Below are 115,071 nucleotides of genomic sequence, written 5' to 3' on the forward strand. Positions count from 1 at the left end.
ACCTGGCGGATTTCATCATGGTTCGGGTCGTAAAGACCCAGAAAGAAACCGAATATATGCCTGCAATACCTGTTCACCTTTTTCAAGAAAACACTGGCGTTATCGGGAGCGTCCATATATGCGCGATACGAGCCCCCAGGGACGGGATTACGGCGTGTCGGCGTTCTGCGTTATCCCCACCTGTTGAGCCGTGACAAACAGCGACTTAGCAATCAGGCGCTTTTCGCTACGTTGTCCACCAGCGACATCTCTTCACTGCTCAGCAGCTTTTCGATATCCACCAGGATCAGCATACGTTCACCGAGCGACCCCAAACCGGTAAGATATTCCGTCGCCAGCGTAACCGCAAACTCGGGGGCTGGGCGGATCTGATCCGTCGTTAACGACAGCACATCAGACACGCCATCCACCACGATCCCCACCACCCGCTGGCCAAAGTTCAGCACGATCACCACGGTGTTTTCATCATAAGAGACGTCCTGCTGGGCAAACTTCACGCGCAGATCGATAATCGGCACGATCACCCCACGCAGATTGGTCACGCCCTTGATAAATGCCGGGGTGTTGGCGATGCGCGTTACCTGATCGTAACCGCGGATCTCCTGAACCTTGAGGATATCAATGCCATACTCTTCGTTACCCAAGGTAAAAATCAGGAACTCCTGACCTACCGTTTCGCCAGCCAGTTTGCTGACGGCTGCAAGTCCTGCCATTTCGATCACCTTTAAATCAGTCGGTTAATAATTATGCGGCAGCGTCCGTCAGACGCTTTTCCCGGTTCAGCGTTTGCAGCGCCGAAACATCTACAATCAGCGCCACGCTGCCATCCCCCAGAATGGTGGCAGCCGAAATACCCGGCACCTTGCGATAATTGCTTTCCAGATTTTTCACCACCACCTGATGCTGACCGATCAGCTGATCGACCAGCAGCGCATAGCGGCGGCCTGCACTTTGCAAAATCACCACGATGCCCTGGGTGGCTTCGGTTTTGGCTCCGTCAACCTCAAACACCCGATACAGCTCGACCAGAGGCAGGTACTCACCGCGTACCTGAAGCACACGCTCCCCACCGGCCAGCGGATGCAAATCCTCAGCCTGCGGTTGCAATGACTCCATCACGGCATTCAATGGCAGAATGAACACTTCCTCATTCACCTTGACCGACATGCCGTCAAGAATGGCCAGCGTCAGCGGCAGTAAAATGCGGATTGAGGTGCCCTTCCCGGCCTGGAAATGGATTTCGACATGCCCACCCATCTCCTGAATATTTCGCTTCACCACGTCCATGCCCACGCCGCGCCCAGAAACGTCGGTCACCTGCTCAGCAGTGGAGAAACCCGGGGCAAAGATCAGCATGCCGACCTCTTCATCGCTCATGTTGTCACTCACCGCCAGCCCCTGTGAGGCAGCCTTGGCGAGAATTTTCTGGCGATTGAGACCGGCACCGTCATCGGTGACCTCAATGCAGATATTGCCGCCCTGATGTTCGGCGGACAGGATCAGATTACCGACTTCGGCCTTACCGGCGGCCAGGCGCGCAGCAGGTTCTTCAATACCGTGATCCAGGCTGTTACGCACCAGGTGCGTCAACGGATCGATAATGCGTTCAATCAGGCTCTTGTCCAGTTCGGTAGAGCTGCCCCGTAGCGTCAACTCCACTTGCTTGTCCAGCTTGCTGGCCAGATCGCGCACCAGACGCGGGAAACGGCTGAAAACGTACTCCATCGGCATCATGCGGATCGACATCACCGACTCTTGCAGGTCGCGAGCGTTTCGCTCCAGTTGGCTCATGCTGTTGAGCAGATCGCCGTGGTTGACCGGATCAAGGGAGCCAGAACGTTGGGCCAGCATCGACTGAGTGATCACCAACTCCCCCACCAGGTTGATCAGTTGATCGACCTTTTCTACCGCCACGCGAATGCTGGTGGACTCGCTAGCCTTGGCTTTGGGCTTCGGCGCTTCAGCCACCGTAGCGGGCGCGGTAGGTGTGACAACGGCAACGGGTTCCGGTGTGCTGATCTTCTCCACGGCCTTCGGCGGCGTGGAAAAGGCAATCTGCTCGGGTTCAAGCACAAAGCACAGCACCGCGCTGATATCCTCCTCACTGGCAGAGGTCAGTAAAGTCACCTCCAGGCTGGTCTCGGTCTGCTGCGGGTTTTCCACCTCGCCCAAATTGCCCAACTCTTCCAGCATCAGCGGAATTTCATTCGGCTTCAGACCGCTCAGGCTGATGCGCATCCCGCCTTCAATCGCAGCAGGAGCAGCAGCATGAACCACCGGTGAGGTTACCGTTACCGCCGCCGCAGGAGCATCCTGCTGTTGCGCTTCCAAAGCCAACTGCCGCAACGCCTGACAAATATACTCAAAGCTCTCGCTATCAGGTTGTTGCGACGTTTTATAGGCGTCCAGTTGCTCCTGCATAATGTCTTTGGTTTCCAGAAACAGGTTGATAATTTCGGTGCTCAGGCTCATTTCCTGACGCCGGGCACCGTCCAGCAAATTCTCCAGCAGGTGGGTAGTTTCCTGCAGCACGCTAAAGCCGAAAGTGGCCGCCCCGCCCTTGATCGAGTGGGCAGCGCGGAAAATCGCATTCAGTGGTTCAATATCCGGGGCCAGCGGATCCAGCTCCAACAGATGTTGCTCCATATCGGCCAGCAGCTCGTCTGCCTCATCAAAAAAGGTCTGATAAAAAGCGCTAATGTCCATGCTCACGGGGTCACCTCTGCTGTGAGTCGCTGTTAGTCGGTGAAGTGGCGGAAGGTGCCGCCGGAATAGCCGCTGTCGGCCCGGTTTCTGCGGCTTTCACCGCTACCGGAGGTTGCTCTGGCGTGCCCTGCGTTGCCGGCAGTTCGGCGGTTGGAGCAGGCGGCGACGACGGTAATTCCGGTGTCGCTATAACCGGTGCCGTCGCCTGCGGAGCCAGCTGCTTCAGGCCCTCCGGCTGATCGATTTCCGTAGCGCTGCTCTCCGCATTCTCGTGTTCTATCCCCTGCTGGGTTGCTTTGTTCAGCACCAGAATGGTGATCCGCCGGTTAACCGCATCATCACCGCCGTGCTGTTTCAGGTTCATGGTCGAGGCCATCCCAACCACCCGCAATACTTTGCCTTCGGCCAAACCACCGGCAATCAGCTCACGCCGCGAGGCATTGGCTCGATCGGCGGACAGCTCCCAGTTGCTGTAATAGCGCTCACCGGTAGCATAAGGCAGATCGTCGGTATGGCCCGACAGGCTGATTTTGTTCGATAATCCATTGAGGATCGGCGCTATCCCGCGCAGGATATCGCGCATATAGCTTTCCACCTGCGCGCTACCGGTCTTGAACATCGGCCGGTTCTGGCTATCGATAATTTGAATGCGCAATCCTTCGTCCATCATGTTGATCAGCAAATGCGGCCGCAGCGCTTTCAGACGCGGGTCCGACTCAATCAGCTCATCGAGTTTCTCGCGCAGCTTGTTCAGGCGCAGCTCTTCCGCACGCTTTTCCGGTGAATCCATCTGCTTTTTGACCAACCCTTGCTGCTGGGTTGGATCGTCCCCACCGCCCGGGATTGGACTGCTTTCCGAGCTGCTCTTGTCGCCGCTGGTCAGCGCCACCTTCAGTGGGGTACGGAAATATTCGGCTATCTGCGTCAACTCCTGCGGGCTGGCAATCGCCAGCAGCCACATCACCAGAAAAAACGCCATCATCGCCGTCATAAAATCGGCATAGGCAATTTTCCAGGAGCCGCCGTGATGACCGGCATGATGGGCTTTGCGTTTTCTGACCAGAATAACCGGGTGATTCTGTTTCATGCGTCCTGCTCTTCCGTCGCCTGCTGTGCCGGGGCTTTCACCTTACGCACATGCTCTTCCAACTCAATGAAGGAAGGGCGCTCCGTGGTGTACAACGTTTTACGGCCAAACTCGACCGCGATCTGTGGGGCATAACCATTCAAACTCGACAGCAAGGTAACCTTGATGCACTGCATCATTTTGGTGGTTTCGGCACTCTTCTGGCGCAGCAAAGTCGCCAGTGGGGAGATGAACCCATAGGCCAACAGAATGCCGAGGAAAGTGCCCACCATCGCATTGGCGATCAGTGCCCCCAATTCCGCCGCAGGCCGGTCAGCCGAAGCAAGTGCGTGCACTACCCCCATCACGGCGGCCACGATGCCGAAAGCCGGTAACGAATCGCCGACCATCGCCAGGCTCCCTGCGGGTACCTCGCTTTCCTGTTCGAAGGTTTCGATCTCTTCATCCATCAACGCTTCGATCTCAAAGGCGTTCATATTGCCGCTCACCATGAGTCGCAAATAGTCGGTAATAAATTCCACCAAGTGGTTATCGGCAAGAATGCGCGGATAATTAGAGAAAATTTCGCTTTCCTGCGGATTATCGATATCAAACTCAAGCGACAACATGCCCTGCTGGCGGGATTTGGCCATCAGCCGATACAGCAGCGCCATCAGATCCATATACAGTTCTTTGTTGTATTTTGAGCGGCGCATCAGCTTGGGAAGAGCGCGTAGCGTGGATTTGATCGCTTTACCGTTGTTGCCGACGATAAAGGCCCCCACACCGGCCCCCCCGATGATCAAAAATTCGGCAGGCTGATAGAGTGCGCCGAGGTGGCCCCCGACGATCATATAGCCGCCGAACACGGTTCCCAGAACCACGAGATAACCCAAGATAACTAGCACACGTATTCCTTAAATTCACAATATGGATGGAAGGTGAGTCAGCGCGGGTGAAAATCGGCAACAGCACGGGTCACCCCGAGAGCCCGGAGTACCGAGCCCTTGAGTTTCACCAGTCTGTGTTGCTGTATAAACCTGCAAGCAGGCTCAGACTGCGCGTTTAACCTGCTCTTCCAGCAGTTGTGGAATAATATCGGCCAGTTGCGGCGAAAGTTTACGTCTTTTTACTGCGCGGGATGGAGGTTGGCATAAACTGCAGACAAAACTGTTAAGCGGCTGGTGCGCATGGGTGATAAAAGCGCCACCACAGCAGCTGCAGGCGGATAGCTGCAACATACCGCTGTCGACAAAACGCACCAGCGTCCAGGCTCGTGTTAGCGCCAGCAGCGGGGGCTCGCCTGGCTGCTGCGGACACTGTTCCAAATACAGTCGATAGGCTTTGACCACGGCTTCAACCCCGTGGCACTGACCGCATTTGAGCAGGAACTGATAAGCATTGAAAAACATCGACGAGTGGATGTTTTGCTCCCAGGTCATGAACCAGTCGGTCGAGAATGGCAACATCCCTTTGGGCGGCGGACTGCCGCGTAATTCTTTGTACAGTTTGATCAATCGCCCACGACTAAGCTGCGTTTCGCTCTCCAACATCTGCAAGCGCGCGCCCAGCGTGATCAGTTCCATGGCGAGTTGAATGTCCTTGGCTTCCTGAACAATACTTTTCTCACTCATCATCAGGCTCTTTTCTTCGTCACACTACCGCCTTTACCCGATAGTTCTTTGAGTAAATGGCTCGATAGCAAAATGCCGGTGTGGATCTGTTGCAGATCGTCCACGCGAGATTCTTTCGTCAGGTGCTCGATAGTATTGTGGTCGTTGAAACGGAAGTGGCAAACCAGCTGATTAGTTTCTGCCAGTTTTACCATTTGCGGCAACGTGAGTTGCGACAGCGCATCCGCCATTGAGTTATCAATACCCAGACGGAACATTGCTGACGCTTTTTCATCGTTAATCAGACGCTGTGCCAGAAGCAAATATGACAAATTAATGTCATAAATATGTTTAAGTAGTTCAGACGTACCCATATTCCCATCCCGACAGACTATGTTTAAAAACATACGCTGGGTGATAAATTATCGCCCATGACCTGGGTTCATTCCCAAAGTTGGCAAACAAATCCCTGTACGCCAGCCGCGACAACTGCGCGACTATACACATTTCGGGTTGTTACTCAGTATTTTGATACACATGCAATTGCATGTATGGATATACAGCATCCTGCTTCAAAAGTGTGTTTTTCGTAAGACGATTTTTACAAATATAATAAGATTAATCTTAATAACAGCGCAACTCTACCCCCGATCACTTAGCCCACACAACGTAAGTGACCTGCAATTTTAAAAACAATGTGACGTAGATCACAAAAATAAAAAATATCCACCTTGAAAAGGCCAAATTCTGACCAATTATTAACCTCCGAGCTGTGCAATAAATACGCTAAAGTAAGAAAAGGTCTTAAAAACTAGGTTTTATAGCCTAAAAATACGCGTTTTTAGATCAATTCGAACAAAAGCTTAACTAAAGCCAAATCACAGAGAAAAAATCTGCCACCCTGCCACCAGAGCAGCTTAAAATACTGATTGTCATTTAAAACCAGCTCCTTATGAATAAAATTACCCGCTAAAACATCCCCGACTGAAAAGTAAGATTTAACTTGGGTCGCTGTTTCAATTTTCGACAGAGCGACTCATGCGGTTAAAGGTGCAGTATTTTGGGCTGAACAAGTTAACAGAAGTAACAATGTGTTTCGTGGTAAGGGAGTCGACAGGGGGGCAAGTCAGAAAAGATAATGCCAACTAACGTTGCTCAGCAAGGAAAGTCGCAAATTGATTTTTACTTAGCATTTTAATTATTATTTAAGATATCCGACCTATTATATGGAAAATTCCTAATCCCCATGACAAAGATCAAAAAGTGCATTAGGTCATCTATGCTTTATTGTCTAGCTATTTCTTCAGCGCTGGCGAGATTATGCTTGAGCCTTACACCTCTTTAGCAAAAATTTTGAATGCGCACAATGAAAATACATCGGGCATCCACTTTATGCCGTTGCCGCCAAAACCACTGCCATTATCATTTTCTTTGCTATAGGCATAGAAACGTAGCGCTATGCTGGCAAACGTCTCCTGAGCCAATAAGGTAAGATTCCCCCTAATTGACAGTTTATCTGTCAAGATATATTGCCCAGATGCTCGGCACATATTATCATTCGGGGGTGCCTCCTCCCCTACCAGGGGTATTTTGGCTAAGCGTGTTCCATTTACTCACTTTTCTTTTATTTTGCCTGGCGACATCTCTTCATCTTGTGGCGATTTCTGCGAATATGTGAGATTTTTCTTTCCGCTTTAATACTATTAATAGGCTATGTTTTAACTATGACAAGTACGATCGATTACCTGATGACGTTTCGCAAATGTTCCAGCCTGGACAGCCTGGAAAAAGTCTACGACAAGCTGAATTACTCACTGACGGACGACAATGAAATGAGCAACATGTACCGTGCTGCGGATCATCGCCGTGCGGAACTGGTCTCTGGCAAACTGTTTGACTTGGGTAGGGTGCCAAAGTCACTCTGGGCACAGGTGCTTTAATCCCGCAGACAGTGATGCGCGCATCTTTTTATCTTTTATGGCGGAATCTCTTCCTTGCCCTGGGGTTTAGCGTTGCGCGTGATACAAACCACATTTATTGCGCAGGCATTGCTCTACCCTTTAAGCACACATTCAGGCAAACGGGAGTAGAACATGGGATATCACAACGTTCTGGTTACGGTGGCAGTTGCAGCGGACAGCCACCGGCTGGTAGAGAAAGCCGTCTCCATCGTGCGCCCCTGTGATGGGAAAATCACGCTAGTCAGCATCATTGCCAATACCGAGATTTTCCCCGCCCCCATGCTGGGTGACCTGCGAGCGTTGATGGAGGAAGAGACGCTGCTGTTTATGGAAGAACTGTGCCTACGGGCAAACTATCCCAATATCGCTACGCGGATCATTCACGGCGAGTTGGGCGACTGCCTGGCCTACGCCAACCAGAAGCAACCCTTTGATCTGGTCATCTGTGGCAACCATAGCGATAGCATGATGAATAAAGTGGCCTGCTCCGCCGCGCGCTTTATCAATACCAGCAGCATTGACGTGCTGATCGTTCCGCTATAATGCACAGTCATCACCTCCAGTTGGCTATTCAAGGTGGACCGCTTTTTTCTTCTAACAAATTAAGTGAGTCGTAAGCAATACCTGCTCGCCAATGAAGCATCGTTTACTCTACAATTCCCCCTTAATATCATCATCAGCGTCAATATATGATATCGGAATTATCGCAACCCCATCAATATAACCAATATCAAATATCACTGTTACCTATAGTTGACAACCAGATTTCGGTCGTTATTTTTCATCACGATATAAGAAAGTGTTCAACGAACATTCCGTCACCGCAACTATTACGCAATACTTTTCAACACGGTTCCCGCTACGCTTTTTACGTTATCGCATAAGTGCGCACATAACGCTATTTTCCACTGCGACAGATTAACTAGACTAGCCAGTACCTGAACGCCTTTCGTTCAACACCGTCGCCAAGGAGTCATCGATGTCTCAGCAAGCGCATAACCGCCGTTTTGTTTTAGCTTCACGCCCTCACGGGGAACCGCAGGCAGACAATTTCCGCCTCGAAACCAACCCCCTCCCTCAGCCCGCAGCAGGGCAGTTGTTGCTGCGCACGGTTTATCTTTCATTAGATCCCTATATGCGTGGCCGTATGAGCGATGCGCCCTCTTATGCCCCCCCGGTACAGATAGGCGAAGTGATGGTCGGCGGCACAGTATCCCGCGTGCAGGCCTCACAACATCCAGACTTTAACGTTGGAGATTGGGTGCTCGGTTACGATGGGTGGCAAAGCCATGCGTTGTCAGACGGCAGCGGCCTGCGTAATCTGGGCGCCAAACTGGATCACCCTTCCCGGCTCCTTGGCGTATTAGGGATGCCCGGGTTTACCGCCTATATGGGGCTGCTGGATATCGGCCAGCCACAGGCGGGCGAAACCTTGGTGGTCGCGGCAGCCAGCGGAGCCGTAGGTTCCGTGGTAGGTCAGATTGCCAAGCTGAAAGGATGCCGCGTGGTGGGTGTGGCGGGTGGCGCAGAGAAATGCCGCTATGTGGTGGATGAACTGGGATTTGATGCCTGTATCGATCACCGCTCGGCCGACTTTGCGGCCCAACTGGCGGAAGCCTGCCCCCAGGGCATCGATATTTACTATGAAAACGTCGGCGGCGCAGTGTTTGATGCGGTTATTCCTTTGCTCAATACCAAGGCACGTATCCCCGTCTGTGGCATTATCGCCCATTACAGCGCGACCGAGTTACCACCTGGCCCAGATCGCTTGCCGTTGTTACAAGGCCTGATCCTGCGTAAACGCATCAAGATGCAGGGTTTTATCATCTTCGATGATTACGCAGAAAGCTTCGGCGAGTTTCTACAACAGATGGGGGAATGGGTCAGCCAGGGCAAGATCAAATTCCGCGAGGACGTAGTCGACGGGTTAGAGAATGCCCCTCAGGCCTTTTTCGGACTGCTGAAAGGGAAAAACTTCGGCAAGCTGATTATCCGCGTCGCCGAGGAGTGATCCTCTGTTCAGGGCGCTATGCGCCCTGAACCCTTTACGCAACGTTCAGATCTTGGTTACCGACTGGCAAATCTCCAGATCAAAGTAACCATCAGCCACGCAATCATTGAGATAATGTTCATAGCAAACGCCCTCAGACGGCCGATAGCCGCTGGCGGGTAACAGTTGCTGGTAAAAATTACGCCAAGGGGTGGCGAAATCCCCATCGGTGATCCGCACCCGGTACACGGCGTACTCTCCTGCGGGCAGGGTTTGTATCACCATGTTTTCGCTGCCGGCAGGCAGCACAAAATCATCGGCAACGGTAAACACCACGTCGGCACGCAGGTTTTCCGCTGCGACCTGGTTCGGATCGTCCCAATAGAGTACCAGCCATTTCCCCACGGGAATGCCTTGCCGTTGTTGCCAGGCCATCAGTTGCTGAAAACCCAGTGGGACTGATTGCGCATAAGGCCCCACAACCCGCACGCCAACGGCCTTTTCTACCGGTTTTTGCTCAATTCTTACCGCCATTGTCATCACTCCTCTCGCCTATGTCCGGAACAGTAGAGTCAAGCGCCAATTTCGGTTCGTACATCCAGCAATTCAGGGAAAAATGTCAGTTCTAACGCCTTCTTCAAGAAACTAACGCCGCTGGAGCCGCCGGTACCCGATTTAAAACCAATGATCCGCTCGACCGTTTTCATATGGCGAAAACGCCATAGATGGAAGCTTTCCTCGATATCCACCAGCTTCTCGGCCATTTCGTAGGCCGCCCAGTAGGTTTGCGGATTATCGTAAATCAGTTTGAACACCGGTAACAGCTCTGGATTGCGCTGGTAAGGCTGGGTCCAGTCTCGTTCAATGCATGCCTGAGGTACCGCAAGACCGTGGCGGGAAAGGTAGCGGAGGAATTCGTCATACAGGCTCGGGGCTTCGAGGATCGCTTTCAGCGCCGCATGTTTTGGCGCATCGTCGCTGAAGACGGCCAGCATGGCGGCATTTTTGTTACCCAACAAAAACTCGATCGAACGATATTGATGGGATTGGAAACCCGAAGAGTTACCCAGCACACCACGGAACTCCACATATTCCGACGGAGTCAGCGTTTCCAGCACCGCCCATTGCTCAAACAGCAGGCGCTGGATCTGCTTCACCCTGGACAGGATCTTGAAGCAGTGGCTGAGCTTATCCTGCTGTACCAGAGTCCTGGCGGCCTGCAGTTCATGCAGCATCAGTTTCATCCACAGTTCCGAAGTCTGGTGCTGTACAACAAACAGCATTTCATCATGATGCTGTGGGTTGGAAAGTGGCTGCTGACAATCCAGTAGTTGATCCAGGCACAGGTAATCACCGTAGCTCATGCGCTTGGAAAAATCGGTGACGATGGCGCTTTCTAGTTCCCGCTGATTCATGTTCTCTCTCCGTGTCGCTCACGCTTTTGGCAAACGTGACGCGCATTGCTGGTTAGCAAGTGAAGAGAAGACAATAGTTCATACTGGCAACATTAACGTAACAATTAACGAGAGCTGCCTCGCAGATCTGGTACTGACATCAGGTTTAAACGGGCGCTGCATGCAGCACCCATACAAACAGAACATTCAGAGCACATCCAGCAGCCATTTTTGCGCAGGAGTCAGTCGGCTAGCCGTTTCTTCCTTCAACCAGCGGCGCTGGTCTTGCTGAGCGATATCTGCGCGGTCGATATAGAGTGCGTGCAATACCCTCCGCCGGGTACCGATTCTGTTCTGAGTCCCTCCATGCCAGGTGTGCGCGTTGTAGATCATTACGCTACCGGCAGGGGCTGCAAAAACAATTTCATCGGGATGTGCCAAGTCGGGATCGGCCAACACATCTTCCGGCAGTTCCGGCCGCAGGTGCGTTCCGGCGATAATCCGCGGCGCGCCGTTCTCCGCACTCAAGTCATCAATCGCCCATATCGCATTGACCAAGTGTACTTTGGGAAAATCGGGGCGCGGCTTTTTCCAGTCGGCATGCAGAGGCTGATGGCCGCCACAGTGCAAGGCTTCACGGGCATTGAGGCTCGATACCTTGAACTCACCGTTGAAAATATAGCGGCAGGCAGACAGGATCAGCGGGTGCGACCACACCTTTTCCCACACCACACCTTTATTCACCATGTTGGCAATGCGCGTTGCCGTCGCTTCCTGATGGTGCTCAATAGCCAGGTTATCCCCTTCTTTCTCCACCAGCTCATCAATAAGATTGCGCATCGCCACCAGCCAGTCAGGATCGGCCACGTTGTGCACCACGGTATACCCCAACGTATCAAGCTCCTGCTTCATCTGTGCCGTTAACTCGATGCCGGCTCCTAAAGCCTCCAGGTATATCTCGGATTGACGCTGCATCATGATTTCTCCATTTACTTTTTGATAACATAACGGCAAATTTACTGGAAGCCTGGGCCAAAAACAGGGGGCTTTTACTACGAAATACTGGACGCAGATGTACGCCAGCCAAAAATGTGACCTGGGTCATAAATGTGCAAAAGCCCCTTGAACGCCGGGAAATAACACCTTAATTGCGCTGCCCGCTTGGGTTTACCATCATTCCTAAATGCATCGTTAACCGCCGAAGCGCACTGGAGATCGCGATGTCTGAAACGCTAGTTACCCTGCTTGAACAGCTGATTGCCCATCAGAATGCGATCCAGGTAAGGTTCCCTGAGCCCACTTTTCCCGCCCCGCCACTTGCCTTCTGCGTACCTTTTCCGCGGCTTGAAATAGTGATCGAAGGGGAAGTCGAAGATCAGTGTCTCCCTTTGGCAAATAACACGCTCTCCAGCTATCAGGTGCTTTATGTCCCTGCGGGCAAATGGAGTTTTCCGCAATGGACTCAGCCAGCCACCACGCTGAGCATCTTGTTCAGTAAGCAAAAGCTGGGTTTCAGCCTGCAAAGATGGGACGGGCAAACGCTGTGTGAAACGCAAAAACAGCACGTTGCACGGCGTGGGCCCAGAGTCGGCTCATACCTGCTGCTGGCGATGAATGAGGTTTTGCTGCAACCTGATGCATTGACCTCGCAGCTGATCTTTACCGCGTTGGTCAGCCACTGCCTGGAACAGCTCACAGGCCAAGGGCAAACCGTCAGTAAAAGCCAGGAACTGCTGCTGGCCATACAGGATTACCTTGATGACCACGCTGGGTTGCCGTTAACACGGGAAAGCGTTGCCAAACGATTTCATATTACCCCTAACTATCTGTCCCACCTGTTCCAAAAATCTGGCCCCGTCGGTTTCAATGAGTACATCACCGGGGTGCGCCTCGAGCGGGCGAAAAATCTATTGCGTGGCTATGATCTGAAGATCAAAGAGATCGCTCATAACTGTGGGTTCGACGACAGTAACTATTTTTGCCGGATATTCAAAAAGCATACCGATCGTTCCCCGTCGGAATACCGCAGGCATTGCCGCAGCCTGTAGCAATATTGCTGATTGGTGTAGGGGCCGCATGATGCAGCCCCTAAGAAACGGGTGATTGAGGTTTATCACCGGGCGTAACGCCCGGCGAAAACACAGATTAGAACCACTTGCCAAAGCGGCGGATGTAGTAACGCTTCATCAATTGCGCCACCACACAGTAGCTGACCAGCGTGGCCACCAGCCAAGGGAAATACTCCCACGGCAGCGGTTGCAACCCGACCCATGCCCCGAGCGGCGAGAACGGAATATAGATACCGAGTGCCATAATAATCCCGGTGGTCAACAACACCGGCAGCGCCGCTGTGCTCTGAATGAATGGGATCTTCTGGGTACGCAGCATATGCACTACCAGCGTCTGAGACAGCAATCCTTCAATAAACCAGCCGGACTGGAACAGAGCTTGATGCTCTACGCTATTGGCGGCAAACACGAACCACATCAACGCATAGGTAGTGATGTCGAAAATCGAAGACGTCGGCCCAATCCACAGCATAAAGCGACCAATATTCTTGGCATCCCATTTGCGGGGTTTACGCAGGAACTCTTTGTCCATCTTGTCCCACGGCAGGGAAAGCTGGGAAATATCGTACATCAGGTTCTGTAACAGCAGGTGGATCGCCAGCATCGGCAGGAACGGAATAAACGCACTGGCCACCAGCACCGAGAACACGTTGCCGAAGTTGGAGCTGGCGGTCATGTTCAGATACTTGATGATATTGCCGAAGGTTTCACGCCCTTTGATCACCCCTTCTTCCAGAACCATCAGGTTCTTTTCCAACAGGATGATATCGGCGGATTCCTTGGCGATGTCAGTACCGGTATCGACAGAAATGCCCACGTCGGCATCGCGTAACGCCGGAGCGTCGTTAATGCCATCCCCCAGGAAACCCACGGTGTGGCCATTAGCCTGCAACATTTTCAGCACGCGTGATTTTTGCAGCGGCGTCAGCTTGGTAAATACCGTACGCTGCTCAACTTCACGCATCAGATGGGCATCGTCCATCTGTTCAATCTCCAGGCCCGAGAGCGGCGTTCCCGGTTCCAGGCCAACGTCACGGCAGATTTTACAGGTGATTATCGGGTTGTCGCCGGTCAGCACTTTCACCGCCACGCCATTTTCCTGCAGGGCAGCAATCGCTTCACGAGCGCTCTCTTTTGGCGGATCGAGGAAGGTCAGCAGGCCTTCGATCACCAGATCGCGTTCATCCACAATACTCAGTGGCAGAGTGCAACCTTCCAGACCCAGATCTCGCGTTGCCAGCACCAGCACGCGGAAACCATCTTCATTATACTGGCACGCCAAAGCCTGCAAATCGGCACGGCGAGCCTCGTCAAGCGCCAACACCTCCTGCCCGACACGGACGTGAGTGGCGATCTCCAGCATCTCTTCAACTGCACCTTTGCAAATCAGCAGTTGGCGCTGTTGTTCATCCTGTACCACGATCGACAAGCGACGACGTATAAAATCAAACGGCAGCTCGTCAACCTTGCTGTAGCGCCCCAACGCCTCAACGCCTGGCTGGCCCTGGCCAAAACGGATCACCGCCTGATCCATCAGGTTCTTCATGCCGCTCTGATGGAAGCTGTTCAACCAGGCTAAATGCAGCACGTGGTTATCCTTGCTGCCGTTCACGTCCAGATGGTGTTCCAGAATGATGCGATCCTGCGTCAGGGTGCCGGTTTTATCGGTACAGAGCACGTCCATCGCGCCAAAGTTCTGGATCGCATTCAGCCGCTTGACCACCACCTTGCGGCGCGCCATGGCAATTGCGCCTTTCGCCAGGTTCGAGCTGACAATCATCGGCAGCATTTCCGGCGTCAGCCCCACGGCGACCGCCAAGGCAAACAGGGCCGCCTCCGTCCAGTCTCCCTTGGTGAAACCGTTAATCAGCAAAACGATCGGCACCATCACCAACATAAAGCGGATCAGCAGCCAGCTAACGCTGTTTACCCCACGGTCAAAGGCAGTTTGCGAACGGGTACCGACGATCGACTTAGCCAGAGAGCCAAAGTAGGTGCGGCCACCGGTCGCGACCACCACCGCCGTCGCCGTTCCGCTGGCCACGTTGGTGCCCATCAGGCAGATATTGGCCAACTCCAGCAGTTCGCTTTCGCTGGAGGCATCAATCTCGCTGGACTTTTGGCTCACGCCGGCCAAGGCATCGTATTTTTCGATTGGGATAGCTTCGCCGGTCAAGATGGCCTGGCTGATAAACAGATCGCGTGAGCTGAGCAAACGAAGGTCCGCAGGTATCATGTCCCCGGCGGAGAGCTTGATAATATCGCCCGGAACCAACTCACGAATGGGAATTTCCACCGCTAACGCCTGGGTGCTGAAATTACTGCGGCGCAGCACCGTTGCCGTGGTACGCACCATCGATTTGAGTGATTCGGCCGCTTTATTGGTGCGGTATTCCTGCCAGAAACGCAGCAACCCGCTCAACGTAACCATAATCAGGATAATGATGACGCCGGTAAGATCGGTTTCCTCGCCGTTTTGCATGGGTAACCAGTAATCGGTAAAGAAACTGATCCCTGCCAGCACCATCAACACAAAGATAAACGGGTTGTTAAACGCGCTGACTAACTGCACCAGCGCATGCGGTGCCTTCTCATGGGCAACCTGATTACTACCGAAATACTGCAAACGCTCCTGGGCATCTTCCTGAGTTAATCCGATGCGGTTACAGTTCAAATTAGCCAACGTTTGATCGAGGCTGTTCTTTGCCTCGAGAGCAATGGCATACGGCTCGCGCTGTTTATCACGGCGGCGGCTATTTTCTTTAATATGGGTCATGACGCTATTCTCTTTTTTTACTTTGCACACAGGGTTACCCCGCCCGTAATAACGGGTGAACATGCACAAAGTGGAATTTACTTTATTGGCGTAGCTAAAGTAACGCTAATAACTTTAACTATGCAGTAGTAATAAAATCTCTGGGGGGTGCTTGCATAACACATCCTTATCACCTGTCAGGTGAAGGTTATTTATCGTTAAACGGGTAATTCTGACGCCACGCGCCAATGCACGGCACTCACGCTGCGTTCTAAACTAATACGGCAGACAATGCCCTCAATCTCTTTTTGCGCGGCCGGATTAGCCACAATTTCCGCACAGACTTCCAACTGACCAGGAATGGCAATATCGGCGCTACGCAGCGATTGCAGACGTAATGCCACGCCGTTCAATGCCTGTAGGATCAGGGTACGAACCAGGATTTCATCCTGCTCCCCGCAGGTGACCTGGACACGATAACGCAGCTCCAGATCCACCGCCTGCTGCTGGGGTTGCAGGTTAATGCGCTGCGCCGCTTCACGCAGCAGGATATTGGCACACAGGATCACCAGGGTAGCGCAGACGGCTTCCCAATGCTGCCCCAGGCCACATAGCACGCCGATGGCCGCAGAGCACCACAAGGTAGCCGCCGTGTTCAGGCCGCGGATATTCAGCCCTTCCCGCATAATCACACCGGCACCGAGAAAACCGATACCGGAAACGATCTGCGCAGCAATACGCCCCGCGCTGGAAGGCTCGGTGTCAAAAGAGCTCAGGATAAACACTGCGGCCCCGGTCGCAACCAAAGAATTGGTACGCAAGCCCGCCATACGCTGACGCCATTGACGCTCGGCACCAATAACGGCGCCCAGACCCATTGCCAGGAATAAATTCAGGATAAAAGGAGTCATAGCCATGATCTTCCCCTTAATTAATCATTGAGGTTGAATCATGTGCTGTTAAGCACACGCGAAATCGCGCCGATAATTAATCAGCGAGTCAGCGTTTGAGTGCCTGGAGGGAAAAGGCCGTGGTAATGGTTAAATACCATAATAATATCCGAATCAATACGCCCAATGCGCAAGCGCCTCGGGGACAACAATCATGTTCGGGTTGGCACAGCTCGGAATAACTAGAGAGGGGTGCTGCCCGCCGTGTTCGGCAAGCAACAAATCACGGGAGATTGGTCAACTTGCCTTTATTATTTCGCTACTACTGCAACTGTCCAATTGGTTTTCTCCACGGTGATTTTGGCTGGAGTATAATGACATGAAGTTGTGAAGTAAAGGTTATATTATTAAACGAAGCCTAAACCGAGTATTACCCTTATTTAATGACTGTTATAGGCACAATAATATAAGAGGGCTAATCGGGCTCAGCAATGGGCCCCTACGCTACGAGCTGTTGCTGTAGCCAGTTCAGTAACGCTGCTACCTCAGGCGATAAGCCGGCGGCTTGTGGCCACACCAGATAGACATCGCTATCATTCAAATGCAGCGCGGCCGCCAAAGGCACCAAGCGCCCTGCTGTAATCGCATCCTGCGCCAACACGGCCTTCACCAGCGCAATACCAAACCCCTGCTCGGCTGCGCGCAGCAGTAACCCTGCATCATTGAACAGCGCTAACTGTTGCCCACCGCCAATTCTCCCTACGGCGCTAAACCAGCTATGCCAGGGAGTGACGTCATGCTCAAGCAGCGGGATCTGTGGATCTCCAGCATCAAACGCCTCCTGCCATTGCCTGGCCAGCTCCGGGGTCGCTACCGGCAGCACTACTCCTGAGGCGATACGCTGAGCCTGAACGCCTAGCCATTGGCCATCACCAATGCGGATCGCGGCATCGAATCCTTTGCGGTCGAGATCCTGAATCGCCAGCGAGGCGTCAATATCCAACCGGATCCCAGGGCAAGCACGATGAAACTCTGCCAATCTGGGCAACAACCAGTAATGCGCAAAGGAAGGCAGCACGCTGATGCGCAACATCTGGCTGACCGCTACCCGTCTGGCTCGTTCAACGCCCTGTTGCAAAGCGAGTAAGGCAGGCTCAGTTGCCGCCAGCAGTTCGCGCCCCGCGGCATTCAGCCGTACCCCACGCCCGGAGCGGTCAAAGAGTGGGTAGCCAATAGCCTGTTCGAGCTGCTGAATTTGTTGGCTAACGGCACCATGAGTCAGGCTGACGCGTTGCGCCGTGGCACGCAAATTCTCCAAACGGGCAGCGATCACAAAGGTTGGCAAAAGATGCAGGGGAAGACGCTCATTCATTACTGGTTAGCCTTACTATCCAAAAGGGTCATTTTTTATCGATATTAGCACTGATCAGGATCGCCTATAGTGCAAACCTACTGGCCCCTAACCCAAGGCATGACCATGCACCCACGTTTGCAGCAGGATCTCGACGATTTACCCCACATACTTAACCATACCAACCAATTGGCGCAGGGCTTCCTTGCCAGCTTGAGCCAGCGCGCGGTATGTCCGCCCTTGGCCGACCAACAGTTGCAAACCGGCGACGATCGGTTGGCCGAAGAGGGTTGCGGGGCATTAGCGGCGTTAGAAGAGTTTTGGCAACGCTATGAGGCTGGCCTTTCCGGCAGTGCCGGGCCGCGTTACTTTGGTTTTGTCACCGGCGGCAGCACCCCTGCGGCGCTGGCTGCCGACTGGTTGGTTAGCACAGCCGACCAGAATAGCCAACTAAGCCATGATACCGTGGCGGCCGCGATCGAACTGGCAACGATTGAGCAATTGAAAACCCTGCTGCAACTGCCCGCCGACTTCAGCGGTAGCTTTGTCAGCGGTGCCACCATGGCCAACTTCACCGGGATCGCCATCGGCCGCCAGTGGTTAGGGCAACAGCGCGGGATCGATGTTGCACAGCTTGGCTTGGCCGCCTTGGGGCCAATTCAGGTCCTTTCCGCCAATGCCCATGCCAGCAGCGTGAAAGCGCTCAGCATGCTCGGTATTGGGCGTGATGCTTTAAAGTCTATTGCCAGCCAGGCTGATTGCGAAGCTATTGATATCGAAGCGCTGGAGCGTCATCTGGCCGCCACGCCAGATATCCCGACGATAGTGCTCGCCAGCGCAGGCACGGTAAATACCGGCGTTTTCGACGATCTGCCCCGCCTGCTGGCACTACGTGCACGCTATCCCTTCTGGTTGCATGTTGATGCCGCCTTTGGTGGGATCGCGGCCTGTTCTCCCCGCTTGGCCCATCTGCTGGACGGTTGGCACCAAGCGGACTCAATCACCGTAGATGCCCATAAATGGCTGAATGTCCCTTATGACAGCGCCATTCAATTTACCCGTCATCTGGCATTGCAGATGCAGGTGTTCCAGAATCACTCGGCCTATCTGGAGGCCCCCACGTTGCGCCCAGACAACTATTTGCACCTGACGCCCGAGAACTCGCGGCGTTTTCGCGCCCTGCCCTTGTGGATGGCATTGAAAGCCTACGGCAGCAGCGGTATGCGGGAGATCGTCGAGCGTAACGTAACGTTAGCGCGATATTTAGGTGACGGATTGGCGGCCAGTGAAGGCTTCCGCCTGCTGGCCCCTGTGGATCTGAACATCGTGTGCTTTGCGCTGAAGGGCGTTACAGGCGATACCACCGCCGCACGCAACCGCTTCATCGATCGCTTGGATCGGCACGGCGTGGTGCGCTGCACGCCCACCAGCTATGCGGGCCAACCGGGTATTCGGGCAGCCCTGGTGAATTGGATGACTGAAGAACAGGATATTACTTTGGCGCTGGCATCAATGCAGGCTTGTCGGGCTGAGGTCTGAAAGTGGCGAGGCTTTGCTTCTGTTGGCCGTCGGTTGTGATATTCAACGGCGATAGCCAGGCGGTAAACGCCTCGCGCAATACCGGCCATTCACCATCAATGATGGATAGCCAGTCCGTGTCGCGATTGCGCCCCTTTCTGGTCATTGCCTGGCGAAAAGTCCCCTCAAAGGTGAAGCCCATACGCAGTGCAGCCTCGCGAGAGGGGGCATTCAGACGATCGCATTTCCATTCGCAACGGCGAAAGCCCAAGTCGTCAAAAGCGTGCTTGAGCATCAGAAAGATGGCTTCACTCCCCATCGCACGCCGCTTCATCAAGGGTGACCAGTTGATCATCCCCAACTCGACCACCCCGTTGGGTTGATCGATGTTCAAGAAAGCACAGGTGCCGACCGCTTTACCGGTAGTCGCATCAATCACCGCCAGGGTGTTTCTACCCTGGGTTGCCAGCTGTCGCTGCAAGTACTGTTGGAAAACAGGCAGCTCCGTGGGGCGTTCACTAGACAGATAGGTCCAGTCACGCCCGTCTTCCGCCAGTTGGTAGGCATGAAACAACTCATCAGCACGGCGCGCGATATCCATCGGCTGCAAGCAGCAGAAACGCCCTTGGAGACTCTGTTTTCCCGGTTCACCCGCAGGTTGCCAGCCCTCAAGCGCTGTACCAATGGGTTGCCCAAACTGATTGTGATCCACCTGTCCTCCTGATCGTGAGTTGAAATCGCATCTAGCAGCATTTCGATGTCTCTGCGCAGTAAGAAGATACGTCAGGAAAATCGATATGTCGCGGATAAGTTATTCACCCCGGAATCATTAACAAATGAATAATTTACATTAGTTATTTAATTAACGACCACATGGTTAGCAGAACTACTTATTTTGACTTGATTCCATTCATAGACGCCTTCCTCAAACACATAAAAGTAACTAAGAATCGTTACCATTGGAGCCAATACATTGATACAATCAATTGAATAAGCAAACTTAATGGCGTTTGGTGATGAAACAGAAGCAACAAAATCAGTCAAAAGACCGCCAACTCTGGCGTCACAGCGAGCCATAAGCCACCCTTAAGAATCATCTTATTGACGGAAAATAGTACCACGATGAAAATAGCTAACCTTAGCAACAAATTTAAGGCTGACTACCCGGCGTCCAGTGATATTTCCAGCCGAAAAGTCACCACAGCATAATAAGTCGACTTAAGCTAAACTGATGCTTTTGATAGATTTAAAAATATAATTCGAAAAGACGTTGAGTCATGCCGGTTTTATTGATAGAAAGTTGCATTCATAAGATGTGATTTTTTTATAACTTTTAGCCTTTTATCTTCAGGCTTTTCTTTTTATAACCGCGTGGAAACGGACTTAAGCAGGGGGCTTTATGCCAATAATCATTATGGATTCATGCAGTTACACTAGACTAGGATTAACCGACTACCTGACGTCGCACGGGTTGAAAAAGCGCCAGATTAGCGCCGTCAATCATATCGACGGCCTGCATGAGAAATGCACCAAACTTAAGCCTAATATGGTATTCCTGAATGAAGACTGCTTCATCCATGAGGCGGATGCGACGGAAAGAATAAAACGCGTGATCTCTCTTAATCCCGATACTTTATTCTTTATTTTCATGGCCATCACCAACGTACATTTCGACGATTATTTATACGTCCGCAAGAACGTGATCATCTCGTCAAAATCAATTAAACCGCAAACCATGAGCCAGTTGCTCACCCACTACCTCGAAAGAAAGCTGATTCGCCCGGAAAAAAGCTCGCTGGATCAGACACCTGTCACTCTAAGCCAAACCGAGTCAAACATGCTACGCATGTGGATGTCCGGCCAAGGCACCATCCAGATCTCCGATCAAATGCAGATCAAGGTGAAAACCGTCTCTTCCCATAAGGGAAACATCAAAAGAAAGATCAAAACCCACAACAAGCAGATTATCTACCATGTTGTCCGCCTGACCGACACGCTTACCAGCGGCATTTTCGTCAACAGCCGTTAATAGCCATTACGGCCAAATAAAGTGACAGCGGAACGCTGTGGTTAGAGTACGACAGAAAAACGCCCGTTTTCAGCGGCAATGCTGCCGCTACGGGTATTTAGGCAGGCTTTCAACACCGCATGACCATGCGGCCAGGTTTCAGCCCACCTGCCAGACCGGCGGCAAGCTGTTAATTGCAGGAAAAAATTTAATCCTGTTCAGCACTGCGCAGTTCTACAAAGGTGCCATCGCGGCTATCGATCTCATTGAAGAACCACACGCCCGCCGGGTAATCTTCCAGTGACACCAGATACATCGTGCCTTCATTAAACACTTCCACTTCCAGCACTACCCCTTCCCGACGAGGGCCGCCGTCGGTCTTTACCGTCACCAGATCGTTAACTTTCATGCTCTACCTCGTTATTTATCTCGGATATCAGTCTATTACAGTTGACGAAAAGAACCCACCATTGCGTATGCGGCGATGACTACTAAAGCTTAGCAGAATGTCAGGCTGGTCTTTCAGAGCTCTGACATACGACCGTGAACGGTTTTTCCGCCTATTGGCTCAAATCGCAGACACAAAAAAACCCGCCTTGGCGGGTTTTTGTTAATCAGCGAGAGGCCGATTAGATAGCGGTAACGTTAGCCGCTGACGGACCTTTAGCACCGTTCTCGATAGAGAACTGTACGTTCTGGCCTTCAGCCAGGGTCTTGAAGCCTTGATCCTGGATTGCAGAGAAGTGTACGAACACGTCTTTGCTGCCGTCTGCAGGAGTGATGAAACCAAAACCTTTAGACTCGTTGAACCACTTCACTTGACCTTTGATCATGTTAGACATGTTGAATTCCTTCAATAAAAAATTTAAGCCACCATGGGCATGAAATAGCCGGTCATCAGTTACTTATGGAGGCACTAGAAAGGAAATTCGTCAGTGAAGAGCTATCAAGGATAACGCTTTAAATTTGAACTACTTTACTCAAAATGTCGTGCATAAATAGGTCTGTACCACAGGCCGAGAATCATTAACTCATGTTGGGCGTTTAATAGCAACTCTTTTTAGCTCGTGAGGCTGGAAAGGGAGAGCGAACGCACAGAATTTGCTCCCCGCTGGCGAAATTATCGGCGTTATCTTGTGGATTTCACTGACAATGGTGGTAACGCGGCGCCACAAAATTTACAAAACTTCGCCTCAGTTTCATGCCCACCACAGTCGCATTGCACACAATGGCGCTCTTCCCGATAGCGCCGCATCTCCTGCGACATGTAGGCGGTCAGGATGCCCGTAGGCACCGCAATAATCGAATACCCAACCAGGATCAGCACCGAAGCCAGCATCCGCCCTAAGGCCGTATGAGGCACAATATCGCCGTATCCCACGGTGGTTAACGTGACTACCGCCCAGTACATCGACGCGGCAAGGCTGGTAAATCCACCAGCGCCCCCTTCCACCGCGTACATCAAGCCGCCAAACACGCACAGCATCACGCCGACAAAGCCAAAGAACATCGCCAGCTTATGGCGCGCCAGCTTGATGCTGCGCCAGACAATACCCATCTCGCTCATGTAGCGTAACAGTTTCAAGACCCGCAACACGCGCAGTATCCGCAACACACGCAGCAGAACGACATACTCCACCGCCATATGCGGGAATAGCCAGATGATATACATCGGCAGCATCGTCAACAGATCGACAATGCCAAAAAAGCTGATGGCATAACGCTCTTTACTCGGCGTGCACCACAACCGCAACAGATATTCCGCAGTAAAAATGACGGTGAAAAAGACCTCAGCCAAAAGCAACTGATGAAGCACTTGAGCATTGGGGGTATACACCGAGCTGCCGCCGGGTTCGAGAAACAGCAACAGCACGCTGAGCAGCGCCGAGCTCACCCAAAATAACTGCATCCTGCGCCCGATTCGGGTTTGGTTACCGAACAACAGCTGGTAGCTACGCTGGCGCAGGGTTTGTTTTCGCACTTTGTTGGTCATAATCCAATGTCTGGTCAAAAGGTTTGCGCTCATACTAAATCCGAACCTGCGCACAACCAAATTTACCCCATGACAGGATCAGGAGAGAACGAGCGCCAGGCCGCAAAATGGCCCGACGTCATATTTTCATCACAAAAATGTCACAATCCAGCCATATGATGGCTAGCGATTATCCGCTCCGGGTTAACACCAAGGATTTCGCCTATGAACACCGTAAAAGCCATTAATCACCAGCAGGCAGAGACGCTGATCCGCTCAGGATCGGCGAAAAAGATTGAGCTGGCCTATGACATTGACAGCGACGATTTTTTCCAGCTCGCCAGCCTGTGGTGCGATCAGGGTGCCAAGATTTCCAAAGGCAAAAAGCACTTTATCGTCTCGCTGAAAGGTTTTCGTATTCCGCCAAACGACTGATCCTCTGCCCTCTTTGCGGCGGTATCTCTGCTTATCTAGACAAAACCGCCCTTTCGCACACATGCCAACTCTGTTATCCCTATAAGATAATCCAGCCGGGAATACCCCGAATACGCAGATTGATCAAGGAGAACGGCATGTCATCCAACGCACAACTACCTGAAAACATGAAGGTCATCGAAATCAGCCAGCCGGGCGAACCAGAGGTTCTGGTGAGTGCTGAACGCCCGTTACCAGTATTGGCCCAAGGTGAAATACTGGTGAAAGTCGCTGCCGCCGGCGTCAACCGCCCAGATGTTATGCAACGCCGTGGGCAATATGCCCCACCTCCGGGCGCCTCGGACATTCCCGGGTTGGAAATTGCTGGCACGGTGGTGGCCGTTGGCGTTGGGGTACAACGTTATGCCCCGGGTGATGCCGTATGTGCGCTGATCGCCGGTGGGGGCTATGCCGAATACTGCAAGGTGCATGAAAGCAATGCGCTGCCGGTCCCGAAAGGCTTCAGCATGATAGAAGCCGCCGCCATGCCAGAAACCTTCTTCACCGTTTGGGTCAACGTATTTCAACGTGGTCATCTTCGGGCCGGGGAAACCGTGCTGATCCACGGTGGTACGTCAGGCATTGGCACGGTTGCCACCCTGTTGGCCAAAGCCTTCTGCGCCTATGTCATTACTACCGTTGGCTCTGAAGAGAAACGTGAGGCCAGCCTGGCGTTGGGTGCCGACGTCGCCATCAACTATCGCACCGAAGATTTTGTCGAACTGACCAAAACCGCAACCAATGGCAAAGGGGCCGATGTCATCGTCGATTTGATCGCGGGGGATTACGTGGAGAAAAACTACCGTGCCGCTGCAATGGACGGGCGTATCGTACAGATCGGCACACAAAATGGGGTAGTGAAAGAACTGAACCTGATGCCACTGCTGCTGAAGCGCCTGACCCATACCGGCTCAACGCTGCGGGCGCGCAGTGTGGAAGATAAAGCCCAGATCGCTGCCGAACTGGAACTCAAAGTGTGGCCGTTGCTGGAACGCGGGGAGTTAAAACCGCAGATTTTCCAGACGTTCCCGTTGGAGCAAGCCGCACAGGCCCATGCCTTGATGGAGTCCAGTGCGCATATCGGTAAAATTATGCTGACCCTGTAATGGCAACCCTCCGGCTAGAAACCGGAGGGTAAATATCAGCCGAACAGTTTACCTTTCAGCAAATCCATCCCGGCGCTCATCAGATCGCCGCCCTGTGGCTCCTGACCATTGGGTGACAGTTTGTCAGTGATCATCGGCAAATACTGGGCAATCAGGGCAGAAGCCTGCGCCGGATCGATCCCCAATTTGCCAGCCAGTTGTGCAATGGCATCAGTACTTAACGCCTGCTCAACGTGTTCGCCACTGATTGGCTGATTTTCACCCGTACCGATCCAGGAGGCGACCACGTCCGCCAAATTTCCTTGGCGGAATTTGTCCAGGATAGCCGGCAGGCCCCCTTGCTGTTCAACCCACTGCAAGATGGCGCTGTAATCCATGCCTTTACCACCGCTCAATGCCCCGACTAACCCATCCAATAATCCCATCGCTATCCCCTTCTCAAACGCTGTACGTTTGTTGCATTTAAAAGAAAAGGGCCGCCGCAGCGACCCCTATTGATCGAACCCGGCTTAGCTTCTGATCTTTCTGTAGACAAAAAGCACCACCAGAGCACCGATAACGGCAACCACAAAGCTGCCCAGGTTAAAGCCATCAACCCGGCCCATACCGAAGAAGGTACTGATATAGCCGCCGACAACTGCACCCACCACACCCAGGATCACGGTCATGATAAAGCCGCCGCCGTCTTTACCCGGCATGATCCACTTGGCCAAAATACCAGCGATTAACCCAAAAACGATCCAGGAAATGATACCCATTTTTACTCTCCCCAATTGACCCATTGCCCGAACTTGCTGGCAACAGCATTATCAAAACGTTCACCGTCAGAGACCACCCTCTGACAGTATTTACGTCTCTGTACCTTACTACTATAGTCAAAAATCAGCGAGTTACCTACCTCTTGCAGTCTGAAAATCACCGTGTGAAATTTGTGCAATTTTCATCCAGCTGTCATCTTGTGTGGCGATAATCAGCTATACTAAATGATGCTCAACTGAACTTCGACCGAGGATAGCGCCATGAGCAACCCCCCTTTCATGCTGTTTTTGGTTTTGGTTTATACCTTGGCCGCCGTGTGGGATGGTTCCGCTGCGCAGTTGTTTATGTGAAAGTCGTCGGCCAAACAGCCATTAACCATTCCTGACCAAGACATTTTTATTCTATTCGGCGCTCCTTTGGTCGAACATCTTCACTCCCTACAAATTCAGCAACCTTGCAGGGCATAGGATCCAAGAGGAGGAACTATGTTGATTCAACCCTATCTGTTTTTTGCCGGTGACTGCGAGCAAGCGGTGAATTTTTATGCCCAGCAGCTAAACGGCAATATAGAAATCATAATGCGTTACAAAGATATTCCGGCAGAGGAGCAGCAAAATGGGCCGCCCAATGCCGATCCTGAGTCGATTATGCATGCCAGGCTGGTGATCGGGGATAACGTCATTATGGCATCGGATGGATGTCCGGCCGACCCAGGCGGGCAGACACATAGTGGGTATTCACTGTCGATCCTCAGTGAAAACGTCGAGCAAGGTGAGGAAGTGTTCAACCGGCTAGCCCAAGGTGGCACCATCACCATGCCTTTCCAACCGACCTTCTGGGCCAAGGGCTTTGGCATGCTGACCGATAAGTTCGGTGTCAACTGGATGGTCAACGTCGAGTAGCCGCATGGTGCAGTGCCTGGCTGTGAGGATAGGTACTGCCCAGCGCTAACGATGCCAGCTAGAAGCCACCAGGGAGAACAAGACAAACAACACCAGCAACAATACCAGAGCCAACCGCCAGAAAGGCATTTTGCGCCGCTGGTAGGCGATAATCATCACCCCGGCCAGCGCCAGAAGCGTAAACGGGTAATATACCGCCAGCGTCAGTAAAACCTGCATCATCGCGTCAGATAGTGCTGCCATGTGCCTCCCCGGTACCAATTTATGCTGAACATATCCTGGAAATATAACGGAACATGCAAGATGGAAATATAAGGGTTAAGATTGTTCGCAATACCCGTACCTAACGGATTCCATGACAGGAATGCTATGCTAGCACCTCAGCTCCCGCCCCAAAAACAGCCATTATCCGGGAAAAACAAAAACTCGCCGTTACTCTATCAGGCTGGCGTGTTCGTTATTATCGTCGTGCTTACCCTGATCATGTTCAATGCCTGGCAAATCTGGAACGCCCATCAACGCAACCTGCAAATTGCTGAAAATGACTCGCAGAATCTGGCCCGATCGCTGGCACAGCATGCCGAAGATACCTTTGCGCAGGTAGACAGTAACCTGGCCGATCTTGGCGAACGGATTGAAACCGATGGCTTGGGCCAACCCCAGCGTTTACGCCTGCAAAAAATCATGCAGAGCCAGGCCAGTCACTTTCCGCAACTGCATGGCAGCTTTGTCTATGATTCCCAGGGCAACTGGATCCTGACGTCCAACGGTAAACCCCTCAGCCATACCAATAATGCCGACCGGGCGTACTTTAAATACCACGTCACTCATAATAATAATATGATTTATATCGGCGAGGTGATCCGCAGCCGCTCGACCGGCGATTTGGTTATCCCGGTGTCGCGCCGCCTGAACCATGCGGACGGCAGCTTTGCCGGCGTGGTCATTTCGACGCTGTATGTCGATTATTTCCGCCAGTTTTACAACACCTTTGCCCTTAACAACGACGCCTCACTCAGCCTGATACTGGCCGACGGCTCCATTTTGTACCGCCGCCCGTACAATGAGGATGCCATCGGGAAAAATATCTCCCACAGCCCTTTATTCCGCGAAGTTCTGCCGCACTCGTCCTTTGGCAACGTCACCATGATCTCACAGTTCGATAATGTAGAACGGGTTTATGGTTATTCGCAGGTGGAACGTTACCCGCTGGTGATCACCGCAGGGCTGTCGAAAAAAGACGTTCTGACCGACTGGCGCAACGATGCGTCACTTTTTGCACTCGGTGGAGGAGTCCTGCTGTCCATACTGCTGGCCCTGGGGTTGGTGCTGATACGTCAGATTAACCAAAGCGTACAGACCGAAGTCGAGCTGGTGCGCACCCGTGATCAACTGACGCTGATGAACCACACGCTGGAAGAACTGGCTTTGCTGGATGGCTTGACCGGCCTGGCCAACCGCCGTCAGTTTGATATCGCGCTAAAAAACGAAATGACGCGGGCAGCACGTAACGATCGCAGCGTAGCCCTGTTGATGCTGGATATTGATTATTTTAAACAGTTTAACGATATCTACGGCCACGTGGCTGGGGATCAGTGTTTGCAGCAGTTGGGCCGCATGCTGCAAAGCATGGTCAACCGCCCTGGCGATCTGATGGCGCGTTACGGCGGTGAGGAGCTGGCAATTATTCTGCCGGATACCGATCTTCAAGGCGCAATCGTCTTTGCCGAACGGGTCCTGGAGGGCATCCGGCAGTTGAAGATCGCCCACACAGGCAGTCCGCTGGGGATTATCACCGCCAGCATCGGTGCCAGTGCAAAAGTCCCGCATCCGTATAACGATACGCCGCTGAGCCTGGTCAGCGTGGCGGATAACGCCCTGTATACGGCGAAAAAAAGCGGTAAGAACCGGGTTTGCAGCCTCTAGGTTCAGAATAGTTAGGGTAGATCATTTCAGCAAATAATGGGGCATCTTAACATGATGCCCCCGACGATCCAGCCTTAGTGCACCGTGTTGAAATCCCCCTCCTGGCGCGCCACCAGCGTCAGAATGCTATACAGCGCCACGGCCTGCTGATGCTGGTTGAGCACCTGCACATCCCAGACCACCACGCCATGTGGGCGATCCTCGGCGGTTTTCTGCGGCTTGCGGATTTTCTTTTTACAGGTCAATCGCACCTGAATAGTGTCACCAATCTTCACCGGCTCGATAAAACGCAGGTTTTCCATGCCGTAGTTGGCAATCACTGGCCCGACGCCCGGATCGACAAACAGCCCGGCAGCGGCAGAAACCACAAAGTAACCGTGGGCCACTCGCTCACCAAACAGTGATTCCGCTGCACCAATCTTGTCCATATGCGCGTAGAAATGGTCGCCGCTCAGGCAGGCAAAGTTGACGAGGTCGGCTTCGGTAATGGTACGGCGGGCGGTCAGCAAGCTCTCGCCAATCTGCAACTGCTCAAAATATTTGCGGAACGGGTGTACCTGTTCTTCCACCACGTCGGCACCTCGTACCCATTCACGGCTGATGGCCGCCAGCATCGACGGGCTGCCCTGGATCGCCGTGCGCTGCATATAGTGTTTTACCGCCCGCAGCCCACCAAGCTCTTCGCCACCGCCGGCTCGCCCAGGCCCGCCATGCACCAACAAAGGCAATGGTGAGCCGTGGCCGGTCGATTCCGTCGCCGCGTGGCGATCCAGCACCAACATGCGGCCATGGGCGCAGGCGGTTGCTCGAATAAACTGTGAAGCCAACTCCGCATCAGCCGTCACCAACGATCCGGCCAGGCTACCTTGCCCCAGCAGCGCCAACTCAATGGCCTGTTCGGTAGTTTGATAAGGCATCAGTGTCGCCACCGGGCCAAACGCTTCGGTGCCATGTACGGCCTGATGGCGGAACGGATCGGCGCAGTACAGCAGAGTGATCGGATAAAAAGCGCCTGATTGCGCACCATCACCCACCACTTCTAACTCATCCAGCGTTGCGCCGCAGAGTGGTTCACAGCCATTGCGCAGCAGGAATTCCACCTTTTGCTGCACGTCGTCGCGCTGTTCCTGATTGACCAACGCCCCCATCCGCACCTGCTCCAGCTGTGGATCGCCAATCTTTACGCCAGCCAGGCGCTGCAACAGCGCTTGCTGTACCTCGGCAATGCGGGCCACCGGAACGATAATACGCCGGATAGCAGTACACTTTTGCCCTGCCTTACTGGTCATTTCGCGGCTGACCTCTTTGATAAACAGCGCAAACTCCGGCATCTCTGGCGTCACGTCCTCCCCTAGCACGCAGCAGTTTAACGAGTCGGCCTCCATGGTAAAGGCGATGGACTTCTCCAGCAGGCGCGGGTGGGAACGCAGCTTCTGCCCGGTTTGCGCCGAGCCAGTGAAGGTGACCGCATCCTGATAATCGAGGTGATCGAACATATCGCCCACGCCGCCGCAGATCAGTTGCAATGCCCCTTCAGGCACCAGCCCGCTGTCGATAATCAGTTTCACCATCGCCTGGGTTAGCTGTGCCGAAGCGGTGGCAGGTTTGATGATGGCCGGCATCCCCGCCAGCCAGGTAGGTGCCAGCTTCTCCAACATACCCCAGCAGGGGAAGTTAAAGGCGTTGATATGCAATGCGACACCGGGGCGAGAGGTCAGCACATGGCGTGCAGCAAACTGCGACTGCTTGGAGAGTGGGATCAGCTCATCTTCCGGCCACAGCGAATCGTCCGGCAGTTCGCGCCCTGCCAATCCTGCATAGGAGAACAGCGTGGCGATACCACCTTCGATATCAACCCAGCTGTCATTGCGCGTGGCGCCGGTTTGATAGGAGATCTGATACAGCGCTTCTTTATTAGCCAGCAGGTGTTTAGCCACCGCTTTCATCATCTGGGCGCGCTGCTGAAACGTCATCCTTGCCAACGCCGCGCCACCCAGCTTGCGGGCATAGCTCAGGCTGGCGGCCAACGGCAGCCCGTCGGAGCAGACCTGATACAAAGGCTCGCCGGTTACGGCATGCTGGATCTCGCGGGATTGACCCTGGCCGTATACCCAAGCGCCAGAAAGGTAACTGGTTAACTGCTGCATTTGCTCCTCCGGAATTCATAAATAGACACTATTAAGATTAATGATGTATCACATAAATTCCACTCCGCGCCAGGTTAAAATTTAACAAAAGCAAAACAAAATCATCCAAACGCTGAGTTAACACCAACGTAATCGATAAACATCAAAAATAAATAAACAATTAAATCAATTAAATAACAAAACGCATTGTGATGCTCATCGCAAAACCACAGTATTTGTATTTGATCTTGTTGTTATCAACTTGTAGCTTTACGGTTAGTTAAAGTGATTCACATTTTTGGTTTTAATGTGAAAAACATGAATCACCAAGAGGCAAGCATGACAACTGACGCACAATTTCAGCAGCACTTCGACGACAAGATCGCCGCCGATATCTCCATCGAAGCCAAAGACTGGATGCCAGATGCCTATCGCCGCAATCTGATCCGGCAAATCGGCCAGCATGCGCATTCCGAAGTGGTCGGCATGTTGCCAGAAGCCAATTGGCTGACCCGCGCCCCTTCCCTGCGGCGCAAGGCGGTGTTACTGGCGAAAGTCCAGGATGAAGCCGGGCACGGCCTTTATCTGTACAGCGCGGCGGAAACCCTTGGCTGCACCCGCCAAGATATCTACCAAAAGATGCTCGCGGGTCAGATGAAGTACTCCTCCATCTTCAATTATCCAACGCTGAACTGGGCTGACATTGGCGTGATCGGCTGGCTGGTCGACGGTGCCGCCATCGTCAATCAGGTAGCCCTGTGTCGTGCCTCTTACGGCCCCTATGCCAGAGCGATGGTGAAAATCTGTAAAGAAGAGAGCTTCCACCAGCGTCAGGGCTATGAAGCCGTGATGGTGATGGCCCAGGGCAGCGAAGCGCAAAAGGCCATGTTACAGGACGCCATCAACCGCTTTTGGTGGCCAGCGCTAATGATGTTTGGCCCCAACGATAGCGATTCCCCCCACAGCGCACAGAGCATGGCCTGGAAGATCAAACGCCATAGCAATGACGAGCTGCGGCAGAAGTTTATCGACAACACCGTACCGCAGTTGGAAGCCCTGGGTATGACTGCTCCCGATGCCGATTTGGCATGGGATGAGGCCAGCGGGCATTACCGCTTTGGCGAGATCGACTGGGCGGAGCTACACGAAGTGATCCAGGGGCGTGGGCAGTGCAACCACGAACGCCTGCAAGCCAAGCGTAAAGCCTGGGACGAAGGCAGTTGGGTACGGGATGGTGCCATGGCACATGCCAGCAAACGCGCGGCAAATGCAGCTTAATCGAGGAGAGAAAAATGACTCACGCCGAATGGCCGTTGTATGAAGTGTTTATCCGCAGCAAGCAGGGTTTGGCCCATCGCCATGTGGGCAGCCTGCATGCAGCAGACGATCAGATGGCGCTGGAAAACGCCCGCGATGCCTACACCCGCCGCAGTGAGGGCTGTTCGATCTGGGTAGTGCAATCCTGCCACCTGATCGCCTCTCAAGCGGAGGATCGGGCGGCATTCTTCGATCCTTCCGACGACAAAATCTACCGTCATCCCACGTTCTATACCATCCCCGACGGCATCAAGAACATGTAGAGGCAGGCCATGACGACGAGTAACGCAGCAACAATCAACTATGCCCTGCGCTTGGGCGATACACCGCTCATTCTGGCACAGCGCCTGTGCGCTTGGTGTGGCCATGCTCCTGAGCTGGAGATCGACCTGGCACTGGCCAATATTGGCCTCGATCTGCTGGGCCAGGCGCGTAATTTCCTGGCCTATGCCGCCGAGCTTTCCGGCCCGCAGCACAGCGAAGACAGCCTGGCCTTTGGCCGCGACGAACGTGAATTCCACAACCTGCTGTTGGCAGAACAGCCCAACGGCGGCTTTAACGACACGCTGGTGCGCCAGTTCCTGCTCGATACCTACCACGTGCTGCTGCACCGGGAATTGAGCCGCAGCAAAGACAGCCAACTGGCCGCCATCGCCGCCAAATCGCTGAAGGAAGCGGATTATCACCTGCGCTTCAGCCACGGCTGGATGATCCGCCTGGGTGACGGCAGTGAAATCAGCCACCAGAAGATACAGCAGTCATTAAACGACCTGTGGCGCTTCACCGCCGAACTGTTCCACGCCGATGAGATTGAACTGCAGCTGGCCGAACTGGGTATTGCCGTCGATCCGCGCCAATTGCAGGCACCGTGGCAAGCCATGGTGAACGATACGCTGCAACAGGCCACGCTCGCGCTGCCCACCGAGCAGGCATTTCGCCACGGCGGTAAGCAAGGGCAGCACACTGAACACCTCGGCCCGATGCTGGCAGAGATGCAGTTTCTGCCACGTGCTTACCCGAACTGTAGCTGGTAGAGGCAATGATGAATATTTCCCAACTGCAACCGGCCGAGATCCCGCAGATCTGGCATTGCTTACAGCAGATCAGCGATCCCGAACTGCCGGTCCTGTCCATTACCGATCTGGGCATGGTACGTGACGTGGAGCGCGACGGTGCAGGCTGGCACATCACCTTTACCCCAACCTATTCCGGCTGCCCGGCGACCGAGTACCTGCTCAACGCCATTGAACAGACGCTGAACGAGGCGGGTTTCAGCCCGGTGAAGATCACCATCAGCCTCAGCCCGGCCTGGACCACCGACTGGATGAATGCGGATGCTCGCCAGCGCCTGCGTGAATACGGCGTGGCACCACCGCAGGGGCAAACCTGTGAGAAGCCTTTAGCCAACGGCCCGGTGCAGTGCCCCCGTTGCGGCAGCGAGCACACGGAAAAGATCAGCGAGTTCGGTTCCACCGCCTGCAAAGCGCTTTACCGCTGCTGCGAATGCCGGGAACCGTTCGACTATTTCAAATGTATTTAGGAGCACTGAAAACCATGACGGTCTTTCATCGCCTGAATGTCGCGGCCATCGAGCGCGAAACCCCAGACGCCGTAGCCATCACGCTGCGCGTCCCGGACGAACTGAAATCCCATTACGGCTATACCCCCGGCCAACATCTGACGCTCAAAGCGCGGGTCAACGGTGAAGAGCTGCGCCGCTGCTATTCCATCTGTAGCGCACCGCAAGACGGCGTATTGCAAATCGGCATCAAGGCGATCAATCAGGGGCGCTTCTCTTCGTTTATCAACCAAAGTTTGCAGGTGGGAGACGAGTTGGAAGTGATGCTGCCGCAGGGCCGTTTTGGTTACCAGCCGCAGGCACAAACCCAGGGCAACTATCTGGCGATCGCCGCCGGTTCTGGCATTACACCGATGCTGTCGATCATCAAGGCGACGTTGCAATTGGAACCCAACAGCCAGTTCACGCTGATTTACGGCAACCGCACCAGCCGCTCGGTGATGTTTAAAGAAGCCCTCTCGGATCTGAAAAACCGTTATCCACAGCGCTTCCAGCCGCTGTATCTCTTTAGCCAGGAAAATCTCGACAGCCCGCTGCTCAGTGGCCGCATCGACCGTGACCACCTGACTGCGCTGGGTAACACGTTGGTGGACTTCAACGAGTTCGACCACGCCTTTATCTGCGGCCCGGAAGCGATGATGGACGACGCGCACACGGTGCTGGAGCTGGCTGGTATGCCTAGCGAACGTATTCATAGCGAGCGTTTCAACACCAGCGGCATCGTTGCCCGGCCAGCCAACGCAGGCAGCCGCAACGCGACTCAGGTAGAGATCCGGCTCGACGGCCGCAGCCTCAAAATCGACGTCGGCAGCGAGGATGACAGCATTCTGGATGCCGCATTGCGCCAAGGAGCAGATCTGCCCTATGCCTGCAAAGGCGGCGTCTGCGCCACCTGCAAATGCAAACTGAAGGCCGGTGAGGTGGATATGGCGATCAACTACAGCCTGGAGCCGGATCAACTGGCGGCAGGCTATGTCTTGAGCTGCCAGTCCTGGCCACGCGGTGAAGGCGTGGTGCTGGACTTTGACGTTTAGGAGCCGACGATGGAAACCCCTTGGATCCTGCGCGAACAGCAGCAACGCGTGGTCACACTGACGCTGCACCGCCCCGATGCCCGCAATGCGTTGAGCACTGCCTGCCTGGAGCAGTTGGTCTATCAACTGGAACAGGCCGACAGCGATGCCGACGTCGGTGCGGTGGTGATCGCCGGTGCCGCCCGGTTCTTCGCTGCCGGTGCCGATCTGCGCGAATTACAGCAGCAGGATGTCGCCGTTACCCAGCTCGATCACCGCCCTTTGCTATGGCAGCGGTTGGCTCAGTTCAGCAAACCCTTGCTGGCGGCGGTCAACGGTTACGCGCTCGGTGCTGGCTGTGAGCTCGCTCTGGCCTGCGACATTACCCTTTGCGGCGAAAGCGCCCGCTTCGGCCTGCCGGAAATCACTTTAGGCCTAATCCCCGGCGCCGGTGGTACCCAACGCCTGATCCGCAGCGTGGGCAAGTCCCGCGCCTATCAAATGGTGCTGACCGGTGAAGCCATCGACGCCCGCTGCGCACTGCAAGCCGGGCTGGTAAGCGAGGTTTGTGTCGATGCATTAACGCTGGAGCGTACTCAACAACTGGCCCACCGCATCAGCCAACAGGCACCGCTGGCGCTGCGCGCGGCCAAACAGGCACTAAAACAGGCACAGGAAACCAGCCTCAGCCAAGGCTTGCAGATGGAACGCCAGCAGTTCGTCACTCTGGCCGCTACCGAAGATCGCCGGGAAGGCATTGCCGCCTTCTTCGAAAAACGCACACCGAACTATCAAGGGCGCTGATTTATGGAAAACGCATTAATTCTTAGCCACATCGAAGCCGGGGTGTTGACCATAACCCTGAACCGCCCCGACCGGCTCAACAGCTTTAACGATGAAATGCACCACCAGCTTAGCGAGGCGCTGACCGTAGCCGAACGCGATGACAGCGTGCGTTGCGTGCTGATCACCGGTGCCGGGCGCGGCTTCTGCGCCGGGCAGGATCTGAACGATCGTAACGTCAGTGTGGATCAGGCCCCTCCAGATCTTGGGCTGTCCGTAGAACGTTTTTACAACCCGTTGATCCGCCGCCTGAGTGCCCTACCCAAGCCGATTGTCTGCGCGGTCAACGGCGTTGCTGCCGGAGCGGGTGCTGCGCTGGCAATGGCCTGCGATATCGTAGTGGCCGCCGACAACGCCAGCTTCATCCAATCTTTCTGCAAACTGGGCCTGGTGCCAGACTCCGGCGGCAGTTGGTATCTGCCACGCCTGGCCGGGCATGCGCGAGCCATGGGTATGGCGCTGCTGGGGGACAAAATCAGCGCTCAGCAGGCGCTGGAGTGGGGAATGATTTGGCAGGTCGTGGCTGCCGCCGAGTTGGCCGATCACACCCAAAGCATGGCCAAACAGCTTGCTACCCAACCTACCTACGGCCTGGGGCTAATCAAGAAAGCCATGTACAGCTCGGCCAGCAATACGCTTGACCAGCAGCTTGATTTAGAACGCGATTTACAGCGCCTGGGTGGCCGTAGTGCCGACTATCGCGAAGGCGTCAGCGCCTTCTTCGCCAAACGCCCACCGAACTTCAGCGGGAAGCAGTCATGAACGGGATACAGCCATGAACGAGAAGATGGCGATAACTTCTGCGCCGGTCGCCGTAATTGGTGCCGGAACCATGGGGATTGGTATTGCCCAGGTGGCCGCTGCGGCAGGACACCGGGTCAAGCTGTTCGATATTGCCTTGCCCGCCGCCTCCCGCGCGCTGGAACAGCTCGGGCAACGCCTGCGCAAGCGGGTCGAGGCAGGTAAAGCCGATGCCCACAGCACCGAAACCCTGCTGGGTCATATTCAGTTGGCCAGTTCGTTGAGCGATCTGGCCGACTGCAGCCTAGTGATCGAAGCAGTGGCGGAAAAGCTGGCGATCAAACAGAGCCTGTTTCGCGACCTGGAGGCGATATGCTCTACCGATACGCTGTTTGCCAGCAATACCTCGTCACTCTCTATTACCGCCATCGCCAGTGCGCTTCAGCACCCGCAGCGCATGGCAGGCCTGCACTTCTTCAACCCGGCTCCGTTAATGAAACTGGTGGAGATCGTCGGTGGGCTGGAAACCAGCCCGGAAACGCTGAGCAACCTGCAAGCCTTGGCTCAACATTGGGGTAAGCACAGCGTTGTATGCCGTTCTACGCCAGGCTTTATCGTCAACCGCGTAGCCCGGCCTTTCTACGGTGAAACCCTGCGCGCGCTGGAAGAACAGATTGCCGATCCGGCCACCCTGGACGCCGTGCTACGTGATGCTGGCGGTTTCGCCATGGGACCACTGCAACTGACCGATCTGATCGGCCAAGACGTCAACTACGCCGTCACCGAGTCGGTCTATCACGCCTTCTATCAGGACAGCCGCTTTACTCCTTCGCTGGTACAGCAGGAGCTGGTGGCTGCCGGGCATTTGGGCCGCAAGAGTGGCCGGGGCTTCTACCGTTATGGCAGTGATCAGGTCGCGCCGTCAGCAACTTTTGCTTCGGCGGTAACGGCTGACATGCCTCAGTCCGTCACGTTGCACGGCGACTGGTCGGCCATCGGTGAGTTTGCACAGTTGCTGACGGGAAATGCGGCGGCGATCAAACATCCTGGCCAGACCAGTCCGTTTGCCCGGATCGATGAAGTTACATTTATGTTAACAAATGGTAAAACAGCAAGCCAAGTCGCCGAAGAAATCGGATCGCCCGTGGTACTGTTCGACCTGTCCGTCAACTATCAGCACGCCCCTGTTATCGCCATCAGCAGCGCCGAGCAAAACACGGTGCCGCACACGGCCAAGGTCATCCGCCTGCTGCAATCGCTGGGTAAACAGGTGATCCACCTGCCGGACTACCCTGGCCTGCTGGTGATGCGCACCGTCGCCATGCTGGCTAATGAAGCCCTGGACGTGGTGAACAAAGGCGTGGCCAACGCTGCCGATACCGACGATGCCATGCGGTTTGGCGTCAACTACCCGCAAGGTCCGCTGGCCTGGGGCAGCAAGCTCGGCTGGCAACAGATCCTCACCACGCTGGAAAACCTGCAACGTTATTACGCGGAACCCCGCTATCGCCCAATGCCGCTGCTGCGCCGTTATGCCGCCAATTATTCAGGAGCCAAATGCTGATGAATGCCAACACTCCCCGCGCGCTGGCCCAGCGCTGCGCCGAACAGATGTTTAGCCAGGATACCTGCGCACAGGCAATGGATATGCGCATCGATGCCGTGGATGCAGGCATGGCCAAAGTCAGCATGACAGTCGGCCCACAGATGCTCAATGGCCACCAAACCTGTCACGGTGGCCAGTTGTTCAGCCTGGCAGATACCGCGTTTGCTTATGCCTGCAACAGTCAGGGGCTGGCAGCGGTCGCATCCGGTTGCACCATCGATTTTATCCGCCCCGCGCTGGCAGGCGATCGCCTCACCGCCTGCGCTGAAGTGCGCCATCAGGGTAAAACCACCGGGTTATACGACGTTGAAATCGTTAACCAACTGGGGAAAACCGTCGCCTGGTTCCGTGGCCGCGCCCATCGGTTGGGCCACAGCATTTTAGGAGAGCAGCCATGAATCAGGCCTTTATTTGCGATGGCGTCCGCACGCCGATTGGCCGTTACGGCGGCGCGCTGGCAAACGTGCGGGCCGACGATTTAGCCGCCCTGCCGCTGCGTGCTCTGCTGGAGCGCCACCCGAATGTGGATTGGTCGCGGGTGGATGACGTGATCCTCGGCTGCGCCAATCAGGCCGGGGAAGACAACCGCAATCTGGCCCGTATGGCGGCGCTGCTGGCCGGGCTGCCACAAAACGTTTCCGGTACCACCATCAACCGGCTATGCGGTTCGGGGTTGGATGCGTTGGCGATGGCGGCCCGTAGCATTAAGGCCGGAGAAGCCAGCCTGGTCCTGGCCGGAGGGGCCGAATCCATGACCCGTGCCCCGCTGGTAATGGGCAAGGCGGACAGCGCTTTCAGCCGTCAGGCACAGCTGTTTGATACCACCATCGGCTGGCGATTTGTTAACCCGCTGATGCATGCGGCTTTCGGTACCGACTCGATGCCGGAAACCGCCGAAAACGTCGCGGCGCAGTTTGGCATCAGCCGTGCCGATCAGGATGCCTTTGCCCTGCGCAGCCAGCAGCGTACCGCCCTGGCACAACAGAGGGGGATCCTGGCACAGGAAATTATCCCGGTGAGCCTCAGCGGCAAGAAAGGAGTCATTACTCAGTTCAGCGAAGACGAACATCCACGCGCAGAAACCACGCTGGAGCAACTGCAAAAACTGAAAACACCGTTCCGTCAGCCGGGATGTATCACCGCTGGCAATGCTTCTGGCGTCAACGACGGTGCGGCGGCGCTGATTGTCGCTTCCGAAGCCATGGCGTTGCAGCAAGGCCTGACGCCACGGGCGCGTATTGTCGCCACCGCCACCTGCGGCGTGGAGCCACGATTGATGGGGATCGGCCCGCTGCCCGCGACCCGTAAAGTCCTGGAAATCGCCGGGTTAAGCCTGGCGCAGATGGACGTCATTGAACTTAACGAAGCATTCGCCGCACAGGCGTTGGCGGTGTTGCGCCAGCTTGGTCTGCCGGATGATGCCGAACAGGTCAATCCCAACGGGGGTGCCATCGCGCTTGGCCATCCATTGGGCATGAGCGGTGCGCGCCTGGCGCTGGCCGCCCTGTTTGAGCTGGAACGTCGCGCTGGCCGCTACGCACTGTGCACCATGTGCATTGGCGTCGGTCAGGGCATTGCCATGATTATTGAGCGTGTCTAACACCTGCGAGGCTAAAAAGATGACTACAAATCCACGGCCCATCGACGCGATTGAATTTGCTTCACGCGACGAAATCGAAGCATTACAGCTGGAACGCCTGCAATGGACCCTGCACCATGCCTACAACAACGTACCGATGTATCAGCGCAAGTTCGATCAGGCCGGCGTTCACCCGAGCGATCTGAAGCAACTGAGCGATCTGGCGTTGTTCCCCTACACCACCAAACAGGATCTGCGTGACAACTACCCGTTCGACACCTTTGCCGTACCGATGGAACAGGTGGTACGCATTCATGCTTCATCTGGCACCACAGGTCGCCCAACGGTAGTAGGTTATACCCAGCGGGATATCGATAACTGGGCCGATATTGTCGCCCGCTGCCTGCGCTCTGCCGGGGCCACGGCCAAAGACAAAATCCACGTTGCCTACGGTTACGGCCTGTTTACCGGCGGGCTGGGCGCGCACTATGGCGCAGAACGCCTGGGTGCGACGGTGATCCCGGTGTCCGGCGGCCAGACTGAGAAGCAGGTGCAGCTGATCCTGGATTTCAAACCCGACGTGATCATGGTGACCCCTTCCTACTGCCTGACGCTGATCGACGAGCTGGAACGCAAAATGGGGGGCGATGCTCGCAACTGCTCACTGCGTTTGGGCGTGTTCGGTGCAGAACCCTGGTCAGAATCCCTGCGCCATGAGATCGAGTCACGCATGGGGATCAAGGCGCTGGATATCTACGGCCTTTCCGAAGTGATGGGGCCTGGCGTGGCGATGGAATGTGCCGAAAGCGGCGGCGGCCCGACCATCTGGGAAGATCACTTCCTGCCGGAGATCATCAACCCGGAGACGGGCGCGATACAGGCCGACGGCGATCATGGCGAACTGGTTTTCACCACGCTGACCAAAGAGGCACTGCCGGTGATCCGCTATCGTACGCGCGACCTTACCCATCTAATGCCAGGGGATGCCCGCAACATGCGCCGGATGGGCAAAATCACCGGCCGTTCCGACGATATGCTGATCATCCGCGGCGTGAACGTATTCCCTTCACAGGTCGAAGAACAGATTATGCAGTTCGAGCATCTGTCGCCGCATTATCAGCTGCAGGTGAGCCGTGCAGGGCATCTGGATACCTTGGCCGTGCGGGTGGAGCTGAAAGAGTCGGCGTTGACGCTCAACCACCAGCAGCGTTGCGATATCTGCCACCAGCTGCGTCACCATATCAAATCGATTGTCGGGGTCAGCACCGATGTCAGCATTGCCAACTGTGGCGATATTCCACGTTCGGAAGGCAAGGCCCAGCGGGTGATCGATCTGCGGCCACGTTAAGTTTTTACCCCTCACCCTAACCCTCTCCCAAAAGGAGAGGGGACCGATCGAGTGTGTTTGAAATTAGAGTGATTCACCTTGGATGAGATGAAGAGAAGCCCTAGTTTGCTGAGATTATCGTTTTGCTTCCAAACGAGCAGGGGCTACCAGCTCCCTCTCCCTGTGGGAGAGGGTTGGGGTGAGGGGCAAGCCTTTGTCATTTATGCTAATGTCGTGTCTCAGCAAAGGCTTACCCAGGGAAAAATATGGAACATAAACTGGACGACTTTATCCGCCATGCGTTAAGCGCCCAACCGATCAGCGGGACCTCGCTGATCATCTCACTCTACGGCGATGCGCTGAGCCATCGCGGCGGTGAGGTGTGGCTGGGCAGCTTAAGCGCACTGCTGGAAGCCCTGGGCTTCGGCGATCGCTTTGTGCGTACCTCGGTATTTCGTTTGCAAAAAGAGGGTTGGCTGGACGTAGAAAAGATCGGGCGGCGCAGCTATTACCGCGTTACCGAACAGGGTATGCGCCAGTTTCGCCATGCCGAATCCAAAATCTACCTCAGCGAACAGCCGCAGTGGGATGGCAAGTGGGAGCTACTGCTGTTGGAGAGTGCGGAAAAAACCGAGCGTGCACGGCTGAAAAAAGAGCTGGGCTGGCTGGGCTTTGGCCAGATCGCCAACAACCTGATGGCCGCCCCCACCCATGCGCAAACCGACGTCACCGCCCTGCTCGGCGAGCTCAACGCCAGTGAACAGGTGATCTACTTCCGTGCCGACTATCCCTATAACCGTTCCGAACAGACGCTGCGGCAAATGGTCGCTAACTGCTGGTCGTTGAGCGAGGTGGCCGGTTACTACCATGAGTTTATCGTCTCCTTCCGCCCATTGATGGCCTTACTGCGCGAAGCCGACGAGCAGGAACTGACGCCCCTGCGATGCTTTCAGATTAAGCTATTATTAATCCACTTTTTCCGCCGCGTGGTGTTGAAAGATCCCCTGCTGCCAGATGCCCTGTTACCCGCTCAATGGGAGGGCCAAATCGCCCGCAACCTGTGCATCAATATCTATCAGCGAGTGGATCGCGCCGCGACGGAATATGTCAGCGCTTTGGCAGAAACCTCCATCGGCACCCTACCTGCACCCAGTGCCGGTTACTATCGCCGCTTTGGCGGACTGCCGCGCGATCCCACTACATTTTGAGGAGTTTGTGCTATGCCCGTGTATCAGATTGACGGTTTGACGCCGGTGGTCGATCCCAGCAGCTATGTTCACCCCACTGCGGTCCTGATTGGCGACGTGATTATCGGCAAAGGCGTCTACATCGGCCCCAATGCCAGCCTGCGCGGCGACTTTGGGCGCATTGTGGTCGAAGACGGTGCCAACGTGCAGGATAACTGCGTGATGCACGGCTTCCCATTACAGGATACGGTAGTGGAACAAGATGGGCATATCGGCCACAGCGCCATTTTGCACGGTTGCCGCGTGCGCCGTAACGCGATGATTGGCATGAATGCCGTCATCATGGACGGTGCGGTCATTGGTGAGAACTCCATTGTCGGCGCGGGTTCCTTCGTCAAGGCCGCCGCGGAGATTGCCGCCAACCAACTGGTGATCGGCAGCCCGGCAAGGGTGATCCGCGAACTGACTGAACAGGAGTTAGCCTGGAAACGTACTGGCACGCTCCAGTATCAGGAATTGGTCATACGCTGCAAAAACAGCCTGAGAGAAGTGGCCCCTCTTACTGAACCAGAGCCAGGCCGCCAACGTCTGAACTTCGGCGACCACATCATCCCCAAAAGCCAGCTTTAGTGCTTGGCCGGGCCGCAGCCCGGTCAACATTACTCCATACCCTGTACCGGTGCTTCAGTTGCAACCGATGCCTGCCCTCGTCGACTGTAGAAATAGATGGCGATCAACAGCGCGGTGAAGGGAATGCCAAACCACAGCGTCATTCTAAAGAAGTCGGTGAATAGCGTAGTTATCATTAGCCCGGCCATCAGGAGCGCCCCCGCCAAGGTAAAGTAAGGATAACCCCACATGCGGAACTTGAGATGCGTCTGCGTATGCTGGCGGCGGAAGAACAGGTGGGTAACAAAGATCATCAGCCAGGTGAAACAGGCACCGTACACCGAGATCGACATCATCACCGCGAACGATTTCTCTGGGGCGGCAATGCTTAGCACGATAGAGACAATAATCCCCACGCAGGAGAGCGCCAACGCATTGACCGGAATACCCCGTTTGCTAAGCCTCCCCAGCGCCGCCGGAGCTTGCCCGGCACGGGACAGTGAAAACATCATGCGGGTGGTGATATACAGCTGGCTGTTCATGGCAGACAGTGCCGCTATCAGTACCACAAAGTTAAATATCCCGGCGGCGGCAGGCAGATGGATCACGTTCATCGCCACCAGGAACGGGCTTTCACCGGTGCCATACTGCCGCCACGGTACGATGGCCAGCATCAGCGCTATCGACATCATATAGAAGATAAACAGCCGCAGAATGGTGCCTTTGAAGGCGCTTTTCACGGCAACCACCGGGTTTTTCGCTTCCCCTGCGGCAACCGCGATCATCTCAATACTCAGATAGCTGAATATCGAAACGATCACCGCAAACCACATGCCTTTCACCCCGAACGGGAAGAAGCCACCGTTGTCAGTGAAGTTACGGATGCCGAAGGTCGGGTTGGCGGAAAACGCCAGGATGCCGATACCAATCATGATAAACGCCGAAATGGCCACCACCTTGACGGTAGAGAGAGCGTACTCCACCTGGCCAAAAGACTTGACCCCAACCACGTTGACGACGATCACCGCCGCAGAGAACAACAGCACCCACGGCCAGATCGGCGTGCCAGGGAACCAGAACTGCATATACATGCCGATGGCGGTCACCTCGGTGCCCACCGCCAACACCACGCAAGACCAATAGGAATAGCGCACCAGAAAGCCAAACAGCGGGCTGAGATAGAACTCGGCATAATCGCCGAACGACCCTGGGGTTGGGTGCTCGGAGGTCATTTCCGCCAGGCATCCCATCAGCAGCAGCGCAATCACCCCGCCGATAAAATAGCTCAGCAGTACGCTTGGCCCAGCCATCTGGATCGCGTATGCACTCCCCAGAAACAGGCCGGTACCGATGGCCCCACCGATCGCCAGCATCGACATCTGCCCGGCGGTCAGGTGTTTTTTCAGCCCATCCTGCCGCTGGGCGATAGCGTCAAAACGTTTCGCATCTTTCATGGTTGCTCACCTTTTCTATGCGGTACGGGTAACGTCAAGGATGGCGGCGGTCACATAGTCCAGGTTTTGCTGGTTCAGGCCAGGCAGACACATCCTGCCGGGCGCCACCAGATAAATGGAATATTGCTGCCGCAGTTGACCGAGTTGGCGTTCATTCAACCCGGTGTAGCTGAACATGCCCTTTTGATCGCGAATACGGGTGTAGTCCAGCGTGGTACCGCCCTGCTCCAGGCCAGCAGCCAGGCCAACGCGCATCTGTTTGATGCGTTGGCGCATGGTAGTCAACTCACTGGCCCACTGTTGATATAGCTGTGGGTCTGCCAGCAGGGTTTCCACAATCTGGCTACCGTGAGTCGGCGGGCAGGAATAACTGCGGCGGATCAGCGTCTTCAATGCGCCTTTCACGTTCACCGCCGCCTCGGCCGTAGCACAGCGCACCGATAGCCCCCCTAAACGCTGGCCATACAGCGCCACGTTCTTGGAAAAAGAGTTGCTGACCAGAAAATCCACGTCGGTTTTCAACATCGCCCGCAGCGCGAAGCAGTCTTCATCCAGCCCATCGCCAAAGCCTTGATAGGCGATGTCAAAGAAAGGCAGCAGCCGACGCCGTTGCACCACCTCGATCACTGCCTGCCATTGTGATGGGTTGAGATCGGTGCCGGTGGGGTTATGGCAGCAAGGATGCAGTAGCACCACCGCCTCTTCCGGCAAGGCAGAGAGCGTGTCGAGCATGGCTTCAAAACGCAGTTGACCAGACGCATCGTCAAAATACGGGTAGGTATTCACCTTCAAGCCAGCCCCTTCGAAGATCGCCCAGTGGTTGGCCCAGGTAGGATCGGAAACCCAGATTTCACGGCGCGCCAGATAGTGATAAATAAAATCTGCCCCCAGCTTCAGCGCGCCAGAGCCACCCACGCTTTGTACCGTGGCAATACGGTCCGCCGGTTCACCAAACAGCAGCGTCTGGATCTGGCGAGCAAATAGTGCAGAACCTTCGATTGGTGGGTAAGTATGTGCCCGCTGTTGTTCCAGTAAACGCTGTTCGGCAATATGTACGGCCTGCATCAGGGGAATATTACCCTGATGATCGTAATACAGACCAATACCCAAGTTAACCTTTTGCGGATTAGCATCCTGCATATAGGCTTCCATCAGTGACATAATAGGATCGGGCGTTGACGGGGTAATATGTGCGAACATAGATTATCCTTAACTCATTATGTAATGAATCAGCAGGTGAATACCCGTCGCCTTTCAAGCTACAGCGTTGTTATCTGCGTGCGTGAGCCCCGGTCACTTACTTAAGTAAACTCCCGGGGACACACGCACTTGTCGCCTAGCTGTAACTTGAAATTCATAGGGTATTTAATATTTAAATTTAATTGTTAATTAAGCGACAGCGCTAACGGTGATTTCTATTTTCATCCCTGGCACCACCAATTTATCAACAATCACCGTTGAGCGGTTGGGATACGGATAATTAAAATACTGTTGGTAGATTTGATCGAGCAACTTAACGTCATTAACATCGGTAAGATAAACAATAACCTGTAATACATTATCGCTATGGCTATTAGCAGCCTTCAGCGTGGTGGCTAAATTATCAAACGTCAGCGTGATTTGTTTTTCCGGGTCGCCGGTTTCAATAGTGCCATCCTGGCGGACCGGACCATGGGCGGTGAATAACATCCCGCCGCCTTTGGTCGCCCAGGAAAAAGGTTGCCCGATCTCCGGCAGGCCGGTTTCAATGACTGTGCGCATCAAGATACTCTCCATCGGTAAGCAGGAAACGGTGCAAAGCGCCATCGGCAGCAAAGACCGCATCCAGCACGCTGTAATGATTAGCACCGGGGAGCGCATAGCGGCTAACCGGCAGCCCCTGCGCCCGCAATGCGGAATAATAATAAAGCGATTGCCCAATCAGCTCCGGCAGTTCCGCCGCGCCGTAAAATAGCACCATGGGCTTCAAAGATAGCGGTATATTACGCGCCGGGCTTAAGGCCTCTATCTGCTCGCTGGTCAGCTTTAGCTGCTGGTTTACGTAGCTCGCCAGCAGCGGCTGCAACTCAAAAATACCGCTGATGGGAAACACTGCCTGCACCAGCGGATGGTGTTGCCAATACGCCGCCAAATGTCCACCGGCAGAATGACCGGTGAGATAAACCGGTTTATCGCCACGCGGCTTCAGCCGCCGCTCAATGGCATCCAGCGCTACCCCAATTTGCTGACAAATATCGGCCAGGTTAACTACTGGTGCCAAAGCATATTCCACCAGCACCACATCAAAACCTAATGACAATGGCGTACTGGCAATAAAAGCAAAATCCTGTTTATCACAAAATTGCCAATAGCCGCCGTGAATAAATATTATCGTGCCTTTATATTCTTCAGTTGAATAAAACCAGTCAAAAACTTCACGCGGTGCATCCCCATAAGCCATATTCAACTCATGACGTTGCTGTTGGTAAACTCGCTGACTGCGGGATTGAAATGAGAGCAGGATCTCGTTTTCATCAGCCACCGTCGTTGCGTTATCGTAACTGCCCGCTAGAAGTTTCATATATTAAACTTTGTTTATTATTTAAGATGTGAGTTAACTATTAGCAACATGTTAAAATATTGTCAAGATAGCGAATGCAGCAATGCGTGATCGGCGAGATAAATTTATTTTTTCGGGCAATAAGTTTCACTGGTTAAACATTTTGAGGTTATTTTAAAGTTTCATCCATGAAACTCGAAAATAAATTGAGGATAAAGGATCAGTGGGCGCAGCATGCGGCGCCCCTACAGGCGAGCCGGTTGTATTTGCGCAATTTGGCTCAGGTGCTGATAGGCGTAATCCCAAAAGGTGCGCACCTTCAGCGGCATGTATTGCACGTTATTCGCCACCAGTTGCACCGGCACTGGCAGGGGCTCGTAGGCGGCCAACAACCGCACCAGCGTACCATTGGCCAGATCGTCCGCCACCTGATAAGACAGCAGCCGGGCAATCCCCTTTCCTGCCCGCACTGCCAACAGTTGAGTTTCCACCTCGTTCAACAACAAGCGCGGCGTCAAGCGTATTCGCTCACCGTTTTCGTTAGGCCCAAAGCGCCATTCACCTGACGTCGGGCGCAGAGTGCCAACAATAGTGTCATGATCGCTCAACTGCGCCGGTTCCAGCGGCTCCCCGCGTTGCGCCAGATAGGCTGGGCTAGCCACGGTGATGCGTGTCACCTCTCCGAGCTTACGCGCCACCTTGGAGGAGTCCTGTAAATGCCCGATGCGCACCGCCACGTCCAGCCCTTCATCGATCAGCTCCAGGTTGCGGTCATTTAACTGCATGTCGATCTGGATTTGCGGGTAACGTTCGAGAAAAGCCATCACCATGGGTGCCACGTGCTTGCTCCCAAACTGCACCGGCGAAGTAATACGCAGCAGCCCGCTCAGTTGAGCCTCCGCGGTATCCATTACCGCGTCTTGATAGTCATGCAACAGAGCACGCGCGCGTTCGGCTAACCGCAGCCCGGCTTCCGTGGGTGCCAGACGCCGGGTAGTGCGTTCCACCAGCCGCGCCCCCAACCGCTGCTCCAAAGAAGCGATAGCTCGGGTCACCGCCGGAGCGGAACGGCGCAGCTTACGGGCCGCACCGGCCAAACTCCCCTGCTGGATCACCGCCACAAAAATCGCCAACTCGTCCAAACGATCCATAGATTATTCCGCCAAGTGAAATTATCAATTGCCATCTTCCCGGATACCCATCATCTGGCGCAAGAGTATTCTGGTCAGCAAGACCATAAAGGAGACTCACCATGCAAACGTTGAAACTATACGGCACCCCGGCCTCTGGCCATTGCCACCGCGTCGAGCTGCTGCTACGGATGCTCGATCTGCCTTATGAGTATTGCGAAGCCCCGGCCACGGTGCGCCAAAGCGAGGCGTTCCTTCGGCTTAATCCCGTTGGGCAGATCCCGGTATTGCTGGCCGATGAGCAGGTATTGACCGACAGCAACGCCATCATGGTGTACCTGGTGAAACGCTATGCGCCGGATAGCCACTGGTTGCCAGAAGATGCGTTGGCGGCCGCCCAAGTCCAAGCCTGGCTTTCCAAAGCGGCCGGAGAGGTGCGTTATGGCCCCGCATCCTGTCGGATGGTGGTGCAATTTTCTGCGCCAGAGAACTACCAATCTGCACAAGCCATCAGCACACGCTTTTTACCCCAGTTAGAGCAACACTTGGCAGAACGCGAGTTTTTGGCAACTTCTTTGCCGACGATTGCCGATCTGGCCTGTTACAGCTACGTGGCGGTCGCCCCGGAAGGTGGGCTTTCCCTCAAGCCCTTCCCGGCAATCCAGCACTGGCTAGATCGTATTTCCGCGCTGCCCGGGTTCTTCCCTATGCCTGCGTTACCCCTGCCTGACCAGGCTGTAGGCCAATAACATGTCTCCCTCCATGTTTCATCCCGATGAGCAGTTGGCGCAGGATCTGGCCGGTTTTGATGCGGTGAGCGGGAATATCTATACCGCCATGCCTGATCAACATCGCGAGTTCTTCGGTCACCTGCCCTACCTGTTTGTTGCCACACTGGATGAGCGGCAATGGCCGGTTGCAACATTGTTCAGTGGCCCCGCCGGTTTTTTGCGCTCGCCAGATGAAACACATTTGCGGATCGTTTCGCCACGCCGGGCGGACGATCCCGCTCAGGCAGCGCTCTATCCCGGCCAGCCTGTCGGCGCATTGGGGCTAGATTTCAGTAACCGCAGGCGCAACCGGGTTAACGGCATCATTAGCCGCACGGATAAAAACCGCGTGGAGATTGTGGTGCAACAAAGCTTTGGCAACTGCCCGCAGTACATTCAACGGCGGGAGCTGTTCGCCGAGCCGAGCGTTGCTGATCCCATTGAGCAGTTGAGTTCGTTAGATGATCAGGCCCGGCAGTTGATCCAACAGGCAGATACCTGCTTTGTGGCCAGCTATGCCCACGGTGATTCAGCGCAAGGTGGCGTGGATATCTCGCATCGCGGCGGTAAGCCTGGGTTCATCCATCTGGCTGGCGAAACCCTGTGGATACCGGATTTTCGCGGTAACCGTTATATGAATACGCTAGGAAACCTGCTGGCACAGCCGAGGGCGGCGCTGTTGTTTATCGATTTTGCACGCGGGGACATTCTACATTTACAAGGGGAAACCCAGATCTTATGGCAGGCAGAAAATGCAGCCGTCGAAGGAGCCGAGCGCTACTGGCGATTTGATATCACCAGTGCGTGGCGTTTTCGCCAGGCACTGGGCTGGCGCGGCAGAAACGTTGAGTTCTCTCCAGCAACGTTACGCACGGGCATTTGGCAAAATCACGCTGAAAACCAGTTTTAACGGCAGGTGCTGTTGAGGCTGCTGATATTCCCTCACCAGGCTTACAGCGGGCGCAGCATGCGGCGCCCCTACGGTCGAAGATCTGCGCCTACCTCCCATTCAGCAGCATTGCCACTTTGTCGTCAATCTGAACAGCAGTTGCTGTTGAGACTGCTGACAAACTCTCACCGGGCTTACAACGTAGGGGCGCTGCATGCTGCGCCCGTCTGGATAATCAATGGGTTAGCAAATACTCGTATAGATAGATCCCGACCAATTCAGCAATATTGCCACGTTGTCATTAATCTGCACAGCAGTTGCTGTTTTTGCTAGCTAGCGCCATTTTAATAATACCCACGCTGCGTTACAGTGAAAGTGGAGAAGCCCTCCAGTACACAGTTTGACTCAAAGGAGCTTGAGTATGTTTCCAGAATACCGTGAGTTAATATCGCACCTGAAATCAAGCCACCCCCGCTTCCAGTCATTGTTTGATAAGCACAACCAACTCGACCACCAAATCTCCAGGTTAGAAGGGCCAGCAGGCAACGGCTACTCTGACGAGGTGGTTCGCTTGAAAAAAGAGAAGCTACATATCAAGGATGAGTTACACAAAATACTAAAGGCAGAGGAAGCCGCAGCCAAGTAGCGCACGCCGATCCCCGCGCTACTGCGGGGATCACCGGAGGCGGCAAAATTAAATGTCGCACTGGCTATACCACTGCTAAATTTTTACGCTGAGAGGAGCTGATAATGGCTATCGCAAAGCCAGATGATGCTGTCTTGCTTTCTGAATTGCGCGGTTTGATTGATCAAGCACGACAATATGTTTCGAAGACAACAAACAGCACGCTGACGATGCTGTATTGGCGAATCGGGCAGCGGATCCAACGCGAAGTGCTGTTTGATGAGCGAGCAGAATATGGTGAAGCAATTGTCGCGACAATTGGTACATGACTACGGCAAGGGCTTTGGTGAGAAAAGTTTACGCCGTATGATGCAATTTGCTGACACCTTCCCTGACGAACAGATCGTTACTCAACTATCTCAATAATTGAGTTGGAGCCACTTTGTCGAGATCCTACCGCTAAAACAATCCCTAGAACGAGAGTTCTATGCCGAGATGTGTCGCATTGAGCGCTGGAGCGTGCGCACTTTGCGTGAACGCATTGGTAGTCAACTATATCTACGCTCGGCCATTGCAAAAAAACCAGAACTGGTGGTGCAGGCCGAAATCAGCCACTTGCGTTCGGGTGGACAGATGACCCCTGACATGGTTTTTCGTGATCCGTATATGTTGGATTTTCTGGGGCTTCCTGAAGGCTACAATGAACGTGACCTTGAAACTGCGATCCTGCGCGAGATGGAGCATTTTCTGTTAGAACTGGGCGTAGGCTTTACTTTTGTTGCGCGACAAAAACGTATTACTGTTGGCTCGGATGATTTTTATCTCGACCTGCTGTTTTATCATCGACATATGCGCCGCCTTGTTGCCGTTGAGCTGAAACTGGAGAAGTTTCAACCCGCTCACAAAGGACAAATGGAGTTGTATCTACGCTGGTTGGATAAATACGACCGTACACCGGGCGAAGAATCACCCATCGGTTTAATTTTGTGTGCAGACGCCAATGCTGAACAAGTGGAGCTAATGGATGTGAACAACGCCAATATCCGTGTAGCCGAATACCTTAGCCACATTCCTGATATGAAATTGATGCAGGCGCAATTACATCGCGCAGTTACGTTGGCTCGTGAACGTGTAGAAAAAGGTCTGCCTCCTCATGTTAGCTAGGAGATAACATGCTCGCCCCTACAAATTCAGCAACATTGCCACTTTTCCATCAACCTGAAAATGTGGATTCAACTTCTACGCAGGTTTGCTATGTGGGCGTTTGATCACAGACAAACTTAAGCGTAAGTGATTGAATAGTAGCGCAGAGCAAGGTTTTAATCCGCATAGCGGGTAGCCTTGAGACGGTTTGCAAGGCCGTCGCGTTCAGCCACTCCGGCGGCTCTGCGTGAAACGCTTGCTATAGTGCCCCCTTTTGCGGCATGTTGACATTATCAGCCCCAGCCGAATGTTCCAGTGACCCTTAGAGCAACGCAATGATTAAATGGCCGTGGAAAGCAAATCAAGCGCAGGCGGAAACGTTTGCCGACTGGCAGGAAGCCCTGTCCATCCCCCTGCTCTCACCTTTGGATGAGCAAGAGCAGCGGCGTTTGGTGGCAGTTGCCAGCCAGATTTTGCAAAATAAACGTATCGTGCCTTTACAAGGGTTGGAACTGACATCCCTGATGCAGGCGCGTATTGCCCTGCTGTTTGCGTTGCCGGTAATGGAACTGGGGGCAGAGTGCCTGGACGGTTTTAACGAAGTCCTGCTCTATCCAACCCCCTTCGTGGTGGAAGATGAATGGCAGGATGATATTGGTCTGGTGCATTCCGGGCCGGTGGTGCAAGCAGGCCAAAGCTGGGAACAGGGGCCTATCGTGCTCAACTGGCTAGACGTGCAAGACTCCTTCGACCTTTCCGGCTTCAACCTGGTGATCCATGAAGCAGTGCACAAGCTGGATATGCGTAACGGTGGCACCGCTACCGGCGTGCCCCCAATCCCGCTGCGCGATATCGCCGCTTGGGAATACGATTTACACGCCGCGATGGAAAACCTGCAGGATGAAATCGATATGGTGGGTGAAGAAGCTGCCAGCATGGATGCCTACGCCGCCAGCGATCCGGCAGAGTGCTTTGCCGTGCTTTCCGAGTACTTTTTTAGTGCCCCTGAACTGCTGGCCAACCGCTTTCCTGAGTTGTACGAGCATTTCTGCCGCTTCTACAAACAAAACCCCCTGGCCCGTTTGCAGCGTTGGTATGCAGACAGCGAGCCACAACGGGACTGAGTTTGCTCAGATGATGAGCTGTCGCACTCCCAGAATCAATTTTGCGTTGACACGATCTGCACGGCTGGATATGATGCGCCCCGTTCAGACGATTCCTCTGTAGTTCAGTCGGTAGAACGGCGGACTGTTAATCCGTATGTCACTGGTTCGAGTCCAGTCAGAGGAGCCATATTTAGAAAAGCCCGCTTAGGCAACTAAGCGGGCTTTTTGCTGTCTGTGAAGCCATGCCACCCCGAATCGAATCACCTATGCCGCGGGCAAGCTGGCACCATCGGGAAGTCTGAATTTACATGCATCATGGTGCAATCTTGCGTTCAACGTGGTGCATTATAGGGTGCCTGATATTATAAATTTTAATAAATCAACAAGTTGAAAACTGGCATGATTCCTGCGTGATCGCCTTGCAGTTATTTTACGACAAGGAGAAAACGTTATGTCAACACACACTGTGGTAAATGCACAGCGTCGCCAATTCTTAAAACTCTCGGGAGCTCTAGCTGGCACTGCCACATTGGCAAGCCTTAGCCACCCTACATTGGCAGAAAAACTACCCGCAAGTGATACCTTCGCGGTTCCTACTGCCGATAACCCCATTCGTATTAACTTTAACGAAAATGCGCTCGGTATGTCACCCAAAGCACAGGCTGCCGCACGTGATGCCGTCACCAAAGCCAATCGTTATGCAAAAGAAGAAATAATCACCCTAAGACACAAGCTAGCCAATCAGTATCAGATACCAGAAACTGGCATTTTACTGACAGCGGGTTCTTCAGAAGGTATACGTGCGTCGATAGAAGCGTATGCCACACCGGACTCACAGTTGGTGATCCCGGAGCTGACTTACAGCGACGGTGAACATTTCGCCGTCATTGCGGGTATGAAAATCACAAAAGTACCGATGCTTGATGGTTGGCAATTTGATATCAATGGATTAAAACAAGCCGTAGAAAAGCATAAAGGCCCATCGCTAGTCTATTTGGTCAACCCCAACAATCCGACTGCAACGATTACTCCGGCCGATCTGATCGAACCCTGGATTAATAGCAAACCGGCTAATACGATATTTATTGTTGATGAAGCCTATGCAGAGTTTGTTAACGACCCCCGTTTTCGTTCAGTTTCACCCTTGGTAAAACAAGGTGCCGATAATGTGATTCTGTTGAAAACCTTTTCGAAGATTTTTGCCATGGCCGGAATGCGTGTCGGTTATGTTGTAGCACACCCGACAGTGATTGCCCGTCTTGAAAATTATGTTGCAGGAGAAAAGATCAACTTCTGCGGGGTAGATGCCGCTTTAGCTTCAATGGATGATCAAGCTTTCATCCGCTACAGTAAAAAAAGCAATGATACCTCGCGACAAATTTTGCTACAGGCCCTGGATACGCTGAAAATTCCTTACCTGCCTTCCGAAGGAAATTTTGTATTTCATAAGCTGGATGTACCGCTGAAAGACTATCAGCAGCACATGAAAGATGCAGGGATTCTAATTGGTCGGGCATTTCCACCGGCGCAAAGTTGGTGCCGAATCTCGCTAGGGACACCTCAGGAAATGGCGTTTGTTGCAAAAACCATGCTCGACTTCCGTTCCAGAGGCTGGATATAACGAATGGCCCAGAAGCAATCAGATTATTGCTCCTGGGCCAGATTTCCCCATCTACGACGGGTGCTGGGTGGTCCCGGCTTCACTGGCTTTTCTGACCATGTAAATGTGTATAACTCAATGACCTTTAACATATATTACTTTTATAACCTATACACTTTAGCCGCAAAAATTCATCTTAATGATAAATATTACAATATTAGCCGTTTAAAACGGTTGTCTTTTTAGACAGTGCATAGTAATTCTCCCTATCTGGAGATTCATATTTTTCAGACCCAAGACCCACAAGCGAGCCAATCCTTTCTTTAGCTAACGGAATTGCCTTCGTGATTATTCTTTCAACCTCAAAATCTTCAAAAAAACCGTCAAGACACAAGGAAAATATTTCACTTAGATACATTTCATTTTCATAACGTGACAATATATCCAATCTCAAAACCCCCGTATTAACCTTATAAACACCAACCGCCCCAAACATTTCTATAGTCCCTACCGCAAGGTTTTCTTCTTTATTCACAATTGAAAACCTTACAAACTCCTCACGCTCATAGCAACCAAGCCAACCTATTATTGAATTTTTCATTTCTTCTATCGTATTAAAATTGAAATTTCCCGTACACATATCCGAATTGAAATAAGGCCTGGAATTTACATCCGAATAACATTTTAACAAACCTTCTGCATCATCCATTGTAATAAGACGTATAATAAAATTAGATGTTTCATACGTTTTACATTCTTTGTATGGATTGCTCATTTTTAACCCCTTGGTATTGTCAAATTTATAATATACCCGATAATTTTCAAGATACATGCGACTTTGTTGAATAAATCGGCGTTAGGAGTTGACAACTGCGTCACCTGATGATGGGTTTTATTGTTGATGCTTTCCCGCTATTTAGCTAACCAAATGTAAATAAATTGTTTCCCCCAGCCTGCCCGGCGTTCCAATAATGAAGCCATGTTAATTGGAACGAGTGCATGACATGTCTTATCGAATCAGCCTGCTTGATAAAAGCCCGGTTGCAGCAACGGAAACCGCGTCTAATGCCTTACAGCGCACGCTGTACTTGGCAAAACAGGCCGAAGCCTGGGGCTATCATCGCTTCTGGATTGCTGAGCACCACAATAGCCCTCACCTCGCCAGCCCTTCACCAGAACTGGTTATTGCCTGGATCCTGGGCCAGACTCGCCATATCCGCGTCGGTTCAGGCGGCGTGATGCTACAGCATTACAGCCCGTATAAGGTGGCTGAAAACTTCAACCTGCTGGCCTCATTGGCACCTGGCCGTATCGATCTTGGCGTAGGCAAGGCCCCTGGCGGGTTGCCATTGGCAACACGGGCACTGCAACAAGGTCTTCATCAGCAAGAGAAAGGTTCGTTTGCCGAGCAGCTTGCGCAGCTTGATAACTGGCTCTCCTTGCCTGCCGCAGACGAAGGTGATGATGCACTACAAGCCACCCCCATCCCGCCGCATGTTGCAGACCGTTTCCTGCTAGGAGCCAGCAACGAGAGCGCTTTGCTGGCAGCACAACTGGACTGGAACTTCGTTTTCGCGGCTCATCTTAATGGCGATAAATCCCTGATGAGAGAAGTCATTACTACCTGGCGAGACCATAGCCATCGCGACACGCTGGTGGCCGTGCAGGTCATTGTCGCCGCGAGCGAAGCCGAAGCAACTGAGCTGGCGGCTCAGGTGGAGATATGGGGGGTTGAGCTTGAGAATGGTCAGCGAGTGACCGTGGCAAGTGAGGCTCAGGCCCAGGCCTTTGCCCGCCAGGCGGGTAGCCCTGCCCGTCTGATTGAACAGCGTACCCGTTCGCTGATCAAAGGCACCACCGCATCCGTTCATGCGGAGCTTTCCGCCTTGCAGCAGGCGTTTGGAATCGACGAATTCATCATTGATACCCCGATCGCCGAGGGAGCCGCGCGGATCGCTTCATTACGCTTGCTCGCGGAAGGTATTGCGAACTACGCCACCGAAAATGAATCCGTCTAAAGGGTAAAAGATGACATTTGCACAGCAATTGATTGACTGGCGGCGCGAGCTGCATCGCAACCCGGAACTTTCCGGGCAGGAAATAGCCACCACCGCACGGCTGCGCCACTGGCTCGAATCCGCTGGGCTGCGTCTGCTGCCGTATGATCTCGCTACGGGTGTCGTGGCCGAGGTCGGCAAGGGCGAGAAAGTCATCGCTTTACGTGCCGATATTGATGCATTGCCGATTGAAGAAGCCACTGGCGCCCCCTTTAGTTCACGACATAAAGGCGTCATGCATGCTTGCGGACATGATGTTCACAGCAGTGTGATCCTGGGAGCGGCATTGCTGCTGAAAGCACGTGAAACGCAACTGACTGGCCGGGTGCGGTTGCTGTTTCAACCTGCGGAAGAAAACTTCACGGGTGCCAGAATGTTGATAGAGGCTGGCGTTCTGCATGGCGTAAGCGCCATTTTTGGCATGCACAATGAACCCGGTCTGCCGGTGGGAACCTTTGCCACCAGAGGAGGCCCCTTTTATGCCAACGTTGATCGCTTCGTGATTGGCGTAAAGGGCAAGGGAGCCCATGCGGCACGCCCGCATGAGGGCGTGGATGCGATCGTGCTGGCCAGCCAACTGGTGACGGCGTTCCAGAACATCACCAGCCGCAACATTGATACGCTGGAATCCGCCATTGTCAGCGTTACCCGTATTCAAGGTGGTAATACCTGGAACGTGTTACCCGAAAAGGTTGAGCTAGAGGGTACGATACGCACGCACTCTGCCGATGTACAGCGCCAGATTGAAGGGCATATCCGCCAGATCGCAGCCGGGTTGGCTGCCGCTTTCGGTGCAGAGATTGAGGTGACGTGGTTTCCCGGGCCGACCATGCTGATCAACGACGAAAAATGGGCAGCCTTTGCGACCGAAGTTGCCCAGGCAGAAGGATATCAAACCCAGACCGCCGCCTTGCATATGGGGGGCGAGGATTTTGCCGCCTATCTGCACCAGATCCCCGGGGCGTTTGTCAGCATCGGCAGCGCCAGTGAATACGGCCTGCATCATCCGGCATTTAGCCCTGATGAAGCCATGATTGAAGACGCCGCACGCTATTTTTCGGCGTTGGCCGAAAAAGCACTGCAAGCTATCTGACAGAGTTAATCAATTCCTTGGGAATATATCCCTAGAGATATCCATTGTCTGAAAATGAGGGTTAAACATGTCTTTAAACCGACAACTACGCTTGGGATCAATATTACACGGCGCATCTGGCAATATGTCCGCATGGCGACACCCGGCAGCACAGGCAGATGCCAGCATTAATTTTGACTTCGTCAAAAACACGGCCATCAAGGCCGAAGAGGGAAAGCTTGATTTCCTGTTTGTGGCTGACGGCTTATATATTAATGAGAAATCCATACCGCACTTTCTGAATCGCTTTGAGCCACTGACGGTATTATCTGCGCTCGCCACTATTACCAGCCGTTTGGGGTTGGTGGGCACCGTATCGACGTCCTACAGTGAACCCTTCACCGTGGCGCGCCAGTTTGCCAGCCTTGATCATCTCAGCAACGGCAGAGCTGGCTGGAACGTGGTGACCTCACCGCTGGAGGGATCGGCGAAGAACTTTTCCCGCGAAAAGCACCCTGAGCATGCATTGCGTTACCGCATCGCCGATGAATATCTGGATGTAGTAAAAGGGCTTTGGGATTCTTGGGAAGAAGATGCCTTTACTCGCGATAAAGCCACCGGCCAATATTTTGATCCCGCCAAATTACATACTCTGGATCATCACGGCGACTTTTTCCAGGTGGCTGGCCCGCTGAATATTAGCCGCACGCCACAAGGTCGACCCATTATATTTCAGGCTGGCGCTTCGGATGATGGAAAGAAATTAGCGGCACACCATGCCGATGCTATTTTCACCCACCATGAAACGCTGGAGGCGGCACAGGAGTTTTATCGTGACGTAAAAAGCCAGCTTGAGCGCTTTGGCCGCCGCCCGGAGGAACTGCATATTTTTCAGGGTGTCAGCCTGATTGTCGGAAAAGATGCCGAGGATGTTGAACGCCAGTATCAGGTGACCGCTGCCCTGGTTTCGATCAAAGACGCACTCAACTACCTTGGCCGTTATTTTGAGCACCACGATTTCAGCCAATACCCGCTGGATGCGCCCTTCCCCGATGTGGGTGAGCTCGGGCAAAACAGCTTTCGCAGCACCACCGATGAAATCAAACGTAATGCCCGCGAACGTGGCCTGACGTTGCGCCAGGTAGCGCTGGAAGCCGCAACTCCTCGCCCACGCTTTCACGGTACGGCACAACAGGTTGCCGATGGTCTGCAACACTGGTTCGACACCTTTGCGGCAGACGGCTTCATTATCCAGGGCGGTACGCCAGATACCTTCCCGCGCTTTGTCGATGAAGTGGTGCCCGTTCTACAAGCGCGCGGTCTTTTCCGTACGGAATACCCAGGCACGACATTGCGTGAAAGTCTGGGTCTGACATTGCCGGCCAACCAGTTCGCACCGCAATAAACCCATAACGATAAAAGAGACAACGCTATGCAGAAAACCCTATTACTCCTGGCGCTGGCGCTTAGCCCTGCCGCCTGGGCACAGAGTGTGACGATTAACGGCGCAGGCGTCAGCCTGGAGGCGAACAAAGCACCGATCAATACCAAGATCAATCCGCAAGCGGTGGCCCAATTGCCGCAGGGTTATCACTTTGCCGTCCCTGGTAAATTCACCGTCGCGGTGTCAGCGCTCAATTCACCGCCGCTGACCGTGTTTGCCGAAGATAACAAAACGCTGTTGGGCAGCGAGGTCGATATCGCCCGCCTGGTAGCGGATAGCCTGGGGCTGGAACTTAACGTCGTTCCGACTTCCTGGGAGGATTGGCCACTTGGCGTTTATTCCGGCAAATATGATGCCGCTATTAGCAATATTACCGTTACCAAGGAGCGCAAAGAGAAATTCGACTTCGCCACTTACCGTAAAGACTCACTCGGGTTTTACGTCAAGTCCGACAGCCCAATCAAGGCCATAGAGAAAGCAGAAGACATTGCCGGGCTGCGCATTATCGTCGGTTCTGGCACCAATCAGGAAGCCATTCTGCTGGCCTGGAACCAGGCAAATCAGCAAAAAGGGCTGAAACCTTTTACCCCGATTTATACCAAAGATGACGCAGCCCAAACGCTGGCACTGCAGTCTGGCCGCGCCGATGCCTTCTTTGGCCCGAACGTGACAGGCGCCTGGAAGGCGGCACTCACCGGCAAAACCCGTCTGGCCGGTAGCGTGGACGGTGGCTGGCCAAAAGCAGCACATATCGCAGTGACGTTGAAAAAAGACGGTGGCCTGGTCGCACCAGTACAAACCGCGCTGAATGGCGTTATCAACAATGGGGATTATGAAAAAGTGCTTAACCGCTGGGGTGAAGGCATTGAGCGCCTTTCTGCCTCTGAGATCAACCCGGCTGGATTAGGCGATTAAGGGGGGCCACATGAGTGACGTATTTCGTGATGTTTCGCCTGAAGCCAAAGAGTTGCAACCGATTATCAACGGGTTATTCGGCGAATATGCCGCCCGCTATGGCGACTATTTCTCCCGCGACGCCGAAGTCGAGCTGGTGCAATGGTATCTGCCGCCGCAGGGGCTATTTCTGGTGCTGGAGCGTGATGGCGAAATCATTGCGACCGGTGCTTACAAACCTTTTGACCCGCATACCGCAGAGCTGAAACGCATCTGGACACATCCGGCACTGCGCCAACAGGGCCTGGCAGGCCGTGTGGTACGGGAACTGGAGCGTCGCGCATTGCTGGCGGGTTATAGCCGCGTCTATCTCACCACCGGATTTCGCCAGCCGGAAGCCGTGCAGCTTTATCTGGGGCAAGGATACGAACCACAGTTCGACATTTACCGCGACCATGAAGAGTACAGCGTACCGCCCTATGACGGCCGCCTGCGTTTTATCAAAACGCTGACCTTCGCCAGTCAAAGCAATATTGCCTGAGGAGCCCACTGATGAATTCATCTTCGAGCATTAAAGTGGTTCCGGCGCGTTATCCGCTACGCACCGCTGGGGCCGTCGTGGCGCTGTTTGTATTGGCGATCGTCGTCCAGTCGATCGCCTTCAATCCTCGCTGGGAGTGGGCGGTTTTTGCCCGTTGGTTCTTTGATCCGGTGATCCTCTCGGGGGTAGCGCAGACCTTGCTGCTGACGCTGCTCGGCACCGTACTCAGCCTGATTATTGGTGGTGCGCTCGCGCTGTCCAGGCTATCGTCCTCCTGGCTGTTAAACAGCCTGGCATGGGGCTATATCTGGCTGTTCCGTTCGCTGCCGCTGATCGTGGTGCTGATTATTCTGTACAACTTTTCCTACCTGTACGAACGGCTTTCCATTGGCATTCCCTTTACCGATATTGCTTTCGGCAGCTTTGCCACCATCAACGTGCTCGGTCAATTTTCCACCGCGGTGGTGGGATTAACGCTGGTACAAAGTGCTTATACGGCGGAGATCATTCGCGGTGGTTTTCTGGGGGTCGATCACGGTCAGTATGAGGCCGCAGCTGCGCTAGGCTTACCCGCCTGGCGGCGTACCCTGCGTATTATTCTGCCTCAGGCGCTGCGTACCATTCTGCCTGCCGGTTTCAACGAAATTATCAGCCTCGCCAAAGGGACAGCGATGGTTTACGTCTTAGCCATGCCTGAGCTGTTTTATACCATCCAGATGATTTACAACCGCACCCAGGAAGTGATCCCCCTATTGATGGTGGGCGCCGTCTGGTATCTGGCGATCACCAGCGTGCTATCGCTGCTGCAACACATCGTCGAGCGCTGGCTGGCACGCAGCGAACGCCGCTCCGCCGTTAATCAGGAAGCAGGCAAACAGAGCCAATCGCATCAGCCAGCCCCATCTGCACCGGAGGCGATCCATGTCCCCATCTCATAACACCCAAGGCCACATCTCCATTACCGGCGTCAGCAAGGTTTTTGGCCGTCATAAGGCGCTGGATAACGTTTCTCTGGAAATTCCACCCGGGTCGGTCACGGTGATCCTCGGGCCGTCCGGATCAGGAAAGTCGACGCTGTTACGCACCATTAACCACCTTGAGCGCGTTGATGAAGGCTTTATTCAGATTGATGGCGACTACATTGGCTACCGTTTGTCAGGTGACAAGCTTTACGAACTGAAGGAAAAAGAGATCCTGCGTCAGCGCATCAACGTGGGGTATGTGTTTCAGAACTTCAATCTGTTCCCGCACCTCACCGTGCTGGAAAACCTGATTGAAGCCCCTATAGCCCATGGTCACCTGAATCGCCAGGACGCCATTAAGCAAGCGCTTGAACTGCTGGATGTGGTGGGTCTGCGCGATAAAGCCGATTCCTGGCCGCGTCATCTGTCTGGTGGCCAACAGCAACGCATTGCGATTGCCCGTGCACTGGCACTGCGCCCGCGCGTCATGCTGTTTGATGAACCCACCTCTGCACTGGACCCAGAACTGGTGGGGGAAGTGCTGGACGTTATCAAGAAGCTTGCCCGCTCCGGTACCACGCTGGTGGTGGTAACACACGAGATTGGTTTTGCCCGGGAGGTCGCCGATCAGGTGGTGTTTATGGTGGATGGCAAGATCGTTGAACAAGGCCACAGCGAGGCGGTGCTCAAACGCCCACAGCACCCACGCACCCGTCAATTCTTATCTAAAGTCCTTTAAGGGAAACAATGAAATATACATTTCTGGCGCTGGTCTGGTTCAGTTCCGTCGCCTTGGCACAAGGGAATATCGATCTGGCTGCCAATGAGCAGCCGCTCCACGCGGCTAAAAATCCGCAGGCCATCAGTAAAATCCCGGCAGATTATCGCTTCGTAGAGCCAGGGACGCTGACTGTAGCCATCTCCGCACTCAATTCACCGCCGCTGGCGCTGTTGGCCAGCGACAATAAAACGCGCATCGGTAGCGATCCTGACATCGCGCGGCTGCTCGCCGACAGCCTGGGGCTGAAGCTGAAACTGGTGCCAACCGCCTGGGAAGACTGGCCACTAGGGATCACTTCTGGCCGCTATGACGTTGCTTTGGTCAACATTGCCGTTACGGAACAGCGCAAGACCAAATTTGATTTTGCCACTTATCGCGCTGACTCACTGGCGTTCTCGGTAAAGTCGGCCAGCGAAATTCAATCCATCAGTAAGCCCGCGGATGTGGCAGGGCTGCGGGTGATTGTCGGTTCAGGCACCAACCAGGAGAGAATTCTGCTGGGCTGGAATGAGCAAAATCAGCGTGAGGGCTTGAAACCCGCACAGCCGATCTATCTGACCGATGACGCATCCGGCAATCTTTATATTCAGTCCGGGCGGGCAGATGTCATGTTCGGCCCGCAGTCGGTAGCCGCCTACAAAGCGGCACTGACGGGCCAAACCCGCGTGGTAGGGCTGGGGCCGAAGAAAGCCTATGTAGCCACCACCACCAAAAAGGACAACGGACTGGTTTATGCTCTGCAGGCTGCACTAGACGGTACGATCAAGCAAGGTGAGTATCAACAGGTGCTGGCGCGCTGGGGTGAACAAGGGGAAGGAGTTGCAGTATCAGAGGTCAATCCGCCGGGGATCTCCTACTAAGCTAAGCGGGCGCCGCAGGCGGCGCCCCTATAAATTAGCATTACCACGTTGTCCATCACCCTCCACCAGCCCAACCCCGCACTTGACTTATTTTGTCTAATTTGTATTTTAAGGACATGCACACTTTTTTGATTATCGTCCCCGAAGGGGGCATGTTATTCGAGCCTACGGGCATTGCCGATATCCTGATGCAAGCCAACCGTTTGAGGCCGACGGATGCCGCGCATCCACCGTATCAGGTGTCGATTGCCACGACCCAGACGCACCGCGTGATCCATGGAGGCTCGGGGCTAAATCTGCTGGCCGATCACCGTCTCACTGACCTCGATCCCACACTATCGCGTGACACCATTATGATCACCGGCAGAGGTATGAGCGCTGAGGAAAGCGATATCGTCGTCAATTGGCTGCGTCAGGCTGCGCCGTATGCACGGCGGATCGTATCGATTTGCGGCGGTGCGTGGCTATTGGCTCAGGCCGGTCTGCTTGATGGGCGCCGTGCCACCACGCACTGGCGGTTACTTGAAGCGATGCAAGCTCAATTCCCCAGTGTCCACGTCGAGAAAGGCCCGATTTATCTTCAGGACGGCAATATCTGGACCTCCGCTGGCGTCAGTTCTGGCTTCGACCTCACCCTGGCTTTAGTGGAAGACGATCACAGCTTCACGTTAGCCCGCGATGTCGCCCAAGACTTGGTGATGTTCCTGCGCCGCCCCGGAGGACAATCCCAGTTCAGTCGTTTTCTGCTCAGCCAAGCCAGCTCGCCTGGCCCAATCCGTGACCTGCAAACGTGGATACTGCAAAATCTGTCCGGCGATTTATCCGTTGAAAAGCTGGCGGAGCACGTGGCCATGAGCCCAAGGAATTTTACCCGCGTTTTCACCCGTGAAACCGGGGTCAGTCCCGCCAAGTATGTGGAAGAAGTCCGCCTCGACGTAGCACGGCAACACCTGGAACAAAGCTCGGATAAGCTCGAACAAATCGCCACCGCCACGGGTTTTGGCAACAGCCTCAACCTGCGTCGCGTGTTTGAAAGAAATTTACAACTCACACCCTCAGATTATCGGGAGCGTTTTCACGCTCGCACTATGTCCTAAATTGATTGTTATTTGTCATTTACGCCAAACCACCCACGCACTATTTTGAAACCAGATAACTCACCTAGGAGCACATCATGGTCAAAGTAGGCATTAATGGGTTTGGTCGCATTGGCAGAAACGTACTGCGCGCCGCGTTGGGTCGCAATGACTTTCAGGTGGTGGCAATCAATGACCTGACCGACAGCAAAACCCTGGCTCACCTTCTGAAATACGACTCGCTGCAAGGCACATTGGCCGCCAGTGTTGAAGCCTCTGAAGGGCAGTTGCTGGTAGATGGCCAAACCATCCACGTCTTCTCCGAACGCGATCCAGGCGCAATTGCGTGGAGCAGCGTGGGGGTTGATCTAGTTATTGAAGCCACCGGATTCTTCACCGACAAAGCCAAAGCCGAAGTGCACATCACCAAAGGCGGCGCAAAACGGGTGATTTTATCTGCACCCGGTAAAGACGATGACATCACGGTGGTGATGGGCGTCAACCATGAGAAATACGATCCTGCCTTGCATAAAGTGGTCAGCAACGGCAGCTGTACAACTAACGGTTTAGCACCGGCAGCGCAGGTTCTGCACCAAAGCTTCGGTATTGAACATGGTTTGATGAACACCACCCATGCCTATACCAACAGCCAGGCCCTGCACGATCAACCGGAAAAAGATCTGCGCGGCGCCCGTGCCGCGGCGCTTTCTATCGTGCCTTATTCTAGCGGTGCGGCTAAAGCACTCGGTAAAGTGATCCCGGAATTGGACGGACGCCTGACCGGCTATTCACTACGCGTGCCAGTGCCTGTGGTATCTATTGTTGATCTGACCGTCACGCTCAAACGTGATGTAACGGTAGAAGAAGTGAACGCGGCATTTCGCAAGGCGGCAACCTCAGGACCGCTGCAAGATATCTTGGGCTACAGCGATGAGCCTTTGGTATCGAGCGACTATCAGGGTGACCCACGATCATCAATCATCGACGGGCTGTCTACGCTGGTCATCGGCGGTAATCTGGTGAAGATCCTCGCCTGGTATGACAACGAATGGGCTTTCTCTAACCGTCTGGTTGATCTGGCGGTTTTGATGGACCAACGCGGTTTGTAATTTTCTAAGCGGGCGCTCTGTGCAGCGCCCTAAGTTGTGAGCCCCCTCTCCATACCCTCCACAAGCCAACCAATGAATTTTTGCGATTATCAGAAAAGCGCCAGCCATCGGCTAGACTCTAACTTATCAGTGCAGTACTGCTGGTGCGATACTTATAAAGAGAAAAATTGCGTCGTAAACAGAATAATATGGGTCATTACTCATCAAAGGAGCACGCTATGCGGATGTTTCTTGCAGTGGTCTGGACGGGGCTGTTGTTGCTAACCACGCCAACTCGTGCAGCAGAACCGGAACCCAGCGCCGGGCGGGTCTCGGGTTGGTGGAACTCTTTAACCAGCGGTGTCGCACAAACCTGGGAGGACCCGCAATACCACGATCTTTATCTGCCGTTTATCAGTTGGCACGCCCGTTTTATGTACGACGAGACGGATCATTACAATGAGATGCCGTGGGGCGGTGGCTTTGGGATTTCCCGCTATAACGAAGAGGGCGACTGGAGTGCCCTGTACGCGATGATGTTTAAAGACTCCCACAATGAGTGGCAGCCGATTGTCGGCTATGGCTGGGAAAAGGGCTGGTATCTGGATCAGAATCAAGATTTCCGCCTTGGGTTTGGTGTGACGGCGGGGATCACTGCACGTGAAGATTTCGGCAACTACATTCCATTACCGATCATTCTGCCGCTGTTCTCCGCTGGCTATAAGCAGGCGACTGTTCAGTTCACCTATATCCCTGGTACCTACAACAACGGCAACGTGCTGTTTGCCTGGTTACGCTTTAGTTTTTAGTTCGGAGCCATCATATGGGCGGGCGCAGCATGCTGCGCCCCTACGTCATGAGCCGATTGAGGTTTTGTCAGCAATAACAATCCCTGAGCCTTATCGCTAGTCCAGCAGCAGATAGATGCATTCGGCCAACGCTTTACGCTATGCTGAGGTATCGCAAGAACCGAGGAAAAACAATGAATACCCCTGAAAAAAAGTCGCTGACTGCCCTACAAGCCCTCGACCAACTCGAAGTACTGTACGACGCATCGGTCAACGCCTTACGCGCTGCGATCAAACAATTTATCGCGGATGGCACCCTGCCAGAGGCGCAGGCCCGTGCCTCGGGGCTGTTTTCCTACCCGGAACTGCGCGTGCGCTGGGATGGCGAGCACCCAGACCATCCAAGAACCCGCGCTTTTGGCCGTTTTACCCGGCCCGGCAGCTATACCACCACCATCACCCGGCCGCAGCTGTTCCGCCCTTATCTTGCCGAACAGCTAGCAATGCTGACCAGTGAATATGCCGCCGTAATCGAAGTGGTCCCCTCTCAACAGGAGATCCCCTTCCCTTATGTGATCGACGGATCCGATCTGGCCTTGGACCGAACCATGAGTGCCGGGCTTACCAAGCATTTCCCCACCACCGAACTGGCGCAGATTGGCGATGAAAATGCAGACGGGCTGTCTCCTTTTGCCAACCATTTTCCACTTTCCCATTTTGACGCGCTGCGGACCGATTTCTCACTGGCCCGCCTGCGGCACTACACCGGCACGCCGGTGGAGCATTTTCAGCACTTTGTGTTGTTTACCAACTACACGCGCTATGTCGATGAGTTTGTCCGCTGGGCGTGTAGCCAGATCGCCGATCCGGCCAGCCCCTATATCGCGCTTTCTTGCGCCGGTGGGAACTTTGTGACGGCAGAAACGCCAAATCCAGAGCAGACGGTGTCCGATCTGGCCTGGAAGAACCATCAGATGCCCGCCTATCACCTGATCGCCAACGATGGTCAGGGGATCACGCTGGTCAATATCGGTGTCGGCCCTTCCAACGCCAAAACCATCTGCGATCACCTGGCAGTGCTGCGGCCCCATGCCTGGCTGATGATTGGCCACTGCGGCGGCCTGCGGGAAAGCCAGTCAATTGGCGATTACGTGTTGGCCCACGCCTACCTGCGTGACGATCATGTATTAGACTCGGTGCTACCACCTGATATCCCAATCCCAAGCATCGCGGAAGTTCAGCGCGCGCTGTATGACGCCACCAAAACGGTAAGCGGTATGCCGGGAGAAGCGGTAAAGCAGCGGTTACGTACCGGCACTGTGGTCACCACCGACGATCGCAACTGGGAGCTGCGCTATTCGGCTTCCGCACTGCGCTTTAACCTCAGCCGCGCCGTCGCCGTCGATATGGAAAGTGCCACCATCGCGGCGCAAGGTTATCGCTTCCGGGTGCCTTATGGCACGCTGCTGTGCGTGTCTGATAAACCGCTACACGGCGAGATTAAACTGCCAGGCCAGGCCAACCGTTTCTACGAAGGCGCGATTTCAGAGCACTTGCAGATTGGCATCTGTGCCATCGATCTGCTGCGGGCTGAGGGTGAACACCTGCATTCACGCAAACTGCGCACCTTCAACGAACCACCGTTCCGCTAATCCAAAGGCTGGGCGCCGCATACGGCGCCCCTACAGCGCCAAAGCCAGCACTCGCGTCGGCTGATGATGGCTGGCGGTAATTTCCAGCAGGATCTCCCTTACCGCTCCCGCCGCCGCAGTGAGCGGCTTTTGGCCGCAAACCACTAACGCCAGCGGTACCGAAAGCGCCGGAGCATTGAGGCGGATCATCCAGGCCTTGGCCGGGCCGATCGTCGCCCTGGCAAGCGACTCTGGCAGGATCGTCGCCCCCATTACGCTAGCGATAGCGGCGCAAAGCATGCTGTGTGATTCGATCTCACCAATCACATTCGGCGTGAGTTGGCGCAGCGCCATAGCCTCATCAATCAGGTCGCGCACCACATCCCCCTCACGTGGCAAGAACAGATTAAACTGGCTCACCGCCGATAAGTCGATGCTGTTGCCCGGATGAGGGATGCTTCTTGCCGCGACCAGATACAAATCTTCTTTCGCCAACGCCGTGACACTCAGGTTCGGTGGCATGTTCTGCCCATACATCACCGCCATATCCAGAGCCTGCGTCGCCACCTGTTGGCTCAACGCGCTGCCGATATTTTCATTCAGGCTCAGCAAAATCCCAGGATGCCGATCGCGTATCGCTTGCAACAGCGGCAGCGCCAACTGCGAGGCCGCACTGCCTTGCACCAGGCCGACGGCCACCAGCCCAGCCAGCGTTTCCCCACTGCTGATCACCGCTTGCTGGGCCTGCTCGCACTGTTGAAGAATGGTTTGCGCATGCGCATAAAGAATATTGCCGGCCTCCGTGGGCATCACTCCGCGTTTGGTTCGGATCAGCAATTGCTGTTTCAGTTCCCCTTCCAGGGTGGCAACTTGCTGGCTCAGCGCAGGCTGCGCAATATGCAACACCTCCGCCGCCTGAGTCAGGCTGCCGATATCGACGATCTTTACGAAATACTTCAAGCGTCTGAAATTCATCGTGGCTCCTAGCTGCGGTTAACTGCATTCAATATCAACTACTGCAACCACAGCTACAGCAAGAAACGGGCCAGGCAGAACAAGCGGTGTATTATCAGCCTAAGTGATTAAAAAATAATGAAAGGTAACGATAAGGCGGGATTGGATGAAGAGGTAAAACCGGGTTCTGCACCACGCTGGGGCATTGCCAGTCCCCAGCGTGGTTCAGATAAAAAAACCCGCCAATCGTCTGGCGGGTTTGTTATAGGGCTAGGGAGCTTTTTGCTCGGAGGCCGGTATCACATCCAGGATGCGTACGTTGTAGACCATGGTCGCGCCCGGTGGGATATCCGGTGCCATGCCTTTCTCGCCATAGGCCAGTTCAGGCGGCACCACCAGCGTCATGTTACCGTGGTTCTTCAACTTACCTAGCGCTTCGCGGAACAGTGGTGGATAGGCGCTCAGCGGCTGTGAAATTGAAGTACCAGCCAGATCCATATCCTTGATCACTTTACCGTCGGTCAAGCTCTCTTTAACCACCACGGCGACGGTATCACCCTCACCAATCACGCTATCGCCAACATAATCGATGCGGTAATAGAAGCCTTGCTTAGACTGCACGACGCGTGGCTGCTTCTTGAACTTATCGATATAGCTGCTGCCTTGCTTTTCGTTCTGCTGTTTGATCTTTTTATGCTGATCGTTCAGCTCCAACTCGCTTTCATACAAGGCCTTGGCAATCTGTTCTTTGGCCAGTTTGGTCTGGCCATTGATCACATCGGTCACGCCTGCCAGCGCCAGTTGGCGGTTCACGTCTACACCCTGCGTCTTTTTGCTGTTGAGCAAATCCAGGATGTCATTACCCAACGCGGTACCGATCGCATAATCGCGTTTTTCCACCTGCGTTTTAGGCTCCGTGACCACGGACGTACCAGCCGTTTGCTTTTTCTCGGCTGCAGTCAGCTTTTGCTGTAGCTGAGCAAGTTCCTGCGCCTTCTGCTCATTGTCTTTGGTTTGTGCCGCCAACTGCTCTTGCAGCTTGGCACTCTCCTGCTGACTCGTCTGCTGCAACTGAGCGATCTGCTGGGCTTTCTGCTCGCTGTCTTTAGTCTGAGCAGCCAACTGCTCTTGCAGTTTGGCTGTCTCCTGCTGACTCGCCTGCTGCAACTGAGCGATCTGCTGGGCTTTCTGCTCGCTGTCTTTAGTCTGAGCGGCCAACTGCTCCTGCAGCTTGGCGCTCTCCTGCTGACTCGCCTGCTGCAACTGAGCGATCTGCTGGGCTTTCTGCTCGCTGTCTTTAGTCTGAGCGGCCAACTGCTCTTGCAGCTTGGCACTGTCCTGCTGGCCCGTCTTCTGCAACTGAGCAATCTGCTGGGCTTTCTGCTCGCTGTCTTTAGTCTGAGCGGCCAACTGCTCTTGCAGCTTGGCACTCTCCTGCTGACTCGCCTGCTGCAACTGGGCAATCTGCTGCGCTTTCTGCTCATTGTCTTTGGTCTGAGCGGCTAACTGCTCCTGCAACTTCGCCAATTCCTGCTGGCTTTGCTGGAGTTGTTTAACCTGCTGAGCCTTCTGATCGTTGTCTTTGCCATAAACCGTCAACTGTTCTTGCAGCTGCTTTATCTGCTGCGCTTTCTGTTCACTGTCTTTGGTCTGCACGGTCAGTTGATCTTGCAGTTTCGCCAACGTCAGCAGCTCTTGCTGCAACTTCTTCATTTGCTGAGCTTGTTGCACGAAATCTTTGTTATTCAGCGCCAATTGCTCCTGCAACTGCTTGGCCTGAAGCGCTTTTTGTTCGCTATCCTTGGCCTGTGCAGCCAGTTGAGTCTGCAACTTGGCCAGCTCTTGCTGGCCTTGCTGGAGTTGCTTCACCTGCAGGGCTTTCTGCTCATTATCCTTATTGGAAGCGGCCAACTGTTCCTGCAGCTGTTTAACCTGCTGCACTTTCTGCTCGCTGTCCTTGGCCTGAGTCGCTAACTGAGCCTGCAGCTTGGCCAACTCTTGCTGGTTTTGCTGCAGCTGTTTCAGCTGTTGCGCTTTCTCATCATTGGCTTTGGTTTGTGCGGCCAGTTGCTCTTGCAGCTTGCTACTGGCCTGTTGCAACTGTTTCACCTGCTCGGCTTTTTGCTCGCTGTCTTTGGTCTGGATGACTAGCTGTGCCTGCAACTCTGCGACGGTTTGCTTATTTTGTTGCAGTTGCATCACTTGCTGCGCTTTCTGCTCATTATCTTTGGTTTGCGCGGTCAACTGCTCCTGCAGCCTGGCGCTGGTCTGCTGCAGTTGCTTGACCTGTTCGGCTTTCAACTCACTGTCTTTGGCCTGAGCGGCCAGCTGTTCTTGCAGTTTTGCCAACGACTGTTGGTTTTGCTGCAGTTGTTTCAACTGCTGGGCTTTTTCATCAAGACCCTGAGTTTGCGCGGTCAGTTGCTCCTGCAACTTAGCGCTCGCCTGTTGCAACTGCTTCACCTGCTCAGCTTTCTGCTCGCTGTCTTTGGTTTGGGCAGCCAGCTGTTCTTGCAGCTTTGCCATCGCCTGTTGGGTCTTTTGCTCGTTCTCTTTGCTACGCGCCGCCAACTGATCTTGCAGCTGGGTTACCTGCAGGGCCTTTTGCTCACGCTCTTTGGTCTGGGCAGCCAACTGTTCCTGCAGCTTCGCCAACGCCTGCTGGTTTTGCTGTAGCTGTGTAGCCAACTGGGCTTTTTCATCGTTAACCTTGGCTTGAGCCGTCAACTGCTCCTGCAACTTGGCGCTCGCCTGTTGCAACTGCTTCACCTGTTCGGCTTTCTGCTCGCTGTCTTTGGTTTGGGCAGCCAGCTGTTCTTGCAGCTTCGCCATCGCCTGTTGGGTCTTTTGCTCGTTCTCTTTGCTGCGCGCCGCCAACTGATCTTGCAGTTGTGTTACCTGCAGGGCCTTTTGCTCACGCTCTTTGGTCTGAGCAGCCAACTGTTCCTGCAGCTTCGCCAACGCCTGCTGGTTTTGCTGTAGCTGTGCAGCCAACTGGGCTTTTTCATCGTTAACTTTGGCTTGTGCCGTCAACTGCTCCTGAAGCTTGGCGCTCGCCTGTTGCAACTGCTTCACCTGTTCGGCTTTCTGCTCGCTGTCTTTGGTTTGGGCAGCCAGCTGTTCTTGCAGCTTCGCCATCGCCTGTTGGGTCTTTTGCTCATTCTCTTTGCTGCGCGCCGCCAGCTGATCTTGCAGCTGGGTTACCTGCAGGGCCTTTTGCTCACGCTCTTTGGTCTGGGCAGCCAACTGTTCCTGGAGCTTCACTAACGTCTGCTGGTTTTGCTGCAGTTGTGCAGCCAACTGCGCTTTTTCATCAGTAGTTTTGGTTTGAGCCGCAGTCTGTTGCTCTTGCAGCTTGGCGCTGGCCTGCTGCAACTGCTTAATTTGTTCGGCTTTCTGCTCGCTATCTTTGGTTTGCGCGGCCAGTTGTTCTTGCAGTTTCGCCATCGCCTGCTGGTTTTTTTGCGCCGATTCTTTGTTGCGTGTCGTCAGCTGCTCTTGCAGCTGTTTGACCAGTTGGGCTTTGTATTCACTGTCTTTGGTCTGGGTGGCTAACTGTTCTTGGAGCTTCGCCAACGCCTGCTGATTTTGCTGCAGCTGCTTGGCCTGCTCGGCTTTTTCATCGTTAGTTTTAGCATACGCCGTCAGTTGCTCTTGCAACTTGGCACCAGCCTGTTGCAACTGTTTCACCTGTTCGGCTTTCTGCTCGCTGTCTTTGGTTTGGGCAGCCAGTTGCTCCTGCAGCTTCGCCATTGCCTGCTGGGACTTCTGGTCATTCTCTTTGCTACGCGCCGCCAGCTGATCTTGCAGCTGTGTTACCTGCAAGGCTTTTTGTTCACTGTCTTTGGCCTGGGCAGCCAACTGTGCTTGCAGTTTCGCTACCGCCTGCTGATTTTGCTGCAGCTGCTTGGCCTGCTGGGCTTTTTCATCGTTAGTTTTAGCATACGCCGTCAGTTGCTCTTGCAACTTGGCACCAGCCTGCTGCAGCTGTTTCACCTGCTCGGCTTTCTGCTGGCTGTCTTTGGTTTGGGCAGCCAGTTGCTCCTGCAGCTTCGCCATCGCCTGCTGGGACTTCCGTTCATTCTCTTTGCTACGCGCTGACAGCTGATCCTGCAGTTGGGCGATGGCCTGCTGATTTTGCTGTAACGTTTGCTGCAGTTGCTTGATCTGTTGCGCTTTTTGTTCGTTATCTTTGGTTTGCGCTGCCAACTGTTGCTGCAATTGCGAGCTGTTACGTTGCTCCTGCTGTTGCAGCTTCATTTGCTGCATCTGCCGCTCGCTTTCCTTGGCCTGTGCGGCAAGCTGCTGCTGAAGCCGCGTATTTTCCCGCTGGCTTTGCTCAATGGCCTGTTGCAGACGCGCCAACTCTGCAGAAGAGCCCGCGGACCGAGATTGCACTTTACGCAACTGCTCAAGAGCCGCTTCCTGGCTGGTGACTTTGGCCTTCAGCTGATTGATGGTTGCCTGCAGCGTCTTCATCTCGCGAATACGCTCACTGCCCCTCTCATCCGCCGACTTTGCCAGTGCGTTAGGCTTGCTGCTGGCAGGTTTACTACTTTTGGGTCTTGCAGGTTCTGCTGTATCCAGTTGTGAAGGCGTCAGAAACAGGAGTGCCGGAGCCTCATCCACCTGGCGCGTGATCGCTTCCAGTGAATTCAGCGCATGGGCATCGGGAGTTACTGCCTCCTCAGCCCTTACTACTCCTAGCGGCAACGCCAACGTCAACAAGGCACCGCAATATATCCTGCGTTTCATTTCACGCCTTCCCCTCTCTGGATCAAGCCTTGCAGGACGTCACGTTCGATCTCGGCACATAACTGATTGGTCTTGTATTTGTACAACGCATCAAGAGTGTCTTTGGTTGTCGAATTCACATCGCCGCGTACCGCGCTATATACCGAGGCATTGTTCACCAGACGGTTAAAGTTGGCCTGCTTGATCGCGTAAGCCTTCGGATTAACCTGCTTGAGTGACGCCAACTCGCTTTGGCAAAGGCCAATTTTGCTGGTTTTGGTTTCTGCGGCAGTCGGTTCTGGCGGCGGGGGCACACTGATCTGCTGAGGGGGAGCTTGTACGGTGGTCGCTGGTGGGGTTTCTTGCCAACGGGTCTGTGCGGTTTTCTGGCATCCTGCCAGCAATAAACCACTGCACAGTATTACGCCTAAACAGAGGTTCTTTTGGGTGATTATCATCGAAAATTCCTTTCAAAAAATTCCGTTACCGATAGGTCAACTCAGACAAGATCGGCTATATCCTGGATAAATAATATGTGCATTTTTCAGCAATGATATAGGGGTGGCTCTTTAGTAGCAAACATTCACTGGAGCTATACTATGGCCGCTCATTGCCCCTACTCTTGCAACGTTCGCCATGGCCTATTAACTTAACGAATACTTAACCGGGTTTCATCGGTGACCTGCATAGCGCAATAATGCGCCTATAACTTGCCCGCGATTTACATGCCCACGACGTTTGTGAAGTGCAAAATAATACTGGTATTTTTTATATCCAGCAACTCTGCAAGCGAGCCTGAACGCCGAGTTGCGGGGCAAAAACGGCGCTTGCCGCCAGGAAGGACAAAGACACTCTCCCGCATACAACAGCATTCATTCTGATTTTTTGGTACAAAAAACCGTAAAAAAATAAAATAAAATAGATTTAAAACAATAACATAAGTGAATCACTGACGATATTCACCGCTATCATTCCCCCCACCATTTTTCCGAATGGAAATGACTATTACCCATGATTAAAAATAGATGTTTATATTATTAAAAACGCATTTTTTGGCGATTTACTCCACTCGCATCCGGGTGATTTTCTAGAGCGGCAGTGCAATCTAAAGATTTATCCGAGGCACTCTGATTGTTGCGTCAAAAATACAGGACTTGATGATAATCCTTAAGCTGACTTCCCCACTGATTATTAGGAACAATCCACACAAATTACAGGAAACATCTTAGTAAAAAATCCCATTTTCCCACCTTATAATTAGGAACTTTCTTGGGTTTGCTCTTTAAAATATCAACACCACGCAAAAATCAGGATTAACTCGCAAAATGCCTCGGTCTGCAATGATGGCGACCTGCCTGCCGGTGATAAAGTTTAACCTGCTGGAAAATAAGCCAATTTGCTCACAACCTCGACAAACGGAACATTTGTGCATTTTCATGCTTTACAAGCCCCATCGGCACCGTTATTATTCGCCCCGTTCACACGATTCCTCTGTAGTTCAGTCGGTAGAACGGCGGACTGTTAATCCGTATGTCACTGGTTCGAGTCCAGTCAGAGGAGCCATATTTAGAAAAGCCCGCTTAGGCAACTAAGCGGGCTTTTTGCTGTTTAACGCCGGGTGACTCAATCGTCATAAGGTTCGCCGAGCGTGAGCATCAACCGGTTGGCCCAGGCAAAGAAGGCCGTCGCCTGCACCAGGTCCAACAGTTCCAGTTCGCCCAACCCTTGCTCGCGTAACGCAACCAGCTGAGCCGCATTGGCCTGCGGTGGCGTGGCCGAAAGCGCGGCGGCAAAGTCTATTTGCGTACGCCAATCCTCACCCTGCCCCTCGCTCAAGAGCCCTCCAGGCGCGATATCCAGCAAGCGCTGCACCTCTTCTGTCCTTTTGGATAACTGCGCCGCTTTACGCGCATGCACCGAGGCACAGTAAATACAGCCGTTCACCTTGCTGGCCACCGCCGCAGCCAACTCACGATCCTGGCGGGCCAGACCACCTGCGGTGTAGAAAATGGCCCGATCCGTGATGGTTCGCTGTTCCAGCACCGCATGATCGCGCGCCAACAAACGGAAATAGTCAGAATCCGCATGACCGAACTTGGTCAGCAAGGCTTTTCCCGGTTCGTCAAACGCCTCCAAGGGTTTAGCCGCAATCCAGGGCTCCCATCCCAACTCCTGGCTGGTGAACGCAGACGGTGCATTGCGGCCACTGGCGGTATGGCTCGCGGTGCGCCAGGCAGAAGCTCGAACGGGAGCACGGCCGCTGGTCGCTACCGGCAATCCTGCCAGCAAGCGGTAGCCGTACAGCAGACGGCTCTGGAAACTGACAAAAGCGATCAACTGTGAAAGCGTGACAATGTCATCCAATGACCACCCCGCCTGTTGCAGGGCCTGCAAGTGTTTGGCCTCTGCCCCGGCGGGTTTGAAGGCCAGGCGTTCCGCATGATCCAATGCAGCCTGCAAACGTGGTCCGTCTGCGGGCTGAGTCTGCTGCAATTGGGCATAATGCGCCGCCAGTTGCCGATCGCCGTGCCATTCACTGATACGCTGCGCCAACAGCAGGCGCTCCGCAATGGTGAAACCGCCCACCTCCTGTGGCTCAAACAGTCTCTGATAGCTGGCCTCAATCCCCTCGGTTGCCGCCTGGCGTGTTGCTCTGGCCTGTGCCAAAGGAGAGTCTGCGGCGATTTCTGCCAGTCTGGTCAGGTGATCCTGGGTGTCGGTCATACGTTTTCCTCTGCGTGATGTGAATAAGCCAACGTGGCAGGATTGCGCCGCTGCCAGCCCAGTGCTGGTGCAACGTCGCGAGCTATCAGCTCAATGGAGCGCAAAATATAGGCGTGTGGCGGATCGATAGAGTGCACCTGAAATGCCAAATCGGTGACGCGGGCCAGCGCGCTATCCCGTTGCAACGAGGCGATCACCTGCTCTGGCGTACCGAGATGCACATCAAAAGCGCGGATCAGACCGTCGAGCGACTCATCCTGTACCTGATGCCCACTGGCGCGTAAGCGCTCCAATCCACGGCTAAGCCCCTGTGCAGCAAAATCATGTGCACGGTTCTGATCTTCGGTTACAAAAGCGGTGCGCGATCCCATGATCCGGGGCTCTACCCCAGGCGGCAGTGCGGCAAGATAGGCGTCAATAATCGGATTTTGCAGCTCATCGAGTGGCGTATCCGGTGCATCTGACGGCCTGGGTTGAGTACGTGACAACATCAGCCCATCCCCAGCCTTACCGGCCCGGCTCCCACCTTCAACCGAGAAGGTGGCTTGCCAGACGCGTTTTTTCAGTTGGGGGGCGGCCGGATATAGACGGTTGGCGGCGTTGCCGAGCGCTTCGCCACCCCAGGCGTCCAGCAGAATGCGTAAATTATCGTTAAACGCCGCATTGCGCTGCTCGGCATCAATACCAAATGCGCTAAACGAAGACGGGGTTCCGCCCGCCGCCAGCCCCACTTCCAACCGGCCACCGGAAAGCAGATCCAACACCGCCGTATCTTCCGCCACGCGCACGGCAGACTCCATCGGCAAGGTGATCACTCCAGTCCCCAAACGAATATGCCGGGTATGCGCCGCAGCCTGAGCCAAAAAAACCAGTGGTGAAGGCAAGCCGCCCTCATCCTGATGAAAATGGTGCTGCGCTACCCAGGCGGTGTCGAACCCAGCGCGTTCGGCATGAACAATCTGCTCAGTGGCCAGCCGGTAACGTTCCTGAGCACTGCCGTTATCCAGCAGGCGGGTAAAAAAGCCGAGACGTTTAGCGCTCATGAGGCATCCTTTAAAGTTTGGTACATCGCACGGCCAGGAATGGCCGCAATCAATTGGCGGGTATAGTCACTGCCCGGCCGGGCAAATACCTCAGCGGTAGTGCCCGCATCTACCTGCTGCCCACGACACAGCACCGAGACGCTGTGCGAGATTTGCCGCACCGTCGCCAGATCGTGTGAGATAAACAGGTAGGTCAGCCCTAACTCACGCTGTAGCTGCTCTAATAAGCGCAGGATTTGTGCCTGCACGGTTACGTCCAGCGCCGAGGTAGCTTCATCCAATACCAGCACCCGAGGTTGCAGTATCAGAGCACGAGCGATGGCAACCCGTTGGCGCTGGCCCCCTGAAAGCTCACGCGGTTTGCGCGCCAGGAGTTCGGCAGGCAGAGCAACTCGTTCGAACAATTCCCGCACCCGCCGATAACGCTCTGCTTTGGCGACAGGCTCAAAGTTGAGTAACGGCTCTTCGATCGCCTGATACAGGGTTTTCGCCGGATCGAGCGAAGCAAAGGGGTTTTGATAGACCAGTTGAATACGCCGCCGAAACTGGCGCAGCGCCTCGCCCTTCAGCCGGGTAAAATCGACGCCGTCGATAATGATTTGCCCCGCATCCGGCCGCTGAAAACCCAGCAGGCAGCGGGCCAAGGTGGTTTTGCCGGAGCCGGACTCGCCGACCAACGCATGCGTGGTGCCGCGCTGCACGCTGAACGACACCCGATCCAACGCCCGGAATGCCTGCCCGCCTCTGCCAGCAAAACGGAAATCCTTCACCAGTTCGTTGACGACGATCGCCGGTTCCGCCTTACGGACGATCGCTGGTGGAGCGATGGAGGCCAACGAAGGCACATCGGCAAACAAACGGCGGGTATACTCATGCGCCGGGGCCTGCAATACCACCGCTGTTTGCCCCTGCTCCTGCACCCTGCCGTGACGAAACACCAGTAGCCGGTCGGCCCGTTCCGCCGCCACGCCCAAATCGTGAGTGACGAACAGCACCGCCGTGCCAAACTCCTGACGCAGTTCGTCGATCAGATCGAGGATGCGTTTTTGCACCGTCACGTCCAGCGCACTGGTCGGCTCATCGGCAATAATCAACGCGGGCCGTAACGCAATGGCGATGGCAATCAGCACCCGCTGTTTCATGCCGCCGGAAAGTTCATGCGGATACTGGCGTGCGCGCAATTCAGGATGAGTCAGCCCCACACGGGTGAGTAACTCCACTACCCGAAGCTGTACCAGCTTGCGTGGCAGACGTTGGTGAATATTGATGATCTCGGCAACCTGCTCACCGATGGTTTTAACCGGGTTCAGCGAACTGGCGGGGTCTTGCGGGATCAGGCTTATCTGCGCGCCACGCACCGCATCCAACTGGCGCGTAGACCAGTGCGCAATATCGGTGCCATTAAGCCGGATCGCCCCCTGCTCCAGGCGGCCATTTTCCGCCAGCAGGCCGATAATCGCCTGGGCCGTGGTGGTTTTACCCGATCCCGATTCCCCAACCAGGGCAACGACCTCCCCCGGCTGAATGGTAAAAGAAACGTTGTGCACCACCCGCTGGCTACTGGTGCCCTGCTGATAGGCGATAGAAACGTTATCCAGTTCCAGCAGTGGCGCAGGTGAGACGGTTGTCTGTAGGTTCATCGGCGCGCGCTCCCTAATGCATGGCTGATACGGTTGGCAGCCAGCACCACGGCAACCACCATCAGGCCGGGGAAGGTAGTCAGCCACCAGGCCGTTGAGATGTAATTACGCCCTTCGGCGATCAGTAAGCCCCACTCCGGCGTGGGTGGTGGCGTGCCGTATCCCAGGAAACTCAGAGTGGCGATCGCCAGAATGGCATTGCCAAACTGTAGGGCAGAGAATGCAATCACCGAGGTCAGCGAATTAGGCAGAATATGGCGCCATAGTACCGCCCAAAAGTGCCCGCCGCTGCCGTAGGCTGCCTCAACGTAGTCGCTGTGCCGTACCCGCAGCACTTCTGCGCGAGCCAGGCGTGCAAAGTTGGCCACCGACGAGATCCCCACCGCCAGCGCCGCATTCACCGTGCCGAAGCCCAGCAGAATGATCACGCTCAAGGAAAGCAGCAGCCCAGGGATCGACAGCAAAACATCAACCAGACGCATCACAACATCATCGACGATGCCGCCCAAAGTCCCGGCGACCACGCCCAACGACGTGCCCACAACCAGACCCAACGCCACGGCAACTAACGCTGCGGATAAAGTGTGCGATGCGCCATACACGATCCGAGCGTAAAGATCGCGCCCCAGCGGATCGGTGCCTAGCCAATGGTCACCACCCGGTGCCAGACGCTGTGCTCCGGCAATCCCTTCCGTGCCGCTGTACGAAGTAAAGATCTCCGGGGCGATCGCCCATAGCACAGCGATCGCCAGCACGGCCCAGGCCAGTCCGAGGCTGAGCGGATAACGCCGCTGAGCGCGCCTGGCGGTGGGTAAACTACCTTCGGTTTCCCCGCCGGACAGATCGCGTTCCGGCATCACGGATTTTTCCAACGGAATACTGCTCATCGGGTCGCTCCTGCATAGGATTTCAGTCTGGGATCGAGCAGCGGGAACAGCAGATCGACCAGCAGATTGAGGAAGACAAAGGCGGCGGCAGAGATCATCACTACCGCCTGTAACACCGCCACGTCCTGGTTCACGACCGCCTGCTGCGTCAGTTGCCCCAGGCCACTGCGGCCAAATACGGTTTCTGTGATCAATGCCCCGGCGATCAGTTCGCCAAACAGAATGCCCGCAATGGTCAGCACCGGCAGCATCGCGTTACGTGCCACATGCCGCCACAGCACTCCGCTACGGCTAGCCCCTTTGGCACGCGCCACCGCCACAAACGGCTGAGTTTGTACGCTATCGATGCTGCGGATCAGGATCTGCGCCAGCGGGGCAGAGATTGGGATTGCCAAGGTGGCGATCGGCAACAGCAGCCCAATCCACTCCCCTGGATTGATGATCGGCACCAGCTTCAGCCGGAATGAAAAGATCTGGATCAACACGATGCCAAGCCAAAAGGTGGGAACCGACACAAACAGCGCAGGCAGCAATTGCAGCGCCGATTTCAGCCAGCCAAAACCAATCAGATTGGAGACAAACGCAATGACCAGCGCCAACAGCAAAGCCAGGGTGAAACCTAGCACCGCTAATTGCAGGGTCGCGGGCAGGTTGGCAGCCAGCAAGGCACTTACCGGCACGCCGTTCTGGATCGAATAGCCCAAATCACCACGCAGGAAATTCCCCAACGTATGCAGATATTGCTGCCACAGGGGCACATCGGCACCGTAGGAGGCGCGCATGTCGGCGATCTGAGCCGGGCTAAGCCCCATATCCGGATTCTGGAATTTAATCAGGATCGCGTCGCCTGGCAGCACCTGCAGCAAGATAAACGACAGGGTGAATGCCGCCCACAGCACTAGCAACGCCTGCCCGGTTCGGCCACTCAGGTATTTCAGCATCTTTATCTCCTCGAATATGGCGTTGTGGCCCCTCACCCTAACCCTCTCCCACAGGGAGAGGGGACAGTCCGTGCCACCAATGAGTTTCCGTGCCTGACTTTGGCCTCGAACTAGCGAACGAAAACTAACGCACTACAAACCAACTTCCGCACCTGGACACAACACCGCTCCAGCTTCCTCTCACTGTGGAAAAGGGTTGAGGTGAGGGGGCCGCCCATACCACGTTTTATACTGGTGCTCATATCGGCAGAACTGTCCGTACCTCGATTTACTCCGCACCTGACCACCACGCTGAACTGGCTCCCTCTCCTTTTTGGGGAGAGGGTTGGGGTGAGGGGTGCAGGCAGTTCGGGCTTAGCGTTTCTCTAACCACGCGCCATAGAAGCTTGGTCGACCCACGGCTTCAAAGTTGACGCCTTTCAGATAGGGAGCACCGGCAAAGACCTGCGGCTCTTCAAAGAACGGGATCACATAGGCCTGATCCAGCAGATACTTTTGAGCCTCACCGGCGATCTGTAAGCGCTTGGCCGGATCCACCTCAGAGGCGATCCCCAGCAGCAGTTGGTTCAGTGAGTTGTCGATAAATTTACTGTTCTGGCTGGTGCCACCCTGCTGCAACAGGCCATCACGATTGGTGGGATAAAACTGGCTTTTAATCACATCGGGATCGGCACGGCCCACTTCGACCACCGAAGCCGGGGTCTTTTGTGGATCGAGGTTATCCGCCACCCGGCTGCCCGCATCGCCTGCCAAGATATTCAACCGCGCCCCCACCTTGCCCCACTGCTGCGAGACCAATTGCAGCACCGCCTTGTTTTGCGGTTGCGGCAGCGACTCATACACCGTTAACAACAACTTTTTACCGTCTTTCTGGCGCAGACCATCGCTGCCCTTTTGCCAACCGGCGTCATCCAGCAGGCGGTTGGCCTTCGCCAGATCGAAGGTCAATTTATCGGAGAGATCGACAAAACCGGCTGCCGAGGAGGCAATCACCGATTTGGCTTGTGGATAGTTGGCGGAGAACAGCGTATCGACGATCTGTTTGCTGTCGGTGGCATGCAGCAGCGCTTGCCGCACGCGAATGTCGGCCACCAGCGGATTGTCTGGTCTGAAGGCAATGCTGTCGTTGACGCCACGGGTTGGTGCGGCATAGATCGTAAAGCCCTGATCCTGGGTTTGCTTCTCATCGTAAGCCTGGATCTGGCGAATAAAGTCCGCCTGCCCGGCCTGCAACGCGCCAATCCGCACGCTGTCTTCCGGGGTGACGATCACCTTGATGGCATCCAGATTGGCCCGCCCTTGTTGAGCCAGCTTGGCTGGTCCCCAACGATAGTCTTGGCGTACGCTGAGATCGACCTCGCGCCCCAGGGTTTCACCGCTCACCACAAACGGACCAGAGCCGATAATATGGCGCGCATCACCCAGTTCATCGTATTGGCGGTTCAGCGTACTGAGCGATACTAGCCCAGAGCCGATGGTCGCCGTACCTTGCAGGAAGCCTGGGGACGAGCGTTTGAAATAGAATTTCACCGTCAGCGGATCGATGACCTCGCTGTGGTCATAGTTATTGATCACCTCGGAAACCGGCAAGCGCAGCGCTTTATTGCCTAGACCATAGGTATCAAAGTTCTTGGCTACCGCGTTGGCATCCAGCGGTGTCCCGTCGGAGAAGGTCACACCGGGGCGCAGTTTAAAAGTGTATTCCGTTTTATCGGGGTTGCTGGACCAGGACTCGGCGATCCAGGGTTCGATCTCCAGCGTTTTCGGGTTCTGGTAGGTCAGCTTGTCGGTGATCTGGTTAAGGATACCGCCGTTGGGATAAAACCCGCCGGAAGGGGGATACAGGTTGGTATGAGCCTGCTGCTCCAGATAGATCAGCGTGCCGCCCTGCACCGCCGCGATGGCCGGGCTCGCCGCAGCCGCAGCGCCTAATACCACTGCCAGTCCGCTGGTTAACGTCTTGAAAGGAAAATTAAACATGGGTGCCGTGCCTTCTTTATGTCGGTTTGTTATGGGTTAGATAACAAACCAAAACGGCACGGAGTTGAACGAACTAATTTAGCTAACTAATGATGAAAAAAGCAGTAACGCGCCATCAATCCACCTGATACTGCACAATCAACTGCCCTTTCTTCATCTTGACGGCGGTAATTTGCACCTTGCCCAACTCCGCCAGCGAACGCACATGGGTGCCTCCGCAGCCATAAGCAGGCAGATCGCCAAACCCAACCTGACGAACGCCTTGCTGTTCCTGCTGCCTGCGTGGCAAGTCGGCGGCGATCAAGTCCGTCAGCCGTTGTTGCAAATAGTCTGGTTGCAATTCTGTTGCCTGTGCACCCGGTGCAAAGGTAATGCGCCCTTCCCCCGGCCAGTGGTGCGCTTTCACCGGCTGCCAGCCTTGGCCTTCCCCCAGCCAGCCAATCAGATGCCCGGCAGAATGCCAGCGGGTATGCAGGTGCCGTTGTTCCCCATCAATCTCTAGCGTGACCGGGCCACAAGGTAACGGTTCGGCCAGATAATGGAGCAGTTGATCGCCCTGCGCGGCAACACGTAATACCGCTACACCACCGATCGTGCCGCTATCGCTCGGCTGCCCGCCGCCCTGTGGGTGAAACAGCGTGGCATCCAACTGCACCGCGTAGCTGCCATCCTCTTGCGCCGTGCAGGCCAGTACCTGAGCCTGGAGCTGCAAATCATCGTGATAATAATAAAGTCGTTCGGTCATGAGCTTTCTCCTGGTTAACGCCGTTATTATATTCGTGCCATAATCGGCTGATAATCCGTCTTCATTACAATGGACCTTTGCGCTGTGAGCACAAATCTTTCCACCGCACTGCTGGTTGAAATGGCCGTTTTTGTTCAGGTGGTGGAAAGCGGCAGCTTCTCCGCGGCCGCCCGCCAGTTAGGCACCTCGCCTTCTGCCACCAGCCGCAGCGTTGCCAGGTTGGAACAAGCGCTGAACGTACGGCTGTTGCACCGCACCACCCGCAAACTGCGCCTGAGTGAGCAAGGCGAGGCCGTATTTCAACGCTGCCGCAGCATGCTGGATGCCGCCAACTCAGTGTTGACCATCAGCGGCCAGAGCAGCTCAGAGCCGGAAGGCACAATCAGCGTCAGCGTACCGAAGGCCGTCGGGCACTTTGTCCTGCACCCTCATATGCCAGAGTTCTTGCGGCGCTATCCGCAGGTAGATGTCCATCTGCGGCTGGAGGACCGTTACATGGATTTGATCGACGATCGGGTCGATCTGGCGCTGCGCATCACCGACCGCCCGTCACCGGGCCTGATCGGCCGCCCGTTGATGACCATCGAACATTTGCTATGCGCCACTCCGCATTACCTGGCCCAACAGGGCACGCCGCGTCACCCGCGAGATCTGACGGAGCATAGCTGTATTTACCTGGGGGAGACGCCCAGCGACGCGCGCTGGCGTTTTCGCCGCAACGGCAAGACGGTTTCGGTCAATGTCCGGGGGCGCTATGCCGCCAACCATACCGGAGTTCGGTTAGACGCGGTGAAACAGCATATCGGTATCGGCAGCCTGCCCTACTTTACCGCCCACCAGGCGCTTGCCAGCGGTGAGATTGTGCAGGTGTTGCCAGAGTGGGATTTCCTCAGCAGCTATCATGGCGATCTCTGGTTGCTGTATGCGCCAACTCAGCATCTGCCCCCCAAGCTGCGAGTGTTTATCGATTATCTGGTGGCAAGTTTAGGCCAGGAACCCGCGTTAAAGCGCCTTGCGCAGAGTGATATTGATGCGGTGTGACCCCACCAGCGAATGATAGCCCTCTTTTACCGGCATGATGCCGTGGAAACACAATCGAGACGGGCCGCCCCAGACCACCACGTCACCGTGGGCCAGCGGGATGCGCCGCGTTCTGTCGCTGCGTTGCAGGCCACCAAACTGAAAAACAGCCGGTAACCCCAGCGATACCGAAACGATCGGTGCCGTAAAATCATGCTCGTCTTTGTCCTGATGCAGCGAAAGCTTGCTGCCCGGATCGTAGCGGTTCATCAGGCAGGAGTCCGGGACGTAATGACCGAACCCGGCCTGCAAGGCCGCTTCATCGGCCAATGCCAGCAAAATTGCCGGGATTTCTGGCCAACTTTTGCCAGAACCTGGATCGCGTTGCGAATAGCGGTAGCCATTGCTATCGCTGTTCCAGCCGTTGCCGCACCAGCTCATGGCCACGGACATGGTGAAACCGCCCGGCGTAGTCATATGCCGCCAAGGCACCTGTGCCACTACGCCGTTGACCGCCGCCAGCAGTTCCGGCCCGTGCTCGCGAACAAAACCGTGCAACACCACCGCCCCCGGCGCGATTTCCTCACGCCAGGGCGGCGGCAGCGCATCTTCAAACAGATCGATTGTCATCGCCTTTACCTGGATAAATACACAGGTGTAATTCTAACCGCTTGGCCGTTGTTGTCCAGCCCGGCGTAATTCATTGTTGTTAGAGCTAAATAACCTTAGAGTAGCCGCTGGATCTTAATCTATACCCTATGGATTTCAAGCTTCAGCTAGGCGGCCAGCTTGCTCATCCCTAGGAGCTTACTTTTAGTAAGTGACTAGGGTGAGCAAGCGCAGTCAACAACGCTGTAGTTTGAAAGACGACGGGTAAATAATCAGGAACGCTGGTGATCAAAGGCATCATACTTTCCGTCGTCGCTTCTCTGCTGTTCGGCGTGATGTATTACTACACCTCAATGCTAACCCCACTCGACGGCGAGGAAATCTATGGCTGGCGCACCCTGCTGACGCTGCCGTTTCTGACGCTGTTTATGCTGTTTTCCGGCGACTGGGCGCGGGTGAAAGAAATGCTGCACTGGCTACGGCAGCGCCCGCAACGCGTGCTGTTGCTGCTGCTGACCACCTCCATACTGGGAGTTCAGCTGTGGCTATTCCTCTGGGCACCGCTGCACGGTATGGCGCTGGATGTCTCACTCGGCTATTTCCTGCTGCCGCTGACCATGGTGTTGGCAGGGCGAGTGTTTTTCCGCGATCGCCTGTCTGTGCTGCAAAAGATGGCAGCCCTATGTGCATTGGTTGGCGTGGGTAATGAGCTGATCTTGGTGGGCGGGGTTTCCTGGTCGACGCTGGTTGTCGCGTTAGGCTATCCCATTTACTTTATTCTGCGCCGCCGCTTGGGCACCGATCATCTGGGCGGGCTGTGGTGTGAGCTGACGCTGATGCTGCCGGTCGCCGCGCTGTTTGCGCTTGGTGGCTCAGAACCGCTGGCGGCGCTGACGGCCAAACCGCTGCTGTATTTGCAAATCCCGCTGTTGGGCATTATCAGCGCGCTGGCGCTGGTATGCTATATCCTGGCCAGCCGCCTGCTCCCGTTCAGCCTGTTTGGCCTGCTGAGCTATGTAGAACCGGTGTTGCTGGTGATCGTCGCGCTGCTATTGGGTGAAACCATTAACGCCAACCAATGGCTGACCTATATCCCGATCTGGCTGGCGGTCATGCTGCTGATACTGGAAGGTGCGCGCCATCTGCTACGCAGAAGAATGTAATGCTGAAAACTGGACTCATTACGTAGGGCGAGGCTTCTTGCAGCTCAATGGGCGCAGCATGCGGCGCCCCTACGGCTGAGCATCTTTTACCTTACAATTCATTGATTTTAAAAATAAATCAATGTTGTGACAGCGTCACCTTGCAACCAAAAACGCCCGCTAAAGCGGCGGCCTGAGTGGCAAAGCGGCGTCAGCGTTTTTTGCAATTCCAGCTCAAACGTCTGTGCCTGCATATCCAGCTTGGTCACCCGCGCATCAATAAAATCAAAGTAGCAGCGCACCTGCGGGTAAAGCGCCTTAAACAGGCTTTCCTTGGCGGAAAACACCAGCGTCAACAGCAGATTAAAAGGCTGTGGATGTTGACGTAACCACTGGCATTCGTCCTCATTGACGATGCCGCTCCACAACTCTTCTGCTCGAGCTGGCGGGATCTGCGTTTCCACATCAATGCCCACGCCACCTGCCCCACGCTCATGCTGAGCGGCACACAGCGCCGTATCATTATTGTGGCTGATCGCCCCGGCAATCCCGGCGGGCCAGAGCGGTTCACGTTTCTCCCCGCGCAATAAAGTGAAATCCTGATGGCCCAACTCTGCCAACACCCAGCGCGCCAGATAGCGCCCGGCCAGATATTCCGCCTTACGTTTGGCGACTGCGGGTGCGACATGTTCAGGGAAATCGATACCGGCGGCAGCAAACAGATCGTCGTGATAATCCGCGACAGAGAAGTGACACTGCGCGATCAGGCCAGCAAAGCCGTCAACCGGCAATAATTCAGCATTGAGAATAAAAGAAGAGAGCACGTTTCATCCGTGACAAGGGGTCCGTTGAGACAGTATATACCGCGCGGCAGGCCGGGGCGAAACGGTTCGCCCCGGCAGCACGGTTAATGCAAGACGTCCTTCATGGTTTTTTCAAAGTCGCTCCAGGCGCAGAAGCCGTCTTTATCTACCGGGCAGCCTTCCAGCGCCAGGGTGACGCGCTGCGGCGGGGTGCTTAGCGTCAGCGGTTCGGCATTACGCAACTGTTCGGTTGATTGATAGACATACTCAATCTTCAACAGATCGCGATCGCCCTTGCCATCATGCCAGCGTTGGAACACCAGCTTGCCGCCAATCGGGGTTTTCTCATACTGCTTCGGCAACTCATACGGCTTGAACTTCATCGCAGACAGCAAGGAAGCAATGTTGGAATCATGCCCCACCAGCACGGTCAGCTTCGGAGAATCTGCCTTGCGCTCACTGATCAGCGCCGAATTGATGTAGGTCAGCAGCGGCTTGGCAACGTTCTGGGCAACGACCGACGAGGTGAACAGCGAATCCTGATAGCCATCTTTCAGCTTGGCCAACTGCTGCCACTGGTGCGGCGTCACAATCTTGCCCCAGGCCACGTCTTTCATCGGGAAGCCTTCGTAATACTGCAGCATAAAGGCATCCACCAGCGAGTTACCCACTTTCAGCGGGCCAGAAACGCCTGGCTCTTTCCCCGGCACCGCGCTCATTTTGTTCGGTTCCGTGGCCAGATTGCACTGCTTGTCAGTCTTGCAGGCAGGAGAGTCTTTGTAGTCGATGATCTGCTCGAGCTGTTTGTAGGAGGCGTCCAGCTTCAGCGATGCCAGCTCGGCATTCATGGCGCTCAGCGCCTGCTGGTTAAAGGTTTCGCTGTTGTCGGTGATAATCGGGTTGAAGGTAGGATCCATCTCCCCCATTTTCTCCTGATGATGCACGCTGATATCACAGCCAGGGAACGCGCCGTTGGTAAAGAACTGCGCGGTGGCTACGGTGCGTTGCAGGCTGTTGGCATACACGTAAACGCTGTCAGCGGCCGGGCAACCTTCCTGCGGCAAAATGCCCGCCTGCTTGAGCCACGCGTTGAAATAGTGGCCCATATACACTTCCAGCACGCCGCCCTTGGTGGTCAGCAAGCCACCTGGCGTATCCCACTGTGGCCAGGCTTTCGGCGTGGACTGGGCTAACACGCTGCCGTTGTTCGCCAACGGTGCGCGCAGGTTATGGCGGCTCATCACCAGCACCTGTTCAAGTTGATAACCGTCGTTCTCGGCAAAGGCGGTGCCGCTGAACAGCAAAGGCAGGCAAAATAATAACGTTTTTTTTCTCATCCGCAGAGGTTCCCTAAATATGATTTTACCCTATGGATTTCAAGTTGCAGCTAGGCGACAAGCTATCTCATCCCCAGGAGCTTACGTTTAGTAAGTGACTGGGGTGAGATAGTGCAGGTAACAACGCTGCAACTTGAAAGACGACGGGTATGTTTTGAGTGGGTTAACGTTGGATTTGTATAATGACGGCGTTCGACATGAAAGTGTGTGATGGGCGTCACGGAGGAAGGGACGGCTGACCAGATTGGTGACGAAGTGAAACGGGGACAACATACAGCAAAGCGGGCGCAGCATGCAGCGCCCCTACCTTTGTAAATCAGTTTCGGTTTGTAACGGCCATCCGTGGATGGCCGCCGATTAACTTAATACCACAGGCTAAGAATTGGCCAGCCGATCAACAGCAGCGCCGCGATATACACCACGCCGAGGATACCGCCAAGACGCCAGTAGTCTTTCGACTTCACATAGCCGCAGCCGTAGATGATTACCCCTGGGCCAGTGGCATACGGGGTCAATACCCCCATGATACCGATAGACAACACCAGCAGGATGGAAAGGTGCTCCATCGGCACGCCCGGCAAGCCTTTACCTACCGCCAGGATCATCGGCAGCATGGTCGCGGTGTGGGCCGACAGGCTGGCAAACAGATAGTGCGCGTAGTAGAACACCAGTACCAGCAGGACGACCGTCATCTTCGGTGAGAAACCGTCCAGATGGGTGCTCATGGTGGTGGCAAACCAGTCGATAAAGCCGGAACGGCTCAGGCCGCTGGCCATCACCACCAAGGTTGCCAGGTTAACCAGGGTATTCCAGGCGCTGGAGTATTTGGTGATGTCTTTCCAACTGACCACGTGCAGGGCAAGCATCAGCGATACCGCCAGCAAACACACCGTAGTCGCATCCACGATTTTACCGCCGAACACCCACAGGCACAGGCTAAGTAACACCAGGCCGATCAAGGTATATTCTTTGCGGGTCAGTTTCCCCATTTCCCCCAGTGCCGTATTGGCCCAACCAGCCACTTCATTGCTGTGGGTTACGCCTGGCTTATACAGGTAGTAGGAAATCAACGGTGCAACGATCAGCAGCAGCAGCCCAACCGGCAGGAAGGCCAGGAACCATTGCATCCAGGTGATATTGATTCCGGCAATCTTGTTGACGAACTCAATACCCAACACGTTAGGTGCCGCACCGGTCACAAACATGGAGGAGCTGATGCTGGTCCCCACCACCATCATCCACATCAGGTAACCACCAATGCGGCGTGAGGAAGGATCGTTAGGGAAGGAATCAAACAGCGGCGGCAGGTTCTTAACCACCGGGAATACGGTGCCACCGGTACGCGCGGTGTTGGACGGGGTAAACGGCGCCAACATGATATCGATGATCACCACCGCGTAGCCCAGCGTCAAGGTGCGTTTGCCCATGAACTTCACCAGGAACAGCGCGATGCGTCGCCCTAACCCGGTGGCCTCATAGCCCAGCGCGAAGATAAAGGCCCCAAACACCAGCCAGACGGTGGTACTGGAGAATCCGGCCAGCCCCCATTTAAGCGCCTCTTTACCGGCTTTAAAACTGGGATTGGCCAGCTCTTCGGCACCAAACAGCACCCAGTTGGAACTGAGCACGCTGACGGTCACGGCAATAAAGCTGATCGCCGTGGCCGGGATCGGCTCCAGGATCATACCGACGATCATCGCCACAAAGATGGCAAAGTAACGCCAGGCTTGCGGTGGCATGCCCTCCGGCGTGGGTATCATTAACAGGACGGCAAGCACCACCAACGGGGCGATCGCTTTCCAGATTTTCTCTTTGGTTTCGGACATGGACACTTCTCCTGAAGGCTTCGTTATTTTTTTAAGCCCCCGTCTGCGGCAACTGCGCCAACAGCCAGGTGACTATCAATAAATCGGCACTACCGCCGGGGCTGAGATTGCGGGCGATGCACGCAACGTCGAACTGCCGTATACGGGCAATTCCTTGTGCCGTCCCTGCCCCTCCCTGTGCCAATAACTGGCTGGCGTAGTGTTGTAACCAGCGCAGCCCTTTGATGCCGCCCCGCGAGGCGACGTTGGTATCATCGTTATGCGCCATCAGCCACAGCAGGCTGTCCAGCAGCGCGACCTGCTCGCCACACCCACTGGCGATCCTCTGGCGATACAGCGGCAATGAGCCGCCAATCACCCGCTGAAAGCCGGATTCGGCCTCACCACGGGCACCGCTCAGGCCAAACTCGGCAAATAACCGTTGTCCTGCCGTCTGGCCCGCGTTGTTGCGTTGCAGCTCTCGGCTAACCAACCCACGGCACATCTGGGCCACTTCATCACACAGGCTTTGGGCATCTATCTGCCGTTGTTGTTGCTGTAAGCGGCCAAGGGCGCAGCACAACAGCCCTAGCGAGAACACGCTGCCTTTATGGGTGTTGATGCCGCCAGTGGCGCGGAACATCTGTTCTTCGCAGGCCATGCCCAATGGGCGCAGGCGTGCAAGCTGCTGCTCGGCAGGCAAAACGGCGTCGGCCATACCCTGGCGGATAAAATAGGGTAGCCACCGGCCAATCGCCCTTGAGCTGCGATAGAAATGGCCAATATCCATGTCGCGATGCGCGCCGTTGTTGTGGCGATCGACCAACCCCGGTTTCGGCGTCAGGTTGACCTCCACCAACAGCGCCCGATAGGCGTCGCGGGCAAAGCGCTGGCTGTGCGAAAGATCTGTAACCGTCGGCTGCCAATCAGGCTGGGAGTGCATCATTGAGCATCCTTTCCATAGCATTGAGCAGTTGTTCGGTGCTGTGGCTCTGCTGGCGGGCGCAAATCTTGGCTGGCTGATTGCACAGCAGACAGTTGCGTTCAGGCAGACCAAGTTCGCGCCGCGACAAGATCTTTCCTTGCGGGGTCAGCACATCGATATCCCACAGGCGGCCAATCGGCTGCTGGATTTCCAGCTGAATGGCGGCCTCTTTCACCGCGTGGGCATCGGCTTGCAGCGCCAGATAGCCTTCGCAGCCGGTAGGCAGCGCCAGGGTCTTCTGCTGCAAACAAAGCCAGCCTTGCTGGCGATACATCTGCTGCAGAGCCTGCCTGCCCAGGTTGAACACGCGCCGCGTCATGGGGCTGTCTTTCACCGCCCCCGGCACCACCAGAGTGAGCACCACCAGCGTGGCGGTAGGATGGCGCGCCAGCCACGCCTGTTGCCGTGCCTGCCGGCATTCACGGCTGGAAAGCAGTTCGGGCAAACTTACGGCGCGGCTGGCGGCCAATTCGGGGGAGATGTAAGCCATGGCGTTACTCCGCGACCTGATGTACGACGTCAATCACCGAACCGTCGCGATAGCGCACCACGGCCACCACGTTGTCGGTAAAGGCGATCGGTTTCGGTTCGCCGGTCAATACCAGCGCACGCTCACGCAGCCATTCGATGGTGACCACCTGCAGGCCAGCATCGCGTAACCGCTGCGCCAGCTCTGGGCGGGCCGGGTTAACGGCAATACCGTGGTCGGTCACCAAAATGTCGATGCTGGAGCCCGGCGTAACGCAGGTGGTCACCTGCTCAACCAGCGTAGGAATGCGGCCACGCACCAGCGGCGCGACAATAATCGCCAACCGTGCCGCCGCTGCAGTATCACAGTGGCCACCGGAAGCACCACGGATCACCCCGTCGGAGCCGGTCAGCACGTTAACGTTAAAGCCGGTGTCAATTTCCAGCGCGCTCAGCACGACCACGTCCAGGCGGTCAACCGATGCGCCCTTGGAACTGAAGTTGGCGTACTGATTAGCGCTGATCTCGATATGATTTGGGTTGCGAGCCAATGACATGGCCGCCGCACGGTCAAAGCTCTGCACGTCCAGCAATTTGCCGATCAGGCCTTTCTCATGCAGATCCACCATGGTGGAGGTGATGCCGCCCAGTGCAAAACCGGCGCGGACACCACGAGCGCGCATCTTGTCTTCCAGGAAGCGTGTTACCGCCAACGAAGCGCCACCGGTGCCGGTCTGTAAGGAGAAGCCTTCGGTGAAGTAACCGGAATCAACGATCACCTCGGCAGCACGGCGGGCAATCAGCAGCTCACGCGGGTTGGAGGTCATACGCGTAGCATCGGCCCCGATCTTGTCCGCATCCCCTACGCGCTCCAGTTGCACGATCAGATCGACCTGATCCTGTGCCAGGCTGGCGGGATGATGCGGGTAAGGCACGATCGCTTCGGTCAGCAGCACCACGCTACGGGCAGCAGCGGCATCCACCTTGGCGTAACCAAGCGAACCGCAGCAGGCATCGCCGGTATAACCGTTGGCATTGCCGAACTCATCGCAGGTCGGCACCCCGAGGAAGGCAACGTCGATCTGCAATTCACCCGACTCGACCAGGTTGACCCGGCCACCGTGCGAGTGAACCTGCACTGGCTCTTTCAGCAGACCGCGCGAAATGGCGTCCGCCAACGGCCCACGTAAGCCGGAGGTATAAATGCGGCTCACCACCCCGTTGCGAATATGGCCGACCAGCGGCGCATGGCAATCGGTCAATGAACTCGAGGCCAGCGTCAGGTTGCGGAAGCCCATCTTCGCCAGCACATCCATCACCTGGTTGAGTGCCAGATCGCCGCCACGGAATGCGTGGTGGAAAGAGATGGTCATACCGTCCTGTAGACCGCTGCGGCGGATCGCCACTTCCAGCGACTCACAGCGTTTGATGTCGCGCGGTTTACGCGCCTGCAGGTTGGCCTTGGAGGCTTCCTGATAAAGCCGCATCTCGGCGTGATTGTTCAAGGTCATCAGGCGTTGTTGGCGTTTCATCATGCTTCCTCGCTGTGGTTCGGTTCTTCACGCACGCCGGAAAGCGCTGCGCGTTGCAGTACCAGACGGGCCCGCTCAATCACCGGGCTATCGACCATCTTGCCGTTCAGCGAAACCACGCCGCGCCCCTCTTTTTCTGCCGCTTCTGCCGCATCAACCACTCGCTGGGCATGGGCCACTTCTTTGGCGGTTGGTGCGTACAGGTTGTGCAGCAGTTCGATCTGGCGTGGGTTAATCAGGGATTTACCGTCAAAGCCCAGCTGTTTGATCAGCGCCGCTTCCTGTAGGAAACCCGCTTCGTTGTTGGCATCGGAATAGACGGTATCGAACGCCTGGATCCCGGCTGAGCGGGCGGCCTGCAACAGTGAACAACGGGCAAACAGCAGTTCAATGCCTTCCGGCGAGCGCTCGGTACGCAGATTGCGCACATAGTCTTCGGCACCCAGCGCAATCCCGATCAACCTTGGGGAAACCTGCGCAATCGCCACCGCGTTGGTGATGCCCTGTGCGGACTCGATCGCCGCCAGCAGGCCAGTGCTGCCGACCGGGCGACCACAGGCACGTTCAATGGCGGCGATTTCACGCTCCATATCCACCACGTCCTGCGCAGTGTCGGTTTTTGGCAGACGGACGATATCCGCTCCGCCACGCACCACCGCTTGCAGATCCGCCAGGCCATAGGCCGAATCCAGGGCGTTAACGCGCACAATGGTTTCTACTTCCTGATACAGCGGATGTTGCAGCGCGTGATACACCAGGCGACGGGCCGCGTCTTTCTCACGCAGGATCACCGAGTCTTCCAGATCGAACATCAACGCATCGGCCTGATAGATAAAGGCGTTGCTGACCATGGCGGCATTCGCCCCCGGCACGAATAGCATGCTGCGGCGCATGCGGTGTTTATTCAGCGTTTTCACGGCGTTCCTCCCAAGGCAGCGTGGCGGTTTCGCTGGCACGCATCAGCGCGGTTTCCAGCCGTGCACGCAGCACACAGTCCAGTGCGCCTTTATCGTCGACAATCACCTGCACCGGCGGCACGTCGTACTGCTGCAAAACCTGCAACAGGGTGTGGCGGATGGCATCGCCGAACTGTTTTTCCACGCTGCTGGCAATCAGCAGATCGTGTTCCGGGCCTTCTGCTGGCGCGATACGGACCATGACATCGCTGGATTCCAGCGTGCCGGCCATTGCTTCTCGGATTATTTTCATCATTCACCTGATTGTGCGGACTCAAATTCTTGCGGTACTGGCTTGGCCCGGCGCTGTGCCTGCAGATCCTGCAGGTAGTACAGCGTGTCTTTCGGCACCAAAGGCGCGGCGGCGTGGAAGTCTCCTGCGGCCAGCAACTTGCGCACCCAGGAGGCAGAGATCGCCGTGCCCTGGTACTGCAAGCGCTCAATTTCCACCAGATCGATCGGTGGGCTAGGCAGCGCCGGAGTTTCCAGCCAATAACGCATGTCGCGGTTGTATTTCGCCGTTACGGCGCAGAACGGTTCGTTGCCGACAAATCGATGCGTGATGCCCAACGCGGGGGCCAGATACTGGCGGAAGATTTTCAGATCGATTTCGGTGTAACAGTCATCGGCAACTCCCTGCTCTTTAATGAAGTAGCAAGGGAAAGTGGCACGGGAGATCACGTATTGTGACCCCTCATGCACCGTCAGATTGGTGATCCCCTCGGTGCCCTTCAGTACCAGATCGCGGCGATCGTCATACGGGAAGCGCGAGGTGTTTTCTTTCACCAGGAACAGATGCAGCCAGTCACAGCGGGCGGCGGCTTCCCGCACCAGATATTGATGGCCACGGGTAAAAGGGTTGGCATTCATCACGATGCTGCCAATGGTATCGCCCGGCTGGCGCTCGCGAGCCAGTTGCGCGGCGTAACGCTTCAGGCGGCACGGGCTGTTTTCCATTAGCACCACGATGCCGGGCACGCTGGCAATCGGGTAAAAGCCACACTGGCGAAATAGCGCCTCATTCTGCACTTTGGTATAGATAAACAGCTGGGTGTGATGGCGCTCATAGGCCAGATTCACCAGTTCGGTCGCCAATGATAACGCCAAGCCTTCACCGCGCATTTGCGGGCTGATGGCCACGCATTTGATAATATTTTCGGCGATACCTCCGCAGGCAACCAATTGCTCGCCCTGGGTCACGGTGATAAAAACTTCGACCGTGGTATCAATATTCAGATCGTTACTACGCAAAAAAGCATTAATTGCCGCTATATTTTTGTGATCCGATCTCTTCACCCGATTAAATACGGTATCGCCCAACATGTCAGTCTCTCTAAAATAACTTATCAATAACATTTGAAATACAAAATCCCATTAGGGTTAACATTAAGGTGTAATAAAAACCTTAAAAACCATCGAGTTGAAATGGTCTATAACGCGAACGGGGTATTTAATGGCGCCATGTTAAACACAAATAACGCCCTGATTATTGACCTATTTCACAATCTACCCGCAGTAAATAAGTTGTTTAATGGTTTTTATTTACTTAATTATTTTTATAGTTTTTATTAGCGACATAGTGTTTAATTAAATAACCATCTCGCTGAGATTTAATTAGCAGCATAATTAAGCAACGGGGAATTAACATGGAGTGGCTAAATATTCTGATTGTTGAGGATGAAACGCCGTTGGCAGAAATGCATGCGGAATTCATCAAGCAGAATGGCGGATGCCGGCAGATTTGGCTGGCGGGCACCCTGGCACAGGCACGCACGATGACCGAGCGTTTCAAACCCGATCTGATCCTGTTGGATAATTTCCTGCCGGATGGCCAGGGCATAGAACTGCTGCGCGAGCTGACGCTACAAGGCTACGGCGGTGGCATTGTGTTTATCACCGCCGCCAGCGATATGGACACCGTGGCCGAAGCGCTGCGCTATGGCGTGTTCGATTACCTGATCAAACCCCTGGCCTATGACCGGCTGGCGCAAACCCTGCAGCGCTTTAGCCAACGGCGCGAAGCGCTGAAAGACAAGGCGCGGGTCAACCAACGCCGCATTGATGAAATGTTCAACACCTACGCCCGCGGCGGCGATCAGACCGCGTTACCCACCGGCATTGATGAGCTGACGCTGATGAAGATCCGCGATTTGTTCGAAGATCCGCAGGTGCGTCATACGGCGGAAAGCGTGGCACAACAGATTGGGCTGAGCCGCACCACCGCCCGGCGTTATCTGGAGTTTTTCAGCGCCAACGATCAATTAGTTGCAGAGATTATTTACGGCAAAGTGGGCAGACCCCAGCGGATCTATCGTTCTGCAAGCAATGGCTAAATAGGAGCGCCCAACATACAGTGATGTAGTGGGCTGCTCCTGGAGGCTGTCGAACCTGTTTGGTGAACTTGCACTATCACTACAACGGTTTGTTCTGCCGTAAGAAACGCAATGCCGGGACTTTTGCACCTTTGACAAAGATAAACGCCAGCAGTAGCGACCCCCACAGTGCCATGGTGATATAGCTACTGACTCCCATGATATTTAGCCCGCTCTCCAGCATTTGCAACAGGAACAGCGCTAGCACAATGCCGAACACCTTACCAAATCCACCATCAGGATTTACCCCGCCTAATACCGTCGCCAGGATAGTGATAAGCAACAGTGATTCACCGTAGGAGGCTTTGGCCGAGTTGAGTTTCGACATCATCAGCAACGCCGCGACGGCGCACAGTAACGAGGAAATGACATAGACCCAAATCAGCGTGCGGCGGGTGTTAATCCCAGAGTAAAAGGTGGCTTTCTCGTTGGAGCCGGACAGGTATATCTGACGGCCCAGCGGGGTCTTGGCCAACATAAGCCAAAGCAGCAATGCCACCACGGCAAACAGGTAAAGCGGTACTGGAACCCCAAGAAAATAGCTGCGGTCCAATGCCAGTACATAGCTCGGAAAGTTAGAAATCGCCGAGCCTTTGGAGATCAGCACATTTATCCCTTTGAGCAAGGTCATGATGCCCAGTGTCGCCAGAATTGGGGACACCCGAACCACCGAGATAAGCACCCCATTGATGATCCCCACCACCAAGGCAACCGCCCCCCCCGCCAACAGCATCACTATCAATGAACTGAACGTTGGCTCAAGATGGGTACACACCCAGGCCATCACCAGCGCACTGGCGTTCGCAGTGGCAATGATGGATAAGTTGATGCCACCGGTCAGCATGGTGATCGCCATTGCCAACGTCAATATCCCCGCGACGGGGATTTGTGAGGCGATGGATTGGAAATTGGCCGCAGACCAGAATACCTGTGGGATCAGCACACTGAACACGCCCGCTACCAGTACCAGCAGTGCCACCAACCAGCGCTCGGTATGATCGCGTTGAGTTGTTTTCGACATGGTTATATCCCTACCTTATGACGTTGGCCCCAGGCAGTCACACTGATACTGATGACTATCACCAGACCGATCACCACGCTATGCCAGTAAGACGAAATACCCAGTAAATTCAAACCATTTTGCAATATTGCCAGCAAGATCACTCCGAGCAGAGTGCCGGTTAGGGTTCCCCGTCCACCGACAATACTGGTTCCGCCCAACACCACCGCCGCCAGCACGGTAAGTTCATAACCCAGCAACGAGTCCGGTGCCACCGTCAAGACGGTATAGGACTGCACCACACCGGCGATACCGGATAAAAACCCCATATAGCCATAAACAAACAGTTGCAGCTTTACAATGCTGAACCCCATACGGGATGCCGCTTCCTGATTACCGCCCAACGCATAAATTTGCCGGCCAATGCTGGTGCGTGTCATCACCAAAGCAGTGACAATAATCGTCGCCAGCAAGGTCAAAATGGGCAGCGAAAGGCCATAGTCATAACCGTCAGCGGCGGTGAAGGAGAACAGCATTGGCCCATGTTCGAACCATTCCGGATAGGTATACAGCCAGACACCCCGGCTGAGATACAGCAGCAATCCGTAGAAGATATTCAGCGTGGAAATGGTAATAATGATGGACGGCACCCGCAGGCGATTAACCAATAGCGCATTGATCAACCCCAGCAACAAGCCGATGCCTCCTGCCAATGCGAAAGCCACCGGGAAATTACCACCAAACTTCACAATGAATGTCACCATGACATATTGCGAAATAATGGTCATCGCCGGGAATGAAATGTCAATACCGCCAGAAATCAAAACGATAAAAAAACCACAAGCCAAAATGGTCAGCATGGCGTAGTTATTTATCAAATCATAAATATTGGCGAGCGTCAGAAATTCTGGGCTGGTGAAAGCAAGATAAGTCGAAATAATCAATATGGTAAAAGCCAACATAACTTCGTGGCGTTTCAGATGCTCTTTATTAAATAAACCTGTTTTGCCTACATCAGGCTTATTGAGTGCATGGGGATTAGCCATTGACTACCTCCGCAATGGCAGCTTCGCTGCAGTTACTCGGCAAGAACTCCTGCACCAGCCGCCCGGACAGCATAACCAGAATACGGTGGCTATTAAAGTAAGCTTCATCAATCTCATCACAAACCATTAATACCGCAATCCCCCGCGCCGCCAATGCATTGATAATATTATAAATGCCTGCCTTGTTGGCGATGTCGACCCCAACGGTCGGCGAGTCGAGGATCAGTATTTGCGGGTCGGTTGCCAGCCATTTGGCGATGGCAATACGCTGGGCATTTCCACCGGATAACGTATTGACCGGCAGGTCGCTATTACCGATTTTGATCGACAGATGTTTCACCATGTCTTCGACCAGTGTGTCGACTCGCTCGGCCCGCATCAGGTGAAAGGCATTTTTAAGCCGGTGTAATACCGTGGCACTGATATTGTCGCGGATTGATTGCTCCATAATCAGCCCGGTGCTCATTCGGTCTTCCGAGACATAGCCCACTCCGGCGGCAATGGCATCGCGGTTACTGGCGAACCGCATTGGCTTATCATTGATTCGAATGCTGCCCGACTCGGGTTTGGTTAAACCAAATAAACTGAGGCACAGCTCTGTGCGGCCAGACCCCAGCAAACCAACCAGCGCGACAATTTCGCCTGGATGCAAAGCCAGTGAGATATTCTGGTATTCGTTGCCGCGGGAAAGCGCTTCCACTGCCAGCACGACCGGGCGCGCTGCGCTGTAAGGCGGTAGTACCTGAAAATCAAATTTCATATCCGTCATCAGCCAGGCCAGCCGTTGATTATCCACTTCAGCAGCGGGGTAGGTTCCAACCCACTGGCCATCTTTCAGGACGGTAATACGGTCTGAAATCTCCAGCACTTCGCTCAACCGGTGGCTCACAAATACCACGCAGATATTGCGTGATTTCAGCTCATGCACCACCCGTTGCAAGCCGTTAACTTCTTGCCGTGTCAGCGACGCGGTTGGTTCATCCATCACAATGAGGCGGGCCTCTTGTGCCAGTGCACGGCAGATAGCGACTAATTGTTTCTGGGCGATGGATAAATTCTCAACCAATTCGTCCAGATTAAGGTGGGCATCAATGCTGTTAATAACGCGCTCGGCGGTCTCCCGCATCTGACGTTTATTCACCCACATCTGATGGTGATAATGGTTCATGGCGATATTCTCAGCCACGGTCAGATTCGGGAATAAGGATAAATCCTGATAAATAACCTGGATCCCCAGGCGGACAGACTCAATAGGGGTCAGGGTTGAATAGGTTTTGCCATCAATAATAATGGCGGCATCTCTATCGGGTTGGTAAACACCGGAGATAATCTTGATCAGTGTTGATTTGCCACAACCGTTCTGCCCAGCGAGGCAATGTACCTCACCCGGCAACAGGGTCATGGCCACCTTATTCAGCGCCTTGACGCCATAAAAGGTTTTACTGATATTTTCCAGGGTAATAAATGGCTGCATACATCCTCTTACTCCAGGCGGGCATTGTTTACAGAGCCGAGCAAGGGGCCCGGCTCTGCGGTAATGCGGGGGAATTAATACAGAGAATCCACGTTGTCTTTGGTGACTCGCAGCACATTGTGGAACTGAATCAGGTGTTTATCCTGATCAACCTCCGCTTTACCCACCCCTGGGATCTCCATGCCTGTTTCGATCTTCTCACCTTTAAGCACCTTGTCAGCAACGGCAGTCAGTGCATAACCGGCAGAACCTGGGTCATAAGTGACCCCCATGGCGATATCACCACTTTTAATCAGCGAGGCTGCCTGAGAGGGGATCATCATGCCGAATACGTGGACATTGTTTTTCGCCCGTTTCTCTTTCACTGCGCGACCTGCACCAATTGGGCCTTGTGAACCGAAGGCCACAATACCTTTCAGGTCGCTATGTGCTTTCATCAGATCCAGTGTGGTGCGGCGTGAGTCATCAATGCTCTCAGCGACAGGCATACGGCTGGTCACTTCAAACATGTCCGGATAATGCTCTTTCTGGTATTTAACAAATAAATCTGCCCACAGGTTATGTTGTGGCACAGTCAGGCTACCGACATAAATGACATACCCTCCTTTGCCGCCCATCGCTTTTGCCATTTCTTCCACGTTGTCGGCGGCAAATTTGGCGTTATCGATGATTTCAATATCCCAGTTAGCGCTAGGCTGCCCTGGTGATTCGTTGGTTAATACCACGATACCGGCGTCACGCGCTTTCTTGAATACGGGTTCCAGCACATCGGCATCGTTCGGCACGATACTGATGGCACTGACTTTCTTGGCGATCAAATCTTCAATAATTTTAACCTGTTGTGGGGCGTCGGTACTGGATGGGCCAACTTGGTAGGCTTTGATACCCAGGTCTTTACCGGCACGTTCCACACCTTCCCCCATGCGGTTGAACCAGGGCATTCCGGCGATTTTCGAAATATTGACGACTTCCACTTCTTGCGCCAATGCACCGCCCGAGCCCACCAGCATGCTGAACAGGCTGGCCGCCAATAACGTTTTCACACTCAATTTTTTCATCTAACACTCCCGGATCTAATGTAGGTTGAGGCATAACCGCCAAATAGCGAGATAACACATTGGTATTATTTATATTTTATTGTTAGTGACGATTTCCCGGGATGCCGATTTTACATCTGCACAACATTCCCGTAGAGGGACTCTACAGCCTCGATAGCGATTTCCCCCATATCTTTGAATGCTATTTATATGGACAAACTTGCAACCTTCCCGGTTTGCGACGGGGGTCATGCTCCTGAGGGGATAAACGAGGCGAAATGCGTAAAAATAACCGTCAGGAAGGCAATAACAGCGCTGGTTACAGGGATACTCTGGGTCGATGCGGCAGGCCATTTTAATGCCAATCTGTTAACTCCCTTCCATTTTGCAGCGCAACAGTTGCCAGCCAGTGTTTTCCTGCGCATGATGCGGAAAATCTCACACTTTGTTACAGGCCTATGATTAACGTTGCGCTGATAGACGACCACGTGGTGGTTCGTTCCGGGTTTGCCCAGTTACTGTCGTTGGAAGAGGATATCCGTATCGTCGGCCAGTTCGACTCGGCGGCACAGGCATGGCCACACTTGCTGCGCGATCCGATCGACGTGGCGGTGCTGGATATCGCCATGCCGAACGAAAGTGGCCTCAGCCTGCTCCAGCGTTTACGCCAACAGCGCCCCACCTTTCGCGCCATTATCCTCAGCATCTATGACACCAATGCCTTCGTGCAAAGCGCGATTGATGCCGGGGCAGGCGGTTATCTCACCAAACGCTGCGGCCCCCATGAATTGGTGCAGGCGGTGCGCGCCGTCAGCAGCGGCGGGCTTTACCTGTGCGCGGATGCCTTGCGCGCGCTGCGCCATACTCCGCAGCCACCGAAAGAATTGCAGGTACTCACCCCGCGCGAGAAAGAGATCTTCGATCTGCTGGTCAACGGCCTGAGTGTGAAAACCATCGCCCAACAGTTGACCTTAAGCCATAAGACCGTGCAGGTGCACCGCGCCAATATTCTCGGCAAACTGCATTGCGACACTACCGTGGAACTGGTGCATTTCGCGCTGCAACATCAACTGCTTGCAGGGAGTTAACCGGTGCCGCCAATGGTGCGCCGCCTGGCGCTTTCGCTGTTTCTGGCGCTGTTTTTCACCCTCAGTTGGCTGGCCCTGTGGACCATTAGCCTACACCTGAGCCATGACGGCCAACAGGCTGTGCTGTTGTTTCCCCAAGGGCTGCGGCTAGCGCTACTGATCCTGCTACCCCGGCGTTACTGGCTCACGCTGTTACTGGCGGAAGCCGCCACGCTGCTATGGCTGCATGACCAGCAATTGCTGAGCGACCGTTCGGTGCTGTTGCTGCCGTTGTTAAGCCTGCTACCGGCCTGGGGCACTCAGCGGCTGTGGTATCGCTATCACCTGTATTGGCAACGGCTGTCGCTATTGCTGGCGGCCATCGCTGCCAATGCGCTGCTGTGTGGGTTATTGGCGGGAGTCTGGCTGCCATCCAGTATCAGTCAAACCTTGCTGACCAGCTTTACCGGCGGCGTGCTGCTGGTGCCTTTCGTCTATCTGATTTATACCTACCTGCGCCAGCAACTGGTGACGTCGATGCCCGTTCCGCGCCCCTCAACACCACAATTACGCACCTCGCTACTGCTATGGTGTTCGCTGTTTCTCACCATGGGGATTTGCGTACAACTGGCGATCGCCCCGGAGATGGAGCGGCTGCTGCTGATCTTTATCTTTCTGCCCAACGTGTTTATGGCTTATCGCTTTGGCTGGCAAGGGGGCGTGCTGGCAGCGCTGTTTGGCAGCGTGATGATCACCCTCACCCGCCAGGCCGGTGGCGCGTTTCAGGATCTGCAAGAGTTGGAGCTATTCCTTTCTACCCAGGCGCTGTTGGGGATTGGGCTGGGGATTGCCATCAGTCGCCAGCAGCAATTGGCGCAAAAGCTACAGCGCTATCGCCAACAGTTGGAGCAAGAGTTGGCGGCCAAACGTCATCTGATGGAGCGGCTGGTGGGTACTGAAGAAGAGGTGCGCAAGGCCATAGCTCGCGAATTGCATGACGAGATCGGCCAGAATATTACCGCTATTCAGATCCAGGCAATGCTGGTGAACCGCAGCGCCACCGCCCCGGCCACCCGCCTGGCCGCAGAACAAATCGATTCGTTGTCGCAACGCATCCACCACACCACCCGCACCCTGCTACGGCAACTGCGCCCACCGGTGTTGGAAGAGATGGAGCTGGACAAGGCCCTGCATCACCTGGCCGACGAGTTTTCCTTTGCAGAACAGGGGATCAGCTTCCAGCTGGATTACCGCCTGCCAGCCACGCCAGATGATGAAACCCTGGTATTTACCCTCTACCGGGTGGCACAGGAGCTGCTCAATAACATCAGCAAACACGCCTGCGCCAGCCATGTGCATTTAAGCCTGACGCAAACCCACCAGACGATCACTCTGGAAGTGCGTGACGACGGCCAGGGCATGCCGTTGCAACCCACCAGCGGTTTTGGCCTGCGCGGTATTGAAGAGCGGGTGCGCGCATTGGGGGGGGATTGGCGGCTTCACCGGCGTAATGGCACGCGCATAATTGTTAACCTGCCCACAAAACTGAACAAAAACCCCGTCTGACTAGGACTAAGTCTTAGGTGCCTAAAACCTTGTCTCATCCAATCCTGTTTTCAGCACCCTACACTGCTCTCACTGTCTGGAGGACCCCATGGCATCGGCCACGTTAACCGCAGAGCAAATCAGCGCTCGCTACCGCTACTGGCGACCACGCCTGATGTTTTCGATGATCGTCGGCTACGGCGCATTTTATCTGACACGCAAGAGCGTCAGCTATGCGATGCCGGTGATGCAGCTCGAACTGGGGTTGGACAAAGGGGATATCGGCCTGCTGGGTACGTTGTTTTACCTGGCCTACGGCGGCTCGAAGTTTGTCTCCGGCATCGTCAGCGATCGCAGCCAGGCCCGCTGGTTTATGGGCGTCGGGCTGTTTATCACCGGTGTGCTGAACATCGTGTTCGCCTTTTGCCATTCGCTGACGGCGTTGCTGGTGGTCTGGACGTTAAACGGTTTCTTTCAGGGCTGGGGCTGGCCGCCCTGCGCCAAGATGCTCACCAGTTGGTATTCGCGCAACGAGCGTGGCTTCTGGTGGGGTACCTGGAATACGTCGATCAGCCTGGGCGGTGCGGCCGTGCCGTTGCTGTCTGGATATATGGCTTCGCACTACGGTTGGCAGGCTGCGCTGCTGCTGCCGGGAGCCATCGGGATGCTGATCGGGCTGTGGCTGTGCTGGCAACTGTGCGGCAAACCGCAGCAGCAAGGATTACCCAGCGTGGGCCACTGGCGGCGCGATCCGCTGGAGCTGTGGCAAGAGCAGCAAAGCCCGGCGATGCCGATGCGGCGGATGCTGTTTGACACCATTTTGCGCAATCCGACCATCTGGTTGCTGGGCGTGTCCTACATCCTGGTGTACCTGATACGCATTGCGCTGAACGATTGGGGCAACATCTGGCTGGCGGAGAGCCATGGCGTCAACCTGATGAAGGCCAACGCCACGTTGTCACTGTTTGAACTGGGTGGGCTGTTTGGCGCGCTGTTTGCCGGGTGGGGATCGGATCTGCTGTTTCGCGGCCTGCGAGCACCGATGATCCTACTGTTTTCCATCGGACTATTTGTGACGACAACCGCCCTGTGGCTGGCCCCGCTGCACCATTACGGGCTGCTTTCGGCCTGCTTTTTCGGCCTCGGCTTTTTTGTATTTGGGCCGCAGATGCTGATCGGGCTGGCCGCCACGGAACACTGCCACAAGGATGCGGCCGGTACCGTGACCGGGTTTCTTGGCCTGTTCGCCTACCTGGGGGCCGCGCTGGCCGGTTGGCCACTGGCGCAGGTGTTACAGCATTACGGCTGGTATGGGTTCTTTGCCCTGTTGGCGCTGGCGGCCACCTGCGTCGGCCTGCTGTTGATGCCGTTGCTGATGGCAGGACAGATAAGGCAATAGTGCAACGGGCGCAGCATGCGGCGCCCCTACGATGCCTATCCCACAGAGAGAGGACTGTACCTGACCACAACACCGGACTCGTTCCCTCTCCTTGGGGAGAGGGTTGAGGTGAGGGAGATAGCATTCGTTGCCGTTTCCTTATCACCAGAAAAGAAATTGGTTTGCTTTACCCTACAAAGACAACAACAAAAAAGGATGACTCTATGAAATTGACACCTCTCAACACCCTGCTGGCCACCACGCTGGCGCTGACTGCCCTGGCCGGAACCGTGCAGGCCAAAGGCCGTCTGGTGATCTATTGCAGCGCCACCAACGCCATGTGCGAAGAAGAAGCCAAAGTCTTCGGGGAAAAATACGACGTCAAGACCAGCTTTATCCGCAACGGCTCTGGCAGCACCCTGGCCAAGGTAGACGCGGAGAAGAAAAACCCACAGGCTGACGTCTGGTACGGCGGCACGCTGGATCCGCAATCGCAGGCCGGTGAAATGGACCTGTTGGAGCCTTACGCCTCGCCGAACCTGGAGCAAATCATGCCGCAGTTCCGCGATCCGGCCAAACGTAAAGGCAACTACTCCTCTGCGGTGTATATCGGCATTCTCGGTTTTGGCGTCAACACCGATCGTCTTAAAGAGAAAAACCTGCCTGAACCTAAGTGCTGGAAGGATTTGACCAACCCGATCTACAAAGGGGAGATCCAAATCGCCGATCCACAAAGCTCCGGCACGGCCTACACCGCACTGGCCACCTTTGCGCAGCTGTGGGGCGAAGAAGCCGCCTTTGATTACCTGAAGCAGCTGAACGGCAATATCTCGCAGTACACCAAGTCCGGCATTGCCCCGGCCCGCAACGCCGCGCGCGGTGAAACCACGATCGGCATTGGTTTCCTACACGACTATTCGCTGGAAAAAGAGAAAGGTGCACCTCTGACGCTGGTTTCCCCATGCGAAGGTTCTGGCTATGAAATCGGCGGCATCAGCATCCTGAAAAATGCCCGCAATATGGAAAACGCCAAGCTGTTCGTGGACTGGGCGTTGTCAAAAGAGGCTCAGGAGCTTTCCTGGAAGAAGGGTCAGTCTTACCAGATCCTGACCAACACCACGGCTGAGACTTCCCCTAACTCGCTGAAGCTGGATCAATTGAAACTGATCGATTACGACATGGATACCTACGGCGCTTCCGACATGCGTAAAAAGCTGATCACCAAATGGGTTAACGACGTGAAGATGGGCCACTGATCCCATCCCGCATCTATCGGGCGTAGGCTCTACGCCCGCTTCATTTTCGTTTATTCCGGGGAATATCATGTCTGAAACCATCACCTTGCGCACGGCGCAGGGGCGGGATCCCATTTTCTACTGGTTGCTGCTGGCGCTGGCAGGTTTCGCCCTACTGCCTTCCTACAGCCTGGACTACGGGCTGCTGGAGGCGACCAGCGAAGAGCTGCTGGCGGCCTACGGATGGTCACATGCAGGCTTGGCCATGCTGTGGTTTGCCGCCCCGATGCTGCTGGTTGTACGCCCGCAGATTGCCACTGGCCGCGAGCAACGCAACCGCCACCTGTTTGATGCCGGTTATGCCCTGGCCTGTGGGCTATTGGTATTTATCAGCGCCGCCGCGACCGGTACCGGGATGGGGTTCGCTACCTTACCGCTGCTGGTGGCAATGGGCGCAGTGATCACCATTGCGCTCTCAAGGCTGGAATGGCTGGGTGGCGATCGCTTCGTACTCGGCTCGCTGGTGGCGGTGATCGCCCTGATCGTGCTGTTTATCATTTATCCCAGCATCGCCATCTTTATCCCAATGTTCACCGATGAGGCCGGTGCCTTCGCCCCGTTGGCGTTTATGCAAACGCTCGGGCAGGCGCATATCCTGCAGGTGATCTGGAACTCCTTCCTGCTCTCCGTCGCCGTCGGGATTGGCTGTACCTTCTTTGGTATGGTGCTGGCGATTTATACCACGCGTATCGCCCGCCGTTCGGCGGTGATTGGCCGTATCTTTTCGATCCTGCCAATCGTCACGCCGCCGTTTGTGGTTGGTTTAGGCGTCACCCTGATGATGGGCCGCTCAGGCTACATCACCGAGCTGATGGTGACCTGGTTCGGCCTGACCAACACCAACTGGCTCTACGGTTTTACCGGGATCTGGTTGGCCCAGGTGCTGGCCTTTACGCCCATGTCATTCATGATCCTCGACGGGGCGATCAAGACCATCCATCCGTCGCTGGAAGAGGCGTCCTACACGTTGCGCGCCAACCGCTTCCAGACCTTTACCCAGGTGTTTATGCCGCTGCTGAAACCGGCATTGGCCAACTCGTTCCTGATCGTCATTGTTCAGTCGTTGGCGGACTTCAGTAACCCGTTGGTCCTCGGCGGCAATTTCGACGTATTGGCCACGCAGATCTACTTCTACATTACCGGTGCGCAGCTTGATTATCAGGCAGCCAGTACGCTGGGCGTGGTGCTGCTGATGTTCTCGTTACTGGTGTTCTGCGTGCAGTACATGTGGATCGGCAAGCGTTCCTACGTGACCATTTCCGGCAAATCCAACCACGGCGACGTTCAGCCGCTGCCGGTGACGCTGGTGTGGGGCGTCTCGTTGATGCTGTATGTCTGGATCGCCTTCAACATCCTGCTGTACGGCAGCATTTTCTACGGCAGCTTTACCGTTAACTGGGGCGTGGACTACACGCTGACGCTAGACAACTTCAGCAAACTGTTCGGCCAAGGCTTCAGCGACGGCGCATGGCCTTCCCTGATCGATACCTTGCTGTATGCCGGGATTGCCGCACCGATCACCGCCATCTTCGGCCTGCTGATTGCCTACATCGTGGTACGCCAGCAGTTCCAGGGTAAAAAAGTGATCGAGTTCAGCACCATGCTGTGCTTCGCGGTGCCAGGAACCGTCGCCGGTGTTTCCTACATTCTGGCGTTTAACAGTGCACCGGTTTACCTGACCGGGACGGCAGCCATCGTGATCATTTCAATGGTGATGCGCAACGTGCCAGTGGGGATCCGTGCGGGTATCGCTGGTTTGGGGCAGTTGGACAAGTCACTGGATGAGGCCTCCCTCAGCCTGCGTGCCGGTTCGCTACGCACCATCGTGTATATCCTGCTGCCCTTGCTACGCCCGGCGATCCTCTCGGCGTTGGTCTACAGCTTTGTCCGTGCCATGACCACCGTGAGCGCCATTGTTTTCCTGGTGACGCCAGATACGCGCGTCGCGACGTCCTACATCCTTAACCGGGTCGAGGACGGCGAGTATGGCGTGGCCATCGCCTACGGATCGATCCTGATCGTAGTGATGCTGGCGATTATTTTCCTGTTTGATGCCCTGGTTGGCGAAGCGCGGGTCGCGCGTTCCAAAGCCCGGAATGCGGCCTGATACCCGGCGGAGAAGGATGAACAACATGTCTGACATTCAAGATAAAAAGCACTTTGTTGAACTGAAAAACGTCGCCAAGCGGTTTGGCAACAACACCGTGATTGAAAACCTGAGCCTGGCGATCCCCCGTGGGGATATGGTGACGCTGCTTGGCCCTTCCGGCTGCGGTAAAACCACGGTCCTGCGCCTGGTCGCCGGGCTGGAGAAACCCAGTGGCGGGCAGATCTTCATCGACGGCGAGGACGTGACCGATCGCTCCATTCAGCAGCGGGACATCTGTATGGTGTTTCAGTCCTACGCGCTGTTCCCCCATATGTCGCTGGGGGATAACATCGGCTATGGCCTGAAAATGCTGGGAAGGCCCAAGGCGGAGATCCGCGATCGGGTCCGTGAAGCCCTGATGCTGGTCGATCTGGAAGGTTTTGAAGAGCGCTATGTCGATCAGATCTCTGGCGGCCAGCAGCAACGCGTCGCCCTGGCACGTGCGCTGATCCTCAAGCCCAAGGTGCTGCTGTTCGATGAACCGCTGAGCAACCTGGATGCCAACCTGCGCCGCAGCATGCGTGAGAAAATCCGCGAGTTGCAGCAGCAGTTCAACATCACCTCACTCTACGTCACCCACGATCAGAGCGAAGCCTTTGCGGTTTCCGACACCGTGCTGGTGATGAACAAAGGGGAAATCATGCAGATTGGCGCACCGCAAACGCTGTACCGTTACCCGGCCTCGCGCTTTATGGCCGGATTTATGGGGGATGCCAACATCTTCCCGGCCAAGGTGACCAGCAGCGGCGTAGAGATCTTTGGCTACCCGGTACCGCGCCCACAAGGCTTTGCCCCTGGTTTGCAGCAATGTACCGTAGGCGTGCGCCCGGAAGCGATTACCCTCAGCCAACATGGGGAACCTAGCCAGCGTTGCACCATCAGTAAGGTGGCTTACATGGGGCCACAGTATGAAGTGCTGGTGAACTGGCACGATCAGTCGCTGCTGCTGCAGGTAAACGCTACGCAGTTGCAACCCGAGCCGGGCGACAGCTATTTCCTGCAAATCCATCCGTTCGGCATGTTCGTACTCGCCGACGAGTAAGCCTGAATTAAACCCCGCTCGAGGTTCCGGGCGGGGTATTTTTTGTTGTCCATTCCCTGTCCAATCACGGTTAATCCGCTGCTGGTACTCGAAGATAATCCGGCCGACTGCCATTGCCGCAGCTTTAGCGTTGATGCCGAGTGGTCGGCTGAGTTTGAAACGGGTATCCAGGGGATAAATCTGCCAAAAGCTCAACGGGTTGCGCATTCTGTAAGCAAACAAACGCAGAATGCGTAATCCCCTTTGACATCCCCCCAGCACCCCGTTATGATTCCGCTCGTTCACACGATTCCTCTGTAGTTCAGTCGGTAGAACGGCGGACTGTTAATCCGTATGTCACTGGTTCGAGTCCAGTCAGAGGAGCCATATTTAGCGCCATGGAAAGCGGCTGTCGTCCATGGTGTATCAAAAAATCTTCTTTTCGCAAATCGAATTCCCCTGTTCCATATAGTCATATCATCAAAATACCCCCATGCCATATCGCTCCCTGTTCCATAAGTATTTTCTTCACATAGTGATCGCTATGTTCGGCATCCATTGATGGTGACAAGCAGTGATAATTACCCGCACCGGGAAAAGCGCCATCCGCTCCTCACGGTGCAAGTTCACATCCCCCCGTTAAACAAATAGCGGCTGGTTTTCACGTAAATGGCGGACCGTCGATTCCAACAAGGTCAGCGCAATCTTATCCACGTGGCGCTGTTGCCAAGGTTCCAACTCCGTACCTTTCACCCACTGATTAAACGCGCCAAGAGCCGGCCCTGTCTGCACCTGATAATTCACCAGATCATCGGGGGAGTTGCTGAATGAAAGCTGCGTGGAATACATAAAATACCAGCGGAAAACGCGTGCCATACGCACTTTGGGATTTGCCTGCGCCTGAGCAATATCCTTGTCCCGCCCCGCAGCCTTAAGATACCGCAAGCACTCTTCCCATATTTCTGCAAAGGGGCGTTTGAACACCGAGCGTTCCAGCTTGCTTCTTTCCGCCTCGGGGATCGCCTCAAGGCTGTCGTAATGGGTATACAGTGCATAAAGCCGGTTCGCGCGCATGGGGAACAAAACCTTCTTTTTCAAAACCTGCACACGCGAACCAAATTCAAACATATCTCCCGCCGGGGCGTAGGCCATATCGTGAATGCTGACATCTTGCAACAATGCCTTGACGATTTCCGTTGCCCCTGACTCTACAGTGCACTGGTTAACCGAACCGGTAAGAATAAAGTCGGCCCCCATCGCAAACGCGGCAGCGGCAGCCTCCGGCGTCCCGATACCTCCGCCTAAACCAATACATAAGGGTTCCCGATACTGATAACGTTCGGCGAGCCTCTGGCGCAATTGCAGCATCGTAGGCAGCAAAATCGTAGGAATGCCGCCATCCGTATGCCCCCCCGAATCCGCTTCCACGCAGATATCCTGGCTCACCGGCACTTCCCGCGCCATTTCGGCCTGTTCAGCGCTGATCGCCCCTTCGGCCAATAAATTGTTGATCAGATGCGTCGGCACCGGGCTTAAAAACACCTCTGCCACTTCAAGGCGCGATACCTTACCCATGATATGGTGGTCACAGCGAATTTTTCCCTCACTGTCCCGGCGCAGCCCCCGGATACGAAACAGCGCGAGGGGAAGCGTCATTTGCATAAAAGCGGCAGCTTCTATATAACGCACACCGTATTTTAAAAACAGCTCAACCCAGGCCCTTTCCTGCAAGGGATCGTCGTGATTGGCCAACAGGTTGATCCCCCAGGGTTGCCCATCCTTAAGCTGATTCTGTATCTGCTGAATGGCGCTTTCAATCTCGGGCAAATCTAGCCCACCGGCACCGAAATAACCGATCATCCCGGCCTGCCCCATCCGCACCACCAGCGCCACCGACGACGTTGCCCGGAACATCGCCCCGGCAACGTAAGCGTATTTCAGGCCGTAGCGTTGCCTGAACACTGCACTGCCTAGCTGATGCGCCGGTTCTGGCTGGCTGGGCTCCGCCGTCGCAGTATGCCAGGGTTCACCCAATGCCCTCTCTTGGGCGAACAGGGCAGGTGGTGGTTCAATAATAGCCGTTTCCGTACGGCGGATTTCGTCCACCATTTTGCTCAACACGCGCCCCCCCATACGCTTCGGATCGGCCCCCATTTCAACATAATCAACTTCGCCCATCCCCATTAGGTAACGAATACTCTCTGTCCAGCGCACCGTACTGGCGATTTGCTGTGCCAATAAGGAAGCCACTTCGCCGGGCTGATAAGGCCGTGCGGTCACGTTCGCTATCACCGGCAACCTGGGATCTTTTAAGGCGAATTCCCGCAGGAACAGAGTGAACTCCTGTTGGGCTTTTTGCATATGGCGCGAGTGGAATGCGGCGCTGACATTGAGCCTGACACAGTTCACGCCGCGCGCCTGTAAGAGGTGTTCCGCGCGCGTAAGCGTCACCACATCACCGGCAATAACCGACTGGTTCGGCGAGTTCTGGTTGGCGATATCAATCCCCTCCACCCCCTGTTCACGCAAAAAATCCTCTAATGCTTCAACGCGCATCCCCAGTACGGCAGCCATTCCACCACCGGATGCCTCACTCATTAATTGGCCGCGTTTTTGCACCAGGCGTAATCCGGTGGCGAAATCAAAGGCATCGCCAGCCAGCAATGCTGAATATTCACCGAGGCTGTGCCCGGCTACCGCATCCGCATGGTGGCCACCCTCCTGCCAACGATAAAAATTCAGCGCATTCACTACATACAGGGCTGGCTGAGTAAAATGCGTCAGGCCCAGTTGTTGCTGAGGGTCATTCAGGCATAAGTCGCGTATTGAATAGCCGAGAATACTTGAAGCTTCATCAACCAACGCCGGGTAAGCCGCCCATAAATCTTGTCCCATCCCTTTGTATTGAGATCCCTGACCGGGAAAAAGCAGTACTTGCATGGTCATTTATTCCTTTAATCGGGGTGATCACACCGTCTTCGCCAACAACATATTGAATGACCGCTCATCCTGTCTCAGCGGGCTGAGCAGTATATGGGCAGCAGATTTACGGGCCTCGGGCAGCATATATCTCAGCAACGTAGCCGCCGTTCCCGAGGGGCCAACATCGATATACCGGTACTTCTCCCTGCCTTCCAGGCTCTGTACGGCTTCGCGCATACAAATCGGCCCACGGGCAATATTCCACATGATTGGTGGTGAAACATCGCCGCTCTCCGGTACCGCCAGGCACAAACTGGCCGGCAGTGTAGCGCGGCGAAACGCCACACCAGCGAAGGCGCCAAGCACCGCTTGGTGCGCCGATTCAATCCAGCGGGAATGGTAAGCACGAGACACCGGCATACGCTGGAAAAGCGCATTGCGCGCCATAAGCCGAGCCTCAACCAGTGCCAGGGCGCTACGCGGGAGCGATAACACAAAATGCGACTCGCCATTGACTGCCGCAATCTCAGCGTTGTGCCGCAGCACCTCCTCATCCAGCCAAAGACTCATGGGAGCTAATACCGCCAGCATGATGCCGGCGCTACAACAGTGTTCCATCGCCTGTGCCTGGCGAAACAACGCTGTCATCATCGCCTCTTCATCAGCAACGCCGCTGGCGCAAAGCGCGGCAAACGCCCCCATGCTCAAGCTCAGCACGCCGTCCGGCCGGCAGTCGTAATGTATCAGGGTCTCCGTCATGGCCCGTTCCAGCATGAAAATTGTCAGGCTGGAAAGCAGCGTGTCCTCAAAGGGGGTGCTTTTCGAATTCTCGTTGGCATAAAGCGCCGCAAGCGGCGAAAACCCGCACAAATCGGCGGCCATGCAATCAAGTGCATCCATCCGCTGGCGAAACACAGGGTTGGTCGCATAAAGCCCCGCTCCCATGTGGTAATACTGCGAACCCTGCCCCGAATACATAAAAATGGTTTTAACCGGTTGATTATCCGCCAACATTCATCTCCCTCCCTGTGCAGTCGGCCACGCCGCCTGAACGTTGTTCCACCGGCGTTTCACGTCGCCAGACCAAGCGTCCGTGCGACACCGCAGCGTCTTGCGCTTTTAGCACCAGATGATTGCCGTCAAACTCGAGCCAGCGCACCCGCTTTTCCCCTTCCAAATCCGGGTAAGAGGCGACATCGATATAGTGCGTAACCTGATCACCCTCGCGCGTATAACGCCCGGAATAGCTCATTCCCTGTATCGAGGCCCGCATATAGCGCAGCAGCCCCCGGAATTTAGCAAACACCGATACCTCACGGGTGTAAAACAGATCCGATAGAAACCCGATACGCTTTCTGCCCGATGTCATCAGTATGACGGACATATATCCGCTCTCGCTGTACACCAGTCGCCCGGAGGGGCACTCACCAAAGGGGTAAACGCGTTTCCCGTTTACCCGGTATTCCACAGACTCCAGCCGCCAGCACCCTACCAACTCCCTCATCATGCCTCCTTATCGCGCCGCTCTGATCGCAACCAGACCCGACGCACGCGGGTTCCGACGTGTAGCACGCCCCATTCAATTTCAGCGCCCTTGATCCACCAATTGGCCAACCGGCAGAGATCGCCATCAGCGGCGTAACGCTGCAATATCATTCGCTTCGCCTCGTCATCCAACAAACCGTCAAACACGCTGCCGCCCGGTTCAACCACACCGGACATCACTCCATCATGCGTCGCCACGGGATCATCCAGGAAACGGCGCAGAGTCTGGGCAAGCGCCGCCTGGTTGTCCGTTGTCACAGCCCAGCGATAACTGCCAGCCACGCGGCCGGTTTGCAGAGTGTATGCCACGTCCGCCAGGCGCAAATTGCGGTGCGTGGTGATAAAGCGTAACAACCGGCGCAACTCCGCCAGCAGTCCTTCCTCATCATCAGCAGCAAGCACCATAAGCTGAGTGGCCTGCTCCTCTGGCTCGGCTTCATCCTGTGGAGGTGCGACGCCCTCAATAATCGCGCCAGCATAAAAACCGCCGTATCCCTGCGAATTGATCATGGCGCGCAGCGGCACTTTTTCGCCCTCCTGAACATCAACACCCGGCATCTCCCACGGCGTCAGTTCCAGCGGCGTCCAGAACGGGGACTGCGGCAGATCCAGCGCCTTATCAAACGTGCTTCCCCGGTAAAAACCGGGCGCTAATTGGCCGTGTTGTAATTGCAAAACCACCTTAGCCAATTGAGAAATACCCGAAGCCGCACCGGCGTGCCCAATATTGGATTGCACCGAACCCAGAGCGCAGAATTGGCGATCTGCGGTATAGGAATCAAAAGCCCGGCTCATTGCTGCAAACTCCAACGCATCTCCCGCAGGCAGCCCAGCAGCCGCAGCATCAACGTAGCCGATAGTGCGCGGATCAATGGAAGAGCGACGGAAATTTTCGCGCATCAGTTCCGCCAGCTTGTTCACCGGATTTCCGTGTTCCCCTAGCGGTTCGACAAAGCCCGTCACTGTCGAACGGATCAGTGCTATCACGTTATCGCCATCCCGCTGAGCGGCAGATAACGGTTTCAGCACAACCGCTCCCGCCCCATCGGCGAATAGCATGCCGTCGCGCGTTTCGGAGAAACTACGGCTGTCCATCCGCGTTCCCATCAGATTGAAACGACACAATAACCGCCATGCCTGCTCATCAAACCAGGAAACACCTCCGGCGATGGCGACCCCACACTCGCCCCGCGCCAAACTCAAACACGCGGTATGCACAGCGGCCAGAGAAGAGGCGCTGTGCGCGTTTACCGACAGACTTGGGCCGGTAAAACCAAACAGGTTTGAAACAATGCAGGATGTTGCCGCCACGGCGGTCGGAGAGCGTAGCGTTTGCCGATCTCCGACATCGCTGACTTCACCAACATACACACCAACCGGTAATCCACTGCGCTGCGCCAGCGCTGCCGCATCATACCCAGCAGACTCAATCGCATTCTGTACGGCTTCGACAAACAGCGCCTGAGCGGGCGCAAGCCGCTGAGCGTCCTTGCCGGTGGGCGACATAACTAGCTCATCCTCCCGGACAAATCCCCCCCATTTGCTGTAGCTCAGCCCCTGCGCTATCGCCTCCTCACGGTTCGGGGTATAGAAACCTTCCAACGACCAGCGTTCCGGTGGCACTTCTTCGATGCAATCCTCGCCCGTTTGCAACTTTTGCCACAGCGCCCCGATATCCGGTGAACGTGCGAAGTGGGCGCTGATGCCAATAATCGCCACCGGTTCATCATTGACGGTGGGTTTCGCTTCAGCACCCATACTGGCGTTGCCGGCATTGGTCGGCGATACAACCCGTACGCTGGCTGGCTGCTCCTGAATACTACCGCTTGCCTTTGCCAGATAAGCCGCCAGCGCGCTAAGCGTTGGTGTTTCAAAGAACACGGCCGGCGTCAGCGTTAAGCCAAAACGCGCACTCAGCTTTTCGCTGAACGACATCAGGATCAGCGAATTCACACCAAACTCAGCGAGTGGAGCATCAAAATCCAGGCTCTCAACCGGCAGCATCAGTTGCTCAGCCACCATCGCCGCCAACTCCAGGCCGATCTGCCGGACTTGCCCATCGTCTTGCGCTTCTGGGT

105 protein-coding genes, 3 tRNA genes and 2 pseudogenes (1 of these 110 only partly in view) are annotated in these 115,071 nt (G+C 54.9%); 54 read left to right on the plus strand and 56 right to left on the minus strand.

What is annotated here, in order from left to right; translation table 11 throughout:
• Positions 1-212 precede the first annotated feature (212 nt).
• The 7 genes from cheW to ACMV5I_RS12825 all read right to left on the minus strand — a co-directional run bounded on the left by cheW (position 213) and on the right by ACMV5I_RS12825 (position 6,908).
• Entirely contained in the window at positions 213-713 is a 501-nt protein-coding gene (gene cheW, locus ACMV5I_RS12795; protein ID WP_021180924.1) for a chemotaxis protein CheW, read from the minus strand.
• Positions 714-744: 31 nt separating this feature from the next.
• The gene (gene cheA, locus ACMV5I_RS12800; RefSeq protein ID WP_024485785.1) at positions 745-2,712 is read right to left on the minus strand and encodes a chemotaxis protein CheA; all 1,968 of its coding nucleotides are present in this window, start codon (positions 2,710-2,712) and stop codon (positions 745-747) included.
• A 4-nt stretch (positions 2,713-2,716) separates the two neighbouring features.
• Entirely contained in the window at positions 2,717-3,793 is a 1,077-nt protein-coding gene (motB, locus tag ACMV5I_RS12805; RefSeq protein WP_414824506.1) for a flagellar motor protein MotB, read from the minus strand.
• On the minus strand, positions 3,790-4,680 hold the full coding sequence (motA, locus tag ACMV5I_RS12810) for a flagellar motor stator protein MotA (protein WP_021180921.1): 891 nt from the start codon (positions 4,678-4,680) through the stop codon (positions 3,790-3,792). The genes motB and motA overlap by 4 nt, the downstream gene beginning before the upstream one ends.
• Before the next feature lie 144 nt (positions 4,681-4,824).
• Positions 4,825-5,409 carry a flagellar transcriptional regulator FlhC gene (flhC, locus tag ACMV5I_RS12815; RefSeq protein WP_021180920.1) on the minus strand — a complete coding sequence of 195 codons (585 nt, stop codon included), beginning with the start codon at positions 5,407-5,409 and terminating at the stop codon, positions 4,825-4,827.
• Positions 5,409-5,759, minus strand: a complete 351-nt coding sequence (gene flhD / locus ACMV5I_RS12820) for a flagellar transcriptional regulator FlhD (protein WP_121607180.1) — start codon at positions 5,757-5,759, stop codon at positions 5,409-5,411. The genes flhC and flhD overlap by 1 nt, the downstream gene beginning before the upstream one ends.
• Before the next feature lie 957 nt (positions 5,760-6,716).
• Entirely contained in the window at positions 6,717-6,908 is a 192-nt protein-coding gene (locus ACMV5I_RS12825) for a hypothetical protein (RefSeq protein WP_141132481.1), read from the minus strand.
• 201 nt (positions 6,909-7,109) lie between these two features.
• Between ACMV5I_RS12825 and ydgT the strand changes: the two genes are divergently transcribed.
• The 3 genes from ydgT to ACMV5I_RS12840 all read left to right on the plus strand — a co-directional run bounded on the left by ydgT (position 7,110) and on the right by ACMV5I_RS12840 (position 9,357).
• Positions 7,110-7,325: a transcription modulator YdgT gene (gene ydgT / locus ACMV5I_RS12830; protein ID WP_024485780.1), complete on the plus strand. Its 216-nt coding sequence runs from the start codon at positions 7,110-7,112 to the stop codon at positions 7,323-7,325.
• A 153-nt stretch (positions 7,326-7,478) separates the two neighbouring features.
• Positions 7,479-7,889: a universal stress protein UspC gene (gene uspC / locus ACMV5I_RS12835; protein ID WP_174334296.1), complete on the plus strand. Its 411-nt coding sequence runs from the start codon at positions 7,479-7,481 to the stop codon at positions 7,887-7,889.
• 436 nt (positions 7,890-8,325) lie between these two features.
• On the plus strand, positions 8,326-9,357 hold the full coding sequence (locus ACMV5I_RS12840; protein ID WP_024485778.1) for an NADP-dependent oxidoreductase: 1,032 nt from the start codon (positions 8,326-8,328) through the stop codon (positions 9,355-9,357).
• Positions 9,358-9,402: 45 nt separating this feature from the next.
• On the opposite strand, the gene sbmC is transcribed toward ACMV5I_RS12840, so the two are convergent.
• The 3 genes from sbmC to ACMV5I_RS12855 all read right to left on the minus strand — a co-directional run bounded on the left by sbmC (position 9,403) and on the right by ACMV5I_RS12855 (position 11,705).
• A complete protein-coding gene (gene sbmC, locus ACMV5I_RS12845; RefSeq protein ID WP_046808338.1) occupies positions 9,403-9,870 on the minus strand; it encodes a DNA gyrase inhibitor SbmC in 468 nt (155 codons plus the stop codon).
• Positions 9,871-9,908: 38 nt separating this feature from the next.
• A complete protein-coding gene (kynA, locus tag ACMV5I_RS12850) occupies positions 9,909-10,751 on the minus strand; it encodes a tryptophan 2,3-dioxygenase (protein WP_414824508.1) in 843 nt (280 codons plus the stop codon).
• Between the two features lie 186 nt (positions 10,752-10,937).
• Positions 10,938-11,705, minus strand: coding sequence for a phytanoyl-CoA dioxygenase family protein (locus ACMV5I_RS12855; protein ID WP_414824555.1), 768 nt, complete (start codon positions 11,703-11,705; stop codon positions 10,938-10,940).
• A 245-nt stretch (positions 11,706-11,950) separates the two neighbouring features.
• Between ACMV5I_RS12855 and ACMV5I_RS12860 the strand changes: the two genes are divergently transcribed.
• The gene (locus ACMV5I_RS12860) at positions 11,951-12,778 is read left to right on the plus strand and encodes a helix-turn-helix transcriptional regulator (RefSeq protein WP_414824509.1); all 828 of its coding nucleotides are present in this window, start codon (positions 11,951-11,953) and stop codon (positions 12,776-12,778) included.
• 97 nt (positions 12,779-12,875) lie between these two features.
• Here ACMV5I_RS12860 and mgtA read toward each other — a convergent pair whose 3' ends face one another.
• From mgtA to ACMV5I_RS12875, 3 genes are all read right to left on the minus strand, one after another.
• Positions 12,876-15,575 (minus strand): magnesium-translocating P-type ATPase, encoded by a 2,700-nt coding sequence (mgtA, locus tag ACMV5I_RS12865; protein WP_414824510.1) that lies wholly within the window; start codon positions 15,573-15,575, stop codon positions 12,876-12,878.
• A 197-nt stretch (positions 15,576-15,772) separates the two neighbouring features.
• On the minus strand, positions 15,773-16,471 hold the full coding sequence (locus ACMV5I_RS12870) for an MgtC family protein (RefSeq protein ID WP_021180910.1): 699 nt from the start codon (positions 16,469-16,471) through the stop codon (positions 15,773-15,775).
• 472 nt (positions 16,472-16,943) lie between these two features.
• Positions 16,944-17,816, minus strand: coding sequence for a LysR substrate-binding domain-containing protein (locus ACMV5I_RS12875; RefSeq protein WP_414824511.1), 873 nt, complete (start codon positions 17,814-17,816; stop codon positions 16,944-16,946).
• Positions 17,817-17,921: 105 nt separating this feature from the next.
• On the opposite strand from ACMV5I_RS12875, the gene ACMV5I_RS12880 reads away from it, so the two are divergent.
• Positions 17,922-19,334, plus strand: a complete 1,413-nt coding sequence (locus tag ACMV5I_RS12880; protein WP_414824556.1) for a pyridoxal phosphate-dependent decarboxylase family protein — start codon at positions 17,922-17,924, stop codon at positions 19,332-19,334.
• Here the strand turns inward: ACMV5I_RS12880 and ACMV5I_RS12885 are convergent.
• On the minus strand, positions 19,288-20,025 hold the full coding sequence (locus ACMV5I_RS12885; protein WP_414824512.1) for a GNAT family N-acetyltransferase: 738 nt from the start codon (positions 20,023-20,025) through the stop codon (positions 19,288-19,290). The two genes, ACMV5I_RS12880 and ACMV5I_RS12885, sit on opposite strands and share 47 nt — an antisense overlap.
• A gap of 146 nt (positions 20,026-20,171) precedes the next feature.
• Positions 20,172-20,390 (minus strand): hypothetical protein, encoded by a 219-nt coding sequence (locus ACMV5I_RS12890; protein ID WP_414824513.1) that lies wholly within the window; start codon positions 20,388-20,390, stop codon positions 20,172-20,174.
• 322 nt (positions 20,391-20,712) lie between these two features.
• On the opposite strand from ACMV5I_RS12890, the gene rcsA reads away from it, so the two are divergent.
• Complete coding sequence (gene rcsA, locus ACMV5I_RS12895; RefSeq protein ID WP_414824514.1) at positions 20,713-21,342, plus strand: transcriptional regulator RcsA; 630 nt, start codon at positions 20,713-20,715, stop codon at positions 21,340-21,342.
• Between the two features lie 187 nt (positions 21,343-21,529).
• Here rcsA and dsrB read toward each other — a convergent pair whose 3' ends face one another.
• The 3 genes from dsrB to ACMV5I_RS12910 all read right to left on the minus strand — a co-directional run bounded on the left by dsrB (position 21,530) and on the right by ACMV5I_RS12910 (position 23,347).
• On the minus strand, positions 21,530-21,730 hold the full coding sequence (gene dsrB / locus ACMV5I_RS12900) for a protein DsrB (protein ID WP_021180904.1): 201 nt from the start codon (positions 21,728-21,730) through the stop codon (positions 21,530-21,532).
• A gap of 220 nt (positions 21,731-21,950) precedes the next feature.
• On the minus strand, positions 21,951-22,163 hold the full coding sequence (gene cspE, locus ACMV5I_RS12905; protein ID WP_004946278.1) for a transcription antiterminator/RNA stability regulator CspE: 213 nt from the start codon (positions 22,161-22,163) through the stop codon (positions 21,951-21,953).
• Positions 22,164-22,450: 287 nt separating this feature from the next.
• Positions 22,451-23,347, minus strand: coding sequence for an ion transporter (locus tag ACMV5I_RS12910; RefSeq protein ID WP_237734237.1), 897 nt, complete (start codon positions 23,345-23,347; stop codon positions 22,451-22,453).
• Between the two features lie 171 nt (positions 23,348-23,518).
• On the opposite strand from ACMV5I_RS12910, the gene ACMV5I_RS12915 reads away from it, so the two are divergent.
• Both ACMV5I_RS12915 and ACMV5I_RS12920 read left to right on the plus strand, forming a co-directional pair.
• Positions 23,519-23,728: a hypothetical protein gene (locus tag ACMV5I_RS12915; protein WP_021805739.1), complete on the plus strand. Its 210-nt coding sequence runs from the start codon at positions 23,519-23,521 to the stop codon at positions 23,726-23,728.
• 137 nt (positions 23,729-23,865) lie between these two features.
• On the plus strand, positions 23,866-24,873 hold the full coding sequence (locus ACMV5I_RS12920) for an NAD(P)H-quinone oxidoreductase (protein WP_202809899.1): 1,008 nt from the start codon (positions 23,866-23,868) through the stop codon (positions 24,871-24,873).
• 35 nt (positions 24,874-24,908) lie between these two features.
• Here the strand turns inward: ACMV5I_RS12920 and ACMV5I_RS12925 are convergent, their stop codons facing one another.
• Both ACMV5I_RS12925 and ACMV5I_RS12930 read right to left on the minus strand, forming a co-directional pair.
• Positions 24,909-25,298 carry a YidB family protein gene (locus tag ACMV5I_RS12925; RefSeq protein ID WP_021180899.1) on the minus strand — a complete coding sequence of 130 codons (390 nt, stop codon included), beginning with the start codon at positions 25,296-25,298 and terminating at the stop codon, positions 24,909-24,911.
• Positions 25,299-25,382: 84 nt separating this feature from the next.
• Entirely contained in the window at positions 25,383-25,631 is a 249-nt protein-coding gene (locus tag ACMV5I_RS12930; protein ID WP_021805741.1) for a GlsB/YeaQ/YmgE family stress response membrane protein, read from the minus strand.
• A 486-nt stretch (positions 25,632-26,117) separates the two neighbouring features.
• Here ACMV5I_RS12930 and ACMV5I_RS12935 point away from each other — a divergent pair, with 486 nt between their 5' ends.
• Complete coding sequence (locus ACMV5I_RS12935; RefSeq protein ID WP_414824515.1) at positions 26,118-26,534, plus strand: VOC family protein; 417 nt, start codon at positions 26,118-26,120, stop codon at positions 26,532-26,534.
• 45 nt (positions 26,535-26,579) lie between these two features.
• Here the strand turns inward: ACMV5I_RS12935 and ACMV5I_RS12940 are convergent, their stop codons facing one another.
• On the minus strand, positions 26,580-26,777 hold the full coding sequence (locus tag ACMV5I_RS12940; RefSeq protein ID WP_121607190.1) for a hypothetical protein: 198 nt from the start codon (positions 26,775-26,777) through the stop codon (positions 26,580-26,582).
• 126 nt (positions 26,778-26,903) lie between these two features.
• On the opposite strand from ACMV5I_RS12940, the gene ACMV5I_RS12945 reads away from it, so the two are divergent.
• Positions 26,904-28,460, plus strand: a complete 1,557-nt coding sequence (locus ACMV5I_RS12945) for a diguanylate cyclase (RefSeq protein ID WP_414824516.1) — start codon at positions 26,904-26,906, stop codon at positions 28,458-28,460.
• Between the two features lie 74 nt (positions 28,461-28,534).
• On the opposite strand, the gene paaZ is transcribed toward ACMV5I_RS12945, so the two are convergent.
• On the minus strand, positions 28,535-30,607 hold the full coding sequence (gene paaZ / locus ACMV5I_RS12950; RefSeq protein ID WP_414824517.1) for a phenylacetic acid degradation bifunctional protein PaaZ: 2,073 nt from the start codon (positions 30,605-30,607) through the stop codon (positions 28,535-28,537).
• Positions 30,608-30,925: 318 nt separating this feature from the next.
• Here paaZ and paaA point away from each other — a divergent pair, with 318 nt between their 5' ends.
• The 13 genes from paaA to paaY all read left to right on the plus strand — a co-directional run bounded on the left by paaA (position 30,926) and on the right by paaY (position 42,408).
• Complete coding sequence (gene paaA, locus ACMV5I_RS12955) at positions 30,926-31,864, plus strand: 1,2-phenylacetyl-CoA epoxidase subunit PaaA (protein ID WP_237734238.1); 939 nt, start codon at positions 30,926-30,928, stop codon at positions 31,862-31,864.
• 14 nt (positions 31,865-31,878) lie between these two features.
• Entirely contained in the window at positions 31,879-32,166 is a 288-nt protein-coding gene (gene paaB / locus ACMV5I_RS12960; RefSeq protein WP_021180891.1) for a 1,2-phenylacetyl-CoA epoxidase subunit PaaB, read from the plus strand.
• Between the two features lie 9 nt (positions 32,167-32,175).
• Positions 32,176-32,937, plus strand: coding sequence for a 1,2-phenylacetyl-CoA epoxidase subunit PaaC (gene paaC, locus ACMV5I_RS12965; protein WP_261466595.1), 762 nt, complete (start codon positions 32,176-32,178; stop codon positions 32,935-32,937).
• Between the two features lie 8 nt (positions 32,938-32,945).
• Positions 32,946-33,443 carry a 1,2-phenylacetyl-CoA epoxidase subunit PaaD gene (gene paaD / locus ACMV5I_RS12970; protein WP_414824557.1) on the plus strand — a complete coding sequence of 166 codons (498 nt, stop codon included), beginning with the start codon at positions 32,946-32,948 and terminating at the stop codon, positions 33,441-33,443.
• A 14-nt stretch (positions 33,444-33,457) separates the two neighbouring features.
• Positions 33,458-34,516 carry a 1,2-phenylacetyl-CoA epoxidase subunit PaaE gene (gene paaE, locus ACMV5I_RS12975; RefSeq protein WP_284121368.1) on the plus strand — a complete coding sequence of 353 codons (1,059 nt, stop codon included), beginning with the start codon at positions 33,458-33,460 and terminating at the stop codon, positions 34,514-34,516.
• A 9-nt stretch (positions 34,517-34,525) separates the two neighbouring features.
• Positions 34,526-35,299: a 2,3-dehydroadipyl-CoA hydratase PaaF gene (paaF, locus tag ACMV5I_RS12980; RefSeq protein WP_414824518.1), complete on the plus strand. Its 774-nt coding sequence runs from the start codon at positions 34,526-34,528 to the stop codon at positions 35,297-35,299.
• A gap of 3 nt (positions 35,300-35,302) precedes the next feature.
• A complete protein-coding gene (gene paaG / locus ACMV5I_RS12985; protein WP_121607198.1) occupies positions 35,303-36,100 on the plus strand; it encodes a 2-(1,2-epoxy-1,2-dihydrophenyl)acetyl-CoA isomerase PaaG in 798 nt (265 codons plus the stop codon).
• 13 nt (positions 36,101-36,113) lie between these two features.
• Positions 36,114-37,643: a 3-hydroxyacyl-CoA dehydrogenase gene (locus ACMV5I_RS12990; RefSeq protein WP_414824519.1), complete on the plus strand. Its 1,530-nt coding sequence runs from the start codon at positions 36,114-36,116 to the stop codon at positions 37,641-37,643.
• Positions 37,643-38,083, plus strand: a complete 441-nt coding sequence (paaI, locus tag ACMV5I_RS12995) for a hydroxyphenylacetyl-CoA thioesterase PaaI (RefSeq protein WP_024485592.1) — start codon at positions 37,643-37,645, stop codon at positions 38,081-38,083. The genes ACMV5I_RS12990 and paaI overlap by 1 nt, the downstream gene beginning before the upstream one ends.
• Entirely contained in the window at positions 38,080-39,285 is a 1,206-nt protein-coding gene (gene pcaF, locus ACMV5I_RS13000; RefSeq protein ID WP_174334280.1) for a 3-oxoadipyl-CoA thiolase, read from the plus strand. Before paaI ends, pcaF begins: the two co-directional genes overlap by 4 nt.
• Before the next feature lie 19 nt (positions 39,286-39,304).
• Complete coding sequence (gene paaK, locus ACMV5I_RS13005; RefSeq protein ID WP_414824520.1) at positions 39,305-40,612, plus strand: phenylacetate--CoA ligase PaaK; 1,308 nt, start codon at positions 39,305-39,307, stop codon at positions 40,610-40,612.
• Positions 40,613-40,857: 245 nt separating this feature from the next.
• Positions 40,858-41,799, plus strand: a complete 942-nt coding sequence (paaX, locus tag ACMV5I_RS13010; RefSeq protein ID WP_071680927.1) for a phenylacetic acid degradation operon negative regulatory protein PaaX — start codon at positions 40,858-40,860, stop codon at positions 41,797-41,799.
• A gap of 12 nt (positions 41,800-41,811) precedes the next feature.
• The gene (gene paaY / locus ACMV5I_RS13015) at positions 41,812-42,408 is read left to right on the plus strand and encodes a phenylacetic acid degradation protein PaaY (RefSeq protein WP_261155255.1); all 597 of its coding nucleotides are present in this window, start codon (positions 41,812-41,814) and stop codon (positions 42,406-42,408) included.
• A 29-nt stretch (positions 42,409-42,437) separates the two neighbouring features.
• Here paaY and ACMV5I_RS13020 read toward each other — a convergent pair whose 3' ends face one another.
• The 5 genes from ACMV5I_RS13020 to ACMV5I_RS13040 all read right to left on the minus strand — a co-directional run bounded on the left by ACMV5I_RS13020 (position 42,438) and on the right by ACMV5I_RS13040 (position 47,531).
• Entirely contained in the window at positions 42,438-43,841 is a 1,404-nt protein-coding gene (locus ACMV5I_RS13020; protein ID WP_414824521.1) for an amino acid permease, read from the minus strand.
• A 15-nt stretch (positions 43,842-43,856) separates the two neighbouring features.
• Positions 43,857-45,041: an aromatic amino acid transaminase gene (locus tag ACMV5I_RS13025; protein WP_414824523.1), complete on the minus strand. Its 1,185-nt coding sequence runs from the start codon at positions 45,039-45,041 to the stop codon at positions 43,857-43,859.
• Positions 45,042-45,230: 189 nt separating this feature from the next.
• Positions 45,231-45,602, minus strand: coding sequence for a RidA family protein (locus ACMV5I_RS13030; RefSeq protein ID WP_261460798.1), 372 nt, complete (start codon positions 45,600-45,602; stop codon positions 45,231-45,233).
• Positions 45,586-46,401, minus strand: coding sequence for an alpha/beta hydrolase (locus ACMV5I_RS13035; RefSeq protein ID WP_414824524.1), 816 nt, complete (start codon positions 46,399-46,401; stop codon positions 45,586-45,588). The genes ACMV5I_RS13030 and ACMV5I_RS13035 overlap by 17 nt, the downstream gene beginning before the upstream one ends.
• A 224-nt stretch (positions 46,402-46,625) precedes the next feature.
• The gene (locus tag ACMV5I_RS13040; protein ID WP_414824525.1) at positions 46,626-47,531 is read right to left on the minus strand and encodes a LysR family transcriptional regulator; all 906 of its coding nucleotides are present in this window, start codon (positions 47,529-47,531) and stop codon (positions 46,626-46,628) included.
• Positions 47,532-47,632: 101 nt separating this feature from the next.
• Between ACMV5I_RS13040 and ACMV5I_RS13045 the strand changes: the two genes are divergently transcribed.
• The 8 genes and pseudogenes from ACMV5I_RS13045 to ACMV5I_RS13080 all read left to right on the plus strand — a co-directional run bounded on the left by ACMV5I_RS13045 (position 47,633) and on the right by ACMV5I_RS13080 (position 53,664).
• Positions 47,633-48,259, plus strand: coding sequence for a glutathione S-transferase (locus tag ACMV5I_RS13045; protein WP_414824526.1), 627 nt, complete (start codon positions 47,633-47,635; stop codon positions 48,257-48,259).
• A gap of 1 nt (position 48,260) precedes the next feature.
• Complete coding sequence (locus ACMV5I_RS13050; protein WP_414824527.1) at positions 48,261-49,190, plus strand: pyridoxamine 5'-phosphate oxidase family protein; 930 nt, start codon at positions 48,261-48,263, stop codon at positions 49,188-49,190.
• A 400-nt stretch (positions 49,191-49,590) separates the two neighbouring features.
• Positions 49,591-49,815, plus strand: coding sequence for a YdcH family protein (locus tag ACMV5I_RS13055; RefSeq protein ID WP_021180872.1), 225 nt, complete (start codon positions 49,591-49,593; stop codon positions 49,813-49,815).
• A 104-nt stretch (positions 49,816-49,919) separates the two neighbouring features.
• A pseudogene (locus ACMV5I_RS13060) lies at positions 49,920-50,298 on the plus strand (DUF1016 N-terminal domain-containing protein); the annotation flags it as partial.
• 162 nt (positions 50,299-50,460) lie between these two features.
• Entirely contained in the window at positions 50,461-50,958 is a 498-nt protein-coding gene (locus tag ACMV5I_RS13065; protein ID WP_414824558.1) for a PDDEXK nuclease domain-containing protein, read from the plus strand.
• A 314-nt stretch (positions 50,959-51,272) separates the two neighbouring features.
• Positions 51,273-52,061, plus strand: a complete 789-nt coding sequence (mtfA, locus tag ACMV5I_RS13070; protein ID WP_179246558.1) for a DgsA anti-repressor MtfA — start codon at positions 51,273-51,275, stop codon at positions 52,059-52,061.
• A gap of 93 nt (positions 52,062-52,154) precedes the next feature.
• Positions 52,155-52,230 (plus strand) — tRNA-Asn (locus ACMV5I_RS13075).
• A gap of 264 nt (positions 52,231-52,494) precedes the next feature.
• On the plus strand, positions 52,495-53,664 hold the full coding sequence (locus ACMV5I_RS13080) for an aminotransferase class I/II-fold pyridoxal phosphate-dependent enzyme (RefSeq protein WP_414824529.1): 1,170 nt from the start codon (positions 52,495-52,497) through the stop codon (positions 53,662-53,664).
• Between the two features lie 196 nt (positions 53,665-53,860).
• On the opposite strand, the gene ACMV5I_RS13085 is transcribed toward ACMV5I_RS13080, so the two are convergent.
• Positions 53,861-54,418, minus strand: coding sequence for a GNAT family N-acetyltransferase (locus tag ACMV5I_RS13085; protein ID WP_414824530.1), 558 nt, complete (start codon positions 54,416-54,418; stop codon positions 53,861-53,863).
• A gap of 229 nt (positions 54,419-54,647) precedes the next feature.
• Between ACMV5I_RS13085 and ACMV5I_RS13090 the strand changes: the two genes are divergently transcribed.
• The 11 genes and pseudogenes from ACMV5I_RS13090 (at position 54,648) to ACMV5I_RS13140 (ending at position 66,858) form a co-directional block, all read left to right on the plus strand.
• Positions 54,648-55,661 (plus strand): LLM class flavin-dependent oxidoreductase, encoded by a 1,014-nt coding sequence (locus ACMV5I_RS13090; protein WP_414824531.1) that lies wholly within the window; start codon positions 54,648-54,650, stop codon positions 55,659-55,661.
• A gap of 10 nt (positions 55,662-55,671) precedes the next feature.
• Positions 55,672-56,793 carry an amidohydrolase gene (locus ACMV5I_RS13095; protein WP_414824532.1) on the plus strand — a complete coding sequence of 374 codons (1,122 nt, stop codon included), beginning with the start codon at positions 55,672-55,674 and terminating at the stop codon, positions 56,791-56,793.
• Between the two features lie 67 nt (positions 56,794-56,860).
• A pseudogene (locus ACMV5I_RS13100) lies at positions 56,861-59,131 on the plus strand (NtaA/DmoA family FMN-dependent monooxygenase).
• A gap of 10 nt (positions 59,132-59,141) precedes the next feature.
• Entirely contained in the window at positions 59,142-59,651 is a 510-nt protein-coding gene (locus ACMV5I_RS13105) for a GNAT family N-acetyltransferase (RefSeq protein ID WP_024486203.1), read from the plus strand.
• A gap of 11 nt (positions 59,652-59,662) precedes the next feature.
• Positions 59,663-60,589 carry an amino acid ABC transporter permease gene (locus ACMV5I_RS13110; RefSeq protein WP_202809882.1) on the plus strand — a complete coding sequence of 309 codons (927 nt, stop codon included), beginning with the start codon at positions 59,663-59,665 and terminating at the stop codon, positions 60,587-60,589.
• The gene (locus ACMV5I_RS13115; RefSeq protein WP_024530900.1) at positions 60,573-61,352 is read left to right on the plus strand and encodes an amino acid ABC transporter ATP-binding protein; all 780 of its coding nucleotides are present in this window, start codon (positions 60,573-60,575) and stop codon (positions 61,350-61,352) included. Before ACMV5I_RS13110 ends, ACMV5I_RS13115 begins: the two co-directional genes overlap by 17 nt.
• Before the next feature lie 8 nt (positions 61,353-61,360).
• Positions 61,361-62,254, plus strand: coding sequence for a transporter substrate-binding domain-containing protein (locus ACMV5I_RS13120; protein WP_414824534.1), 894 nt, complete (start codon positions 61,361-61,363; stop codon positions 62,252-62,254).
• Between the two features lie 116 nt (positions 62,255-62,370).
• Complete coding sequence (locus ACMV5I_RS13125; RefSeq protein ID WP_414824535.1) at positions 62,371-63,351, plus strand: GlxA family transcriptional regulator; 981 nt, start codon at positions 62,371-62,373, stop codon at positions 63,349-63,351.
• A 77-nt stretch (positions 63,352-63,428) separates the two neighbouring features.
• A complete protein-coding gene (gene gap, locus ACMV5I_RS13130; protein WP_024486208.1) occupies positions 63,429-64,439 on the plus strand; it encodes a type I glyceraldehyde-3-phosphate dehydrogenase in 1,011 nt (336 codons plus the stop codon).
• 218 nt (positions 64,440-64,657) lie between these two features.
• A complete protein-coding gene (pagP, locus tag ACMV5I_RS13135) occupies positions 64,658-65,227 on the plus strand; it encodes a lipid IV(A) palmitoyltransferase PagP (RefSeq protein WP_121607223.1) in 570 nt (189 codons plus the stop codon).
• Positions 65,228-65,400: 173 nt separating this feature from the next.
• A complete protein-coding gene (locus ACMV5I_RS13140) occupies positions 65,401-66,858 on the plus strand; it encodes an AMP nucleosidase (RefSeq protein WP_174334522.1) in 1,458 nt (485 codons plus the stop codon).
• Between the two features lie 30 nt (positions 66,859-66,888).
• Here ACMV5I_RS13140 and nac read toward each other — a convergent pair whose 3' ends face one another.
• From nac to ACMV5I_RS13155, 3 genes are all read right to left on the minus strand, one after another.
• Entirely contained in the window at positions 66,889-67,812 is a 924-nt protein-coding gene (gene nac / locus ACMV5I_RS13145) for a nitrogen assimilation transcriptional regulator NAC (RefSeq protein ID WP_414824536.1), read from the minus strand.
• Between the two features lie 249 nt (positions 67,813-68,061).
• Complete coding sequence (locus ACMV5I_RS13150; RefSeq protein ID WP_414824537.1) at positions 68,062-72,546, minus strand: FKBP-type peptidyl-prolyl cis-trans isomerase N-terminal domain-containing protein; 4,485 nt, start codon at positions 72,544-72,546, stop codon at positions 68,062-68,064.
• Entirely contained in the window at positions 72,543-72,983 is a 441-nt protein-coding gene (locus ACMV5I_RS13155) for a hypothetical protein (protein WP_414824538.1), read from the minus strand. Before ACMV5I_RS13155 ends, ACMV5I_RS13150 begins: the two co-directional genes overlap by 4 nt.
• Positions 72,984-74,012: 1,029 nt before the next feature.
• Here ACMV5I_RS13155 and ACMV5I_RS13160 point away from each other — a divergent pair.
• Positions 74,013-74,088 (plus strand) — tRNA-Asn (locus ACMV5I_RS13160).
• A gap of 60 nt (positions 74,089-74,148) precedes the next feature.
• Here the strand turns inward: ACMV5I_RS13160 and ACMV5I_RS13165 are convergent.
• From ACMV5I_RS13165 to ACMV5I_RS13195, 7 genes are all read right to left on the minus strand, one after another.
• Entirely contained in the window at positions 74,149-75,249 is a 1,101-nt protein-coding gene (locus tag ACMV5I_RS13165; RefSeq protein WP_414824539.1) for an alkylhydroperoxidase domain protein, read from the minus strand.
• Positions 75,246-76,292, minus strand: coding sequence for a putative FMN-dependent luciferase-like monooxygenase (locus ACMV5I_RS13170; protein WP_414824540.1), 1,047 nt, complete (start codon positions 76,290-76,292; stop codon positions 75,246-75,248). Before ACMV5I_RS13170 ends, ACMV5I_RS13165 begins: the two co-directional genes overlap by 4 nt.
• Entirely contained in the window at positions 76,289-77,932 is a 1,644-nt protein-coding gene (locus tag ACMV5I_RS13175) for a dipeptide ABC transporter ATP-binding protein (protein ID WP_414824541.1), read from the minus strand. The genes ACMV5I_RS13170 and ACMV5I_RS13175 overlap by 4 nt, the downstream gene beginning before the upstream one ends.
• On the minus strand, positions 77,929-78,819 hold the full coding sequence (locus ACMV5I_RS13180) for an ABC transporter permease (protein ID WP_414824542.1): 891 nt from the start codon (positions 78,817-78,819) through the stop codon (positions 77,929-77,931). Before ACMV5I_RS13180 ends, ACMV5I_RS13175 begins: the two co-directional genes overlap by 4 nt.
• Positions 78,816-79,760 carry an ABC transporter permease gene (locus ACMV5I_RS13185; protein WP_414824543.1) on the minus strand — a complete coding sequence of 315 codons (945 nt, stop codon included), beginning with the start codon at positions 79,758-79,760 and terminating at the stop codon, positions 78,816-78,818. The genes ACMV5I_RS13180 and ACMV5I_RS13185 overlap by 4 nt, the downstream gene beginning before the upstream one ends.
• 354 nt (positions 79,761-80,114) lie before the next feature.
• A complete protein-coding gene (locus ACMV5I_RS13190) occupies positions 80,115-81,740 on the minus strand; it encodes a TIGR04028 family ABC transporter substrate-binding protein (protein ID WP_166732916.1) in 1,626 nt (541 codons plus the stop codon).
• A 115-nt stretch (positions 81,741-81,855) separates the two neighbouring features.
• Positions 81,856-82,485 carry an alanyl-tRNA editing protein gene (locus tag ACMV5I_RS13195; RefSeq protein ID WP_261155271.1) on the minus strand — a complete coding sequence of 210 codons (630 nt, stop codon included), beginning with the start codon at positions 82,483-82,485 and terminating at the stop codon, positions 81,856-81,858.
• Between the two features lie 84 nt (positions 82,486-82,569).
• Between ACMV5I_RS13195 and ACMV5I_RS13200 the strand changes: the two genes are divergently transcribed.
• The gene (locus ACMV5I_RS13200; protein ID WP_414824544.1) at positions 82,570-83,526 is read left to right on the plus strand and encodes a LysR family transcriptional regulator; all 957 of its coding nucleotides are present in this window, start codon (positions 82,570-82,572) and stop codon (positions 83,524-83,526) included.
• Here the strand turns inward: ACMV5I_RS13200 and alkB are convergent.
• On the minus strand, positions 83,488-84,135 hold the full coding sequence (gene alkB, locus ACMV5I_RS13205) for a DNA oxidative demethylase AlkB (protein WP_261445043.1): 648 nt from the start codon (positions 84,133-84,135) through the stop codon (positions 83,488-83,490). The genes ACMV5I_RS13200 and alkB overlap by 39 nt on opposite strands.
• Positions 84,136-84,398: 263 nt before the next feature.
• On the opposite strand from alkB, the gene rarD reads away from it, so the two are divergent.
• Positions 84,399-85,277, plus strand: coding sequence for an EamA family transporter RarD (gene rarD / locus ACMV5I_RS13210; protein WP_284121340.1), 879 nt, complete (start codon positions 84,399-84,401; stop codon positions 85,275-85,277).
• A 107-nt stretch (positions 85,278-85,384) separates the two neighbouring features.
• Here rarD and ACMV5I_RS13215 read toward each other — a convergent pair whose 3' ends face one another.
• The 9 genes from ACMV5I_RS13215 to citC all read right to left on the minus strand — a co-directional run bounded on the left by ACMV5I_RS13215 (position 85,385) and on the right by citC (position 94,465).
• Complete coding sequence (locus tag ACMV5I_RS13215) at positions 85,385-86,080, minus strand: 4'-phosphopantetheinyl transferase family protein (RefSeq protein WP_414824545.1); 696 nt, start codon at positions 86,078-86,080, stop codon at positions 85,385-85,387.
• Between the two features lie 83 nt (positions 86,081-86,163).
• Positions 86,164-87,396 carry a bifunctional glucose-1-phosphatase/inositol phosphatase gene (agp, locus tag ACMV5I_RS13220; RefSeq protein ID WP_284121338.1) on the minus strand — a complete coding sequence of 411 codons (1,233 nt, stop codon included), beginning with the start codon at positions 87,394-87,396 and terminating at the stop codon, positions 86,164-86,166.
• Between the two features lie 362 nt (positions 87,397-87,758).
• On the minus strand, positions 87,759-89,222 hold the full coding sequence (locus tag ACMV5I_RS13225) for an anion permease (RefSeq protein ID WP_414824546.1): 1,464 nt from the start codon (positions 89,220-89,222) through the stop codon (positions 87,759-87,761).
• Positions 89,223-89,253: 31 nt separating this feature from the next.
• Positions 89,254-90,147, minus strand: coding sequence for a triphosphoribosyl-dephospho-CoA synthase CitG (gene citG, locus ACMV5I_RS13230; protein WP_414824547.1), 894 nt, complete (start codon positions 90,145-90,147; stop codon positions 89,254-89,256).
• Positions 90,128-90,676: a citrate lyase holo-[acyl-carrier protein] synthase gene (gene citX, locus ACMV5I_RS13235; RefSeq protein WP_141132522.1), complete on the minus strand. Its 549-nt coding sequence runs from the start codon at positions 90,674-90,676 to the stop codon at positions 90,128-90,130. Before citX ends, citG begins: the two co-directional genes overlap by 20 nt.
• A 4-nt stretch (positions 90,677-90,680) precedes the next feature.
• On the minus strand, positions 90,681-92,186 hold the full coding sequence (gene citF / locus ACMV5I_RS13240) for a citrate lyase subunit alpha (RefSeq protein WP_021180303.1): 1,506 nt from the start codon (positions 92,184-92,186) through the stop codon (positions 90,681-90,683).
• Positions 92,186-93,079: a citrate (pro-3S)-lyase subunit beta gene (gene citE, locus ACMV5I_RS13245; protein WP_390901725.1), complete on the minus strand. Its 894-nt coding sequence runs from the start codon at positions 93,077-93,079 to the stop codon at positions 92,186-92,188. The genes citF and citE overlap by 1 nt, the downstream gene beginning before the upstream one ends.
• 7 nt (positions 93,080-93,086) lie before the next feature.
• A complete protein-coding gene (gene citD, locus ACMV5I_RS13250; RefSeq protein WP_071680964.1) occupies positions 93,087-93,395 on the minus strand; it encodes a citrate lyase acyl carrier protein in 309 nt (102 codons plus the stop codon).
• Positions 93,395-94,465: a [citrate (pro-3S)-lyase] ligase gene (gene citC / locus ACMV5I_RS13255; RefSeq protein WP_121607247.1), complete on the minus strand. Its 1,071-nt coding sequence runs from the start codon at positions 94,463-94,465 to the stop codon at positions 93,395-93,397. Before citC ends, citD begins: the two co-directional genes overlap by 1 nt.
• 323 nt (positions 94,466-94,788) lie before the next feature.
• Here citC and dpiA point away from each other — a divergent pair, with 323 nt between their 5' ends.
• The gene (dpiA, locus tag ACMV5I_RS13260) at positions 94,789-95,475 is read left to right on the plus strand and encodes a two-component response regulator DpiA (protein ID WP_024486486.1); all 687 of its coding nucleotides are present in this window, start codon (positions 94,789-94,791) and stop codon (positions 95,473-95,475) included.
• A 79-nt stretch (positions 95,476-95,554) separates the two neighbouring features.
• Here dpiA and ACMV5I_RS13265 read toward each other — a convergent pair whose 3' ends face one another.
• The 4 genes from ACMV5I_RS13265 to ACMV5I_RS13280 all read right to left on the minus strand — a co-directional run bounded on the left by ACMV5I_RS13265 (position 95,555) and on the right by ACMV5I_RS13280 (position 100,044).
• On the minus strand, positions 95,555-96,535 hold the full coding sequence (locus tag ACMV5I_RS13265; RefSeq protein WP_414824548.1) for an ABC transporter permease: 981 nt from the start codon (positions 96,533-96,535) through the stop codon (positions 95,555-95,557).
• 2 nt (positions 96,536-96,537) lie between these two features.
• On the minus strand, positions 96,538-97,476 hold the full coding sequence (locus ACMV5I_RS13270; RefSeq protein WP_037413257.1) for an ABC transporter permease: 939 nt from the start codon (positions 97,474-97,476) through the stop codon (positions 96,538-96,540).
• A gap of 76 nt (positions 97,477-97,552) precedes the next feature.
• Positions 97,553-99,034, minus strand: coding sequence for a sugar ABC transporter ATP-binding protein (locus tag ACMV5I_RS13275; protein WP_414824550.1), 1,482 nt, complete (start codon positions 99,032-99,034; stop codon positions 97,553-97,555).
• A gap of 74 nt (positions 99,035-99,108) precedes the next feature.
• Entirely contained in the window at positions 99,109-100,044 is a 936-nt protein-coding gene (locus tag ACMV5I_RS13280) for an autoinducer 2 ABC transporter substrate-binding protein (RefSeq protein WP_254611996.1), read from the minus strand.
• Positions 100,045-100,281: 237 nt separating this feature from the next.
• Between ACMV5I_RS13280 and ACMV5I_RS13285 the strand changes: the two genes are divergently transcribed.
• The 8 genes from ACMV5I_RS13285 (at position 100,282) to ACMV5I_RS13320 (ending at position 108,913) form a co-directional block, all read left to right on the plus strand.
• Positions 100,282-100,533: a hypothetical protein gene (locus tag ACMV5I_RS13285; protein ID WP_046808356.1), complete on the plus strand. Its 252-nt coding sequence runs from the start codon at positions 100,282-100,284 to the stop codon at positions 100,531-100,533.
• Positions 100,530-101,159, plus strand: coding sequence for a response regulator transcription factor (locus tag ACMV5I_RS13290; protein ID WP_024486492.1), 630 nt, complete (start codon positions 100,530-100,532; stop codon positions 101,157-101,159). The genes ACMV5I_RS13285 and ACMV5I_RS13290 overlap by 4 nt, the downstream gene beginning before the upstream one ends.
• A gap of 12 nt (positions 101,160-101,171) precedes the next feature.
• Entirely contained in the window at positions 101,172-102,704 is a 1,533-nt protein-coding gene (locus tag ACMV5I_RS13295; protein ID WP_202810964.1) for an MASE1 domain-containing protein, read from the plus strand.
• 88 nt (positions 102,705-102,792) lie between these two features.
• A complete protein-coding gene (uhpC, locus tag ACMV5I_RS13300) occupies positions 102,793-104,082 on the plus strand; it encodes an MFS transporter family glucose-6-phosphate receptor UhpC (RefSeq protein ID WP_414824551.1) in 1,290 nt (429 codons plus the stop codon).
• A gap of 203 nt (positions 104,083-104,285) precedes the next feature.
• Complete coding sequence (locus tag ACMV5I_RS13305; RefSeq protein WP_024486073.1) at positions 104,286-105,317, plus strand: ABC transporter substrate-binding protein; 1,032 nt, start codon at positions 104,286-104,288, stop codon at positions 105,315-105,317.
• Between the two features lie 67 nt (positions 105,318-105,384).
• The gene (locus tag ACMV5I_RS13310) at positions 105,385-107,463 is read left to right on the plus strand and encodes an ABC transporter permease (RefSeq protein ID WP_174334503.1); all 2,079 of its coding nucleotides are present in this window, start codon (positions 105,385-105,387) and stop codon (positions 107,461-107,463) included.
• Positions 107,464-107,488: 25 nt separating this feature from the next.
• Complete coding sequence (gene fbpC, locus ACMV5I_RS13315) at positions 107,489-108,547, plus strand: ferric ABC transporter ATP-binding protein (protein ID WP_037375424.1); 1,059 nt, start codon at positions 107,489-107,491, stop codon at positions 108,545-108,547.
• A gap of 290 nt (positions 108,548-108,837) precedes the next feature.
• Positions 108,838-108,913, plus strand: a tRNA-Asn gene (locus ACMV5I_RS13320).
• 252 nt (positions 108,914-109,165) lie between these two features.
• Here ACMV5I_RS13320 and fabD read toward each other — a convergent pair.
• The 4 genes in view from fabD to ACMV5I_RS13340 are tightly spaced (at most 27 nt apart) and all read right to left on the minus strand, a layout consistent with a single transcriptional unit that may run on beyond the window.
• Positions 109,166-111,466, minus strand: a complete 2,301-nt coding sequence (gene fabD / locus ACMV5I_RS13325; RefSeq protein WP_414824552.1) for an ACP S-malonyltransferase — start codon at positions 111,464-111,466, stop codon at positions 109,166-109,168.
• Positions 111,467-111,493: 27 nt separating this feature from the next.
• The gene (locus ACMV5I_RS13330) at positions 111,494-112,462 is read right to left on the minus strand and encodes an acyltransferase domain-containing protein (RefSeq protein WP_414824553.1); all 969 of its coding nucleotides are present in this window, start codon (positions 112,460-112,462) and stop codon (positions 111,494-111,496) included.
• Entirely contained in the window at positions 112,449-112,955 is a 507-nt protein-coding gene (locus ACMV5I_RS13335) for a lipocalin-like domain-containing protein (protein WP_284121332.1), read from the minus strand. Before ACMV5I_RS13335 ends, ACMV5I_RS13330 begins: the two co-directional genes overlap by 14 nt.
• Positions 112,952-115,071, minus strand: partial view of an SDR family NAD(P)-dependent oxidoreductase gene (locus tag ACMV5I_RS13340; RefSeq protein WP_414824554.1) — the end only. Its footprint extends 8,452 nt past the window's final position; the window shows 2,120 of its 10,572 coding nt (coding positions 8,453-10,572); its start codon lies off the right edge, out of view; its stop codon occupies positions 112,952-112,954. The genes ACMV5I_RS13335 and ACMV5I_RS13340 overlap by 4 nt, the downstream gene beginning before the upstream one ends.

Source organism: Serratia sp. T13T92 (assembly GCF_047530105.1).
Classification (GTDB): Bacteria; Pseudomonadota; Gammaproteobacteria; order Enterobacterales; family Enterobacteriaceae; genus Chania; species Chania fonticola.

Excerpts from the sequence above, each read along its gene's own strand:
- cheW (WP_021180924.1), bottom strand. The coding sequence starts at position 713 with ATGGCAGGACTTGCAGCCGTCAGCAAACTGGCTGGCGAAACGGTAGGT.
- motB (WP_414824506.1), bottom strand. The coding sequence starts at position 3,793 with ATGAAACAGAATCACCCGGTTATTCTGGTCAGAAAACGCAAAGCCCAT.
- flhC (WP_021180920.1), bottom strand. The coding sequence starts at position 5,409 with ATGATGAGTGAGAAAAGTATTGTTCAGGAAGCCAAGGACATTCAACTC.
- flhD (WP_121607180.1), bottom strand. The coding sequence starts at position 5,759 with ATGGGTACGTCTGAACTACTTAAACATATTTATGACATTAATTTGTCA.
- ydgT (WP_024485780.1), top strand. The coding sequence starts at position 7,110 with ATGACAAGTACGATCGATTACCTGATGACGTTTCGCAAATGTTCCAGC.
- uspC (WP_174334296.1), top strand. The coding sequence starts at position 7,479 with ATGGGATATCACAACGTTCTGGTTACGGTGGCAGTTGCAGCGGACAGC.
- ACMV5I_RS12840 (WP_024485778.1), top strand. The coding sequence starts at position 8,326 with ATGTCTCAGCAAGCGCATAACCGCCGTTTTGTTTTAGCTTCACGCCCT.
- sbmC (WP_046808338.1), bottom strand. The coding sequence starts at position 9,870 with ATGGCGGTAAGAATTGAGCAAAAACCGGTAGAAAAGGCCGTTGGCGTG.
- kynA (WP_414824508.1), bottom strand. The coding sequence starts at position 10,751 with ATGAATCAGCGGGAACTAGAAAGCGCCATCGTCACCGATTTTTCCAAG.
- ACMV5I_RS12855 (WP_414824555.1), bottom strand. The coding sequence starts at position 11,705 with ATGCAGCGTCAATCCGAGATATACCTGGAGGCTTTAGGAGCCGGCATC.
- ACMV5I_RS12860 (WP_414824509.1), top strand. The coding sequence starts at position 11,951 with ATGTCTGAAACGCTAGTTACCCTGCTTGAACAGCTGATTGCCCATCAG.
- mgtA (WP_414824510.1), bottom strand. The coding sequence starts at position 15,575 with ATGACCCATATTAAAGAAAATAGCCGCCGCCGTGATAAACAGCGCGAG.
- ACMV5I_RS12870 (WP_021180910.1), bottom strand. The coding sequence starts at position 16,471 with ATGGCTATGACTCCTTTTATCCTGAATTTATTCCTGGCAATGGGTCTG.
- ACMV5I_RS12875 (WP_414824511.1), bottom strand. The coding sequence starts at position 17,816 with ATGAATGAGCGTCTTCCCCTGCATCTTTTGCCAACCTTTGTGATCGCT.
- ACMV5I_RS12880 (WP_414824556.1), top strand. The coding sequence starts at position 17,922 with ATGCACCCACGTTTGCAGCAGGATCTCGACGATTTACCCCACATACTT.
- ACMV5I_RS12890 (WP_414824513.1), bottom strand. The coding sequence starts at position 20,390 with ATGGCTCGCTGTGACGCCAGAGTTGGCGGTCTTTTGACTGATTTTGTT.
- rcsA (WP_414824514.1), top strand. The coding sequence starts at position 20,713 with ATGCCAATAATCATTATGGATTCATGCAGTTACACTAGACTAGGATTA.
- dsrB (WP_021180904.1), bottom strand. The coding sequence starts at position 21,730 with ATGAAAGTTAACGATCTGGTGACGGTAAAGACCGACGGCGGCCCTCGT.
- cspE (WP_004946278.1), bottom strand. The coding sequence starts at position 22,163 with ATGTCTAACATGATCAAAGGTCAAGTGAAGTGGTTCAACGAGTCTAAA.
- ACMV5I_RS12910 (WP_237734237.1), bottom strand. The coding sequence starts at position 23,347 with ATGAGCGCAAACCTTTTGACCAGACATTGGATTATGACCAACAAAGTG.
- ACMV5I_RS12915 (WP_021805739.1), top strand. The coding sequence starts at position 23,519 with ATGAACACCGTAAAAGCCATTAATCACCAGCAGGCAGAGACGCTGATC.
- ACMV5I_RS12920 (WP_202809899.1), top strand. The coding sequence starts at position 23,866 with ATGTCATCCAACGCACAACTACCTGAAAACATGAAGGTCATCGAAATC.
- ACMV5I_RS12925 (WP_021180899.1), bottom strand. The coding sequence starts at position 25,298 with ATGGGATTATTGGATGGGTTAGTCGGGGCATTGAGCGGTGGTAAAGGC.
- ACMV5I_RS12930 (WP_021805741.1), bottom strand. The coding sequence starts at position 25,631 with ATGGGTATCATTTCCTGGATCGTTTTTGGGTTAATCGCTGGTATTTTG.
- ACMV5I_RS12935 (WP_414824515.1), top strand. The coding sequence starts at position 26,118 with ATGTTGATTCAACCCTATCTGTTTTTTGCCGGTGACTGCGAGCAAGCG.
- ACMV5I_RS12940 (WP_121607190.1), bottom strand. The coding sequence starts at position 26,777 with ATGGCAGCACTATCTGACGCGATGATGCAGGTTTTACTGACGCTGGCG.
- ACMV5I_RS12945 (WP_414824516.1), top strand. The coding sequence starts at position 26,904 with ATGCTAGCACCTCAGCTCCCGCCCCAAAAACAGCCATTATCCGGGAAA.
- paaZ (WP_414824517.1), bottom strand. The coding sequence starts at position 30,607 with ATGCAGCAGTTAACCAGTTACCTTTCTGGCGCTTGGGTATACGGCCAG.
- paaA (WP_237734238.1), top strand. The coding sequence starts at position 30,926 with ATGACAACTGACGCACAATTTCAGCAGCACTTCGACGACAAGATCGCC.
- paaB (WP_021180891.1), top strand. The coding sequence starts at position 31,879 with ATGACTCACGCCGAATGGCCGTTGTATGAAGTGTTTATCCGCAGCAAG.
- paaC (WP_261466595.1), top strand. The coding sequence starts at position 32,176 with ATGACGACGAGTAACGCAGCAACAATCAACTATGCCCTGCGCTTGGGC.
- paaD (WP_414824557.1), top strand. The coding sequence starts at position 32,946 with ATGAATATTTCCCAACTGCAACCGGCCGAGATCCCGCAGATCTGGCAT.
- paaE (WP_284121368.1), top strand. The coding sequence starts at position 33,458 with ATGACGGTCTTTCATCGCCTGAATGTCGCGGCCATCGAGCGCGAAACC.
- paaF (WP_414824518.1), top strand. The coding sequence starts at position 34,526 with ATGGAAACCCCTTGGATCCTGCGCGAACAGCAGCAACGCGTGGTCACA.
- paaG (WP_121607198.1), top strand. The coding sequence starts at position 35,303 with ATGGAAAACGCATTAATTCTTAGCCACATCGAAGCCGGGGTGTTGACC.
- ACMV5I_RS12990 (WP_414824519.1), top strand. The coding sequence starts at position 36,114 with ATGAACGAGAAGATGGCGATAACTTCTGCGCCGGTCGCCGTAATTGGT.
- paaI (WP_024485592.1), top strand. The coding sequence starts at position 37,643 with ATGAATGCCAACACTCCCCGCGCGCTGGCCCAGCGCTGCGCCGAACAG.
- pcaF (WP_174334280.1), top strand. The coding sequence starts at position 38,080 with ATGAATCAGGCCTTTATTTGCGATGGCGTCCGCACGCCGATTGGCCGT.
- paaK (WP_414824520.1), top strand. The coding sequence starts at position 39,305 with ATGACTACAAATCCACGGCCCATCGACGCGATTGAATTTGCTTCACGC.
- paaX (WP_071680927.1), top strand. The coding sequence starts at position 40,858 with ATGGAACATAAACTGGACGACTTTATCCGCCATGCGTTAAGCGCCCAA.
- paaY (WP_261155255.1), top strand. The coding sequence starts at position 41,812 with ATGCCCGTGTATCAGATTGACGGTTTGACGCCGGTGGTCGATCCCAGC.
- ACMV5I_RS13020 (WP_414824521.1), bottom strand. The coding sequence starts at position 43,841 with ATGAAAGATGCGAAACGTTTTGACGCTATCGCCCAGCGGCAGGATGGG.
- ACMV5I_RS13025 (WP_414824523.1), bottom strand. The coding sequence starts at position 45,041 with ATGTTCGCACATATTACCCCGTCAACGCCCGATCCTATTATGTCACTG.
- ACMV5I_RS13030 (WP_261460798.1), bottom strand. The coding sequence starts at position 45,602 with ATGCGCACAGTCATTGAAACCGGCCTGCCGGAGATCGGGCAACCTTTT.
- ACMV5I_RS13035 (WP_414824524.1), bottom strand. The coding sequence starts at position 46,401 with ATGAAACTTCTAGCGGGCAGTTACGATAACGCAACGACGGTGGCTGAT.
- ACMV5I_RS13040 (WP_414824525.1), bottom strand. The coding sequence starts at position 47,531 with ATGGATCGTTTGGACGAGTTGGCGATTTTTGTGGCGGTGATCCAGCAG.
- ACMV5I_RS13045 (WP_414824526.1), top strand. The coding sequence starts at position 47,633 with ATGCAAACGTTGAAACTATACGGCACCCCGGCCTCTGGCCATTGCCAC.
- ACMV5I_RS13050 (WP_414824527.1), top strand. The coding sequence starts at position 48,261 with ATGTCTCCCTCCATGTTTCATCCCGATGAGCAGTTGGCGCAGGATCTG.
- ACMV5I_RS13055 (WP_021180872.1), top strand. The coding sequence starts at position 49,591 with ATGTTTCCAGAATACCGTGAGTTAATATCGCACCTGAAATCAAGCCAC.
- ACMV5I_RS13065 (WP_414824558.1), top strand. The coding sequence starts at position 50,461 with ATGTTGGATTTTCTGGGGCTTCCTGAAGGCTACAATGAACGTGACCTT.
- mtfA (WP_179246558.1), top strand. The coding sequence starts at position 51,273 with ATGATTAAATGGCCGTGGAAAGCAAATCAAGCGCAGGCGGAAACGTTT.
- ACMV5I_RS13080 (WP_414824529.1), top strand. The coding sequence starts at position 52,495 with ATGTCAACACACACTGTGGTAAATGCACAGCGTCGCCAATTCTTAAAA.
- ACMV5I_RS13085 (WP_414824530.1), bottom strand. The coding sequence starts at position 54,418 with ATGAGCAATCCATACAAAGAATGTAAAACGTATGAAACATCTAATTTT.
- ACMV5I_RS13090 (WP_414824531.1), top strand. The coding sequence starts at position 54,648 with ATGTCTTATCGAATCAGCCTGCTTGATAAAAGCCCGGTTGCAGCAACG.
- ACMV5I_RS13095 (WP_414824532.1), top strand. The coding sequence starts at position 55,672 with ATGACATTTGCACAGCAATTGATTGACTGGCGGCGCGAGCTGCATCGC.
- ACMV5I_RS13105 (WP_024486203.1), top strand. The coding sequence starts at position 59,142 with ATGAGTGACGTATTTCGTGATGTTTCGCCTGAAGCCAAAGAGTTGCAA.
- ACMV5I_RS13110 (WP_202809882.1), top strand. The coding sequence starts at position 59,663 with ATGAATTCATCTTCGAGCATTAAAGTGGTTCCGGCGCGTTATCCGCTA.
- ACMV5I_RS13115 (WP_024530900.1), top strand. The coding sequence starts at position 60,573 with ATGTCCCCATCTCATAACACCCAAGGCCACATCTCCATTACCGGCGTC.
- ACMV5I_RS13120 (WP_414824534.1), top strand. The coding sequence starts at position 61,361 with ATGAAATATACATTTCTGGCGCTGGTCTGGTTCAGTTCCGTCGCCTTG.
- ACMV5I_RS13125 (WP_414824535.1), top strand. The coding sequence starts at position 62,371 with ATGCACACTTTTTTGATTATCGTCCCCGAAGGGGGCATGTTATTCGAG.
- gap (WP_024486208.1), top strand. The coding sequence starts at position 63,429 with ATGGTCAAAGTAGGCATTAATGGGTTTGGTCGCATTGGCAGAAACGTA.
- pagP (WP_121607223.1), top strand. The coding sequence starts at position 64,658 with ATGCGGATGTTTCTTGCAGTGGTCTGGACGGGGCTGTTGTTGCTAACC.
- ACMV5I_RS13140 (WP_174334522.1), top strand. The coding sequence starts at position 65,401 with ATGAATACCCCTGAAAAAAAGTCGCTGACTGCCCTACAAGCCCTCGAC.
- nac (WP_414824536.1), bottom strand. The coding sequence starts at position 67,812 with ATGAATTTCAGACGCTTGAAGTATTTCGTAAAGATCGTCGATATCGGC.
- ACMV5I_RS13150 (WP_414824537.1), bottom strand. The coding sequence starts at position 72,546 with ATGAAACGCAGGATATATTGCGGTGCCTTGTTGACGTTGGCGTTGCCG.
- ACMV5I_RS13155 (WP_414824538.1), bottom strand. The coding sequence starts at position 72,983 with ATGATAATCACCCAAAAGAACCTCTGTTTAGGCGTAATACTGTGCAGT.
- ACMV5I_RS13165 (WP_414824539.1), bottom strand. The coding sequence starts at position 75,249 with ATGACCGACACCCAGGATCACCTGACCAGACTGGCAGAAATCGCCGCA.
- ACMV5I_RS13170 (WP_414824540.1), bottom strand. The coding sequence starts at position 76,292 with ATGAGCGCTAAACGTCTCGGCTTTTTTACCCGCCTGCTGGATAACGGC.
- ACMV5I_RS13175 (WP_414824541.1), bottom strand. The coding sequence starts at position 77,932 with ATGAACCTACAGACAACCGTCTCACCTGCGCCACTGCTGGAACTGGAT.
- ACMV5I_RS13180 (WP_414824542.1), bottom strand. The coding sequence starts at position 78,819 with ATGAGCAGTATTCCGTTGGAAAAATCCGTGATGCCGGAACGCGATCTG.
- ACMV5I_RS13185 (WP_414824543.1), bottom strand. The coding sequence starts at position 79,760 with ATGCTGAAATACCTGAGTGGCCGAACCGGGCAGGCGTTGCTAGTGCTG.
- ACMV5I_RS13190 (WP_166732916.1), bottom strand. The coding sequence starts at position 81,740 with ATGTTTAATTTTCCTTTCAAGACGTTAACCAGCGGACTGGCAGTGGTA.
- ACMV5I_RS13195 (WP_261155271.1), bottom strand. The coding sequence starts at position 82,485 with ATGACCGAACGACTTTATTATTATCACGATGATTTGCAGCTCCAGGCT.
- alkB (WP_261445043.1), bottom strand. The coding sequence starts at position 84,135 with ATGACAATCGATCTGTTTGAAGATGCGCTGCCGCCGCCCTGGCGTGAG.
- agp (WP_284121338.1), bottom strand. The coding sequence starts at position 87,396 with ATGAGAAAAAAAACGTTATTATTTTGCCTGCCTTTGCTGTTCAGCGGC.
- ACMV5I_RS13225 (WP_414824546.1), bottom strand. The coding sequence starts at position 89,222 with ATGTCCGAAACCAAAGAGAAAATCTGGAAAGCGATCGCCCCGTTGGTG.
- citG (WP_414824547.1), bottom strand. The coding sequence starts at position 90,147 with ATGATGCACTCCCAGCCTGATTGGCAGCCGACGGTTACAGATCTTTCG.
- citX (WP_141132522.1), bottom strand. The coding sequence starts at position 90,676 with ATGGCTTACATCTCCCCCGAATTGGCCGCCAGCCGCGCCGTAAGTTTG.
- citF (WP_021180303.1), bottom strand. The coding sequence starts at position 92,186 with ATGAAACGCCAACAACGCCTGATGACCTTGAACAATCACGCCGAGATG.
- citE (WP_390901725.1), bottom strand. The coding sequence starts at position 93,079 with ATGCGCCGCAGCATGCTATTCGTGCCGGGGGCGAATGCCGCCATGGTC.
- citD (WP_071680964.1), bottom strand. The coding sequence starts at position 93,395 with ATGAAAATAATCCGAGAAGCAATGGCCGGCACGCTGGAATCCAGCGAT.
- citC (WP_121607247.1), bottom strand. The coding sequence starts at position 94,465 with ATGTTGGGCGATACCGTATTTAATCGGGTGAAGAGATCGGATCACAAA.
- dpiA (WP_024486486.1), top strand. The coding sequence starts at position 94,789 with ATGGAGTGGCTAAATATTCTGATTGTTGAGGATGAAACGCCGTTGGCA.
- ACMV5I_RS13265 (WP_414824548.1), bottom strand. The coding sequence starts at position 96,535 with ATGTCGAAAACAACTCAACGCGATCATACCGAGCGCTGGTTGGTGGCA.
- ACMV5I_RS13270 (WP_037413257.1), bottom strand. The coding sequence starts at position 97,476 with ATGTTGGCTTTTACCATATTGATTATTTCGACTTATCTTGCTTTCACC.
- ACMV5I_RS13275 (WP_414824550.1), bottom strand. The coding sequence starts at position 99,034 with ATGCAGCCATTTATTACCCTGGAAAATATCAGTAAAACCTTTTATGGC.
- ACMV5I_RS13280 (WP_254611996.1), bottom strand. The coding sequence starts at position 100,044 with ATGCTGGTGGGCTCGGGCGGTGCATTGGCGCAAGAAGTGGAAGTCGTC.
- ACMV5I_RS13285 (WP_046808356.1), top strand. The coding sequence starts at position 100,282 with ATGGACAAACTTGCAACCTTCCCGGTTTGCGACGGGGGTCATGCTCCT.
- ACMV5I_RS13290 (WP_024486492.1), top strand. The coding sequence starts at position 100,530 with ATGATTAACGTTGCGCTGATAGACGACCACGTGGTGGTTCGTTCCGGG.
- ACMV5I_RS13295 (WP_202810964.1), top strand. The coding sequence starts at position 101,172 with ATGGTGCGCCGCCTGGCGCTTTCGCTGTTTCTGGCGCTGTTTTTCACC.
- uhpC (WP_414824551.1), top strand. The coding sequence starts at position 102,793 with ATGGCATCGGCCACGTTAACCGCAGAGCAAATCAGCGCTCGCTACCGC.
- ACMV5I_RS13305 (WP_024486073.1), top strand. The coding sequence starts at position 104,286 with ATGAAATTGACACCTCTCAACACCCTGCTGGCCACCACGCTGGCGCTG.
- ACMV5I_RS13310 (WP_174334503.1), top strand. The coding sequence starts at position 105,385 with ATGTCTGAAACCATCACCTTGCGCACGGCGCAGGGGCGGGATCCCATT.
- fbpC (WP_037375424.1), top strand. The coding sequence starts at position 107,489 with ATGTCTGACATTCAAGATAAAAAGCACTTTGTTGAACTGAAAAACGTC.
- fabD (WP_414824552.1), bottom strand. The coding sequence starts at position 111,466 with ATGCAAGTACTGCTTTTTCCCGGTCAGGGATCTCAATACAAAGGGATG.
- ACMV5I_RS13330 (WP_414824553.1), bottom strand. The coding sequence starts at position 112,462 with ATGTTGGCGGATAATCAACCGGTTAAAACCATTTTTATGTATTCGGGG.
- ACMV5I_RS13335 (WP_284121332.1), bottom strand. The coding sequence starts at position 112,955 with ATGATGAGGGAGTTGGTAGGGTGCTGGCGGCTGGAGTCTGTGGAATAC.